The 115,343-nt window shown below is 67.0% G+C and carries 93 protein-coding genes, 4 pseudogenes and 1 riboswitch (2 of these 98 running past the window's edge); of the genes and pseudogenes, 53 read left to right on the forward strand and 44 right to left on the reverse strand.

The genetic code is table 11. The annotated features are described in order from the left end of the window. A protein-coding gene (btuB, locus tag D5301_RS15725; protein ID WP_153856218.1) for a TonB-dependent vitamin B12 receptor crosses the window boundary here: on the reverse strand, positions 1-442 show its start. 1,403 nt of this gene lie to the left of the window's left edge; 442 of the gene's 1,845 nt are visible here — the first part of the coding sequence; it begins with the start codon at positions 440-442; the stop codon falls past the left edge of the window. A gap of 114 nt (positions 443-556) precedes the next feature. Continuing rightward, positions 557-780: riboswitch (cobalamin riboswitch) on the reverse strand. A 142-nt stretch (positions 781-922) separates the two neighbouring features. On the opposite strand from btuB, the gene D5301_RS15730 reads away from it, so the two are divergent. After that, on the forward strand, positions 923-1,501 hold the full coding sequence (locus tag D5301_RS15730) for a histidine phosphatase family protein (protein WP_032128728.1): 579 nt from the start codon (positions 923-925) through the stop codon (positions 1,499-1,501). A gap of 91 nt (positions 1,502-1,592) precedes the next feature. Here the strand turns inward: D5301_RS15730 and D5301_RS15735 are convergent, their stop codons facing one another. Both D5301_RS15735 and D5301_RS15740 read right to left on the reverse strand, forming a co-directional pair. After that, the gene (locus D5301_RS15735; protein ID WP_153856219.1) at positions 1,593-1,955 is read right to left on the reverse strand and encodes a TfoX/Sxy family protein; all 363 of its coding nucleotides are present in this window, start codon (positions 1,953-1,955) and stop codon (positions 1,593-1,595) included. Then, positions 1,952-2,434 (reverse strand): GAF domain-containing protein, encoded by a 483-nt coding sequence (locus D5301_RS15740; RefSeq protein WP_110710949.1) that lies wholly within the window; start codon positions 2,432-2,434, stop codon positions 1,952-1,954. The genes D5301_RS15735 and D5301_RS15740 overlap by 4 nt, the downstream gene beginning before the upstream one ends. A gap of 68 nt (positions 2,435-2,502) precedes the next feature. Between D5301_RS15740 and bioD the strand changes: the two genes are divergently transcribed. From bioD to D5301_RS24495, 3 genes and pseudogenes are all read left to right on the forward strand, one after another. Next, positions 2,503-3,186, forward strand: a complete 684-nt coding sequence (gene bioD / locus D5301_RS15745) for a dethiobiotin synthase (RefSeq protein ID WP_153856220.1) — start codon at positions 2,503-2,505, stop codon at positions 3,184-3,186. A gap of 121 nt (positions 3,187-3,307) precedes the next feature. Beyond that, positions 3,308-3,412: pseudogene (locus D5301_RS24490) on the forward strand (dethiobiotin synthase); the annotation flags it as partial. A 121-nt stretch (positions 3,413-3,533) separates the two neighbouring features. Further along, positions 3,534-3,638: pseudogene (locus D5301_RS24495) on the forward strand (dethiobiotin synthase); the annotation flags it as partial. Between the two features lie 84 nt (positions 3,639-3,722). Here D5301_RS24495 and D5301_RS15750 read toward each other — a convergent pair. Continuing rightward, positions 3,723-4,001: pseudogene (locus D5301_RS15750) on the reverse strand (peptidase M20); the annotation flags it as partial. A gap of 167 nt (positions 4,002-4,168) precedes the next feature. Here D5301_RS15750 and D5301_RS24500 point away from each other — a divergent pair. Continuing rightward, positions 4,169-4,273: pseudogene (locus D5301_RS24500) on the forward strand (dethiobiotin synthase); the annotation flags it as partial. A 75-nt stretch (positions 4,274-4,348) separates the two neighbouring features. Here D5301_RS24500 and D5301_RS15755 read toward each other — a convergent pair. The 4 genes from D5301_RS15755 to msrB all read right to left on the reverse strand — a co-directional run bounded on the left by D5301_RS15755 (position 4,349) and on the right by msrB (position 9,150). Further along, the gene (locus tag D5301_RS15755; protein WP_153856221.1) at positions 4,349-5,797 is read right to left on the reverse strand and encodes a PLP-dependent aminotransferase family protein; all 1,449 of its coding nucleotides are present in this window, start codon (positions 5,795-5,797) and stop codon (positions 4,349-4,351) included. Between the two features lie 256 nt (positions 5,798-6,053). After that, positions 6,054-6,791, reverse strand: coding sequence for a peptide-methionine (S)-S-oxide reductase MsrA (gene msrA, locus D5301_RS15760; RefSeq protein ID WP_153856222.1), 738 nt, complete (start codon positions 6,789-6,791; stop codon positions 6,054-6,056). 14 nt (positions 6,792-6,805) lie between these two features. Next, a complete protein-coding gene (locus D5301_RS15765) occupies positions 6,806-8,575 on the reverse strand; it encodes a cytochrome c biogenesis protein CcdA (RefSeq protein WP_153856223.1) in 1,770 nt (589 codons plus the stop codon). 2 nt (positions 8,576-8,577) lie between these two features. Further along, entirely contained in the window at positions 8,578-9,150 is a 573-nt protein-coding gene (gene msrB / locus D5301_RS15770; protein ID WP_110710953.1) for a peptide-methionine (R)-S-oxide reductase MsrB, read from the reverse strand. Positions 9,151-9,294: 144 nt separating this feature from the next. On the opposite strand from msrB, the gene D5301_RS15775 reads away from it, so the two are divergent. Both D5301_RS15775 and D5301_RS15780 read left to right on the forward strand, forming a co-directional pair. Beyond that, positions 9,295-10,014 (forward strand): response regulator transcription factor, encoded by a 720-nt coding sequence (locus D5301_RS15775; RefSeq protein WP_153856224.1) that lies wholly within the window; start codon positions 9,295-9,297, stop codon positions 10,012-10,014. Beyond that, the gene (locus tag D5301_RS15780; RefSeq protein ID WP_153856225.1) at positions 10,011-11,480 is read left to right on the forward strand and encodes a HAMP domain-containing sensor histidine kinase; all 1,470 of its coding nucleotides are present in this window, start codon (positions 10,011-10,013) and stop codon (positions 11,478-11,480) included. The genes D5301_RS15775 and D5301_RS15780 overlap by 4 nt, the downstream gene beginning before the upstream one ends. Here D5301_RS15780 and D5301_RS15785 read toward each other — a convergent pair. Next, positions 11,477-12,823, reverse strand: coding sequence for an ATP-binding protein (locus D5301_RS15785; protein ID WP_110710956.1), 1,347 nt, complete (start codon positions 12,821-12,823; stop codon positions 11,477-11,479). The two genes, D5301_RS15780 and D5301_RS15785, sit on opposite strands and share 4 nt — an antisense overlap. Next, positions 12,820-13,509 (reverse strand): winged helix-turn-helix domain-containing protein, encoded by a 690-nt coding sequence (locus D5301_RS15790; protein ID WP_004154050.1) that lies wholly within the window; start codon positions 13,507-13,509, stop codon positions 12,820-12,822. The genes D5301_RS15785 and D5301_RS15790 overlap by 4 nt, the downstream gene beginning before the upstream one ends. 350 nt (positions 13,510-13,859) lie before the next feature. On the opposite strand from D5301_RS15790, the gene asnB reads away from it, so the two are divergent. Next, entirely contained in the window at positions 13,860-15,761 is a 1,902-nt protein-coding gene (asnB, locus tag D5301_RS15795; RefSeq protein ID WP_110710957.1) for an asparagine synthase (glutamine-hydrolyzing), read from the forward strand. Positions 15,762-16,436: 675 nt separating this feature from the next. Here the strand turns inward: asnB and D5301_RS15800 are convergent. Both D5301_RS15800 and queD read right to left on the reverse strand, forming a co-directional pair. Further along, positions 16,437-16,784 carry a phasin family protein gene (locus D5301_RS15800; protein ID WP_107432464.1) on the reverse strand — a complete coding sequence of 116 codons (348 nt, stop codon included), beginning with the start codon at positions 16,782-16,784 and terminating at the stop codon, positions 16,437-16,439. 117 nt (positions 16,785-16,901) lie between these two features. Further along, on the reverse strand, positions 16,902-17,264 hold the full coding sequence (gene queD, locus D5301_RS15805; protein WP_005407953.1) for a 6-carboxytetrahydropterin synthase QueD: 363 nt from the start codon (positions 17,262-17,264) through the stop codon (positions 16,902-16,904). Between the two features lie 192 nt (positions 17,265-17,456). Here queD and D5301_RS15810 point away from each other — a divergent pair, with 192 nt between their 5' ends. Both D5301_RS15810 and D5301_RS15815 read left to right on the forward strand, forming a co-directional pair. Continuing rightward, entirely contained in the window at positions 17,457-20,096 is a 2,640-nt protein-coding gene (locus tag D5301_RS15810; protein WP_153856226.1) for a TonB-dependent receptor, read from the forward strand. Between the two features lie 74 nt (positions 20,097-20,170). Beyond that, positions 20,171-22,765: a M14 family zinc carboxypeptidase gene (locus tag D5301_RS15815; RefSeq protein WP_324187333.1), complete on the forward strand. Its 2,595-nt coding sequence runs from the start codon at positions 20,171-20,173 to the stop codon at positions 22,763-22,765. Between the two features lie 522 nt (positions 22,766-23,287). Here D5301_RS15815 and D5301_RS15820 read toward each other — a convergent pair. After that, positions 23,288-24,703, reverse strand: a complete 1,416-nt coding sequence (locus D5301_RS15820) for a DEAD/DEAH box helicase (RefSeq protein ID WP_049461652.1) — start codon at positions 24,701-24,703, stop codon at positions 23,288-23,290. A gap of 989 nt (positions 24,704-25,692) precedes the next feature. Here D5301_RS15820 and D5301_RS15825 point away from each other — a divergent pair. Both D5301_RS15825 and maiA read left to right on the forward strand, forming a co-directional pair. After that, complete coding sequence (locus D5301_RS15825; protein ID WP_153856227.1) at positions 25,693-26,682, forward strand: fumarylacetoacetate hydrolase family protein; 990 nt, start codon at positions 25,693-25,695, stop codon at positions 26,680-26,682. Between the two features lie 14 nt (positions 26,683-26,696). Then, entirely contained in the window at positions 26,697-27,365 is a 669-nt protein-coding gene (gene maiA, locus D5301_RS15830; protein WP_110710961.1) for a maleylacetoacetate isomerase, read from the forward strand. Between the two features lie 77 nt (positions 27,366-27,442). On the opposite strand, the gene D5301_RS15835 is transcribed toward maiA, so the two are convergent. After that, positions 27,443-28,570: a PilT/PilU family type 4a pilus ATPase gene (locus tag D5301_RS15835; protein WP_032127971.1), complete on the reverse strand. Its 1,128-nt coding sequence runs from the start codon at positions 28,568-28,570 to the stop codon at positions 27,443-27,445. Between the two features lie 121 nt (positions 28,571-28,691). Here D5301_RS15835 and D5301_RS15840 point away from each other — a divergent pair, with 121 nt between their 5' ends. From D5301_RS15840 to D5301_RS15890, 11 genes are all read left to right on the forward strand, one after another. Next, positions 28,692-29,057, forward strand: a complete 366-nt coding sequence (locus D5301_RS15840) for a DUF4398 domain-containing protein (RefSeq protein WP_005415160.1) — start codon at positions 28,692-28,694, stop codon at positions 29,055-29,057. Continuing rightward, positions 29,054-29,938 (forward strand): hypothetical protein, encoded by an 885-nt coding sequence (locus tag D5301_RS15845; RefSeq protein WP_164162109.1) that lies wholly within the window; start codon positions 29,054-29,056, stop codon positions 29,936-29,938. Before D5301_RS15840 ends, D5301_RS15845 begins: the two co-directional genes overlap by 4 nt. A gap of 324 nt (positions 29,939-30,262) precedes the next feature. Beyond that, positions 30,263-30,499 (forward strand): YdcH family protein, encoded by a 237-nt coding sequence (locus D5301_RS15850; RefSeq protein WP_005407964.1) that lies wholly within the window; start codon positions 30,263-30,265, stop codon positions 30,497-30,499. 300 nt (positions 30,500-30,799) lie between these two features. Then, positions 30,800-32,170: a pyridoxal-phosphate dependent enzyme gene (locus D5301_RS15855; RefSeq protein WP_153856229.1), complete on the forward strand. Its 1,371-nt coding sequence runs from the start codon at positions 30,800-30,802 to the stop codon at positions 32,168-32,170. A 123-nt stretch (positions 32,171-32,293) separates the two neighbouring features. Next, on the forward strand, positions 32,294-33,478 hold the full coding sequence (locus D5301_RS15860; protein WP_153856230.1) for a cystathionine gamma-synthase: 1,185 nt from the start codon (positions 32,294-32,296) through the stop codon (positions 33,476-33,478). Then, the gene (locus D5301_RS15865; RefSeq protein ID WP_153856231.1) at positions 33,475-34,305 is read left to right on the forward strand and encodes an ABC transporter permease; all 831 of its coding nucleotides are present in this window, start codon (positions 33,475-33,477) and stop codon (positions 34,303-34,305) included. Before D5301_RS15860 ends, D5301_RS15865 begins: the two co-directional genes overlap by 4 nt. Further along, positions 34,295-35,653, forward strand: a complete 1,359-nt coding sequence (locus D5301_RS15870; protein WP_153856232.1) for an ABC transporter ATP-binding protein — start codon at positions 34,295-34,297, stop codon at positions 35,651-35,653. The genes D5301_RS15865 and D5301_RS15870 overlap by 11 nt, the downstream gene beginning before the upstream one ends. Next, positions 35,650-36,231 carry a CatB-related O-acetyltransferase gene (locus D5301_RS24505; RefSeq protein WP_153856233.1) on the forward strand — a complete coding sequence of 194 codons (582 nt, stop codon included), beginning with the start codon at positions 35,650-35,652 and terminating at the stop codon, positions 36,229-36,231. The genes D5301_RS15870 and D5301_RS24505 overlap by 4 nt, the downstream gene beginning before the upstream one ends. An 11-nt stretch (positions 36,232-36,242) precedes the next feature. Next, entirely contained in the window at positions 36,243-37,280 is a 1,038-nt protein-coding gene (locus tag D5301_RS15880) for a class I SAM-dependent methyltransferase (protein ID WP_153856234.1), read from the forward strand. A gap of 27 nt (positions 37,281-37,307) precedes the next feature. Then, positions 37,308-40,058 (forward strand): glycosyltransferase, encoded by a 2,751-nt coding sequence (locus D5301_RS15885; protein WP_153856235.1) that lies wholly within the window; start codon positions 37,308-37,310, stop codon positions 40,056-40,058. Beyond that, a complete protein-coding gene (locus D5301_RS15890) occupies positions 40,055-41,107 on the forward strand; it encodes a hypothetical protein (RefSeq protein WP_153856236.1) in 1,053 nt (350 codons plus the stop codon). Before D5301_RS15885 ends, D5301_RS15890 begins: the two co-directional genes overlap by 4 nt. 41 nt (positions 41,108-41,148) lie before the next feature. Here D5301_RS15890 and D5301_RS15895 read toward each other — a convergent pair whose 3' ends face one another. The 12 genes from D5301_RS15895 to D5301_RS15950 form a co-directional block, all read right to left on the reverse strand. Beyond that, positions 41,149-43,119, reverse strand: a complete 1,971-nt coding sequence (locus tag D5301_RS15895; protein ID WP_153856237.1) for a hypothetical protein — start codon at positions 43,117-43,119, stop codon at positions 41,149-41,151. Positions 43,120-43,226: 107 nt separating this feature from the next. Further along, a complete protein-coding gene (gene rffA, locus D5301_RS15900) occupies positions 43,227-44,360 on the reverse strand; it encodes a dTDP-4-amino-4,6-dideoxygalactose transaminase (protein WP_153856359.1) in 1,134 nt (377 codons plus the stop codon). Positions 44,361-44,394: 34 nt separating this feature from the next. Then, the gene (locus tag D5301_RS15905; protein ID WP_057496716.1) at positions 44,395-44,760 is read right to left on the reverse strand and encodes an EamA family transporter; all 366 of its coding nucleotides are present in this window, start codon (positions 44,758-44,760) and stop codon (positions 44,395-44,397) included. Between the two features lie 4 nt (positions 44,761-44,764). Beyond that, positions 44,765-45,991, reverse strand: a complete 1,227-nt coding sequence (locus D5301_RS15910) for an acyl-CoA reductase (RefSeq protein WP_057496715.1) — start codon at positions 45,989-45,991, stop codon at positions 44,765-44,767. Next, complete coding sequence (locus D5301_RS15915) at positions 45,988-47,091, reverse strand: acyl-protein synthetase (protein ID WP_153856238.1); 1,104 nt, start codon at positions 47,089-47,091, stop codon at positions 45,988-45,990. The genes D5301_RS15910 and D5301_RS15915 overlap by 4 nt, the downstream gene beginning before the upstream one ends. Continuing rightward, positions 47,088-48,485: an AMP-binding protein gene (locus D5301_RS15920; RefSeq protein WP_153856239.1), complete on the reverse strand. Its 1,398-nt coding sequence runs from the start codon at positions 48,483-48,485 to the stop codon at positions 47,088-47,090. The genes D5301_RS15915 and D5301_RS15920 overlap by 4 nt, the downstream gene beginning before the upstream one ends. Next, complete coding sequence (locus tag D5301_RS15925) at positions 48,486-49,205, reverse strand: SDR family NAD(P)-dependent oxidoreductase (protein WP_267463614.1); 720 nt, start codon at positions 49,203-49,205, stop codon at positions 48,486-48,488. It abuts the gene before it with no gap. Between the two features lie 29 nt (positions 49,206-49,234). Then, the gene (locus tag D5301_RS15930; protein WP_057496711.1) at positions 49,235-49,483 is read right to left on the reverse strand and encodes an acyl carrier protein; all 249 of its coding nucleotides are present in this window, start codon (positions 49,481-49,483) and stop codon (positions 49,235-49,237) included. Beyond that, a complete protein-coding gene (locus D5301_RS15935; protein ID WP_153856241.1) occupies positions 49,480-50,232 on the reverse strand; it encodes a hypothetical protein in 753 nt (250 codons plus the stop codon). Before D5301_RS15935 ends, D5301_RS15930 begins: the two co-directional genes overlap by 4 nt. A gap of 5 nt (positions 50,233-50,237) precedes the next feature. Next, positions 50,238-51,266 (reverse strand): glycosyltransferase family 2 protein, encoded by a 1,029-nt coding sequence (locus tag D5301_RS15940; protein WP_228756428.1) that lies wholly within the window; start codon positions 51,264-51,266, stop codon positions 50,238-50,240. A gap of 98 nt (positions 51,267-51,364) precedes the next feature. After that, the gene (locus D5301_RS15945) at positions 51,365-52,303 is read right to left on the reverse strand and encodes an electron transfer flavoprotein subunit alpha/FixB family protein (RefSeq protein ID WP_153856242.1); all 939 of its coding nucleotides are present in this window, start codon (positions 52,301-52,303) and stop codon (positions 51,365-51,367) included. Beyond that, a complete protein-coding gene (locus tag D5301_RS15950; RefSeq protein ID WP_153856243.1) occupies positions 52,303-53,049 on the reverse strand; it encodes an electron transfer flavoprotein subunit beta/FixA family protein in 747 nt (248 codons plus the stop codon). Before D5301_RS15950 ends, D5301_RS15945 begins: the two co-directional genes overlap by 1 nt. 264 nt (positions 53,050-53,313) lie before the next feature. On the opposite strand from D5301_RS15950, the gene rfbB reads away from it, so the two are divergent. The 4 genes from rfbB to rfbD are packed head-to-tail and all read left to right on the forward strand — an operon-like array spanning position 53,314 to position 56,715. Next, positions 53,314-54,369, forward strand: a complete 1,056-nt coding sequence (gene rfbB, locus D5301_RS15955) for a dTDP-glucose 4,6-dehydratase (RefSeq protein ID WP_164162104.1) — start codon at positions 53,314-53,316, stop codon at positions 54,367-54,369. A 14-nt stretch (positions 54,370-54,383) separates the two neighbouring features. Beyond that, positions 54,384-55,271, forward strand: a complete 888-nt coding sequence (gene rfbA, locus D5301_RS15960; protein WP_153856245.1) for a glucose-1-phosphate thymidylyltransferase RfbA — start codon at positions 54,384-54,386, stop codon at positions 55,269-55,271. After that, positions 55,268-55,825, forward strand: coding sequence for a dTDP-4-dehydrorhamnose 3,5-epimerase (gene rfbC / locus D5301_RS15965; RefSeq protein ID WP_324187334.1), 558 nt, complete (start codon positions 55,268-55,270; stop codon positions 55,823-55,825). The genes rfbA and rfbC overlap by 4 nt, the downstream gene beginning before the upstream one ends. Next, the gene (gene rfbD, locus D5301_RS15970; RefSeq protein WP_324187335.1) at positions 55,822-56,715 is read left to right on the forward strand and encodes a dTDP-4-dehydrorhamnose reductase; all 894 of its coding nucleotides are present in this window, start codon (positions 55,822-55,824) and stop codon (positions 56,713-56,715) included. The genes rfbC and rfbD overlap by 4 nt, the downstream gene beginning before the upstream one ends. Positions 56,716-56,767: 52 nt before the next feature. On the opposite strand, the gene D5301_RS15975 is transcribed toward rfbD, so the two are convergent. The 3 genes from D5301_RS15975 to D5301_RS15985 all read right to left on the reverse strand — a co-directional run bounded on the left by D5301_RS15975 (position 56,768) and on the right by D5301_RS15985 (position 62,250). Further along, the gene (locus D5301_RS15975) at positions 56,768-58,171 is read right to left on the reverse strand and encodes a mannose-1-phosphate guanylyltransferase/mannose-6-phosphate isomerase (protein WP_153856246.1); all 1,404 of its coding nucleotides are present in this window, start codon (positions 58,169-58,171) and stop codon (positions 56,768-56,770) included. Positions 58,172-58,182: 11 nt separating this feature from the next. Next, entirely contained in the window at positions 58,183-59,529 is a 1,347-nt protein-coding gene (locus D5301_RS15980) for a phosphomannomutase (protein WP_153856247.1), read from the reverse strand. A gap of 96 nt (positions 59,530-59,625) precedes the next feature. Beyond that, positions 59,626-62,250 carry a DEAD/DEAH box helicase gene (locus D5301_RS15985; protein ID WP_153856248.1) on the reverse strand — a complete coding sequence of 875 codons (2,625 nt, stop codon included), beginning with the start codon at positions 62,248-62,250 and terminating at the stop codon, positions 59,626-59,628. A gap of 173 nt (positions 62,251-62,423) precedes the next feature. On the opposite strand from D5301_RS15985, the gene D5301_RS15990 reads away from it, so the two are divergent. After that, positions 62,424-63,155 (forward strand): CoA transferase subunit A, encoded by a 732-nt coding sequence (locus D5301_RS15990; RefSeq protein ID WP_153856249.1) that lies wholly within the window; start codon positions 62,424-62,426, stop codon positions 63,153-63,155. Between the two features lies 1 nt (position 63,156). Continuing rightward, positions 63,157-63,786: a CoA transferase subunit B gene (locus tag D5301_RS15995; RefSeq protein ID WP_153856250.1), complete on the forward strand. Its 630-nt coding sequence runs from the start codon at positions 63,157-63,159 to the stop codon at positions 63,784-63,786. Here D5301_RS15995 and D5301_RS16000 read toward each other — a convergent pair. Beyond that, a complete protein-coding gene (locus tag D5301_RS16000; RefSeq protein ID WP_228756429.1) occupies positions 63,783-66,608 on the reverse strand; it encodes a rhamnan synthesis F family protein in 2,826 nt (941 codons plus the stop codon). The genes D5301_RS15995 and D5301_RS16000 overlap by 4 nt on opposite strands. A 160-nt stretch (positions 66,609-66,768) precedes the next feature. Here D5301_RS16000 and D5301_RS16005 point away from each other — a divergent pair, with 160 nt between their 5' ends. Further along, complete coding sequence (locus tag D5301_RS16005; RefSeq protein ID WP_153856251.1) at positions 66,769-67,356, forward strand: alpha-ketoglutarate-dependent dioxygenase AlkB; 588 nt, start codon at positions 66,769-66,771, stop codon at positions 67,354-67,356. Positions 67,357-67,360: 4 nt separating this feature from the next. Here the strand turns inward: D5301_RS16005 and D5301_RS16010 are convergent, their stop codons facing one another. The 4 genes from D5301_RS16010 to D5301_RS16025 are packed head-to-tail and all read right to left on the reverse strand — an operon-like array spanning position 67,361 to position 70,879. Beyond that, the gene (locus tag D5301_RS16010) at positions 67,361-68,002 is read right to left on the reverse strand and encodes an ABC-type transport auxiliary lipoprotein family protein (protein ID WP_110710984.1); all 642 of its coding nucleotides are present in this window, start codon (positions 68,000-68,002) and stop codon (positions 67,361-67,363) included. Continuing rightward, complete coding sequence (locus D5301_RS16015; RefSeq protein WP_014035909.1) at positions 67,999-68,925, reverse strand: MlaD family protein; 927 nt, start codon at positions 68,923-68,925, stop codon at positions 67,999-68,001. The genes D5301_RS16010 and D5301_RS16015 overlap by 4 nt, the downstream gene beginning before the upstream one ends. 3 nt (positions 68,926-68,928) lie before the next feature. Next, entirely contained in the window at positions 68,929-69,756 is an 828-nt protein-coding gene (locus D5301_RS16020; RefSeq protein WP_110710985.1) for an ABC transporter ATP-binding protein, read from the reverse strand. Position 69,757: 1 nt separating this feature from the next. Then, complete coding sequence (locus D5301_RS16025) at positions 69,758-70,879, reverse strand: ABC transporter permease (RefSeq protein WP_153856252.1); 1,122 nt, start codon at positions 70,877-70,879, stop codon at positions 69,758-69,760. Positions 70,880-70,971: 92 nt separating this feature from the next. Here D5301_RS16025 and D5301_RS16030 point away from each other — a divergent pair, with 92 nt between their 5' ends. Further along, the gene (locus tag D5301_RS16030) at positions 70,972-72,231 is read left to right on the forward strand and encodes a threonine/serine exporter family protein (RefSeq protein WP_094000482.1); all 1,260 of its coding nucleotides are present in this window, start codon (positions 70,972-70,974) and stop codon (positions 72,229-72,231) included. Positions 72,232-72,316: 85 nt separating this feature from the next. Here the strand turns inward: D5301_RS16030 and D5301_RS16035 are convergent, their stop codons facing one another. The 3 genes from D5301_RS16035 to D5301_RS16045 form a co-directional block, all read right to left on the reverse strand. After that, on the reverse strand, positions 72,317-72,700 hold the full coding sequence (locus tag D5301_RS16035; RefSeq protein ID WP_153856253.1) for an H-NS histone family protein: 384 nt from the start codon (positions 72,698-72,700) through the stop codon (positions 72,317-72,319). 222 nt (positions 72,701-72,922) lie between these two features. Next, on the reverse strand, positions 72,923-74,626 hold the full coding sequence (locus D5301_RS16040) for a proline--tRNA ligase (protein ID WP_153856254.1): 1,704 nt from the start codon (positions 74,624-74,626) through the stop codon (positions 72,923-72,925). A 647-nt stretch (positions 74,627-75,273) separates the two neighbouring features. Further along, complete coding sequence (locus D5301_RS16045; RefSeq protein ID WP_110714250.1) at positions 75,274-75,648, reverse strand: DUF4124 domain-containing protein; 375 nt, start codon at positions 75,646-75,648, stop codon at positions 75,274-75,276. A gap of 80 nt (positions 75,649-75,728) precedes the next feature. On the opposite strand from D5301_RS16045, the gene pssA reads away from it, so the two are divergent. From pssA to rimI, 3 genes are read left to right on the forward strand one after another with little or no spacing between them, the layout of a single operon-like run. Then, positions 75,729-76,505, forward strand: coding sequence for a CDP-diacylglycerol--serine O-phosphatidyltransferase (pssA, locus tag D5301_RS16050; protein ID WP_088024094.1), 777 nt, complete (start codon positions 75,729-75,731; stop codon positions 76,503-76,505). Next, positions 76,502-77,011 (forward strand): hypothetical protein, encoded by a 510-nt coding sequence (locus D5301_RS16055; protein WP_324187336.1) that lies wholly within the window; start codon positions 76,502-76,504, stop codon positions 77,009-77,011. The genes pssA and D5301_RS16055 overlap by 4 nt, the downstream gene beginning before the upstream one ends. Further along, positions 77,008-77,505, forward strand: coding sequence for a ribosomal protein S18-alanine N-acetyltransferase (rimI, locus tag D5301_RS16060; protein ID WP_032128003.1), 498 nt, complete (start codon positions 77,008-77,010; stop codon positions 77,503-77,505). The genes D5301_RS16055 and rimI overlap by 4 nt, the downstream gene beginning before the upstream one ends. A 142-nt stretch (positions 77,506-77,647) precedes the next feature. Here the strand turns inward: rimI and D5301_RS16065 are convergent, their stop codons facing one another. The 5 genes from D5301_RS16065 to D5301_RS16085 form a co-directional block, all read right to left on the reverse strand. Continuing rightward, complete coding sequence (locus tag D5301_RS16065; RefSeq protein ID WP_132811100.1) at positions 77,648-78,469, reverse strand: EamA family transporter; 822 nt, start codon at positions 78,467-78,469, stop codon at positions 77,648-77,650. A gap of 133 nt (positions 78,470-78,602) precedes the next feature. Beyond that, positions 78,603-81,431, reverse strand: a complete 2,829-nt coding sequence (locus tag D5301_RS16070) for a valine--tRNA ligase (RefSeq protein ID WP_153856255.1) — start codon at positions 81,429-81,431, stop codon at positions 78,603-78,605. Between the two features lie 33 nt (positions 81,432-81,464). Then, positions 81,465-81,656 (reverse strand): YqaE/Pmp3 family membrane protein, encoded by a 192-nt coding sequence (locus D5301_RS16075; RefSeq protein WP_012510005.1) that lies wholly within the window; start codon positions 81,654-81,656, stop codon positions 81,465-81,467. Positions 81,657-81,675: 19 nt separating this feature from the next. Then, positions 81,676-82,101, reverse strand: a complete 426-nt coding sequence (locus D5301_RS16080; RefSeq protein ID WP_049400292.1) for a DNA polymerase III subunit chi — start codon at positions 82,099-82,101, stop codon at positions 81,676-81,678. Positions 82,102-82,183: 82 nt separating this feature from the next. Further along, the gene (locus tag D5301_RS16085; protein ID WP_153856256.1) at positions 82,184-83,662 is read right to left on the reverse strand and encodes a leucyl aminopeptidase; all 1,479 of its coding nucleotides are present in this window, start codon (positions 83,660-83,662) and stop codon (positions 82,184-82,186) included. A gap of 104 nt (positions 83,663-83,766) precedes the next feature. On the opposite strand from D5301_RS16085, the gene lptF reads away from it, so the two are divergent. From lptF to D5301_RS16100, 3 genes are read left to right on the forward strand one after another with little or no spacing between them, the layout of a single operon-like run. Further along, positions 83,767-84,849: an LPS export ABC transporter permease LptF gene (gene lptF, locus D5301_RS16090; RefSeq protein WP_110710994.1), complete on the forward strand. Its 1,083-nt coding sequence runs from the start codon at positions 83,767-83,769 to the stop codon at positions 84,847-84,849. Then, entirely contained in the window at positions 84,846-85,952 is a 1,107-nt protein-coding gene (gene lptG / locus D5301_RS16095) for an LPS export ABC transporter permease LptG (RefSeq protein WP_110710995.1), read from the forward strand. The genes lptF and lptG overlap by 4 nt, the downstream gene beginning before the upstream one ends. Positions 85,953-86,006: 54 nt before the next feature. Continuing rightward, the gene (locus D5301_RS16100; protein WP_153856257.1) at positions 86,007-86,879 is read left to right on the forward strand and encodes a hypothetical protein; all 873 of its coding nucleotides are present in this window, start codon (positions 86,007-86,009) and stop codon (positions 86,877-86,879) included. 54 nt (positions 86,880-86,933) lie between these two features. Here the strand turns inward: D5301_RS16100 and D5301_RS16105 are convergent, their stop codons facing one another. After that, complete coding sequence (locus D5301_RS16105; protein ID WP_153856258.1) at positions 86,934-87,425, reverse strand: RDD family protein; 492 nt, start codon at positions 87,423-87,425, stop codon at positions 86,934-86,936. Between the two features lie 56 nt (positions 87,426-87,481). On the opposite strand from D5301_RS16105, the gene xerD reads away from it, so the two are divergent. Beyond that, on the forward strand, positions 87,482-88,459 hold the full coding sequence (gene xerD, locus D5301_RS16110; protein WP_046428433.1) for a site-specific tyrosine recombinase XerD: 978 nt from the start codon (positions 87,482-87,484) through the stop codon (positions 88,457-88,459). 100 nt (positions 88,460-88,559) lie between these two features. Beyond that, positions 88,560-89,342: a thioredoxin fold domain-containing protein gene (locus tag D5301_RS16115; RefSeq protein WP_153856259.1), complete on the forward strand. Its 783-nt coding sequence runs from the start codon at positions 88,560-88,562 to the stop codon at positions 89,340-89,342. 116 nt (positions 89,343-89,458) lie between these two features. On the opposite strand, the gene D5301_RS16120 is transcribed toward D5301_RS16115, so the two are convergent. Then, positions 89,459-91,558 carry a glycosyl hydrolase family 18 protein gene (locus D5301_RS16120; RefSeq protein ID WP_153856260.1) on the reverse strand — a complete coding sequence of 700 codons (2,100 nt, stop codon included), beginning with the start codon at positions 91,556-91,558 and terminating at the stop codon, positions 89,459-89,461. Between the two features lie 820 nt (positions 91,559-92,378). Between D5301_RS16120 and purL the strand changes: the two genes are divergently transcribed. From purL to gspD, 14 genes are all read left to right on the forward strand, one after another. Beyond that, complete coding sequence (gene purL, locus D5301_RS16125; RefSeq protein ID WP_228756430.1) at positions 92,379-96,263, forward strand: phosphoribosylformylglycinamidine synthase; 3,885 nt, start codon at positions 92,379-92,381, stop codon at positions 96,261-96,263. A gap of 438 nt (positions 96,264-96,701) precedes the next feature. Continuing rightward, on the forward strand, positions 96,702-103,883 hold the full coding sequence (locus tag D5301_RS16130; RefSeq protein WP_153856262.1) for an ESPR-type extended signal peptide-containing protein: 7,182 nt from the start codon (positions 96,702-96,704) through the stop codon (positions 103,881-103,883). 157 nt (positions 103,884-104,040) lie between these two features. Then, positions 104,041-105,894, forward strand: coding sequence for a S8 family peptidase (locus tag D5301_RS16135; protein ID WP_324187337.1), 1,854 nt, complete (start codon positions 104,041-104,043; stop codon positions 105,892-105,894). Positions 105,895-106,030: 136 nt separating this feature from the next. Further along, positions 106,031-107,755, forward strand: coding sequence for a type II secretion system ATPase GspE (gene gspE / locus D5301_RS16140; RefSeq protein WP_180855422.1), 1,725 nt, complete (start codon positions 106,031-106,033; stop codon positions 107,753-107,755). 24 nt (positions 107,756-107,779) lie between these two features. Next, positions 107,780-109,000 carry a type II secretion system F family protein gene (locus D5301_RS16145; RefSeq protein ID WP_153856263.1) on the forward strand — a complete coding sequence of 407 codons (1,221 nt, stop codon included), beginning with the start codon at positions 107,780-107,782 and terminating at the stop codon, positions 108,998-109,000. 49 nt (positions 109,001-109,049) lie between these two features. Next, the gene (gspG, locus tag D5301_RS16150; protein ID WP_004154150.1) at positions 109,050-109,493 is read left to right on the forward strand and encodes a type II secretion system major pseudopilin GspG; all 444 of its coding nucleotides are present in this window, start codon (positions 109,050-109,052) and stop codon (positions 109,491-109,493) included. A 6-nt stretch (positions 109,494-109,499) separates the two neighbouring features. Next, the gene (locus D5301_RS16155; protein ID WP_153856264.1) at positions 109,500-109,994 is read left to right on the forward strand and encodes a GspH/FimT family pseudopilin; all 495 of its coding nucleotides are present in this window, start codon (positions 109,500-109,502) and stop codon (positions 109,992-109,994) included. Next, complete coding sequence (locus D5301_RS16160) at positions 109,991-110,416, forward strand: prepilin-type N-terminal cleavage/methylation domain-containing protein (protein ID WP_153856265.1); 426 nt, start codon at positions 109,991-109,993, stop codon at positions 110,414-110,416. The genes D5301_RS16155 and D5301_RS16160 overlap by 4 nt, the downstream gene beginning before the upstream one ends. Then, complete coding sequence (locus tag D5301_RS16165; protein ID WP_153856266.1) at positions 110,413-111,045, forward strand: type II secretion system protein J; 633 nt, start codon at positions 110,413-110,415, stop codon at positions 111,043-111,045. Before D5301_RS16160 ends, D5301_RS16165 begins: the two co-directional genes overlap by 4 nt. Continuing rightward, positions 111,042-111,905 (forward strand): general secretion pathway protein GspK, encoded by an 864-nt coding sequence (locus D5301_RS16170; RefSeq protein WP_110711009.1) that lies wholly within the window; start codon positions 111,042-111,044, stop codon positions 111,903-111,905. The genes D5301_RS16165 and D5301_RS16170 overlap by 4 nt, the downstream gene beginning before the upstream one ends. After that, the gene (locus tag D5301_RS16175) at positions 111,902-113,047 is read left to right on the forward strand and encodes a PilN domain-containing protein (RefSeq protein WP_110711010.1); all 1,146 of its coding nucleotides are present in this window, start codon (positions 111,902-111,904) and stop codon (positions 113,045-113,047) included. The genes D5301_RS16170 and D5301_RS16175 overlap by 4 nt, the downstream gene beginning before the upstream one ends. Next, positions 113,022-113,735, forward strand: coding sequence for a type II secretion system protein GspM (gene gspM, locus D5301_RS16180; protein WP_153856267.1), 714 nt, complete (start codon positions 113,022-113,024; stop codon positions 113,733-113,735). The genes D5301_RS16175 and gspM overlap by 26 nt, the downstream gene beginning before the upstream one ends. After that, a complete protein-coding gene (locus tag D5301_RS16185; RefSeq protein ID WP_153856268.1) occupies positions 113,725-114,522 on the forward strand; it encodes a general secretion pathway protein GspN in 798 nt (265 codons plus the stop codon). The genes gspM and D5301_RS16185 overlap by 11 nt, the downstream gene beginning before the upstream one ends. Positions 114,523-114,531: 9 nt before the next feature. Beyond that, positions 114,532-115,343, forward strand: the start of a protein-coding gene (gspD, locus tag D5301_RS16190) for a type II secretion system secretin GspD (protein WP_153856269.1). 1,390 nt of this gene lie beyond the right edge of the window; 812 of the gene's 2,202 nt are visible here — the first part of the coding sequence; its start codon is at positions 114,532-114,534; its stop codon lies beyond the right edge, outside the window.

Raw genomic sequence — 115,343 nt, forward strand, 5'->3', positions numbered from 1 at the left:
CACCGATGGCGTCGGCGCCGTACAGGCTGGACTGCGGGCCACGCACGATTTCCACGCGTTCGATCTGCGCCAGCGGCAGGTCCTGGTACATGGCCAGGCCGAGGTCGGCGCTGTTGATGCGCACGCCATCCACCAGCACCACGGTGTGGCCCGAGTTGGTGCCACGCAGGAACAGCGAGCTCTGCTTGCCCAGGCCGCCGGCATTGGTCAGGTTGATGCCGGCGCGGCCGCGCAGCAGTTCCTGCAGCGAGGTGGCCTGGCTGGATTCGATCTGCGCGCGGTCGATCACCTGGGCCGGCGCGATGCTGTCCTGCAGGGCAATCGGGGTGCGGGTGGCGGTAACCAGGATCTGGTCGAGCGCGGTGGTGTCATCGGCGGCCTGGGCCAGCGCGGGCAGGGCGGCCAGCACGGCCAGGGACAGCATTCGGGACTGCAGCTTCATGGGGGACTCCAGGTGCCACGCACGCCCGCGTGGCGAAGGGGAGGAGCCGCGAATGCAGGCATGCGCCGACGCCGCAGCGCAGGCCGCGGTCATCCAGCGCCATGCCCACCGCATCGCGACCTGAGGCTTCCGGGCCGGTCTCCGGGCTTGCCGCCGGGTGGCGCGAGGCCACCGTCCAGGCGCCTTCCCATGCCTGCGGCACAGTGGCGGTGTTGCCTGGAACTGACGTGCTTACCGTTGCGGGGGCAGCGCCGGCCTGGCGTGGCATCACGCGTCACCGGCTTCCCGTTTCAACCTGCCGGCCGTGGCCGCAGGTCACCTGGAAGTGCGCGCAGTCTACGGCATCGCAGGCGGCCGGTAGCGTCGAGCCTGCTCGACTGCCTTTGCTGAGCCCTTAGAATGGTCCCTCGATCCCGTGGTGCCGTTGCCGATGTCCGCCCGTTTTCCGCTGTTCCCGCGTTGCCTGTACAGGACGCGCGCATGATCCTCGACCTGGTCCGCCATGCCGGCAACGGTCGCGATGAGTTCCTCGATGGCCGCAGCGATCCACCGCAGCTGGCCCGTCTGCCGCAGGAACTGGTCGACGCTTACGCCGCGCAGCCGTGGGAGCGGGTGATCAGTTCGCCGCGGTTGCGCTCGCTGCACACGGCGATGGCCCTGGCCACGCCGCGCGGGCTGGACGTGGAAGCGGACGAGGAATGGGAAGAGCTGGATTTCGGCGATTGGGACGGGCAGTCGCTGTTCGACCTGCCGGAGGACGCATTGGCGGCCTTCCATGCCGACCCGCATGCATTCCCGCCGCCGAACGGCGAAAGCTGGGGCCACTTCGAGCGGCGCATCGCGCGCGCGCTGGATCGCCTGCTTGATGATGACGATCCGGTGCCGACGCTGGTGGTCAGCCACGGCGGCCCGCTGCGCATGGTGCTGTCGCAGGTCTGCGGCCTGCCGATGTCGCTGTGCTGGGCCCTGCGTATTGACCACGGCACACGCCTGCGGGTGTGGCTGGAGCGCGGCGAGGTCGGGCTGGTGGGCGAACTGCTGGAGCTGCAGCAGCCCTGACCGCACTCGCCGGGCATGACCCGGCGCTACCGATCCCGCATCACAGTGGTAGTGCCGGCCGCTGGCCGGCATCCCCAGGAACGCGGAGGCCTCAATCCTCGTCGGCGTGCTCGGCCACGTTGTTTTCCGCGTCATCGTCAGCATCGAAGCGCTGCTCATGCACGGGACCCGAAGCGGGGCCGGCCGCCTTCAGCGGATGCGCGGCGATGCGCGCTTCGTAGTCCTGCACCAGCGCATCACGCTGCGGCTCGCTCAGTTCCTGCCAGTGGCAGTCCAGCAGTGCGCCTTCCAGCGAGTACAACAGGTTCAGGCTGGGCTTGAAGCCCGCGCGCTTGACCTTGACGAAGGCGCCGACCGCGCCGATCGCAACCAGGTCCTCGCGGCTGCGCAGGCCGACCTGGCGCAGCCAGGCTGCACTTTTGGGGCCGATGTTGCGCAGCTTCGGCGCGCTCATCCCAGCGCCTCGACGAACACGCGGGCGATCGCCTCCAGGCCGGCCTGGTCATCGGCATCGAAGCGGCCCACCTTCGGGCTGTCGATGTCAAACACGCCGATCAGTTCATCGCCGCGCAGCAGCGGCACCACCAGTTCCGAGCGCGAGGCCGAATCGCAGGCGATGTGGCCGGGAAAGGCGTCGACGTCCTCCACGCGCTGGGTCACGCGCTGGCTGGCGGCGGCACCGCACACGCCCTTGTCCAACGGGATGCGCACGCAGGCTGGCAGGCCTTGGAACGGCCCGACCACCAGCTCCTTGCCGTCGTACAGGTAGAAGCCCACCCAGTTCAGGTCGGGCAGTGCGTGGTAGACCAGTGCGGAGAGGTTGGCCGCGTTGGCGATGCGGTCGGACTCGCCGTAGACCAGGCCACGGGCCTGTTCCAGCAGCTGGGCGTATTGTTCCGGCTTGCTGCCGGTAAGCGAGGCATTGGCGAACATGCCCGCAGTCTAGCAAGCGCGCCGGGCCGGCGATAATGCACGCTCTGTTGCCCCGTTGGAGCCCATCGATGCCGTTGCCCGCCACGCTGCCGCCCGCCCTGTTCGTTACCGGCACCGATACCGAGATTGGCAAGACCGCAGCCAGTACCGCGCTCTTGCATGCACTGCGCCGGCGCGGCCTGCGTGCGGTGGGCATGAAGCCGGTGGCCAGTGGCAGTGAAGATCTGGGGCAGGGCCTGCGCAACGAGGACGCGCTGGCGCTGCAGGCGGCCAGTTGGCCGGTGCCGGACTATGCCGACCTGAACCCGTACGCGCTGCGGCAGCCGCTGGCGCCAGAGCTGGCCGCTGCCGAGGATGGCGTGCAGGTGGAGCTGGCGCCGATCGTGGCCGCGTTCGAACGTCTGCGAGCGCGGGCCGACGTTGTGGTGGTGGAGGGCGTGGGCGGTTGGCTGGCGCCGGTCTCGGCCACGCTGGACCAGCTGGACCTGGTGCGTGTACTGCGGCTGCCGGTGCTGCTGGTGGTGGGCATGCGGCTGGGCTGCGTCAACCATGCGCGGCTGACCACGCAGTCATTGCAGGCCAGCGGCGTGGAGTGCCTGGGCTGGATCGGCAACCACATCGACCCGGCGATGCAGCGCCAGGACGAGAACATCGCCACGTTGCAGCAGCGCCTGCCGATGCCGTGCTGGGGGCGGCTGCCGCATCTGCCGGGTGCGAATGGCGAAGCGCTGTCGGCGTACCTGCTCGAGTGACCCTGGGTAGTGCCGGCCGCTGGCCGGCAACTGCATCCACCCGGCGATCCCGAGGTTGCCGGCCAGCGGCCGGCACTACCGTGTTGCAGCTGTCAGCTCCCGCGCAATCGCACCCAGTCGTTCCATTGCGACGTTGCAGCAGCGCCTGCCGATGCCGTGCTGGGGGCGGCTGCCGTATCTGCCGGGAGCGGATGGCGAAGCGCTGTCGGCGTACCTGCTTGCGTGACCCTGGGTAGTGCCGGCCGCTGGCCGGCAACTGCATCCACCCGGCGATCCCGAGGTTGCCGGCCAGCGGCCGGCACTACCGTGTTGCAGCTGTCAGCTCCCGCGCAATCGCACCCAGTCGTTCCATTGCGACGTTGCAGCAGCGCCTGCCGATGCCGTGCTGGGGGCGGCTGCCGTATCTGCCGGGAGTGGATGGCGAAGCGCTGTCGGCGTACCTGCTCGAGTGATCCTGGGTAGTGCCGGCCGCTAGCCGGCAACCTCATGAACCTTCGGAAAGAGCAGGGAGTTGCCGGCCAGCGGCCGGCACTACCTCAACGGCGGGCCGCTTCGCTCTTGTCGCGCGCGCCGCGGAACTCCGATTCCTTTTCCCACGTCGGCCAGCGGCGGCTGTTGGCCAGCTCGGCGCCCAGGTCGTAGACCAGCAGGGTGTCGGCGGCGTGGCCGCTCGGGTCCCAGCTCGGGGTCCAGGCATCGCAGGCCTGGTGGTAGCAGTCAGCGAAGTACTTCTCGCGCAGCGCGCGGCCGGCTTCAACGCCGCCGTCCAGCTTGTCCAGCCCCGGGCCGATGGTGATCGCCGGCACGCCNTATCTGCCGGGAGCGGATGGCGAAGCGCTGTCGGCGTACCTGCTTGCGTGACCCTGGGTAGTGCCGGCCGCTGGCCGGCAACTGCATCCACCCGGCGATCCCGAGGTTGCCGGCCAGCGGCCGGCACTACCGTGTTGCAGCTGTCAGCTCCCGCGCAATCGCACCCAGTCGTTCCATTGCGACGTTGCAGCAGCGCCTGCCGATGCCGTGCTGGGGGCGGCTGCCGTATCTGCCGGGAGCGGATGGCGAAGCGCTGTCGGCGTACCTGCTTGCGTGACCCTGGGTAGTGCCGGCCGCTGGCCGGCAACTGCATCCACCCGGCGATCCCGAGGTTGCCGGCCAGCGGCCGGCACTACCGTGTTGCAGCTGCCAGCTCCCGCGCGATCGCACCGAGCCGCTCCACCGCGCCGATGAAGCGCGCATCCAGCGTCTGGCAGCATGACAGCCGCAGGCAGTGGCGGTAGCGCGCGCCGCGCGAATACACCTGGCCGGGCATGAACACGATGTCCTCCTGCAATGCACGCTCGAACAGCTCGCGCGTGTCCACGCCCGGCAGTTCCAGCCACAGCAGGAAGCCGCCCTGCGGTTCGGTGGCACGGGTGCCGGCCGGGAAGTGTTCGGCCACCAGCTGGCGCAGCCGTCCCACCTGTTCGCGGTACAGCCGGCGCATGCGGTGAAGGTGATGCTCGTAGCTGCCGGCTTCCAGATACGCCGCCACCGCATCGCCGAGCAGTTGCGGCTCGCCACCGGTGGACTGGAATTTCAGCAGCGCGATGCGCTCGGCGAAGCGGCCGCCATCCAGCCAGCCGATGCGGTAGTCCGGTGCCAGTGTCTTGGAGAACCCACCGACCACCATTACCCAGCCGTCGCGATCGAAGGCCTTCAGCAAGGGCGCCGGCGGTTCGCAGAACTGCAGTTCGGCGTACACCGCATCCTCGATCAGCGGCAGTTGCCGTGCGTTGACCAGCTCGGCCAGGCGCTGTTTGGCGGCGGTCGGCATGGTACAGCCCAGTGGGTTGTGCACGGTGGGCATCACCACCAGTGCGGCCAGCGGGGTGTGCTCCAGCAGCGCATCCAATGCGTCGACATCCAGCCCGTGCTGCGGGTGGGTGGGCAGCTCGATGGCCTGAAGGCCGAGGTTGGCCAGCAAGGGGTACAGGTTGAAGTAGGACGGCGCCTCGATGCCCACCGCATCACCGGGCTGGGTAACCGCACGCAACGCCAGCTGCAGGGCTTCCATCGCGCCGTGGGTCAGCAGCAGCCGCTCGCTGTGGGTGTGCAGGCCCATGCGTGGACCACGGCGCACGATCTGCGCCAGCAGCCGGGGTGAACCGTTGGGGCGCGCGTAGGTCTCCACCGTCTGCTGGCCGTGGCGCAGCACCTGCGCGGTGTGACGGGCCAGCTGCGCGCCCGGATAGAACTGGCGGCCGCGCGGACCGGCGAAGGCCAGGTCGATCACTCCGGAGCGACGTTGTGCCTCCAGTACGCGAGCCATCAACACCTGCTGCAGCGGCGCGGTGGGCGCAGACGGCGTGTCGCGCAGCGAACGTTCCGGCACCGACAATCGCGGCGCGACCTCGAAGCCGGCTTTGGGCCGCGGAATGACCAGGCCGGCGTCCTCCAGCTGGCGATAGGCCGCAATCACCGTGTTCAGGCTGAGCCTGCGCTGCAGGGCCATCTGCCGCAGCGACGGCAGGCGGCTGCCGACCGGAAGGCGTCCGCCGTGGATGGCCTCCGCCAGTTCGTCGGACAGCCGTTGGTAGCGGGGTGGGATCATCGCGCTCTGGTCATCTGTATCCATCGAATTTCCCGCCATCTGGTGCTGTACCCATGATGATGGCGAGCCTAGCATGTCGTCGTCGGCCGGGCCTGATCGGGGCACGGCCGGTACTTTCGAAACGCACGGCCGGATGGCCGTGCGTCTTTTTTTGGTAGTGCCGGCCGCTGGCCGGCAATCCCCTTGGACCGCAGGAGCCGGCCAGCGGCCGGCACTACCCGGGGCGTTACCGCATTGGCAGGAGCGTCACCGAGCGCCAGCCGGCCCCATGGAAATGCCGTCAGCGCATCGGCACCAGCGCTGCGTCGCGCCGGTACAGCGCCGGGAACTGCTTGCCCAGTGCGGCCAGCTTCGGTGCGTCGTAGTAGCGGATGTAGGCCGCCTGCGGGTAGTTGGTCATGTAGTTCTGGTGGTAGCTCTCGGCCGGGTAGAAGCGCTGGCCGCTGACCAGCTGGGTGACGATCGGTGCGCGGTAGCTGCCGGCCTGGCCGAGCTGGGCGATGTAGGCGCGGCTGGCCGCCTGCTGGCGGGCGTCATCACTGAAGATCGCCGAGCGGTACTGGCTGCCCTGGTCCGGCCCCTGCCGATTGAGCTGGGTCGGGTCGTGCACCACCGAGAAGAACACCTGCATCAGCTGGCCATAGCTGAGCTGGCGCGGGTCGTAGTCGATCTTCACCGCTTCGGCATGACCAGTCTGGCCGCTGCTGACACGCTCGTAGCGCGCATTGGCAGCGCTGCCGCCGATATAGCCGGACACCGCATTGCTCACGCCCTTGACGTGCTGGAACACGCCCTGCACACCCCAGAAGCAACCGCCGGCGAACACCACGCTGGCATGGGTGGCGTCATCGCGGAACGCGGCGTCGCCGCTGGGCGCAGGTAGCGCCTTGACCTGCGCGCTGGCTTCCAGCGGTGCCGCGACTGCGCCATGGTCGACCAGCAGCACGCCAGCGATCAATGCAGTAGCCACCAATCCGGCGACACCGGCGGCGATGCCCTGTTCAAAGGAGAGTTTCATCATGTCCTCCCGGTTCAACCGAAGGTGAAGGCATAGGCCTGCACGCCCGCATCGAGAAATTCGATCTCGAAGCGATGCGGGCCGACCGCGCCGCGCTGGCGCACCAGCTGGTACAAGCGGTGTTCGTTGACCACGCCGCTGCCATCGGCGCCGACATCGCTGCCGGCATCGGCGGCGGGCAGCGGCTTGCCATCCAGCCAGACGCGGAAGCGCACTGGCTTGCCGTCCTCGCTCGGTGCCAGCACCAGGTGCAGGTCACGTGCGTGGAACTGGAAGGCGATGCGGCCACCGGCCTGCTGCAGCTGTGCGGCCTCGTCGGTGACGGTCCAGCGCCCGGACAGTCCCCATTGGTTCAACGCCAGGGTGGCCGGCAGCGTGTAGTCGAACGCGGTGTCGCTGCGCTGCCCGCCGGGCGAGGCGAACTGCTCTGCGCGGGCGTGGCCCAGGTAGGTTTCCGGCGAACGCAGGTTGCCCATGTCGGCCTGCACGGCCACGCCCTTCAGGTCGGCGGCAGCGGGATCGGCGGGTGGTGGCAGATTGGTCTGCCCGGCTTCGGTCAGCAGGCGACGGATCATTTGTTCCGAGCGCGCATAGTTGCCCTCGCCGAACTGATGGCCGCGGATATTGCCCTGCGCGTCGACGAAGTACTGTGCCGGCCAGTAGCGGTTGTTGAAGGCGCGCCAGATCGTGTACTGGTTGTCGAGCGCCACCGGGTACTCGACCTTCAGCTGCTGCACCGCCTTCATCACGTTGCGTGGGTCACGCTCGAAGGCGAACTCCGGCGTGTGCACGCCGACCACCACCAGGCCGTGGTCGCGGTAGCGGCGCTCCCATTCGTGCACGAACGGCATCGCGCGCAGGCAGTTGATGCAGGAATAGGTCCAGAAATCGACCAGCACCACCTTGCCGCGCAGCTGCTGTGGACTCAGTGGCGGGCTGTTGAGCCAGCCGGTGGCGCCATCCAGCGCGGGCAGGGTGCCCTCCACCGGCAGCGGTGCATCGGCACCGGCATTGGCACCGGCCATCATCATCATCGGCGGTGCAGCCGGCTGCGCGCCCGGCACTGCGTCCAGCAGGCTTTGCTCGATGCGCGCGGTGCTGACCGTGGACAGTCGGGTCAGCAGGCCGGTATCCCAGCCGAGGCCGATCGCCACGACGGCCAGCAGCGCGGCCACGCCCAGTACCTTGCGCAGGACATCGCCGAGGCCGAGCCGCGCCTGCATCGCGCGGAACACCCGGCCGCCGATCCACACCGCCAGCGCCAGTGCGGTGATCGCACCCAGTGCATAGGCCAGTAGCAGCGCAGTGGTGCCGACGCTGGCGCCATGCAGGGCGGCGCCGGTCAGCACCAGGCCGAGGATCGGCCCGGCGCACGGTGCCCACAGCAGGCCAGTGGCGATGCCGATCAGCAGCGAGGTCCACGCGCCGCCGTGCCCCGCGGCATCCGCCGCATCGGCGCGTGCGCTCAGGCGGGCACCCACGCGCTGGAACGGTGCCAGCAGGTGGTCGGCCAGCCGCGGCCAGAGCAGCGCGATCGCGAACAGCGCCATCAGCAGCAGGGCGATCCAGCGTCCGACCTGGTTGGCCTGTGCCACCCATTGGCTGCCCACCGCGGCAAGGCTGGCGACCACGGTGAAGGTGAGCGCCATGCCCAGCAGCAGCGGCAGCGTGCTGCGCAGGAACGGACGGTCGGCACGCGCGAACACGAACGGCAGCACCGGCAGGATGCAGGGGCTGAGCAGGGTCAGCGCGCCCCCCAGATAGGCAAGCAGCAACAGCAGCATCGTCAGGCTCCGGAAGCAGGGGAAGAACCGACCGGCACCCGCCAGCCGTCGGCAGTGCCATCAGTGGCACCGGGAACGAACACCATCGCCGCACCGTTCATGCAGTAGCGCAGTCCGGTAGGGCGTGGCCCATCGTTGAACACATGGCCGAGATGGCCGCCGCAGCGGCGGCAGTGCACCTCCACCCGCAGCATCCCGAAGGTGACGTCGCGGTCTTCGCCGATGGCGTTGTGCAGCGGCGCCCAGAAGCTGGGCCAGCCGGTGCCGCTTTCGAACTTGGTGGAGGAGGAGAACAGCGGCAGTGCACAGCCGGCGCAGGCGAAGGTGCCCTGCCGGTGTTCCTTGTTGAGCGGGCTGCTCCACGGCCGTTCGGTGGCCTGCTGGCGCAGCACCGCGTACTGCGCCGGGGTCAGGCGCTGGCGCCACTCGGCATCACTGTGCATGACCTCGAACTGTCGCGACGGACGCGCTTCGGCGGCGGCCGGGGCGGCGCGGCTGCAGGCCCCCAGGCCGAGCAGCCCGGCGGCGGTGGCAACACCGCCCAGGCCCAGCAGATGGCGGCGGGAGAGGGACATGGCGGACTCCGGGAAGGGGCGACGGGGCCATGCTGCGCCCGCCCGGGTCAACGAATCCTCACGCAGGATTCAATTTTTCGTGAGGTATCGGCGGCCGTCCCGCGCCACAATGCAGCCAGCCTCCCCACTGGCCCCGAGCTGCTGATGTCCGCCAAACGCGTGCTGATCGTTGAAGATGATGCCCACATCGCCGACCTGCTGCGCATGCATCTGGGCGATGAGGGTTACGACGTCGCCCATGCCGCCAGCGGCGATGCCGGCCTGCGCCTGCTCGAGCAGGACGGCCCGTGGGATGCGCTGGTGCTGGACGTGATGCTGCCCGGCGTGGACGGGCTGCAGGTGTGCCAGCGCGCACGCGCGATGGCACGCTACGTGCCGATCATCATCATCAGTGCGCGTGGCAGCGAAACCCAGCGCATCGTTGGCCTGGAGCTCGGCGCGGACGATTACCTGGCAAAGCCCTTTTCGATGCCGGAACTGGTGGCACGGGTGCGCGCGCTGCTGCGCCGCGCCGAGGCGATGGCGCAGAGCGCGCGCATCGATGCCGGTGCGATCGAGCTGGGCGGGCTGCGGCTGGATCCGGTGGCGCGCACCGCGTCGGTGGATGGCAATGCGCTGGAACTGACCCCGCGCGAGTTCGACCTGCTGTTGTTCTTCGCCCGTCACCCGGACCAGGTGTTCGCACGCATGGAACTGCTCAACCAGGTCTGGGGCTACCAGCACGATGGTTACGAGCACACGGTCAACACCCACATCAACCGCCTGCGCAGCAAGATCGAACCCGACCCGGCGAACCCGCGGCGATTGCTGACGGTGTGGGGCCGCGGCTACAAGCTGGTCGATCCGGCCGGGGCGGCGGCATGATCAAGCCGAACCTGTGGCAGAAGCTGGCGGTGGTGACCGCCGCGCTGATGCTGATGTGCTGCATGGCGCTGCTGGCACTGCAGATGCGCGCCAACACCCGCCACGAGCAGGAGGTGGTGCAGCGGTTGTCGCTGGGCCTGGCCGAGCACATCGCCCAGCGCAGCGAGCTGATGGATACCAGCGGCATGCGCGATGCCGCGGTGCGCGCGCTGTTCGGCCAGTTGATGGCGGTCAATCCCAGCGTCGAGGTCTATCTGCTGGACGACCAGGGACGCATCCTGGGCCACGATGCGCCCAGCGGCCATCTGGTGCGCAACAAGGTGGACGTGGCACCGCTGCGCCGTCTGCTGTCGGGTGCGCCACTGCCGATCCTCGGCGATGACCCGCGCAGTGCCGATGGCCGCAAGGTGTTCAGTGCCGCACCGTTGATCGTGCAGGGCCGCCAGGCCGGCTATGTGTACGTGGTGCTGGTCGGCGAGCACCGGCAGATGCTGGCCGACGATCTCGCCGCGGGCAGCCAATGGAACACCACGCTGTGGTCAGTCGTGCTGGTGGGGGGCCTCGGCCTGCTGGCCGGGCTGGTGGCGTTCTACTGGGTGACCCGCCCACTGCGGCGGCTGATCCGGCGCATCCAGGCGTTCGACATCGACGCGCCGACCCCACTGCCGCCGCCAGAGCCACTGCGGCCCGGTGAGCGCGATGAACTGGTGATCCTGGAACACGCGCACGCGCAGATGGCGCAGCGGCTGGGTGAGCAATGGCAGCAGTTGCGCCAGCAGGACCTGCAGCGGCGCGAACTGGTGGCCAACATCTCGCATGACCTGCGCACGCCGTTGTCGTCGCTGCACGGCTATCTGGAAACGCTGGCGCTGAAGGACGCCACGCTGTCGCCGGACGAGCGCCGCCGCTACCTCGGCATTGCGCTGGCGCAGAGCGCCAAGGTCGGTCGCCTGGCACGCGCGCTGTTCGAGCTGGCGCGGCTGGAACATGGCGAAGTGCGCCTGGAGTGGGAAGTGTTCGCGCTGCCGGAACTGCTGCAGGACGTACTGCAGAAGTTCGAGCTGGCCGCGCAGGCGCGTGGCCAACAGCTGCACGCGGCGTTTCCGCCCGGCCTGCCGCTGGTCCGCGCCGACCTGGGCCTGGTCGAGCGGGTGCTGACCAATCTGCTCGACAACGCGCTGCGGCATGCGCCCGACGGTGGCCAGATCGAGGTGCGCCTGCGTGCCACGCCCGACAGCGTGGAGGTCAGCGTGGCCGATGATGGCCCCGGGGTGGCGCCAGCGCTGCGAAACCAGTTGTTCCAGGCGCCGGCCGCGCTGGGCGCGCGGCGCGGCGAGAACGGCGGATTGGGCCTGTTGATCGTGCAGCGCATCGTGCAGCTGCATGGCCGCAGGATCGAGCTGCGCGACAGCGAGCGGGGCGCGCTGTTCGTATTTGCCTTGCCGCGTGCGGAGCCAGCGGCCTAGCAGGCCGCTTCGCACTCCACGATGCCGCCGGTCTCCAGCGGCAGGTGCAGGCGGATACAGGCACCGCCCAACTCCGAATCGGTGACCTCGACGTGGCCGCCATGCTTGTCGGCCACCACCTGCACCAGCGCCAGGCCGAGGCCGAAACCGGGGCTGCCCGGGTCCAGCCGGACGTAAGGCTGCAGCACCTGGCCGCGCAGTTCCGGCGCGATGCCGGGACCGTCGTCCTCCACCTGCAGGCACAGCCAGCCGTCGTTGACCGTGCTGGCGATGCGGATCTGCCGCCGCGCATAACGAAGGGCATTGCCGAGCAGGTTGCGCAGCGCCAGTTCCAGCATGTGCCGATTGACGTTGACCAGGCCTACCGGTGACAGTGCCTGCTGCACCGGCATTGGCAGCGGTGCGAACTGGGCCACCACGCCACGTACCAGCGCCGCCAGCTGCAGGCGCTGGCGGGTCAGCTGATGGCAGCGACCGAGTGCGGCGTACTCGACGCCGGCATCGGTGAGGTGCTGCAAGCGATCGACGTCGGTGCGCAGCCCGCCCAGTGCATCGCGCTGCACATCATCGAGCGCGGTGTCCTCCAGGTCGGCCAGGCCGAAACGCATCCGCGCCAACGGCGTGCGTACTTCGTGCGCCACCGCCTGCGCCAGCACGCGCTGGCTTTCCAGCAGCTGCTGCAGCTGCTCGGCCATGTGGTTGAAGGCATTCGCCAACGGCCGTACCAGGGCAGTACCGGCACGCGGTGCACGCGTGTCCAGCTGGCCGTCGCGCATCTGCCGCGCCGCCTGGGCCAGCTGAGAGACGTCGCGCCACAGCCGGTAGACCATCACGTACATCGGCAGTGCCACCGCCACCATCAGGATCAGCAGCAGGATCGCCACACCGGATACTTCGCTGTCCTGCCAGCCTTCATCCGGCAGCGCTTCGTCCAGCGGCCCCAGCATCACCGCATAGTCGCTGTCGCCGATCCGCTGCAGGCTGCGCATGTGCTCCAGGTCGATCTGCACGCGGCCGTTGTTGAACGGCGGGCGTTGGCTGGCCGGCAGCTCCTTTACTGCCTCGGCCAGCGGCACCATGCGCAGCGCGTAGGCGAAATCGGCGTCGAGTTCGCGCGCCAGCGCCGGCCACTGCTCGCGTGGTGTCTCGGCGAAGCGATGCTGCAGCAGCGCATGTGTGCCGCGCATCTCGGCCTGCAGTCCGGCTTCAGTGCGGTCTTCCAGCAGGGCATCCCAGGCCCACAGGCCCAGCACGATCAGCAACAGGTGGGCAACCAGGAAGCCGATGCCGTAGCGCAGGAAGTGGAAGGCGTGGCCGCGCATCGCCGAGGGTGTGCGTTTCATCCCCATGCCGAGCGGCTGAACAGGTAGCCGCGGCCACGGACGGTCTTGATCCGTTCCGGCTGCTCGGGGTTGTCGCCCAGCTTGCGGCGCAGGCGCGAGATGCGGGCATCGATCGAACGATCCAGGCCATCGAAGGCGATGCCACGCAGGCCGCGCAGCAGCGCGTCGCGGTCCAGGATCTGGCCGGCATTGCTGGCCAGCAGGAACAACAGGTCGAACTCGGCGGTGGTGAGCTCCAGCAGGGCGCCCTGCAGGTGCACATTACGGGTGGACGGGTCGATGTTCAGCTCGCCGAAGCGCAGGCTGCCATCCCGCGGTTCGACCCGGCGGTGGCGGCGCAGGTGGGCGCGCAGGCGGGCCAGCAGTACCCGCGGCTCGATCGGCTTGCCGATGTAGTCGTCGGCGCCCAGCTCCAGCCCCAGCACCTGGTCGATGTTGTCGGTACGGGCCGTCAGCACGCAGATGATGCCATCGTAGTGGGGTCGGATCTGCCGACACACTTCGAAACCATCCTGGTCCGGCAGGCCGACATCGAGCAGGACCAGGGCCGGCTTCTCGGCCAGGATCCGGGTCACCGCACGCTCGCCGCTGCGTTCGTGGGCGACCTGGTAACCATGCCGCTGCAGATAGTCACTGACCATCGTACCCAGGCGGGCATCGTCTTCGACCAGTACGATATCCAGCATTTTCAAGGCCTCCGTGGGCGCAAACGTACCGCCACGGCACGAGCGCGGCGATGCTATCCCAGCCGTCGGGCCACCCGGGTCCAGGGGGCGGGCGCCATTCAGCCGGGGTTGCTGGCGCACGGGCCGGGTCTCAGCCCCGGCAACAACTTGGCGCCCAGCATAGCCGGTTGCCGTTACAAAACGTTACCTTCGTGATACGTCCGGTGACCATCGCTGACAGCAAAGCGACTGACGCCGGGTGGGGGACGGGCCGAGCATGGAGTCTCCTCCGTTCCGCGTGCCGTCCCCATGTCGCCCGCCGCCCTCTGCCTGCTGAACCCGTCCTGCCGTTGCCGCTGCGGAGGTGCCCGATGAGCGGCGTGGTCGGGGCCTGGCTGCCGCCGGCCGAGGACGAGCACCTGCTGCAGCAGCTGGCGCCGATGCTGCGCGCCCTGCAGCAACGCGGCCGCGGCCGGATCGGCTACTGGACCGACGCCGAGGCCGGCCTCGCATTGGGCCACTGCCGGGCGCCGACCGACACCCCGCTGCAGCCGCTGAGCTCGGACTGCGGCCGTTACGTGCTGTGCCTGGATGGGCGCCTGTACAACCGCGTTGATCTACAGTCGCAGCTGCGTGATCTGCCGCGCAGCTGCAGCGATGCCCGCGTGCTGCTGCAGGCGATCGTCGAGTGGGGCGTGGAGCGGGCGCTGTCGCGCATCGAGGGCGCCTTCGGTTTCAGTGTGTGGGACCGCGAATCGCGTGAGCTGTGGCTGGCCCGTGACCCGGTGGGCGAGCGGCCGCTGTATTACGGCTGGTACCAGGGACAGTTCCTGTTTGCCTCCGAGCTGAAGGCGCTGCAGGCGTTCGCCGGCTTTGCCCCAAGCATTGATCAGGACGCACTGAGCCTGCTGCTGCGCCATGACTATGTGCCGGCGCCGCACACCATCTACCGCGGCATCCACAAGCTGGTGGCGGGCGCGATGCTGCGCATCGATCTCAGCGACCATGCCGCGGGTTACTCCAGCCAGGCCGCGCAGGGGGGCGCGCGCTACTGGTGCGCACGCGATGCGATGCAGAGCGCACTGCAGGAACCGCTGCAGCCGGCGCCGAGCCTGGAGCAGGCGACCGACCAGCTGGAAGCTGTGCTGCAGAAGGCCATCGCCGCGCGCATGCATTCGCCGCTGGCCTGCGGTGCGTTCCTGTCCGGCGGCACCGATTCCTCGCTGGTGACGGCGATGATGCAGGCACAGTCGACGCTTCCGATCGAAGCGTGGACGGTCGGCTTCGATGATCCCGGCCATGATGAGAGCGACTGGGCCTCGCAGGTCGCGCGCCATCTGGGTGTGCAGCACCACCTGCACCGGATGGACGCGCGGCAGGGCCTGGATCTGCTGCAGCGGCTGCCGCAGGTCTGGTGCGAGCCGTTCGCTGATGCGTCGCAGCTGCCGACGCTGCTGGCCAGTGAACTGTTGGGCGCGCGCAAGCCGGTGGCGCTGACCGGCGACGGCGGTGATGAACTGTTCTTCGGTCATCCCAGCTATGGCCGCGCACTGCGTAATGCACGCCTGTGCGGTGGCTTGCCGGACTGGGTGCGTGACCTGGCGCGGCGCAGTGGCAACCGCATGAACGTGGAGCGTGGCCGCCTGGGCGGCTGGCGTGCGCTGGTGGCCGAGGTTGCCGCCAACGATGTGGAAGGGCATTACCTGCAGCGAGTGACGCGCTGGCGGCAGCCGGCGCAGGTGGTGCTGGGCGCACGTGAGCCGATGACGATCTTCCAGCAGCAGGACACTGCGCTGCCGGCCGAGGCGCGCATCCAGCTGTTGGATTTCCGCATGGATCTGGCCGAGGGCATCCTCGCCAAGGTCGATCGCGCGGGCATGGCGGCGGGCGTGGAGACGCGTGCGCCGCTGCTGGACATGGAGGTGGTGCGCCTGGCCTGGCGCCTGCCGCAGCACCTGAAGTACCACGATGGGGAGCACAAGCGGATTCTGAAGCACCTGCTGGCGCGCTACCTGCCGGAACCGCTGGTGTATCGCCCCAAGCGCGGTTTCGGTCCGCCGATGGCGCGCTGGTTGGCCGGCCCGCTGCGCGATTGGGCGGAGGCGCTGCTGGATCCGCAGCTGCTGCGCAACCAGGGGTGTTTCGATGTTGCGCGCGTGCGCGGTATCTGGGAGGCGTTCCTGCGTGGTGAGCGCAAGTGGCACACGCACCTGTGGAACGTGCTGATGTTCCAGGCGTGGCATCAGCACTGGCACGGTGGTCGCGGGCGCTGAGCCGTTCCTGCATCGCGAGCGGCGGTTTCATTCTGCGCGGCGCAGGGCGGATGCCCTTGCGTGCGAATGTCCTCCGGTGCCGGCCTGTGGCCGTCACCTCCCCCTTTACTTCGCACGCAAGGGCATCCGCCCTGCGTTCGGAGTTCCTCGGCGCCTCATTGAGCCGCTGCCGCGATCGCTGCGCTTTACTCACCGCACCCCGGCGGGGCCTATCAGTTCCTGGCGAATCGGGACGCAGACGCGCTTGTGGCGGTTTGTTCTGCGCGGCGCAGGGCGGATGCCCTTGCGTGCGAATGTCCTCCGGCGCCGGCCGTTGGCCGTCACCTCCCCCTTTACTTCGCACGCAAGGGCCTCCGCCCTGCGTTCGGAGTTCCTCGGCGCCTCATTGAGAGGCTGCCGCGAGCGTTGCGCTCTCCTCACCGCACGCCGAGCCTCGTCGGGGCGGGCAGCGGGCTGGGCAAAGTAAAGGAGGAGGTGACGGCCAACGGCCGGCGCCGGGGGACATTTGCCCAGGCCCCTGCCCACCCCGGCGAGGCCCATCAGTTCGCGGCGATTCCGGACGAAGACGCGCTTCGCGATCCGAACGCCAGGCAAAAAAAGACCCGGCAGAGGGAGGGATCTGCCGGGTCCGGATTGCGTGGGGGGAGGGACCCACGCAATGAGCGTTGCGTCGCGTCAGTGGTTGCTCGCGTCCGCCGTTGATTCGTTGTAGCCCTGCACCAGTTCGGACCAGGCCTTGCCGGCCTGCAGGCCGAGGCCGACCACGTCCTGCTGGGCCTGGCCCAGCCGCTGCAGGTTGTCCTGCCACAGCTGCGCCCCCTTGTTGAGCATCCCGGCCGCATCCTCGCTGCGGGCCAGTTCGCCCAGCCAGCCGCTGGTCGCGGTCAGGTTGCGCTCCATCACCTTCAGCTGCACGCCGAACATGCTTTCCGCGTTCTCCAACGCCAACCGGTTCGCACGCGTTGCCGCGGCGGCGAGCTGGCGGGTGGCATCACTGAAGCGATCGCTGAAGGCGGCGGCCATGGGGACATCAGGGAGTGGCTTGATGCATTGCAGCATACGCCGTTGATGTGGCAATGCAACAAAAATAACAAAGGCGCCCAAGGCGCCTTTGAAATGCCTTTCAGATCAATGGGTTGATCAGGCCGTCGGGCCGCGGTAACGGCAACCCGAGGTGCAGGTTTCGTGCACGGTGATCTCGCTCAACGCCGGCAGGCTGGGCTTGAGTTCGTTCCAGATCCACACCGCCAGGTTCTCGCTGGTCGGATTCTCCAGGCCGGGGATGTCATTGAGGTAGTGATGGTCCAGGCGGTCATAGATCGGCTGGAAGGCCGCCTTGACGTCGCCGAAGTCCATGATCCAGCCGGTCTGCGCACCCGGCTCGCCCTCGACCTTCAGTTCCACCCGGAACGAGTGGCCGTGCAGGCGCGCGCACTTGTGCCCCGGCGGCACGTTGGGGAGGCGGTGCGCCGCCTCAAGCATGAAGACTTTGAAGATTTCCATGGCGCGATTGTACGCCGCAGGTGGCCGGGCAGCCTGAGCGGATGTTGGGTCTTCGTGAAGAAGTTCTTTCCATCCGGATGAAGAGATGATAGTTTCTCTTATATCCGTATGAAGAGATGTTATTGGCCGGACCCCGGCCAGGCATGGACTACTGCGGAACTTCGTCGTCCTTTCCACCTCCCCCACATCGTCATGCCCAAGCACACCCTGCTCGTGGCGGCCCTGGCCGTCGCTCTGGCCGCGCCTTTGTCCGCCGCCGCCGAAACCTCCGCCGACGCCAGTGGCGAAGCCAGCACCCTGGCCGCTGTGCGCGTCACCGGTTCCAACATCAAGCGCACCGATACCGAGGCCTCCAACCCGGTGCAGGTGATTGGCCGCCAGCAGCTGGAACAGACCGGCAAGGCCACCGTGGCCGACGTGCTGCGTTCGATCTCGGCCAACACCGGCAACGCCAGCAACGAAACCACCAACAACGGCTGGGCCTCCGGCTCGGCCGGCATCGGCCTGCGTGGCCTGTCGCAGAAGAACACGCTGGTGCTGCTCAACGGCCGCCGCCTGGCCAACTACGGCTTCCCCGCCGGTGGCCTGTCAGATACCTTCGTCGATCTCAACGCGCTGCCGCTGGTCGCGGTCGAGCGCATCGAAGTGCTCAAGGACGGTGCCTCGGCGGTGTATGGCTCCGACGCCGTGGCCGGCGTGGTCAACATCATCACCCGGCAGAACTTCGAAGGCGCCGAGATCGGCGGCAGCTTCGGCGGCGCCGACCAGGGCGGCCTGCACGAGCAGAACCTGAAGTTCGTCGGCGGCCTCGGTGATCTCGACACCGATGGCTACAACATCCTCTTCAGCCTGCAGGGCTACAACCGCGAACGCCTGGACCAGGACGAACGCAACCTGACCAGGAGCGGCATCTACACCGACAAGCCCGGCGGCCGCTGGAACGGCTGGTCGGCCAAGGGCGCGCGCTACCTGGTCAACGGCGTGTCGGTGCCGATGCTCGACGCCAAGGGTAACTGCCCGACCGGTACCACCCGCGTTGCCAGCGCACCGATCGACGGTCTGGCCGGTGATACCTGCGGCTTCAACCAGGCGCCGTTCACCACGCTGATTCCCTCGACCAAGCGCTACCAAGCTTATGCCAACGGCACCTTCCGCCTGAACGACAACGTCGAAGCCTTCGGCGAAGTGCTGTACAGCCAGATCAAGAGCACCGCGTGGTTCGGCAGCAGCCCGTTCTTCACCCTGGAGAGCGGCCGCTTCGCCTTGAACGCAGACAGTGGCCTGGCCGAGCCGGTGTCATCGCTGCTGCCGGCCAACAATCCGTACAACCCGTACGGTCGTGCGATTCCGATCGAATACACCTTCTTCGACCTTGGCGGCACGCTCAAGACCAACCGTTCCACCGCCTATCGCGGCGTGTTCGGCCTGCGTGGCACCACCGCGAAGTGGGACTGGGAAGTGGCCGCGTTCGGCGCGCGCAGCAGCGAGCGTGAGAGTGTCTCTGGCGGTTTCGCCAACCGCTGGGCGCTGGCCGATGCGCTGGCCACCGGCAGTTACAACCTGTTGAATCCTGCCGCCACGCCGCAGTCGGTGCGCGACTCGATCAACATCGCCACGCTGCGTCCGGCCGAATCCAAGCTGCAGGGCATCGATGCCAAGATCTCCGGCAGCCTGGGCCACACCTGGGCCGGCGAGATCGGCTTCGCTGCCGGTGCCGAGTGGCGCCGCGAGAAGCTCGATTCCAACAACCCGTGGCAGATCGACGCCGGCCTGCAGGTGCGCCCGGCCATCGCCGAAGTGCACGGCCAGCGCCAGGTCAGTGCGGCCTACGCCGAAGTGAACGTGCCGCTGGCATCGACGCTGGAGCTGTCCGCTGCCGCGCGCGCCGATCACTACGATGATTTCGGCGATGCGTTCTCGCCGAAGATCGGCCTGCGCTGGCAGCCGCTCGACTTCCTGCTGGTGCGTGCCTCGGCGTCGAAGGGCTTCCGTGCGCCGTCGCTGTCGGAGAACTCCAACAGCACCAGCATCGCCTACGGCAGCGTGGTCGATCCGCGTGATCCGGACGTGCCGGGCTCGCGCCAGAACCCGACCTTCTTCACCGTCGGCAACAACGAACTGAAGCCCGAGCGTACCAAGAGCGTGAACTTCGGCGTGGTGCTGTCGCCGTGGGCCAACACCAACCTGAGCGTGGACTACTACCGCATCCAGCTCGACAACCTGGTCGGCACCAACAACACCCAGACCCTGGTCAACGACAACGTGGCCGGTGCGGTGCAGCGCGATGAGCGCGGCAAGCTGCAGGCGGTCTACAACCGCTACCAGAACCTGAGCGAGCTGAAGACCTCGGGCATCGACGTCGAGCTGCGCCAGCGCATCCCGACCGCTGCGCTGGGTGATTTCACCGTGTCCTCGGCCTACACCCACGTGCGCGACTACCGTCGCCCGACCGTGGTCGGCGGCCCACTGGTGGACTACGCCGGCAGCAACCTGGGTGCAACACTGCCCAAGGACAAGGCCACCACCACGCTGGACTGGACGTACGGCGACTTCAACGCAGCCGTGACCTGGTACTACACCAGCAGCTACCGCCAGGAAGCCAGTACCGCCGCCAAGGCCGTGCAGCAGCGTGTCGGCAGCTACAGCCAGTACGACCTGTACCTGGCCTACACCGGCATCGACAAGCTGACCGTGTACGCCAAGGTGCAGAACCTGGCCGACAAGACGCCGCCGTACGACGCCTCGTTCCCGGGCATCCGCGCGCCGTACGACTTCAGCCAGTACGACCTGCGTGGCCGCTACTTCACGCTGGGCTTCGATTACCGCTTCTGATCCATCCGCCGCGGCCGGTCACCTGAAGGGGCCGGCCGCGCGACTGTCTGCCGTTGTGTTCCAGGGGAGTCATCGTGTCCTTGCATCGTCGTGCCGTTCTTCCGTTGCTGCTTGCCGCCGCCACCGCACTGTCCCCGCCGCAGCCGGTGCAGGCACAGAGCGCCTACTTCTTTCCACAGGCTGCTGACGCAGCGGCGTTCGATACGGCCGTGCCCACGCCGGAGCAGTTCCTAGGCTATCCGATCGGCAGCCGTTACACCCGGCACGACCAGCTGGTGGCGTACTTCCAGGAACTTGCGAAACGCTCGGACAAGATCAGCGTGCGCGAGATCGGCCGCAGCTATGAAGGTCGCCCGCTGCTGATCGCCACCGTCACTGCTGCAGGCAACCATGCGCGGCTGGAGCAGATCCGCCAGCAGCACGCGACCCTGGCCGATCCGGCGCAGCCGCGCAGCGCCGCCGGTGACAGCCCGGTGGTGGTGTGGCTGGGCTACAGCGTGCATGGCAACGAGACGTCCAGTGCCGAGGCGGCGATGCTGACGGCCTACTACCTGGTGGCCAACCGCAGCGCCGAAACCCAGCAGTGGCTGCAGCAGGCGGTGGTGCTGTTCGACCCGGCGCAGAACCCGGATGGCCGTGATCGTGCCGCCAACTGGCACAACGCCTGGGCCTCCGATCCGGCCTCGGCCGACCCGGCCGACAAGGAGCACGTCGAGCCGTTCCCGCAGGGCCGCACCAACCACTACTTCACCGATCTCAACCGCGACTGGCTGGCCCTGACCCAGCAGGACTCGCGGCCGAAGGTGGAGGTGTTCCACCAGTGGTACCCGAACGTGCAGATCGACTTCCACGAGATGGGCAAGGACAGCACCTATTACTTCGAACCGTCGCCGAAGAGCATGCACAGCCCGCTGATTCCGGCGGCGTCGTATGAATTCAACAAGACTCTGGCCAAGTACCACGCGCAGGCGCTGGATGCGCTGGGCTCGCTGTACTACACCAGCGAGAACTTCGACAACTTCTCGCCGGTCTACGGCTCCACCTACCCGGACTTCCATGGCGCTGTCGGCGTTACCGTCGAGCAGGCCAGCTCGCGCGGTCGCGTGCAGGAGTCGGTGAATGGCCTGCTGACCTTCCCGTTCACCATCCGCAACCAGGTGGCTACCGGGCTGGGCACGGTGCGGGGTGCAGTGACCGAGCGCAGCGGCCTGTTCGACCTGCAGAAGCAGTTCTTCCAGAGCGCGCTGAAGCAGGCCGCACAGCAGCCGGTGAAGAGCTTTGTGTTCGGCGATGCGCATGATCCGGCACTGACCCGGCGCCTGCTGGAACTGTTGCTGCTGCATCGCATCGAGGTGCGCGCGCTGGATCGTGACGTCAGTGTCGATGGCCAGCGCTTCGATGCCGGCAGCGCCTACGTGGTGCCGGTGCAGCAGGCGCAGTTCCGCCTGGTGCATTCGATCTTTGCCGAGACGCCGCCGATCAAGGGCGATGTGTTCTACGGCAGCACCAGCTACGCGATCGCACCGGCCTACGGCGTGGCCTTCGCCGGTAGCCGCAGCCGTATCGATGGTGGCCCACGCGTGACCGCGCTGCCGGCCGAGCCGGGCGTGGTGCTGGGCGGCCAGGCTGGATTCGCCTACGCGATTGACTGGCGCGACTACAACGCCGGGCGCGCGCTGGCCGCGCTGCAGGGCAAGGGCGTGAATGCACGCGCGGCATTCCAGCCGTTCACCACCGCGACCGCGCAGGGGGATGTCAGTTTCGCTGCTGGCAGCCTGGTGATTCCGGTGGCCGGGCAACCACTGCAGGGCACGGCGCTGCTTGAGGCAGTGACGTCCGCCGCACGCGAGGCAGGTGTGCAGGTGCACGCGCTGTCCAGTGGCCGCAGCCGCGAAGGCATCGACCTCGGCAGTGACGGCGTCAAAGCGCTGCGCAAGCCCTCGGTGGCACTGGTGATGGGCGAGGGCGTGGCCGCCACCGAAATCGGATCGGCGTGGTTCCTGTTGGACCAGCAGCTGCGGTTGCCGGCCAGCAAGCTGGATCCGCAACAGTTGGGCAAAGTGCCGCTGGACCGCTACACCACCATCGTGTTGTCCGGCGGCACCTATACCGGCGTCGATGCCACGGCGGTGGCTGCACTGAAGCGCTGGGTACAGGCCGGTGGCTCGCTGGTGACGTACGGCAGTGCCTCGAAGTGGGCGATCGAACAGAAGCTGGCCGACGGCGAGAAGCTTGGCAAGGAAGAAGAAACCGCTGGCGAGAGCCGCCGTGCGTTCGGCGACCAGCGTGACATCGCCGCGATCGAGCGGGTCAGCGGCAACATCCTCAGTGCCGACGTGGATACCAGCCATCCGCTGGCGTTCGGGGTGCCGCGGCGGCAGCTGGCGATCAACAAGGAAAACACGGTGACGCTGCAGCCAAGCGCGAACCCGTTCTCGACGGTGGTGCGCATCGACACGCCGCCGCGGGTGAATGGCTATCTGTCCGAGCGCAACCGCGCGAGGGTGGCAGGCAGCGCGTGGCTGCTGGTGTCGGCGCAGGGGCAGGGCAACGTGGTGCTGTTTGCCGATGATCCGGCGCATCGCAAGTACTGGCACGGGACGGATCGACTGCTGATCAACGCGGTCTTCTTCGGGAATCTGGTGAATCCGAGTAAAGCGCGGGGTTGAGGCTTTGCGCGCCTTGATTTTTACCTGGCTGGGGGAGGCCCGGAGGCCCAGTCAGGACACGCCGTAAACCCATCCATGGGGGCTCGATGGCGCCATCCATGGCGCCAACGGTCCTGCCTGGGCCTCCGGGCCTCCCCTCGACAATTTCCTGCGGGCGCGGACGCATCGAACCCCAAGGCGGGAGCATGGGCAAAAGCAAAAGCATCGGCACTTGCTCTTGAATTTGAACTTGAATTTGATCTTTCTTCTCCCGGCTACCCGGCGGGACAAGAAGGCGCAGGCAATGCTTGAAGCGGATGGGCGTGGGGCCAGCGCAAAACCGTGAGGCGCATGGATGCGCCGACCGAGCCCCCATGGATGGGTTTACGGCGTGTTTTGCGCTGGCCCCACGCCCATCCGCCCTCAGCGCAACGCACCGCCGGCTTCTACTCACGGTAGCCAGCAACAAAAAAGGACGGCGCGTCAGCGCCGTCCCTCGACAGCCTCCCGCGCAGCGGGAAGCACAACAGCTGTCAGCTGTGATCAGCCGGCGCGACCGCCGCCGTTGCCACCCTGGCCGCGGCCACGGCCGCCACCATTGCCGCCACCGCCACGACGCTGGCCCTGACCGGCGCCTGCACGCTGCTGGCCATTGCCACCGCCCTCGCGACGGCCACCACCGGCCTTCTTCGGGCCCGCATGTGCATGGCGCGGCGCATCGCCGTGCGGACGGCGCGCGTGGCTCTTGCGCGGTGCGCGCTCGCCGGTATCGTGCTCGGCCTTGCCCGGCGCACTGTTGCCCCAGCGGATCGGCGTCTGCAGCTCGAAGCCCGGCACATCGCGGATGTCCATGTCACGGCCCAGCAGGCGCACGATCGCGCGCAGCAGCTTCACTTCATCCTGCGCCACCAGCGAGATCGCCTGGCCGGTCGCGCCGTTGCGGCCGGTGCGGCCGATGCGGTGCACGTAATCTTCGGCCACCATCGGCAGGTCGAAGTTGATCACCTTCGGCAGCTCGTTGATGTCGATGCCGCGCGCGGCGATGTCGGTGGCCACCAGCACGGTCACGCGGCCGGCCTTGAAGTCGCCCAGCGCACGCAGGCGCTGGCCCTGGCTCTTGTTGCCATGGATCGCCGCGGTCTTGATGCCCGACTTTTCCAGGAACGTGGCCAGCTTGTCGCTGCCGTGCTTGGTGCGGGCGAACACCAGGGTCTGCTCGCGGCTGTCCTGCGCCAGCAGGTGCAGCAGCAGGTCACGCTTGCGACCGGCATCGACCGGGTGCACGCGGTGGGTGATGGTTTCGGCCACGGTGTTCTTCGGCGTCACCTGGATCTGTTCCGGGTTGCGCATGAACTCCAGCGCCAGCTGGCGGATGTTGTCCTCGAAGGTGGCCGAGAACAGCAGGGTCTGGCGGTTCTGCTTCGGCAGCTTGGCCAGGATGCGCTTGATCGACGGCAGGAAGCCCATGTCGAGCATGCGGTCGGCTTCGTCCAGCACCAGCAGTTCAATGCCGGACAGGTCGATGCTGCGACGCTCCAGGTGGTCGATCAGGCGGCCCGGGCAGGCCACCAGCAGGTCCACGCCACGGCGCAGGATGTCCAGCTGGTTGCCCATGCCGACGCCACCGTAGATGCAGGCGCTGGGGATGCGCAGGTACTTGCTGTAGCCGCGCAGGCTGTCATGCACCTGGGTGGCCAGCTCGCGGGTCGGGGCCAGGATCAGCGCGCGCGGCTTGCGCGGGCCACTGCGCACTTCCTGCGAGGCGGTGCCCAGGTGCTGCAGCAGCGGCAGGCCAAAGGCAGCGGTCTTGCCGGTACCGGTCTGTGCACCGGCCAGCAGGTCGCGACCGGCCAGCGCCAGCGGGATCGCCTGCTGCTGGATCGGGGTCGGGTTTTCGTAGCCCTGCTCGGCAAGCGCACGCAGCAGGAAGGGCGCCAGGCCCAGCGATTCAAAAGACATTGAGTTTGCTCCAAGTACAAGAAACGCCTGTCCGACTGGACAGACGGGGGCAGATCAAACTGATCGGCTGACTCGGAGCGTTCCCGTGAACCGCGCTGCGAGAATTGGGTGCAGCCGGCACGAAGCGCAGGCTGGAATGCGTGACGAACGGCGTCGGAGTGGGGGCGGGCGAAGAGGGCGGACCCAGGTCGCCGGCGGTCCCGGAGGGAAACGGACGGCCGCTGCAGACCCTGCAAGTCTAAACGATGTTTGAGACTTCACGCAAAAAGGCCTGTTCAGGTAGGGGGTCTCTCTGCAGGGCTGCGCCCTGCACCTGCAGAGGCCGGAGCCAAGGCCAGAGCAACGTCAAAAGCCGGGTTCCTGTGGGTAGGCGGGGTGGGTCCGGTGCCAGGGGACGCCGTGAATACGTCCATGTAGGCTCGGTCGCGGCATCCATGCCGCTCACGCCCCTGCCACCGGACCCACCCCGCCTTCGACAGTTTTCCGCGATCTGTCGGAACGGCTTGGGGTCAGATCCGTTTTCCTCCGGAAAACGGATCTGACCCCGGAATTCCATTCGATATCTGACAGATTTCATCCACGCATGGCGTGGATCTACTGGCCACCGGCCCACTGTCGAAGGCGGGGTACTGTGGGTTTGCGGGGTGTGAGCGGCATGGGCCCGAGGCATGTCTCGGGCGGGTTGGGCCGGACGCCCAACCCCGGTCTTGCCGTGTGCGCAGGACAGCGCACACGAGCAAGCCGCGACCAAGCCCCCATGGACGGGTTTACGGCGTCCCCGCAAACCCACAGTGCCCCGCCATCCTACGGAATGCCCGCTGTTGCTGTTGCTCTGGTCGTTGCTTTGGCTTGCAAAGCAGGTGCAGGGCTGCAAGCCCTGCCGAACCCCCTCCTGCGGTAGGGTGGGCCGATGCCGCGCTGCAGCTTGGCGCCGCCGCAGATTTGATTACACTTGAAACTTGTTTGCCCACGACTCCGGACACCCACCCATGAAGCTTGGTTCTTTGAAGGAAGGCGGCCGCGACGGCACCCTGATCGTCGTCTCGCGTGACCTGCGCCACGGCGTGCGCGCCACCGGCATTGCCGCCACCCTGCAGCAGGCCCTGGAGGACTGGAGCCACATCGCGCCGCGCCTGAACGCCCTGTACGAATCGCTCAACGCGGGCGACGCCGATGGCGTGTTCGACCTGGATCCGCAGGCGCTGGCCGCGCCGATGCCGCGCGCCTATGAGTTCGTCGATGGCAGCGCCTACCTGCCGCATGTCGAGCGCGTGCGCCGCGCCCGTGGTGCCGAGGTGCCGGAGAGCTTCTACACCGACCCGCTGATGTACCAGGCGACCAGCGCCGGATTCTACGGTCCGCGCGACGCGGTGAAGGTGGTCAGCGAGGACTACGGCATCGACCTGGAAGCGGAGATCGTGGTGATCACCGACGACGTGCCGATGGCCGCTACTCCGGCACAGGCCGCAGGCCATATCCAGCTGGTCGGCCTGGTCAACGATGTCTCGCTGCGCAACCTGATTCCGGGCGAGCTGGCCAAGGGCTTCGGCTTCCTGCAGTCCAAGCCGCGCTCGGCGCTGTCGCCGGTGTTCGTCACCCCTGACGAGCTGGGCGCCGCGTGGCAGGACAGCAAGGTGCACCTGCCGCTGCTGACCCACATCAACGGCCAGTGGTTCGGTGCACCGGAAGCGGGCGTGGACATGCAGTTCAATTTCGCCCAGCTGGTCGCGCATGCGGCCAAGACCCGTCCGCTGGGCGCCGGCACCATCGTCGGCTCGGGCACCATCGCCAACGAAGACACCAGCAAGGGCGCATCGTGCTTCGCGGAGCAGCGCGTGGTCGAAACCCTGCGCGACGGCAAGCCGAGTACGCCGTTCATGTCGTTCGGGGACGTGGTCCGCATCGAGATGCTCGATGCCGCCGGCAACAGCATCTTCGGTGCGATCGAGCAGCGCATCGAACAGGCGACCAGGCCCTGAGCAGGGAGGCGGCGATGGAGATCCCGGTCGACGACGGCATCGTGCTGTACACCTACTGGCGATCCAGCGCCGCCTACCGCGTGCGCATCGGCCTGGAGCTGAAGGGCCTGGCCTGGGAAGCCCGGCCGGTGCACCTGGTGCGCGACGGTGGCGAGCAGCACCTGGACGCTTATCGCGCGCTCAATCCGCAGCAGCTGGTGCCAACCCTGCTGCATGACGGGCATGCACTGACCCAGTCGCTGGCGATCCTTGAATACCTGGAAGAACGCTTCCCGCAGGTGCCGCTGCTGCCGGCCGATGCCGCCGGCCGTGCGCGGGTGCGTGCGCTGGCCCAGCTGGTGGCCTGCGACATCCACCCGATCAACAACCTGCGGGTGATGCAGTACCTGGAGCGCACCCTGCAGCTGCCGGCCGACGCCCGCACGCAGTGGACCCTGCACTGGATCGCCGAGGGTTTCACTGCGATGGAAGCGATGCTGGCCAACAGCAGCGCGACGGGCACCTTCTGCCACGGTGACCGTCCCGGCCTGGCCGATATCTGCCTGCTGCCGCAGCTGTACAACGCGCATCGCTTCGGCCTGGACCTGACGCCGTACCCGACCCTGCGCCGCATCGAAGCGGCGTGCCAGGCAGTGGACGCCTTCGACCACGCGCGCCCGGAAAACCAGCCCGACGCCGCCTGAAAGAAAAAAGGGGACGGAGGGGATTAAGTCGTATGTGCACTTACGACTTAATCCCCTCCGTCCCCTTTTTCGTGCGGTCAGAACCCGTGAGTGATGCTTGGCTGCCCGGCCGAGAAATCGGCGTATGGGTCGTGCTCGCCGCTGCTGCCTTCGGACAGGCGGAACTTCAGGGCCAGGCCATCGCGCGAGTCGGCCGCGCGCAGCGCTTCCTCCTGCTCGATGATGCCCGCCTTGGCCAGCCGGAACAGGCACTGGTCGAAGCTCTCCATGCCTTCCTCCAGCGAGCCTTCCATCGCGGCCTTGATCTCGTGCACCTGGCCGCGGCGCAGCAGGTCGCGGATCATCGGCGTGTTGATCAGCACCTCGGTGGCCGGCAGGCGACGGCCCTCCTTGTTCTTCACCAGGCGCTGGCTGATCACCGCACGCAGGTTCAGCGCCAGGTTCATCAGCACGTTCTTGTGCGCGCTTTCCGGGAAGAAGTTGAGGATGCGCTCGATGGTCTGGTCGGCGTTGTTGGAGTGCAGGGTGGCCAGGCACAGGTGGCCGGTTTCGGCGAAGGCGATCGCCGCCTCCATCGTCTCCGCATCCAGGATCTCGCCGATCAGGATCACGTCCGGCGCTTCACGCATCGCGTTCTTCAGCGCGTTATGGAAGGCATGGGTGTCCAGCCCGACCTCGCGCTGGTTGACGATCGACATCTTGTGCTTGTGCAGGTACTCGATCGGGTCCTCGATGGTGAGGATGTGACCGGTGGTGGTGCTGTTGCGGTGGTCGATCATCGACGCCAGCGAGGTGGACTTGCCGGAACCGGTGGACCCCACCACCAGCACCAGCCCACGCGGGGTCATGATGACGTCCTTCAGCACCTGCGGCAGGTTCAGCTCCTCGATGCTCGGGATGCGGCTGCGGATGGCGCGGATGACCATGCCCACTTCGCCGCGCTGCTTGAACACGTTGACGCGGAAGCGCCCGGCATCGGGCAGGGCGATGGCCATGTTGAGCTCCAGCTCGCGCTCGAACTGCGGCACCTGGCCTTCGTCCATCAGCGAGTAGGCGATCTTCTTGACCATGCCCGGCGGCAGGCCGGTGTTGCCCAGCGGATAGAGCTTCCCCTCGATCTTGATGTAGACCGGTGCCCCGGTGGTCAGAAACATGTCCGAAGCGTTCTTTTCGGTCATCAGCTTCAGGAAGTAGCCGATATCCATTGCGAATTTTCCCCAACGAAACGGCCGACGCCCGTTGCCAGCACGGTGTCGGCTTGACGACAATGGCCGTGAACCGACAACCGGTACGGCCTCCCCAATGAAACGACTTAGCTTCGCACGAATGCGCCATGGCCTGTATGTGATGGCGTTTGCATTCGCACTGTCTGCTCCCGCCTGGGCGCAGGACGCCGCGCTGGAACTGGCGCAGGCCCGGCAGGCGGTCGACAAGGCCACCCAGGCCGATGCCGACCAGTACGCCCCGGACCTGATCGGGCTGGCCCGGCAGGGGCTGGAGCAGGCCCAGCGCGCCGCCGGCGACCGCCGCGAGCGCAAGAACGCCCCGGCGATGGCCCTGCGTGCCGCCGCCGATGCCGACCTGGCCCGTGTCCGCAGCGAGGAAGCCACCGTCACCGCGCAGCTGCAGCTGCGCCGCAACGAGGTCAACCAGCTGCAACGCCAGCTGTCGACCGGGGAGGACCGCCGGTGAAGCCGATGACCGCCGCAACCCTGGCCGCGCTGCTGGCGCTGCCGACCCTGGCCATGGCCGCCGACAACCCGATGGTGGCGCAGCTGAGCCAGCGTCTGATGGCCATCCAGGCCAATCCCGACACGGCTGAGCTGGGCGCCTTCGAGCGCATGCAGGCCCAGCAGGCCATTGCCACCCTGGACAAGGCCAAGCGCCGTGACCAGGAACTGGCCACCTACCTGGCCGAGCGCCGGGTGGAGATTGCCGAGACCGCCGTGCGTACCGCACTGGCCGCGCGTGAGGTCGATCGTCTCGAACGCACCCGCAGCGACCTGCTGATCGAGGCCAGCCGCCGCGATGCCGCCCGTGCCCGCCAGGAGGCCGAGCAACTGCGCATGCAGGCGCAGATGCAGGCCGAGGAGGCTGAGCGCCTGCGCCAGGCCGCCGAGGCCGAGACCCTGGCCCGTCAGGATGCCGAGAACGCCCTGACCAGTGTGGCTGGCAAGCAGCAGCAGCGCCTCAGCGCCGCCCAGCAGAACGCCGCCAAGCTGGCCCGCGAGGAAGCCGAGCTGGTGTCCGGGCAGAAGCTGCCGGGCTCGAAGTTCGATGGCCGTGGCGAGGTCTTCACCTTCAGTGGTGACGCATTCGCCGCCGGCGCCTCCAGCCTGTCCGGTGGCGCCCGCAACCAGGCCAAGGCACTGGCCGAGTACCTGAACATCGGCAAGAAGGGCCGCCTGCGCATCGAGGCCTACGACAGTGCCAACGGCGTCGGCCAGAAACGCGCCGAAGCGCTGCGCGACGCCCTGGTCGCGGCCGGTGTCGCCAGCAACCGGATCCAGCTCAGCGGCAAGAAGGCGGCGTCCACCCGGGCACGCTCGGCCGAGGTCATCATCGCCCCGTAATTGCTTGATATTGTTTGTTTTTCGTTGCGATGAGCATTCAGCCTGAACCCCGCCCCGGCGGGGTTCGGTCTTTTTGCCGCAGGGGTCTTGTACCCCGCCTTGAGCAGGCGTAGGGTCAATCGTCCGGGACGCAATGCCGCGGACCGGACGATGGGAGGGCCGGGCCGATGCAAACAGGGCGCGAACCGCAGCAGATCGACGTGCGCAGGCCAGTGCCGCAGGTCGTTGCAGGCGTCCAGGTGGGCATCGACCGGCGCTCCTCCATGAACAACGCCCCGTGCCTTGCGGCCGGGGCGTTCGTGTATCTGTCGAAGGAGGTCCATCATGTTTGAAGATCAGCCCCAGAGCGAGATCGACGCCCGTCGCGCGCGTGATCCGGAGTTCAGGGCACTCCATGACCAGCACCGCAAGTTGAACAAGAAGTGCATGGACGCGGAGTTGGGTGTACTCCCGATCGATGATGTCACCCTGGGTCGCATGAAGCGCGAGAAGCTGCTGGCCAAGCAACGACTTCTGCGAATGTACGAAACACCGCTCCCAACGACGTCCCCCACGCTTTGACGCACCCCGTCGCGCCCGGAACGGCGTGACCCGGCCATCGATGGCCCCGCCGGGCGCTCCTGCCCCGGCATCGCGGCACCGCCGATGAGGCGGCCGCGCCAAGGCACCACAAGCGGTGGTGCCTTGGCCTGCAGGCACAGCTCACCGATGCGGGCGGTACCGGTCTCCTCGTCGATCCGGGGCCGTCCGCATCTCTTTTTTACGGTGGATGGGCTGCGGCCCTGCCGACCTGACTTTCATCGCCATCCGTCGGATAATCATCGGTCCGGCCCTGTGCGGCGCGAACCGAAAGTCCTCCGAATGCCCATCCATTCTTCCGTCCTCGAACTCATCGGCCAGACCCCGATCGTCAAGGCCCAGCGCCTGGACACCGGCGTCTGCGAGCTCTACCTGAAGCTGGAGAGCGCCAACCCGGGCGGATCGATCAAGGATCGCATCGGCCTGTCGATGATCGAGGCGGCGGAAAAGCGCGGCGACCTGAAGCCGGGCGCCACCCTGGTTGAAGGTACCGCCGGCAACACCGGTCTGGGCCTCGCCCTGGTGGCCCAGCAGAAGGGCTACCAGCTGATCTTGGTCGTTCCCGACAAGATGAGCCGCGAGAAGATATTCAACCTGAAGGCGATGGGCGCCGAAGTGCGCCTGACCCGCTCGGACGTGGCCAAGGGCCATCCGGAGTACTACCAGGACCTGGCCAAGACCATCGCCGAGCAGACCCCGGGCGCCTACTTCATCAACCAGTTCGGCAACCCGGACAACCCGGCCGCGCATGAATTTGGTACCGGCCCGGAAATCCTCGAACAGATGGGCGGTGACCTCGACGCCATCGTGTTCGGCTGTGGCAGTTCAGGCACCATGACCGGCCTGTCGCGTGCCTTCGCCAAGCTGTCGCCGAAGACCGAACTGGTGCTGGCCGATCCGGTCGGTTCGATCCTGGCCGAGTACATCAACGACGGCAATCTCAACGACAAGTCGGGCAGCTGGCTGGTGGAAGGCATCGGCGAGGACTTCCTGCCGTCGATTTCCGATTTCAGCCGCGTCAAGAAGGCTTATGCCATCAGCGACGCCGAGAGCTTCCACACCGCACGCGAACTGCTGGGCAAGGAAGGCATCCTGGGTGGCTCGTCCACCGGCACCCTGCTGGCCGCCGGCCTGAAGTACTGCAGGGAGCAGACCACGCCGAAGAAGGTGCTGGTGCTGGTGCCGGACACCGGCAACAAGTACCTGTCGAAGATGTACAACGACTACTGGATGCTGGACAACGGTTTCCTGCAGCGCCCGCAGCACGGCGACCTGCGCGACCTGATCCTGCGTCCGTACGGCCAGCGCGACACCGTGGTGATCGGTCCGAACGACCTGCTGACCACCGCCTACCAGCGCATGAAGCTGTACGACGTGTCGCAGCTGCCGGTGATGGACGGCGAGCAGCTCGTCGGCATCGTCGACGAGAGCGACGTGCTGCTGCACGTCTATGGTGATGAGGCACGCTTCCGCGACACCGTCGCCACCGCGATGGTCAGCAAGCTGGACCGGCTGGACGTGAAGTCGCCGATCGAGGCGCTGCTGCCGGTGTTCGACCGCGGCCAAGTGGCGATCGTGATGGACGGCGACACTTTCCTGGGCCTGATCACCCGCATCGATCTGCTGAACTATCTGCGCCGTCGCGTGCAGTAAGCCGCTGATCGCTGCAGATCACCGCTGAATTCCGGTTTATTTGCGTCAAAGCTCGTTAAGGCTGCGCTGATAGACTCCCGATCCTTTGACGGCGCCGCACGCCGGCGCCATTCAGGAAACGACATGTCCAACACCTCCTCGCCCGACCGTGCGCTGGCCCTCGCCACGCTGGCCATCCACGGCGGCCAGTCGCCCGACCCCAGCACCGGCGCGGTGATGCCGCCGATCTACGCCACCTCGACCTATGCACAGTCCAGCCCGGGCGAGCACCAGGGCTTCGAGTACTCGCGCACCCACAACCCGACCCGCTTCGCCTATGAGCGTTGCGTGGCGTCGCTGGAAGGCGGCACCCGCGGCTTTGCCTTCGCCTCGGGCATGGCGGCCAGCTCGACCGTGATCGAGCTGCTGGACGCCGGCAGCCACGTGGTGGCGATGGACGACATCTACGGCGGCAGCTTCCGCCTGTTCGAGCGCGTGCGTCGCCGCACCGCCGGGCTGGATTTCAGCTTCGTCGACCTGACCGATCTGGCCGCGTTCGAGGCATCCATCACGTCGAAGACGAAGATGGTGTGGATCGAGACCCCGACCAACCCGATGCTGAAGATCGTCGACATCGCCGCGGTCGCTGCCATCGCCAAGCGCCATGGCCTGATCGTGGTGGTCGACAACACCTTCGCCTCGCCGATGCTGCAGCGTCCGCTGGAACTGGGTGCGGACCTGGTCCTGCATTCGGCCACCAAGTACCTCAACGGCCATTCGGACATGGTGGGCGGCATGGTCGTGGTCGGAGACAACGCTGAACTGGCCGAGCAGATGGCCTTCCTGCAGAACTCGGTGGGTGGCGTGCAGGGCCCGTTCGACAGCTTCCTGGCCCTGCGTGGCCTGAAGACCCTGCCGCTGCGCATGAAGGCGCACTGCGCCAATGCGCTGGCCCTGGCGCAGTGGCTGGAGAAGCACCCGGCCGTGGAAAAGGTGATCTACCCGGGCCTGCCGTCGCACCCGCAGCATGAGCTGGCCGGCAAGCAGATGGCCGGTTACGGCGGCATCGTTTCGATCGTGCTCAAGGGCGGTTTCGAGGCGGCCAAGCGCTTCTGCGAGAAGACCGAGCTGTTCACTCTGGCCGAGTCGCTGGGCGGCGTGGAAAGCCTGGTCAACCACCCGGCAGTGATGACGCATGCCTCGATTCCGGTCGCGCGGCGGGAGCAGCTGGGCATCAGCGACGCGCTGGTAAGGCTGAGCGTGGGTGTGGAGGATCTGGGGGATCTGCAGGTGGATCTGGAAAGGGCGCTGGCGGGCGCCGCGGAATGAGCGGCATCCAAGCCGAGTTCGGCAGTTCGCCGGGTGCGCTCGTCCGCAGCTTGGTCTCCAATCGCATGCTGATCTGGCAGTTGACCCAGCGTGAGGTCATCAGCCGGTATCGAGGTTCGGTCTTCGGGCTGGCGTGGTCCTTCTTCAATCCATTGTTGATGCTGGCGGTCTACACCTTCGTTTTCTCGGTGGTGTTCAAGGCGCGCTGGGGCGTGGAAACCAGCAACCATGGTGATTTCGCCGTAATCCTGTTCGTCGGCATCATCGTCCACGGCGTGTTCGCCGAGTGCATCAACCGTGCCCCGGGGCTGATACTCAACAGTGCCAGCTACGTGAAGCGCGTCGTGTTCCCGCTGGAGACCCTGCCGTGGGTCGCGATGGGTGCCACCCTGTTCCATTCGATGGTTTCGGTGGTGGTCCTGCTGATCGCCCAGCTGCTCCTGCGCGGCTCGATCCCGCTGACCGCACTGTGGCTGCCGGTGGTGATCCTCCCGTTGGTGGTCGGCACCATGGGTGTGTCCTGGCTGCTGGCGGCACTGGGTGTCTACCTGCGTGACATCGGCCAGGTCACCGGCATCGTCACCACGGTGATGCTGTTCATGGCACCGGTGCTTTATCCGGTGCAGGCCCTGCCGGAGACGCTGCAGCCGTACATCTATCTCAACCCGCTCACGTTCATCATCGAACAGGCACGTGAGGTCCTGCTGTGGGGTCATGTCCCGGACTTCATCGGGCTGGGCAAGTACGCAGTAGGCGCTGCGCTTGTCGCGTGGTTCGGTTTTGCGACGTTCCAGAAAATGCGCCGGGGGTTTGCCGATGTCCTCTGATCCCTCCAGTGATGTCGCGATCCGGGTCAGCGGCGTCACCAAGTGCTTCCAGATCTATGACCAGCCGCACCAGCGGCTGAAGCAAGCTGTGCTGCCGCGCCTGCGTCGTGCCGCAGGCCTGGCGCCGCGCCGCTACTACGACGAGTTCTGGGCGCTGAAGGGCGTTGATTTCGAAGTGAGGCGCGGCGACACGGTCGGCATCATCGGCCGCAACGGGTCGGGCAAGTCGACGTTGCTGCAGATCATCTGCGGCACCCTGCAGGCCACCTCCGGAACGGTCGAGGTCAAGGGGCGCGTGGCGGCCCTGCTGGAACTTGGCGCGGGTTTCAACCCGGAATTCAGCGGACGCGAGAACGTCTACCTGAGCGCCTCGATCCTCGGATTGACCCGCGAGCAGATCGACGCCCGGTTCGACGACATCATTGCCTTCGCCGACATCGGCAGCTTCGTCGACCGGCCGGTGAAGACGTACTCCAGCGGCATGTACGTGAGACTGGCGTTCGCGGTCATCGCGCACGTCGATGCGGACATCCTGGTCATCGACGAAGCGCTGGCCGTGGGCGACGCCATCTTCGTGCAGAAGTGCATGCGCTTCCTGCGCAAGTTCCGCGAAACCGGCACGCTGCTGTTCGTCAGCCATGACACCTCCTCGGTGCTCAATTTCTGCCAGAGCGCGGTGTGGCTCAACCGTGGCGACATGGTCATGCACGGTACTGCCGAAGACACCTGCAACGCCTACATCGAGTACTGCTCGCAGGAGGTGTACGGCGACACGGTGAAGCTGACCTCGCGCCAGGCCTCGCGTGATGCGGCGCCGGCAAAGCCGCGGTCCAAGGCCCAGGTGGAGCAGGACACGCGTCTGGAAATGTTCGATAACGTTGCCAATTCGGCTGGCTGGCAGTCCGGTGTCGCCAGCATTGATTCGGTGCTGCTCAGCGATCCCCAGGGCGAAACCCTCACCTCGTTCGCCGGTGGCGAGGATGTGCTGCTGCGCGTGCGGGCCACTGCACACCAGGCGCTGTCCAGCCCGTTGATTGGTTTCTTCGTGAAGGACCGGCTGGGTCAGTCGCTGTTCGGCGAGCACACCTTCACCTACATCCAGCCGCCGATGCAGGTCGAGGCCGGGACGACGCTTGAGGCCAGTTTCCGCTTCACGTTGCCGATGCTGCCCAACGGCGATTACTCGATGACCGTTTCCATTGCCGACGGTGATCCGTTCGCCAACACCCAGCATGCGTGGCTGCATGACGCGGTGCTGATCAAGGTCGCCTCGCCCAAGTTGCGTTATGGCCTGGTGGGCATCCCCTTCGATGAGGTCACCATGAAGCGGGTAGGGGGAGCGGAATGAACCATGGCTTTATCCCGCCGCTGACCACCGACGATCCGCGCGTCAGCATTGGTCGCTTCACCTACGGTGGTGCCACCTTCAAGCTGTGGAGCGCCGGCGAGCGCATCGAAGTGGGGGCGTTCTGTTCCTTCGCCGAAGACGTGCTGATCTTTGGTGGCGGCGAGCATCGCATGGATTGGGTCACTACTCATCCGTTGCGCATTGCGTTCAATTCGCCAGGTGCGGGCCAGGACGGGCATCCGCACAGCAAAGGCGTGACCCGCATCGGCAACGATGTGTGGATCGGCCATGGCGCGCTGGTTCTCTCCGGAGTGACTGTGGGCCACGGCGCCTGCATCGGCGCCGGTGCTGTGGTCAGCAGGGACGTCCCGCCCTACGCTATCGTCGCGGGCAACCCCGGCCGTGTTGTGCGCATGCGCTTCAGTGAGGCGCAGATCGAGCAGTTGCTGCAGATAGCCTGGTGGACCTGGCCGGTGGAGCGGATCAAGCAGTTTGAATCCCTGCTGTGCAGCCCAAGCATCGACGCATTCATTACGGCCGCACTGGCCGACCCGGACGCTGCGGCGTCGCTCACGTGATAGAGACTGAGATGATCGATTTCCCGTTGTCGCCGAACATGCTGATGATGCCCCGCAAGCTCCCGCACAGCGCGTGGCTTGGGCACATTCCGTTCGCCAGCTGGCTGGTGGAAGTGGTGCGGCCAAAGAGCATCGTGGAGCTGGGTACGCACAACGGCGCCTCGTTCCTTGCCTTCTGCCAAGCGGTGGAAACCCAGCAGGTCAGTGCGCGGGTGTTCGCGGTGGATACCTGGGAAGGCGACGAGCATGCCGGTTTCTACGGCAATGAGATCTATGCCGAGCTCCGCGATTACCAGCAGCGCCACTACGCTGGCATTTCCGAGATGATGCGGATGCGCTTCAACCAGGCGCTGGAGTACTTCGCGGATGGATCGGTCGATGTCCTGCATGTGGACGGTCTGCACACCTACGAAGCCGTCCGCGAAGACTTCGAGACGTGGCGCAGAAAGCTGTCGCCGCGCGCGGTGGTGTTGTTCCACGACAGCTGCGTGCGCGAGCGCGGATTTGGCGTGTGGCAGTACTGGAGCGAGATATCCTCGCAGTTCCCGTCGTTTGAATTCACCCACACCCATGGGCTCGGCGTGCTGCTGGTGGGCGAGGAGCAGCCGCAGGCACTGCTGCAACTCGCCCAGGCTGCGCGTGATGGCCTGTTCGCTACCATCAACCAGTTCTTCGATGCCTTGGGTCGCAACATCAAGAACGTGGAAGAGATCGAACGGGTGAACCACGGCCTGGCCGCCGCCCATGGCGAGATCGGGCGGCTCAACGCCGAGGAAGCACGCCTGCGCGCACTGCTGGAAAAGAGCAGCTACGCCACCGAGGAGCATTACGCGATAGTGGAGTCGCAGTTGCCGAGCCTGGCCCAGGGCCTGTCACTGCTGGAGCGTCGCGTTATCGAAGGGATGAGCGAGACGCGCCAGGCACTGGACCATTCCCGTGAAGCCTCGGTCGCCAATGTGGTGGCGTCGGTGATCCCGCGCCTGGACGAGCAGGACCGGAAACTCAATCTCCTCGTGCGCCCGTGGTGGCGCCGTGCCCTTGGCCGCTGAACAAACAGGATCCCGCAAGGCACCTACATGTCCATCGACAAGACCCTACTCAAGCGTGGCCTCAAGCGGGTGGCGGCAAAGGTGCTGTCCATCAACTGGTTCGCACCGGTTCCCGATCGCCTGAAGCTGCTGGTTGCCCGTCGGGCGGGGTGCTGTGACTGGCACTGGTACGCGCGCTTCATCCTGCGTTCGCCCGGGGCGGCCGCCGAAGGCCCCAGCCACTTCCTGTCCTTTGGCAATGCCGAAGGGAAGTCACCGAGCCCGCTGTTCGACCCTGCGTGGTACTGCGCGCGTTTCGGCCTCAAGGCGTCCCCGCTTGATGCCCTGATGCAGTACCTGTTCATCGGCGACCGCCTCGGCCTGGCACCCAGCCCGTGGTTCGATCCGCGCTACTGCCGGCGCACCGCACCGTCGTCCAGCGGCCTGCGGCCGGTGCTCGGCCAGTACCTGGTGGATTACCACAACTCGGGAACGCCACACCCATTGTTCGACCAGGACTGGTACCTCAACCAGTACCCGGACGTGCGCGACAGCGGCGCCAATCCGTTGGTGCATTTCCTCTATGACGGCATTCCCGAAGGACGCCTGCCCAATCCGTACTTCGCGCCGGCGTGGTATCTGGAAACCTATCCGGATGTGGGAGGCAACGACCCGTTCGCACATTTCTTCGCGCATGGCGCGGCGGAAGGACGCAGCCCGGGGCCAGAATTCAACGCGCGACAGTATCTGGACCAGAATCCGGATGTTGCGCTGACCGGCATGAACGCGCTGGCGAACTACCTGGCGGTGGGTCGCCGCGGTGGTCGCGAGCTGGGCAAGCGTCCCTTCTCGCTGTGCGATCTTGCCGCGCCCGTGGCGCCTGCCGACGCGCCGCTCCAGGACGGCGTGGTCGACATCGTCCTGCCGGTCTACCGCGGCCTGGAAGAGACGCGCAACTGCATCGATTCGGTGCTGCGCTCGCACAACCGCAGCCGTACCCGGCTGCACATCTACAACGACTGCTCGCCCGAGCCGGAAGTGACCGCCTACCTGCGTGAGCTGGCCAGCCGCGAGCAGTCGGTACGCCTGGTCGAGAACCCGCAGAACCTGGGCTTCGTGCTGACCGTCAATGCCGGCATGGCGCACGCCCTGCAGCAGGCCGACAGCATCGGTGCTCTCCTGCTCAACAGTGACACGATCGTGACCGGTGACTGGGTCGACCGCATGGTTGCCCACCTGGGGGCCAATGTCGGCTCGGTCACGGCGCTTTCCAACAACGCTACGATCTGCAGCTATCCCCAGCTGGGCGCCAACGCGCTGCCGAAGGAGATGGATGCGTCGGCGCTGGACCACCTGACCCGCCGCATCAATGCCGGTGTGGCCGTGGATGTTCCCACCGGCGTCGGCTTCTGCATGCTGATCTCCCGCGCCGCGCTGGAAAAGGCCGGCCTGTTCGATGCCGAGGCTTTCGGCAAGGGCTACGGCGAGGAGAACGACTTCTGCATGCGCTCGGGTCGTCTCGGTTTCCGCCATCGCTTGGCCATGGACGTGTTCGTCGAACACGTGGGTGAAGTGAGCTTCGCCGACGACAGCAAGCCCGGCAAGATCATCGCGCAGAAGATCATCGACGAGCGCTACCCCGATTACGGTTCGCAAGTTGCCCGGTTCTGTTCGATGGATCCGGGCTTCTCGGCGCGCGTGCGGCTGACCCTGGAGGTCTGGAAGGCGAGGGCGCGTCCGGTCTCGGTGCTGTTGACCCACACCTGGGGCGGAGGCACCGAGCGTGCCGTGCAGGCCATGCGTGCCTCGCTGGCCGAAACCGGCGAAGTGGTGATCGTACGGCCGATGGAGGACAACAACGGGTCGGGGCTGGTCAGCGTCAGCCATGCATCGGACTTCGATGGCTTCGAGTTCCTGTTCCGCTACCGCACGCCCGACGAGCTGGCCGCGATGCTGCAGGCACTGGGCACCGGGACGCTGCAGATCCACCATCTGGTCGGGTTTGGCCCGTCGGTGCGTCGCGCGGTGGCGCTGACCGGGCTGCCCTACAGCTTCCACGTGCATGACAACTATGCGATCTGCCCGCAGATCACCCTGACCGATGCTACCGGCAACTACTGCGGCGAGCCTGGTGAAAACGGCTGTGACAGTTGCATCGCCGAGCGCCCGTCCAACGGCGCGGCGGACATCCGCAACTGGCGCGCCAACAACCAGTGGCCGCTGCTGGGTGCACAGGCAGTGTTCGCACCGAGCCGGGATGCGGCGCAGCGCATGCAGCGCTACACCGGCATTTCCGTGCAGACCGTTTACCACGAGTCGAGCATCGACACGAATCCGGGCCGGCTTGGGCGAGGCGCGCGGCCGTACCGGGTGCTGCTGCTGGGTGTGATGGCCGCGCACAAGGGCTTGAATCACCTGCTGGCCATTGCCGAGGAAGCGCGACGTATGCGTGCACCGCTCGCGTTCCACGTGATCGGCTATCCACAGACGGACATGCCCAAGAACCCGGGATTCAGCTGGAGCGGTCCCTATGCGGAGCAGGACCTGGACGAGCTGATCGAGGCGCACGACCCCGATGCGTTCCTGTTTCTTTCCCAGGCCCCGGAAACCTATTCCTACACCCTGTCGCACGCCCTGCGCGATGGCCGGCCGATTGCCGCCAACCGCCTCGGTGCGTTCACCGAGCGGCTGGAAGGCGTCCCCAATGCACTGATGCTGGCCCATGACGCGACTGCGGCCGATGCGGTACAGGCGCTGGTGACGTGGCTGGAAGGTCTGTACGAAAAGGAAACCGCATGAAACAGCGATTCGGCACGGAGCGGCGTCCTGCGCTGCGCTCGCAGTATGCCTTGCGGATTGCAGTGATCCCCGAGCGCTACGGCACGGTGATGTCGCCGTGCGCGAGCATCCGTCTGCACGCGTTCACCGAGCGCTTCGCTGCCGATGTCCGCTACCTGATGCCGGAAGAGATCGCTGCATTCAAACCGCACGCCATCCTGTGGAACCGGGGAGCGATCGAGGACGCCGACCGGATCGAGCAGATGGCCGTACTGGCCAGAAGGATCGGCGCGCGGCTGATCTATGACATCGACGACAACCTGTTGGCGATGGATGAGCACCCCGAGCGCGATGCATACGCAAAGCTGATCAGCGCCGTGCGTGCGTCGATCGACGTGGCTGATGAAGTCTGGTGCTCGACGGAGATACTGGCATCTGAAATCCGGTCTGCCGGCGGTAACGCCGTTCTCATGCCAAACGCCCTGGATCCGGACCTATGGGGTGCCCCGCGCACGCCAGTGCAACCAATGCCGAAGTTGAAACTGGTGTACATGGGTACAAGGACCCACGACGAGGACTACGCATTCCTGCAGAGGGTGCTGGGTCGTCTGCAGGCATCGCGCCCTGGCAGCTTTTCGTTGACCCTGATCGGGGTGAATGCGGCGTCGGTAGCACTGCCTGACTGGGTCGATGTGCAGTCGCCGCCAGCTCATGTAGGAGCATCTTATCCCGCGTTCGTGCGCTGGTTCGTCGGCCAAGGCCCATTTGACCTCGGCCTGGCACCGTTGATGGCCACCACGTTCAATCGGGCAAAGAGCGGCATCAAGGTGCTTGATTACGCCGCGATCGGCGTGCCTACGCTTGCGTCGGACGTCCCTGCATACAGTGCCGGGGCAGTCGGTGACTGCTTGCTGGTCGAGAACGACGAAGGGGCATGGCTGGATGTCCTGCAGCAGGTGGTCGACAGCAGGGCCATCCTGGAGCCGATCCGGCAACGTATCCAGCATTGCGTTGGTGAAGGGCATTTTGCCGAGGCGGTTGAACGGCGTTGGTTGCGCATCACTGCCTGACGTGACGCCACCTGCGGGAGATCCGCAGGTGGCGCCTTGGATCAAGGCGTCAGGTTCGGCATTGCGATCCACAGAAACGAACAGGCGCCCAGTACCACGGCTGCAGCCACGGCATGATGTGCCAGCCGCTCGAGTTGCGAGCCTGGTCTCAGGTGTGAGAGTTGGGCGCCGAGCAGTACACAGATGCCGAGCACGTACCTGCCTTGTGCCTGGAAATCATAGGTCCAGCTGTGCAGCAGGGACGCGCCCAGCAGGCTGACCGCCGCGCCGGCAGCCAGCAGGAGCTGGCTGCGTCCCAGTTGCAGCGGCTGCGACGTCGCTGCAGTGCATAGCGCCAGAAGCACCAGCAGCGTAGTCAGTCCCCAGATCGCCTGGTAGTAGGCCAGTGGAGCGTAGTACTGCATGTAGCCGTAGACGCCGAACAGGCTTTTGGCCGTGGCCACCTGCCATAGCAGGGGAGGCTGGAGCATCTGCGGGAGCGAATAGCCCTGTTCGTACATGCGAAGGCCGGGGGACGGTGCCGCGTCGCTGGGCTTGAAACCGGGAGCTGCATGGACTTCACGTAGATGATCGACCAGCTCCGCCTTCTGCGAGCCACTGCCGTTGCGCAGGACATCCACTGCGATCCATGGAGCTGCCAACGCCAGAGCCAGCGCAAACAGCGCGCCGAGGCGGTAGGCAGGCGCCAGCATCCGGCTGCGGGCAAGTCTCCAGCCGTCGTAAGCCAGGATCATCACCGAAGTGGCGGACAGGACGGCCAGGAGCCAGCCGAGTCCGTAAGCTTGATGAAGTGCGTGTCCTCCGGCCGCCCACAGAATTCCCGACGTGCAGACGATCGCCATGGCGAGCGACGAGCGGACGGGCAGGCGCAATCCGGCTGATGCCAGCGTGGTGGCGATGAAGACCGCGACTGGCCAATAGTTCCGCTTGGAGATGATAAGCAGGCCCAGGCACAGCGCGAACAGCAGGGCGTGCACGATCACCACCCGCTCGGCGTGGCGCTCACCCAGCAGGTAGCTGCGCAGCGGACTCTCGCGTGTCAACGCAATGCCTGCAGCAAGGCTTGCGGCGGCCAGAGGAAGCGCATCGCCGTTCATGTACGAAAAGACATACCACGCCTGCGGCGTGACCAGGACCGGTACGAGAGTGAACGGCGAGAGACGCAGCAGGAAAACGGCTGCGATCAGTAATAGCAATATCGATGCCTGGTAGAGCCTGAATCCCTGACGTTCGGTCAGACCAGCCTGCGCTGCGACGTTGCTCGCTTTGCCTGCGAACAAATACGTCACGTTCCATTCGGCGAGATAGCTGACGCCGTAGGGACTCGCCTGGTACGAGGGCAGCATCTCCGGCGAATCAAGCGCCGGCGGCAGCCAATGACTGTTGAAATAACGTGCACCCGCCTCATGCAGATCCTCGTCAGGGCTGACCGAGGGAGAGAGGGTGGCAAACCCTGCGAGCGCGAGCACCAGCGATGCGCAGATCAGTGATGGCCATGCATAGCTACCGGTATGAGCCATCTGCAGGCCCATCGCAATCGCAAGACAAAGGCCGAGGCCGACCCAGGCCAGCCGGGCAAGTCGATGCTGCAAGCGCGACGCATTTTCCGCAGGCGTGGGAAGTGCCATCACCAGTTGCGGGTCGCCAGCATCTGGCAGCACCTGGTAGCGCCCATCCTGGCCTAGCGCTTCGATGGGAACGAGCTCGTTCAGATGGGTCGGGACAAGCGGGGCCACAGCCGAGGGCATTGAGCCCTCGATCCGCACATCGCGTACAGCGACGGTCGACGCGCTGGTGGGAGGATCCAGGCGAAGCGTGAATGTACGTCCCGGTGGGAGCTGCAGCTGCAGATGCGAGCTGCCTGCGGGCAGCTCCCGCGTCACTGACCCGGCCTCGGAGAAACCATTGCCCTGGTCGAAGAAGACCTGCAATGAGCCGGCAGCCGGCAGTTCCACGTCGAGCGTGAGCTCGGCATTGCTGTACCGGCGGGAGCCCGCCAGCACGACCAGCAACGCGGCGATGACCAGAACGATTAGTTGGCCTCTACGGAACCGAGCCAACCCCTGCCACCAGCTGGAACACTGATGGAGCAATCCGGCGGCCGGTTGGGAGGCGCTTGTCATTCCGCCATGCCCAGGACTTCATCGGCGGCTGCGAAGATCGCATCGAGATGATCCTCAACGCCGATCCACAACGGCATGCGGACCAGCCGCTCGCTGAGCTCGTTGGTGTTGCGCAGATCGCCGTGTGTACGCCCTGCCTGCAGTCCAGCCGGGGCGGAATGCAGCGGGATGTAATGGAACACGGTCTGCACGCCGCGGGCCTTCATTTCGCTTATGAATCGCGTGCGGGCATCGAGGTCCGGGAGCAGCATGTAGAACATATGCGCGTTGTGCTGGCAGTCGTCCGGCACGACCGGCCGACGCAGGTGGCCGGCGGCCTCATGCGGAGCCGCCCACTGCTGATACCGCTCCCAGATTGCCAGTCGACGCGCGGTGATCTGGTCTGCTTCCTCTATCTGCGCGCAGAGGAACGCCGCGGTGATCTCACCGGGAAGGAACGATGAGCCAACATCGACCCAGGTGTACTTATCGACCTGTCCGCGGAAGAAGCGGCTGCGATTCGTGCCCTTCTCGCGCAGGATCTCGGCGCGCTCGCCAAACTCAGCGTCACGACAGAGAAGAGCACCGCCTTCCCCCGAGATGATGTTCTTGGTCTCATGGAAGCTGAAGGCGCCCAGCTCCCCGATGGTGCCCAGTGGCCGCCCCTTGTAGCTGGACATGATGGCCTGGGCAGCATCTTCGACAAGCGCCAGCCCATGACGTGCAGCGATGTCGACCAGGGTATCCATCTCACATGCGACGCCCGCATAGTGGACTGCGCAGATGGCCCGGGTGCGCGGGGTGATCGCTGCTTCGACCAGGCGTTCATCCAGGTTCAACGTGTCTTCACGGATGTCGACGAACACCGGGACCGCGCCCCGCAGAACAAACGCGTTGGCGGTGGAAACGAAGGTGTAGGACGGCATGATCACTTCGTCACCGGGCTGCAGGTCGAGCAGCAGCGCCGCCATCTCCAGCGCGGCCGTGCAACTGTGGGTCAGCAGCGCCCGCTGCGCCCCGGTGCGCTGCTCCAGCCAGGCGTGGCTGCGCTTGGTGAACTGACCGTCGCCGGACAGGTGGCCGTTGGCGTGCGCCTGCGCAATGTGCCAGAGCTCACGACCAGTCATGAAGGGCTTGTTGAAGGGAATCAAGAGTGTGCCTCGCAGGGTGGGCGTTGGAATAGTGTCAGGCGACCGATCGTGACAGCACGACCACACCCAGCATGATGATCAGCGTTCCGGCGATCTTGTATCCGTCCAGCTGCTCCCGGAATATCACGCTGGCAAACAGCGCGACCAGGAAGAAGTTGATCGCCATGTACGGGTAGGCCCGGCTGATCGGCATCTTGCTGATGGCGGCCATCCAGCACAGGGACGCGCCGAAGGCCGCCGCAAAGGCGGAAATGACCCATGGCTTGAGCAGCAGTTGCAGCACGTTCAACGGCTGCAGCGGCGCGGAAAGCAGGTGGCCGTGGACGCCTACCTGCCACTTCAGGATCAGCTGGCCGTAGACCGTCAGCATGATCGTCAACGCGATGAAGAGGTAGCTCATCGTCTCAGTTCCCTGGCAGGGTGATCTTGCGGGTCAGCACGTCCAGCAGGTCGGTGCCGTCCCAGACCGGGTGGAAGTCGAGTGCGCGGCCGAAAGGCACGATGCGGTCGATGGCACGATTACCGAGCCGGTCAAGCAGCTTGATCAGCGATTCCCGCGGGAAACCCTGCACGACGAGCGTCTGGTCGCGATCATCCAGCTGTGGCGCCAGTGCTTCCAGCGTGTCCAACTGAACGTCCACCACCAGCCCGTGGCCACTCTGCAGCTCGCGCAGGTTTCCATCGGCGCGGGCAGCATCGAGCGTAAGGGGATAGGTGCCCAGTGACGTGCCCGAATGCAGCCCATCGGAGGAGAGTGCGGCCATCAGGTGGGCATCGGTCACCCGGGCCATCATCGCGGCGGGCTCATCTGCGACGGCGCCGGATTGCGAGCGTACCGCAGGCCAGAACCGTGCACGCGCGGCCTCCACTGTTTCCTGCGCGCCAACCCAGTACAGGGTGCGGGGTGAAGAGCACGCCTGCTGGCCGAACCAGAGAACATCGTTGACGAACCGGTGGGCAAGCTGCTGCAGGTCCGCGTCGCTGCTCTGCAGTACATGCGCGGCATCGATGGCTGCCACACCGAATCGATCCGGGAAGGCGAGTTCAACGGCCAACGGCGCCAGCGGCAAGGAACGGATCTTGGCGACCGTTGCGTCGCCGCCCCAGATGATCCGCGCATGGCAGCTGCGGGAGATCAACGTAGTCACCGCGTCATCATGCGGATAGGTCAGCAGCACGCTGCGCTGCAGGACGTCGGCATGCAGCCCTTCCTCGCGCATGGCGTGCAGGATCGAGACCAGTGCCTCGCGTTGGGGACTGTGCTTCTGCGACAGGCGGGCTACGTTGCGATTGCCGGCCAGCACGGACATCAGCCAGGCATAGGCGAACAGCACATCGACGTTGGCCGGCGCAAGATGGAACACCAGGCCACGTGCCAGCAGGTGTTCGGTGGACGGCGCCAGCAGGCGCCGCGACAGCTGCTCCTGCGCCGCCGGACGGAACCAGTGCGCCAGCGTCGCCAGTTCGGGATGCTCGCGCAGCACCGGCAGCGCGAACACACGTCGTGCGAAATCGGCAACGAACGCGCGCGCCTCCGCACTGAAGGGTGACAGCGGCGGCAGCGTGGCCAGGCGCGCCAGCTGATCCGGCAGCGCCGCGTCTGCGTCAATGGAGAACAGGATCTGTGTCATGCGCGGGGTACCGTTCGTGTGTCGCTGCAGCCGCGGACTTCAACGTTCTTGATGCGGCCCAGTACGCTGAAATGCTTCCCGAGTCGACCGCAAGGGCAATCGTCCTCGCCGTGGATCACGCCCAGGTCTTCGGTGAGCAGGCTGTGCCCCGGGTAACTGCCAGGCAGCAGGCTCAGCACCTGCACGGCACCTGCGGTTCCATTGGCTGTTGGGCTGAGATCCTGCAGGTCACGAATGATCACATCGGCATAAGCCGGTGCATGAAGATGACCGTGCTCGCACTCGAAGAAAATCGATCCGACCTGCTCGACCATGCCGTAATAATTGTGGACGCGATCAATACCGAAGGTGCTGGATAGCGAGGCCTTGTAAGCGGCATTGTCGACCTTCTGTTCGTCCATCTTCTTCCAGCCGCCGCCATGCACCAGCATGCTGCCTTCGGGGAAGCGCAGCGTTACGCCGTCGCGTGCGGCAGCCTGGACAAAGGACTGCCAGACGATGAAGGTGAAGCCGAACAGCAGTACCGGTTCGTCCGGGGCGTTGGCCAGCCAGTGCGCCAGAGCTGCCCAGTCGGGCTGCAGCTGTTCGTCGAGCAGGTACAGATGGTCGCGGCCGAAGTTGGAGAAGCCCAGGATGCCGGCTGCGCGCGCGTTGAAGCGGCTGCGATCGCGCAGGAACGAGTCGTCGTCGATCACCAGCATGCGCATCCGGCGGTTGCCGGCAAAGTGGGAGAAGATCCGCGTCAGGGCGCGGGTCTGCGCGCGTGCGGTTTCCGCGTCGAGGAAGATCCTCGAGACGGCAGCGCCCGTGGTGCCGCTGGAAACCAGCGTGCGCAGTACCTGGTCGTCGGCGACGCTCTTCAGGTCGATCTGCTTGAACAGCCGGACCGGCAGCCAGGGCAGCGATTCCAGCGAGTCCGCCTGGCCGCCGCGCCACAATGCATCGAGCATGGCGCGGTAGGGCGGGCAGGACAGGTGGTGATGCCGGGTGAGCGACTGCAGGCCGTCCAGCAGCCATTCGCGCTTGGCCTGGCGGCCCAGCCCATAGACCTCCGCTTCCAGCGCAGCCGCTGCCAGCGAACTGTCCGTGCCTGCGTTCATTGACGTGCTCCTTGCGCGGCGAGCTGCCGCAGCGACAGATAGTCGATCTTGCCGCTGGACAGCAGCGGCAGCGAATCCAGATGGATGCAGCGGACCAGGCCGCCGAACAGCTTGTAGCGCGCCTGCACCAGTTGGCGGACGTTGTCCTGCGCAGCGGGGGCATCGCCATGGCTGAATACGACCAGATCGTCGTCATTGCCCGAGCAGGCGATCTGACGGCCGAGCGCGGTCGACAGCATCGCTTCCACTTCGTCGAGATTGACGCGGTTGCCGGAGATCTTCAGGAACCGTTTGGCGCGCCCGGTGATGTAATGGAACCCTTCGTCATCCACACGGGCCAGATCGCCCGTGCGAAGCAGGCCGTGCAGTTCGTCGGGGCGCGCAAGTCCTTCGCGCGAGGTGGCATAGCCCATCATGACATTGGGCCCCTCGTAGACCAGTTCACTGCTTTCCGCATCGACATGCATACGACCACCCGGCACCGCAACGCCGATGCTGCCGATCTTGTCCAGCAGCCGCTCGGAGGGAACATAGCTGATGCGGGGCGAGGCTTCGGTCTGGCCGTACATGACGAAGAACTGCAGGCCGTGGTCCTTGGCAGACTCGGCAAAATGCTGGACCAGTTCGTCGCGCAGGCGGCCACCGGCCTGGGTCAGCATGCGCAGGCTGGGCAGCTGCAGGCGCGCAAGGCCCATGCGGCGCAGTATTTCGTAGGTGGCCGGAACCCCGGACAGGGAGGTGACCGCATTGCCGCGTGCGGCTTCCCAGAACTCGCGGGTCATCAGGCTGTCTTCGCTCAGCACCACGCAGCCACCACAGCCCAGATGGCTGTTGAGGATGGACATGCCAAACGAATAGGCCAACGGCAATGTGGTGATGGCGCGGTCTTCGGGACCCAGGCCGAGATAGGCAACGATCGATGCCGTGTTCGCGGCCAGGCCCTGCGCGGACAACCGCACCAGCTTGGATGAACCCGTACTGCCCGATGTGCTCAGCAGCAGCGCCAGGTCGCCATGCGGCGATGGGAGCGTGAGGTGGGTTTCGCGCAGGTGGATGCCCAGAGTGCCTGCGACATGCACCGTCCGGTAACCCGCCGGCGCCGTGCCCGGCATGGCAAGCCAGTCCGGCGCGTACTGGGTCAGCAGCGCGTCCAGCAGCTCCGGGTCGACATCGGGCTGGATCAGCAGGGGTACCTGACGGGTACTGCGCAGGGCGCCCAGATAGAGCGCGACCGCGTCGATCGTGCTGGGCATCGCCAGCACGCCCATGCCCCGCCCGGCGGGCAGGTGCGTGGCCAGGGTATCGGCCAGCACGCCCAGTTCGTCATAACTGAGCGTCCGTGTTCCCTCGATGAGCGCAGTGCGGTTGCCGTGCGCCAACTGCCAGAACTGCATTCAGACCACCATCTGTCCGTCGATGCCGATGATCTGGCCTGTGATGTAGGCGGAGCTGTCGCCGAGCAGGAACGCGACCAGCTCGGCCACTTCGCGCGGCGTTCCTGCGCGGCCCATGCCGATCGATTCCACCCGCTTGGCGTGGGCGGCCTGCGGCATGGCGCGGGTCATGTCGGTATCGATGAAACCCGGCGAAATCGCATTCACGCGAATGCCCTTGGCAGCCAGTTCCTTCGACGCGGATCGGGTTGCACCGACCAGTGCCGCCTTGCTTGCCGAATACAGGCTCAATCCTGCAGCGCCATTGACGCCCATGATCGAGACGAGGTTGACGATGCTGCCCTTCCGGGTTCGCGCCATCAACCGGCTTGCATACTGCATCATCATCAACGGCGCTTTGACATTCACCGCCAGCACGCGGTCGATGTCTTCGGCACGGATCATGCCCAGAAGACCTTCGTGCAGGACCCCTGCGTTGTTCACCAGCCCATCCAGGCGGCCGAACTGGTTGAATATCTGCTTGAACACGGCGGCCACCGCATCGACGTCGGCCAGATCGATGACCGCGACCATCGGTTCCGGTGCCCCCTGTGCGGTGACCTCGGCGGCGAGCGCGCGCAGCGCGTCGTCATCGCGCGCGACGATCACCAGCTGGACGTGCTGTGCTGCCAGCAGTTCGCAGATGGCCCGGCCGATGCCTCGCGAGGCCCCGGTAACCATGACAACGGGAGCGTGGGTGCCCGTCATTGTCAGACAGCAGCGCCGTGCTTGCGCAGGATTTCGCGCGCCTTGCCGACCGAGCTCATGTCGATCACTTCGTCCATGTCGATCATGACGTTGAACGCTTCTTCCAGTGCGGCGACCACGGACATGTGCGCGATCGAATCCCACTGCGGAATGGTGTTGTAGCGCAGTTCGTCAGTCACCTGGGAGGCATCGATGCCCAACACGCGGGCGAACACGGCTACAACCTGGTCTTCGTTGCTGGAGTTGCTCATAGGAATTTCCGGAACCCGTTAAGAGATGAATTGAATTGGAAGCCAAGCCGGGCATACAGATTGATGATGCCGGTATTGGCGGCGGACACCAGCGTCGTGCAGCGCTGGATATCCCTGGTAGCCAGCGATTGCAGGGCAGTGATCCATAGCGGCATGGCCAGCATGGCGTACGGGGCGGCTGCACCTGTCAGCAGCAGCTCTGCCCTGTGCTCGTCGGCGAAGACTCGTTCTGCATGGAAGCCAATGACACGGCCGCGTGATTCCGCGGTTTGGACCAGCTGGGCGTTGACCAGGTCCTCGATCCAGTTGGCGGTGCGAAGACGTGCGTGTGCAGGGTCGATGGCAGGGTCTTCCAGAAAACGGCCATGCCCGAAGTCGTCGGCGGCGATGGACCGCAGCAACGGAATGTCCGCAGCAATGGCCGGCCGCAGCGTAGGCAGCATCCCGCGCGGGACCGCAGGCAGTTGCCCCATGCCGCTGCGTGACACGGTCAGTGACGTTTCAACGAACTGGAAGCCACAGCCGAGCACCGCAGCACGCAACGCATGCGCATTGGCATCGATGCGACCGAACAGGTAGTGGACACCCTGCTGCCTGGCCCAGGCCTGGGCCTGGTCCAGCATTGCGGCCGCCTGGTCCGTGGTGGCCGCATCCAAACGGACGATCTCGGCAGTGGTGCAGCCCAGCGCGCGCTCATCCCAGGGCGTCAGGCGCGCCTCGACCACGCTGCCGCCTGCCTGCAGAGACAAGTGGCTCATGGAGCTTCTCCGCGAACGGTCGTTTCAGAGACGATGTAGTAGGGGCGCCGTTGCACATTGCGGAAGACCTGGCCGACGTACAGCCCCACAACGCCCATGGAGAACATCATCAATCCGCCAATCAGCCAGATTGCGGCGATGATCGAGGTGTAACCCGCAACCTGGATGTCGCCGTCCCACCATCGCCAGATGCTGATGGCCACCATGACGAAGGCGACCAGCGCGCAGAACATGCCAGTGCCGGCCACCATGCGCAGCGGCTTCTCCGAGTAACCCAGGGCGATGTTCATGGCCAGCCGCAACAGGCGCCGCAGGGTGTAGGACGATTCACCCTCTGCGCGCTGCTGGTGGCGTACGGGAAGCTTGCCCGTGCGGAAGCCGGCCCATTTCACCATCAGCGGGAACGAGCGATCACGTTCCGGCATTGCACAGACCGCGTCGATGACCTTGCGGTGGAAAATGCCGAAATTGGCCGTGGAAGGGTCCTGCGGCACGCCGGTCAGCCAGCCCAGCACCGCAAAGAACCCCCACGACGAGAGGCGCTTGAGCGGGGTGTCCATGCGCTGTATCCGCTGCGCGAACACGGCTTCAAACTGCTCATCCACCGCCTTGCGGTACAGGCCGGGAATTTCTGCAGGAACATCCTGCAGGTCGCAATCCATGACGACCGTCCAACGGCCCTGGGCATGCTCGATGCCGGCTGAAATGGCCGAGTGCTGCCCGAAATTTCGCGAGAGCTTCAGGCCCTTGAGCCAAGGCCGGCTGGCGGCCAGCTCCTCGATGCGCGGCCATGCGCCGTCAGGGCTGGCGTCGTCGACCAGGATCATCTCGAACGACACGCCCATGGATCCTGCCGCAGCCTGGACCTGATCGACGAGATCTTCCAGGCACCCTTTACAGCCATAGACAGGCGCGACGACCGACAGTTCGACCGGCGGCTGCGGAGGGGAAGGCGGAACAGCGGTCATGGAGTGGTGGGCCTCGGCGCCATCTTCAGGGAAATCGGAACCATCGCGCCGGCGCATCCGCCTGCAGGGGGTAAATCCGACAACGGAAGAGTATAGACGCCCGGGCAGGGTCCGGCATGACGGCGGCGGCGCAGGCGCCGCCGCCGTCGCTTGAGTCAGAGCGCCTTTTCCAGCTCCGGCAGGATCGCAAACAGATCCCCCACCAGGCCGATATCGGCAATCTCGAAGATCGGCGCATCGCCGTCCTTGTTGATCGCGACGATCGTGCCGGCATCCTTGATGCCGGTCAGGTGCTGGATCGCACCACTGATGCCGACGGCTACATACAGTTCCGGCGCGATGATCTTGCCGGTCTGGCCGACCTGCAGGTCGCTGGGCACGTAGCCGGCGTCAACGGCGGCACGCGAGGCACCGACGGCGGCACCGAGCTTGTCGGCCAGCTGGAAGATGACCTTGAAGTTCTCTTCCGAACCAACACCACGGCCACCCGACACCACGCGCTTGGCGCTCTGCAGGTCCGGGCGGTCGCTGGCACCGGCGGCCAGGCCGACGAAGCGGGTGTGAGTCGGCAGGGCAGCATCGACGTTGGCCGCTTCGATGGAGGCGCTGCCGCCCTGGGCCGCTTCCGGCCACGAGGCGGCACGCACGGTGGCGACCACGATCTGGTCGGCCGGGGCTTCCACGGTGATGATCGCGTTGCCGGCGTAGATCGGGCGCTTGAAGGTGTGGCTGCCTTCAACGCTCATCAGGTCGGAGACCTGGTTGACGCCGAGCAGGGCGGCCACACACGGCATCAGATCCTTGCCGAAGGTGGTCGACGGGCCGAATACGTGGGTGTAGCCCTTGGCCAGCTGTGCGATCTGCGGCGCCAGCACCTGGGCGATGGCCTGCGCGTTGGCGGCATTGGCCACGGTCAGGACCTTGGCGACGCCGGCGATCTTCGCGGCTTCAGCGGCCACGGCGCCCGGGTCGGCAGCCAGCACCAGCACGTCGATGCTGGCACCGCTGATGGCGGCGGCGGCACTGACGGTCTTGGCGGTGGCGGCGTTGAGCTTGCCGTCGTGGTGCTCGGCGATGACGAGAATCCTGCTCATTACAGCAACCCCTTCTGCTTGAGTGCGGCAACCAGTTCGGCCGCGTCCTTGACCATCACACCCTTGCTGCGCTTGGACGGCGCGGCGTAATGGGTGGTCTTGAAGGTGTCGGCGGTTTCAACGCCGAGGTCGGCCAGCTGCAGGGTCTCCAGCGGCTTGGCCTTGGCCTTCATGATGTCCGGCAGCTTGATGAAGCGCGGTTCGTTCAGGCGCAGATCGGTGGTGACCACGGCCGGCAGATCCACTTCCAGCGTTTCCAGGCCGGCATCGACTTCACGGGTCACCGTGGCTTTGCCATCGGCAATTTCGAGCTTGCTGGCGAAGGTCGCCTGGGGGCGGCCCCACAGCGTGGCCAGCATCTGGCCAGTCTGGTTGGCGTCGTCGTCGATGGCCTGCTTGCCGAGGATCACCAGATCCGGCTGTTCCTTTTCGATCAGCTTGAGCAGGGTGCGCGACGCGGTCAGCGGCTGGATGGCCTGGTCGGTGACGACGTGGATGGCACGGTTGGCGCCCATGGCCAGGCCGTTGCGCAGGTGCGCCTGGGCGTCGGCCGGGGCGATGGTGGCAACCACGACTTCGCTGGCGATGCCCTTGTCGCGCAGGCGCAGGGCTTCTTCCAGAGCGATTTCATCGAAGGGGTTGGGGGACAGCTTGACGCCGTCGGTGACCACGCCGGAACCGTCCGGCTTGACCTGAATGCGGACGTTGTAGTCCACCACGCGCTTGTACGCGACGAGGATTTTCATCTGGTACGGGGTCCTTCAATAACGGGGAGAACGTCCGGTCCTGGAGCAGCAACCGGTTCGGGGGTGGGTCCCCGATTCTAGCTGGCTTGAGGTGACCATGCGAATGCGTATGGTGGGGGCTCCGGCTGTTGCGATGCAGCAATGCAGTCGGCCTGAGTTCACTTGTGTGATCGCGTGTTACCGGAGGCCCGTTGTATCCTTCAACGTTGCATTGTCGTGGCCATGAAGGCCCCGTCCCACGAATCACGATCAGGAGAACAGGTAGTGCCCACATGGCTTGTAACCGGCGGCGCCGGATTCATTGGCGGTAACTTCGTTCTCGAGGCCGTCGCGCGCGGCGTCAAGGTCATCAATCTCGATGTGCTGACCTACGCCGGAAATCTGAAGACACTGTCCAGCCTTGACGGCAACCCGAATCACCTGTTCGTCCAGGGCGACATCGGCGACAGCTCCCTGGTCGCCCGCCTGCTGGCCGAACACCAGCCGGATGCGGTGCTGAACTTCGCCGCCGAAAGCCATGTGGACCGCTCCATCGACGGCCCTGGCGCGTTCATCCAGACCAACGTGGTGGGTACCCTGGGCCTGCTGGAAGCGGTGCGGGACTACTGGAAGGCGCTGCCGGCCGAACAAAGCGCGGCATTCCGCTTCCTGCACGTGTCCACCGACGAGGTGTACGGCACCCTGGGCGAGACAGGCAAGTTCAGCGAGACCACCCAGTACGCGCCCAATTCGCCGTACTCGGCATCGAAGGCGGCCTCGGACCACCTCGTGCGTGCGTTCCACCACACCTATGGGCTGCCGGTGCTGACCACCAACTGTTCGAACAATTACGGCCCGTACCACTTCCCCGAGAAGCTGATCCCGCTGGTGATCGCCAAGGCGCTGGCTGGCGAGCCGCTGCCGGTGTACGGCGATGGCAAGCAGGTGCGCGACTGGCTGTTCGTGTCCGATCACTGCGAAGCGATCCGTACCGTGCTGGCCAAGGGCCAGGTCGGCGAGACCTACAACGTCGGCGGCAATTCGGAAAAGCAGAACATCGAAGTGGTGCAGGCCATCTGCGCGCTGCTGGATGCGCGTCGTCCGCGCGAAGATGGCCAGCCGCGCAGCAGCCAGATCACCTACGTCACCGATCGCCCCGGTCATGACCGCCGTTATGCGATCGATGCTTCCAAGCTGAAGAACGACCTGGGCTGGGAGCCGGCCTATACGTTCGAGCAGGGCATCAGCTTCACCGTCGACTGGTACCTGGACAACCAGGAATGGGTCAACGGCGTGCTCGACGGCAGCTACCGACTGCAGCGCATCGGCACCACGGCCTGAACCCGGGAGACAACATGACGCAGCGCAAGGGCATCATCCTCGCCGGTGGCTCCGGCACCCGGCTGTATCCGATCACCAAAGGCGTCAGCAAACAGCTGCTGCCGGTGTACGACAAGCCGATGATCTACTACCCGCTCAGCGTGCTGATGCTGGCGGGCATCCGTGAAGTGCTCATCATCAATACCCCGCACGAGCAGGCGCTGTTCCAGCAGCTGCTGGGTGATGGTTCGCAGTGGGGCATGGACATCCAGTACGCGGTGCAGCCGAGTCCGGATGGCCTGGCCCAGGCCTACCTGATCGGTCGCGACTTCGTCGCCGGCAAGCCGAGCTGCCTGGTGCTGGGCGACAACATCTTCCACGGCCACGGCCTGCGCGAGGTGCTCAAGCGTGCCGATGAGCGCGTGGACGGTGCGACCGTATTCGGCTACTGGGTGAACGACCCGGAGCGTTACGGCGTGGCCGAGTTCGACACGAGCGGCAAGGTCATCGACCTGGTGGAGAAGCCGGCGAACCCGCGCTCGAACTATGCGGTGACCGGCCTGTATTTCTACGACGGCAACGCCAGCGATTACGCGGCTGAACTGAAGCCGTCGCCGCGTGGCGAACTGGAGATCACCGATCTCAACAAGCGCTACCTGGCCGAGGGCAACCTGCACCTGGAAGCACTTGGCCGTGGCTATGCGTGGCTGGACACCGGCACCCACCAGTCGCTGCTGGAAGCGTCCAACTTCATCGAGACCATCCAGACCCGACAGGGCCTGCAGGTGTGCTGCCCGGAAGAAATTGCCTTCGGCAAGGGCTGGATCAACGCCGAACAGCTGGAAGCGCTGGCTGCACCGCTGATCAAGAATGGCTACGGCCAGTACCTGCATAAACTCGCGCTGCGTGGAGTCGTTCCGTGAAAGTGATTGAAACCAAGCTTGCCGGCTGCAAGATCATCGAGCCAGCCGTGTTTGGCGATGCGCGTGGCTATTTCTTCGAAACCTGGAATGCAGAGCGCTTCGCTGCGCTGGGCCTGCCGGACCGCTTCGTGCAGAGCAACGTATCGACGTCCGCAAAGGGCGTGCTGCGTGGCCTGCATTACCAGTGGCCGCGCCCACAGGGCAAGCTGGTCAGCGTGCTGGAGGGCGAGGTCTATGACGTGGCCGTGGACATCCGTCGCGGATCGCCGACCTTCGGCCAGTGGGAAGCGGTGGTGCTGAGTGCGGAAAACAGGAAGCAGTTCTGGATTCCAGAAGGCTTCGCGCATGGGTTTGCCGTGCTCTCCGAACGTGCGCTGTTCAGCTACCTGTGCACCGATGTCTACGTCAAGGAAGCGGATGCGGGTATCCGCTGGAACGATGCTGACATCGCAATTGGCTGGCCGATCAGTGCACCGACCTTGTCGGCGAAAGACGAGAACGCTCCGTTCCTGAAGGACATTGCTGAAGACCGCCTGCCGGTCTACATCCCGTGACGGCGCTGGTGTTCGGCGGCAATGGCCAGGTCGGCCAGGAGCTGCTGCGCGCGCTGGCGCCGCTGGGCAAGGTGGTCGCAACTACCCGCAGCGGGCAACTGCCCGACGGAAGTGCCTGCGAAACCGCCGATTTCGGCCAGCCCGACAGCCTGCCGGCATTGCTGGATCGCCTGCAGCCATCGGTGGTGGTCAACGCGGCCGCCTACACGGCGGTTGATCGTGCCGAGCAGGATGCCGAGGCCGCCTTCGTCGCCAATGCGCAGACGCCGGGCATGATCGCGCGCTGGTGTGCGGCGCACGGCGTGCCGTTCGTGCATTACTCCACCGACTACGTGTTCGATGGCCAGGGCAGCGCGCCCTACCGCGAAGACGAGCCGACCGCGCCATTGGGCGTGTACGGCACCAGCAAGCGCGATGGCGAGGATGCGGTTCGCGCGGCCGGCGGTCGTCATCTGATCTTCCGCACGGCGTGGGTGTATGCCTCGCATGGCGCCAATTTCCTGCGCACGATGCTGCGGGTGGGCGCCGAGCGCGACCAGTTGCGTGTGGTGGCCGATCAGATCGGCACGCCGACACCGGCCGCGCTGATTGCCGATGTCACTGCGCAGGCACTGCAGCATCCGGGGCAGCTGTCCGGCACCTGGCATCTGACGGCCAGCGGCCAGACAAGTTGGCATGGGTTCGCCGAGGCGATCTTCGCCGAGGCGCTGGCGACCGGCGTGTTGGCGAAGGTGCCGACCGTCGAGGCGATTCCCAGTTCCGAATACCCGACTCCGGCCAAGCGCCCGGCCTGGTCGGTGCTGGACAACCGCAAGCTGCAGCAGGATTTCGGCATCGTGCTGCCTGCATGGCAGGACGGCCTGAAGCGGGTGATGGCGGAGATGGCCTGACCCGGCAGGCGACGTGCCGACCAACGGTCGGCACCCACCGCAGGGCGTCGGATCAACTGCGCCCGTACGTGTCCTCGAAGCGCACGATGTCGTCTTCACCGAGGTAACTGCCGGACTGCACCTCGATCAGTTCCAGCGGTAGCTTGCCCGGATTGCGCAGGCGATGGGTCACGCCCAGCGGGATGTACGTGCTCTGGTTTTCGCTGAGCAGGATCACCTCGTCGCCGCGGGTCACCTCGGCGGTGCCGCTGACCACGATCCAGTGCTCGGCACGGTGGTGATGCATCTGCAGGCTGAGCGTACCGCCGGGCTTGACGGTGATGCGCTTGACCTGGAAACGCTCGCCGTTGTCGATCGAATCGTAGGCCCCCCAGGGGCGGTAGACCTTGCGATGCCAGGTGGCCTCGCTGCGGCCTTCAGCCTTCAGCTGAGCGACCACGGTCTTGACCTCCTGCATGCGGTCAGCCTTGCCGACCAGCACTGCGTCGTCGGTCTCGACCACGATCACGTCATCCAGGCCGACCAGCGCCACCAGGCGCTGTGCATAGGCATAGGTGTTGCGGCAGTCGATGGCGATCACGTCACCCTGGTGCGCATTGCCATCGCCATCCTGATGCGAGACATCGCGCAGTGCGGTCCACGAACCGACGTCGTTCCAGCCGGCATCCAGCGGGATCACCACCGCATCGGCGGTCTTTTCCATCACGGCATAGTCGATCGAGTCGGATGCAACGGCGGTGAAGGTAGCCTTGTCCAGACGGGTGAAGTCGGCATCGCGGCGCGCCTGCTGCCAGGCCTGGCGGCTGCCGGCCAGCATCGCCGGCTGGAAACGCTCCAGCTCCTGCAGGTAACGCGAGGCCTTGAACAGGAACATGCCACTGTTCCAGTAGTACTGGCCGCTGCTGACGTAGCCGGTGGCGGTGTCCAGGTCGGGCTTCTCGACGAAACGCTCGACCGCGCGCAGGCCCTGGCCGTCGGCAGCCTTGATATAGCCGTAGCCGGTTTCCGGACCGGTCGGCACGATGCCGAAGGTGACCAGCTTGCCGGCTTCGGCGGCACTGGCTGCAGCCTTCACGGCTGCATGGAACGCGGCTTCATTGGCAATCACATGATCCGAGGGCAGCACCAGCAGCAGCGCGTCGGCGCCGTCTCGGGTAGCTTCCAGCGCGGCAACGGCGATGGCCGGGGCGGTATTGCGGCCGACTGGCTCAAGGATGATCGCAGCCGGCTCGGCGCCGACCTGCTGCAGCTGTTCGGCAGCGACGAAGCGGTGCTCCTCGTTGGCGATCACCAGCGGACCGTGCGCGGCGATGGGAGCGACGCGCTGCCAGGTGGCCTGCAGCATCGTCAGTTCTCCCGCCAATGGCAGGAACTGCTTCGGATACGCCTCGCGCGACAGTGGCCACAGGCGGGTACCGGAACCACCGGAGAGGATGACGGGCTGGATGCTGCTCATGCGTTCCTCGGTTACTGCTGGATGAGGCGGGAAATTTCGTCGGTACGCGCCTGCATCAGCGCTGCATCACCGCGGGCTTCGACGTTCAGTCGCAGCAGCGGCTCGGTGTTGGAGCTGCGCAGGTTGAAGCGCCAGTCGCCGAAGTCGGCGCTGATGCCGTCGGTATGGTCCAGCGCCGGCGGCTGCGCCGCGAAGTGCTCCATCACGCGTGCCACCGCAGCCTTGGCATCGGCCACCTTGAAGTTGATTTCTCCGCTGCAGGGATAGGCCGCCATGCGGTCTTCGACCCAGTCGGCCAGCGAGCGGCCACTCTCGGAAACCAGTTGCGCGATCAGCAGCCACGGGATCATGCCAGAGTCGGCATAGGCGAATTCGCGGAAGTAGTGGTGAGCGCTCATCTCGCCGCCGTACACCGCATCTTCGGCACGCATCTTTTCCTTGATGAAGGCGTGGCCGCTCTTGCACAGCACCGGCACGCCGCCTGCCTGTTCAACCATCTCCACGGTATTCCAGACCAGGCGCGGGTCATGCACGATCTTGCCACCGGGATTGCGTGCCAGGATGGCCTTGGCCAGCAGGCCGACCAGGTAATAGCCCTCGATGAAGCGGCCGGTATGGTCGAAGAAGAAGCAGCGGTCGAAGTCGCCGTCCCAGGCAATGCCGAAGTCGGCGCTGTGTTCGCGCACTGCATCGGCGGTGGCGGCGCGGTTTTCCGGCAGCAGCGGGTTGGGAATACCGTTGGGGAAGTTGCCATCGGGTTCATGGCAGATGCGGATGAACTCGAACGGCAGGTGCGGTGCCAGCAGGTCGACGATGGCACCGGCACCACCGTTGCCGGCATTCACCACCAGCTTCAGCGGCTTGAGCTTGGCGGCGTCGACGTAGCTCAGCAGATGCTGGATATAGGCGCTCTTGTCATGCTGGGCGGTCTGCCCGGCGCTCGGCGGCTGGGCCTCGGACGCATCGGCGGCGACCGCATCGGAGATCGCGAACAGGCCGGTATCGGAGCTGATCGGACGGGCGTTCTCCTTGACCAGCTTCATCCCGTTATAGTCCATCGGGTTGTGGCTGGCCGTCACCATCACGCCGCCGGCTGCGCCGCGGTGATCGGTCTGGAAGTAGACCTCTTCGGTACCGCACAGGCCGATGTCGATCACCTCACGACCGGTACCACGCAGGCCTGCGGCCAGTGCATCCTGCAGCGCCGGGCTGGTCAGGCGCACATCGTGGCCGAGGACCACCGGGCCGGGAGCGAGCTGCGCGGCCAGGGCGACGCCGATGCGGCGGGCCAGGTCTTCGTTCAGTTCTTCCGGCACGCGGCCGCGGATATCGTAGGCCTTGAAGGCGGGCAGGGGCATCGATCAGATCCTTTGTGAGCTCAGCCCTCAATTGTAGTCCCAGTCCCGTTTGGGAATCGTTTCCATCGGAGAACGCCACCTGACTGGCGCCCCGGATCAGGCCTGCGGTGGTCGCCGGCCTGGCCGGCGGGTGCGCTTGGCCGGCAGGCCCGGCAACGGCGCCAGCAGCGCCTGGACGTCCTCCTCGCTGAAACGTGGCCCCGTGCTGCCGCCGCCTTCGAGAATCGAGTCGGCCAGCAGGGCCTTGCGTTCCTGCAGTTCGGCAATCCGTTCTTCGATGCTGCCTGCGGCGATCAGCCGGTAGACGAACACCGGCTGCTGCTGGCCGATCCGATGGGCGCGGTCACTGGCCTGGTTTTCGGCGGCCGGGTTCCACCAGGGGTCGAAGTGGATGACGGTGTCTGCAGCAGTCAGGTTCAACCCGACGCCACCCGCCTTCAGGCTGATCAGGAACACGGGTACCTCGCCCTGCATGAAGCGCTGCACCGGCGTGGCCCGGTCCTGGGTATCGCCGGTCAAGGTCACATAGGCCAGTCCCAGATCGTCCAGCGCCTGCGCGATCAGCGAAAGCATGCCGGTGAACTGCGAAAACACCAGGATGCGCCGGCCTTCCTCGACCATCGACGGCAGCATCTCTCGCAGCAGCTCCAGCTTGGCCGAGCCGGCATTGCGTGCCGGGGCGTCGCCCGGCAGCAGGCGCGGATCACAGCAGACCTGACGCAGCTTCAGCAGCGCATCCAGCACCCTGATGTGGTTGCGCGCCAGTCCGCTGTCGCTGATCGCCTCGCGGACCTGCTTTTCCATCGCGGCACGCACGGTCTCATAGAGATCACGCTGCCCGCCCTCCATCGCTACCGCGCGGGTGATGAGGGTCTTCGGTGGCAGTTCGGCGGCGACCTGGTCCTTGCGCCGGCGCAGGATGAAGGGGCGCAGCCGCTGCGCCAGCAGCTGGGCTCGGCGGTGATCGCTGCCGCGCTCGATCGGGTGGCGCCAATGCTGGTTGAACTGTTTTTCGCTGCCGAGCAGGCCGGGCAGCAGGAAGTCGAACTGCGTCCACAGTTCGCCGAGGTGGTTTTCCAGCGGCGTGCCGGTCAGGCACAGCCGGTGGCGCGCCTGCAGCGTGCGCAGGGTGATTGCGGCGCGCGACTTTGGATTCTTCACCTGCTGCGCTTCGTCGAGGATCAGCAGGTGGTAGGCATGGGCCTTCAAGGCCTCTTCATCACGCCAGAGCAACGGATAGGTGGTGATCACCAGGTCATGCTCGGGGATGGACGCGAACGAAGCTTCACGCCCGGGCCCATGCAGGGCCAGCAGGCGCAGGCCCGGGGTGAAGCGCGTCGCCTCGCTCTGCCAGTTGTGCAGCAGTGAGGTCGGCACCACCAGCAGCGCCGGCCGGTCCAGGCGTCCACTTTCCTTCTCGACCAGCAGGTGGGCCAGGGTCTGCAGGGTCTTGCCCAGCCCCATGTCATCGGCCAGTACGCCGCCCAGGCGCTGCTGCCGCAGGTACTGCAGCCACGACAGGCCTTCGCGCTGATAGCCACGCAGCGTCGCCAGCAATCCGGCCGGTGGTGCCACGTCTTCCGGCGCAGGCGCCTGCAGCAGGCGCTGTACGAGTGCCTGGGTGTCCCCGTGGCCCCGGAGCCGCAGGTGTGCGTCGTCCTGCAGCGCCTGCAGGCGACCGCGGTCCTGCGTCGACAGCCGTAGCGGCGCGCCGCGCTGGGTAAACAGATCGGCGAGCAGGGCAATGACTGGCTTCAATCGCGATGCCCGCAGTGCCAGGCGCGTGTTGCCGCCGGCAGTCAGCAGGATGTTCTCGTCATCGCCAATCGCGTCCAGCTGCGCGCGCGACCAGCGTGGGTCGGCGTGCAGCACCTGCTGGAGCAGCGGAACCATGGGCACGGTGTGGCCGTCCACCTCGATCTCGAGGCCCAGATTGAACCAGCTCCCGTCCGTCGGGTCCGCCTGGATGTCCAGGTCGATCTCATCCACCCGGGTGATGCGATGGCGGAAATCGTCGTCCGTCTCTACCTTCCAGCCCAGGGCCTCCAGCCGCGGTACGTCGTCCAGCAGGAAGCGGGTCCAGTCGAAACTGCGCAGTTCGAACAATGGGCCGGCGCCGTCCAGGACGATGCGTGGCTGTCGCTCACGGTGCAGATGCACGCCGCGCAGTTCATCTTCGCGTCGTGCCTCCTCGTGAAGGTCACGCGGCAGCAGGTAGAGCTGGCCCTGCGGGCCATGCACAAACAACGACGGGTCGTCGAGAAAGCGCACGTGCTCGTCGTACTCGAACGCGATGGTGGCGACGTCCAGCCACTGCGAAGGATCACGCTCGGTGAGCCAGTCGGGACGGTACTCCAGGCTGTGCAGATGGAGGATCGGCGTCATCGCCTGGATCGGCAGGGTTGGCAGCGTCGGATGCGCAGTGGGACGTAGCGGGCCCGAGTCGCCCTCCAGTGACGTGTCCAGTGCAGCCAGCAGGACGGAAGCGACGTGCTCGCAGTGGCCCCCCACCGGGCAGGTGCAGCGACTCTGAAGAGGGCTGTAGGGTGCGCGGGCGCTGGCGTCCAGGTCGATGGCCACCTGCCAGGTTTCCACCTGCGCGGTCAGCAGCGGTGCCCGGTAGTGCAGTTCGTGCACGGTACCTGCGCGTTGCCTGCCTCTTTCCAGTGTCCCGGCATCCAGCCAGCGGGACAGTTCCCCTCCGGTGAATACTACGGCCATGCGTCGTCCTGTCCTCTCCATCTGCGGCACGCGTTGCCAGGGGCACCGCAAGCGGGGAAGGGGACATTCTACGGAAAGGCGGCCGCGCATACCGGTTCATGCTGCGGCGCACCCCAGCCGGCAACGGGTGTGCCGCTAGAATGGCAGCATTCTCACCGGGTAGGGCAGTAGAGATGCAGCAATCGACTTCCACCGGCAAGCGCGGCAAGCGCTTCGCCAGTGCGGCGGAGGCCCTGCAAGGGGTGGTCGCCGATGGCCAGACGCTGGCCGTGGGCGGCTTCGGCCTGTGTGGCATTCCCGAGGCACTGATCGCCGCGCTGCGCGACAGTGGCGCCAAGAGCCTGACCGTGATCTCCAATAATGCCGGCGTCGATGGCTTCGGCCTGGGCCAGCTGCTGGAAACCCGGCAGATCAAGAAGATGATTTCGTCCTACGTGGGCGAGAACAAGGAATTCGAGCGCCAGTTCCTGGCCGGCGAGCTGGAGCTGGAATTCAACCCGCAGGGCACCCTGGCCGAGCGCCTGCGTGCCGGCGGCGCGGGTATCCCGGCGTTCTTCACTGCCACTGGCTACGGCACGGTGGTGGCCGAAGGCAAGGAAACCCGCGAGTTCGACGGCAAGCACTACGTGATGGAGACCGCGCTGCGTGCCGATGTCGCGCTGGTCAAGGCGTGGAAGGCCGACGAAGCAGGCAACCTGGTGTTCCGCAAGACCGCGCGCAATTTCAACCCGGCCTGCGCGATGGCCGGCAAGGTCTGCATCGTGGAAGTGGAGGAGGTCGTGCCGGTCGGCGCCATCGATCCGGACCAGGTGCACCTGCCGGGTATCTACGTGCACCGCATCGTGCACAACCCGCATCCTGAAAAGCGTATCGAACAGCGCACCATCCGCGCGGAGGGCAACTGACATGGCGTGGACCCGCGATGAGATGGCGGCACGCGCCGCCCGCGAACTGACCGATGGTGCCTACGTGAACCTGGGCATCGGCCTGCCGACCCTGGTCGCCAACCATATTCCCGAAGGCGTGGATGTGTGGCTGCAGTCGGAGAACGGCCTGCTCGGTATCGGCCCGTTCCCGACCGACGCCGAAGTGGACGCCGACCTGATCAACGCCGGCAAGCAGACCGTCACCGCACGTGCCGGTGCCAGCTACTTCGGCAGCCACGACAGCTTCGCGATGATCCGCGGCGGCCACGTCAACCTGGCCATCCTCGGCGCCATGCAGGTCACCCACAAGGGCGACCTGGCCAACTGGATGGTGCCCGGCAAGATGGTCAAGGGCATGGGCGGCGCGATGGACCTGGTGGCCGGCGTGCAGCGCGTGGTGGTGCTGATGGAGCACACCGCCAAGAACGGCGAGCACAAGATCCTGACCGAATGCACGCTGCCGCTGACCGGTGTGGGCGTGGTCGACCGCATCATCACCGATCTGGCCGTGTTCGACGTCACCGACAAGGGCCTGTTGCTGGTGGAAGCGGCGCCGGGCGTCAGCGATGACGAGTTGAAGGAAAAGACGGGCGTGGCCTTTCAGCGCTAGTCCTGAGGGCTCGCGCTGACTGTACCGCGTCCGGTGAACGCGTCTTCGGTGGCGAGTTGGGCAAGTACAAGGTCGGCATTCCATCGCCCACTGCCCAGACATTGGAGTGGAACCTGGACGCCCTCGGCGTCCAGGTTCAGCTCGGCGATGTCCTCATGGAGCGTATGGCAGGTTTCTTCGATGAAGGTCAGCGTCCCGGTATGGACCTCGGCGAGGATCTCCAGGGCAGCCGTTGGAAGTTCAACGGAACCGAAGCGGGGCGTATTCAGGCCCTCGCTGCTTTCAGTGAAGCCGTTGAACTGGCCGTGCGGAGCTGCCAGCAGTGACTCCAGCAGCAGGTCGTTGGCAAGGATGGGGGAGTCTGTTTCGTTGCCGCCATTGCGGCCGTCGAAGTACCGTGCCTCGGCCCAGCCCTGCGATGCCAGTGCGCTGGCGCCTGCGCGCAGGGCCATGTAGCAGCCGCCCAGTGGTGTGCCGAGCAGGCGCGCGAGGTTGCGCTGGATGCTGCCGGCGTAGCCCACGTCGATCACCATTGGCGTCGATGAGCCGACGGTACGGGCCCAGTACGCCTGATAGACCTTGCGATGGCGGGCAGCCAGCGACAGAAGTGCATCCCTGACCGGGTGCAGCCAACGCTGTACCTCGTCGGCCATTTCCGGCAGAAAGACGTCGCGCTCCATCAGCGCCGGCTGCAATGCCGCCACCCGTGCCACGGCATCTTCGCCGAGTCGTGCCTGCAGCAGGCCGCGCAGCGACCCGTTGAACGTACCCTGCATGAGCAGTGCAAGATCTGAGGCATCGAGCTGTGCGGGCAGCAGCGTCGCCCGACGCGACGCCAGAAAATAGGTGCTCTTGATCCTGGCGGCGAACGGGTGTGCGGCCTGCAGCCGGGTGAATGCCTGCTCCAGCAGATAGCCTTCGCGGCTCAGGAACAGCAGGTGGTCCACCTCGCGGCGGCGAGCTACGTCGATGATATGCAGCAGGAAGTCCAGGACCAACGGGCCGAGTACCGTATAGCCCAGCGTATGTGCATCGAGCTGGGGACGACCGAGCAGCCGCTGCGGAGAGGTGTCGGCGATCGCAGCGAAGCTGTTTGCCAGCAGGCCGCGCCAAAGCTGCTCAGACCATGGTGCCTGGGTGCCCTGGGGATGGCGGAGCGGGCGAAGGCCCGGTACGACGTCCAGCAGGGTGACCGGCCGCAGCACGTGCACGGGCGTAAGCAGGCCGCCCAGCTGCGGCATCTGGATGTCGGCGTGTTCGTTGTCACCCACATGTAGCCAGCGGCCATCTTCGCGCCCTTCCTGACGCGCCAGCTGCTTCCAACTGTCGGCAGAGTCCTTGCGCAGGCCGGTCTCGCAGGAAATCCACCACCGCGAGATGAGCTGCTGCACTCGATCGGGCAGGACCTGCCGCATGTCGTCGCTGGATAGATACATGTCGGAGAACGCCGTCAGCGAAGTCAGCTTTGCATCTACAAGCGCTGTCAGCAGACCTTGCCGCGGCCGGAGTATCGCGCACTCATGCATTCGCTCGGCATTGGCAAGCATGCTCGCATCCACGCCAGGCAACGCGAGGCGCCCGGCAAGCTCGATGTGGATCTCGGAGAGGGAGGGGTCCCGCTGCAAGATTTCACGCAGGCAGCTTTCCGCATCGGCGCGATGCCGGGAGAAATCGCATATGCCCCATTGCCGCTCCAGTCGCCAAGCGAGATGCTCGCGGGCCGCGGCGGGTGTCAGGAACACGCGGGTGACCAGCGTATCGAAAATATCGACCGTGACCATGCGTGCGTCCAGCGCGGCTAGCGTCAAACGGTCAGACAGGCCGGTTTGAAGTGCCTCGCCGACATTACGTTCACCTTCGGCAGCAAGTGCCAGGCGACCATCGGGTGGCAGGATGCCCAAGCGGAAACCCTGGTGGCGGGCGATGACGCCAAACAGGCGCTCGACGGCGTGCTGCAGCGTTCCATCCACCTGGCCCTGTTCCACGGGGAAGGCATCCAGTGGAAGGTTCAGATCGTACAGCGGTCGCAGCGCATCGACTCGCGCCCAGAACATCGAGCCGGCGGGGAAGTCTATGTAACGCTGCGCATCCAGGGCGATTCCAAGTTTCTGCGCGAGTGCGTCGCACGCGGGGCCATTGCTCAGCCAAGTGTGCGCCCAGAGTGGAACACCGTCGTAACTTTCAGGATAGACCAGGCCCAGCTGTGGGTCGGCCTGGAAGGTGCCCAAGATCCAAGCGATGCGCTCACGTGAGCCCAAAAGGCTGTCTAACAGGTAGTGGCGCCACGTCTGCTGTTCGCTACCGGTATAGAGCGATTTCTTGGTGTGAATGTGGCACACCAGATCCAGTGCCTTGATCTCTTCGCGGAACGTTACTAATAGTGGAGCGATGTCGCGACCACGATTCTGGACTTGGCGGACAAGGAGGGTCTGGACGTTCGGAAGGCGCCCGAATGCCTCACGTGCCTGCGCTTCGGCTGCAGCGTCCATCACCGAGACCAGCAAGGTAAAGCGCAGTGGCATACGCGAGAGCGTGGTGGCGAACTCGTTGATCAGGTCTGGATAGAACACGTGCGCCATCACGCCCACACTCAACCGCAGCTGTTCCAGGGGGATCGGCACAGGCAGCGCAGGCGTATCGAAGGGTTCGCTGGCGCGGGTGCGGACGACGCTGGCCGAGCGCAGGCGCGCAATGAAACCGCGCACGCCCATTGCATGAACTACCTTCAGTGCGCGGAGCAGCACCGATCCCAGTCCAGCCATGCCACCGCCGTGGCGCTGCACCGACCGTCGCGCGGTGGCGAGATAGCGCCCCAGGCTCATGACTGGCCTCTGCGGGGCTGTGGAAGAGGCGGCAGGGGGGAGGGGCACGGCATCAGGTGCATTGGGCAGTGGCGCTGAAATGTCCCGTCATTCTCCGGTTTGCGCCTGAATCGAGCAAATCAGGCATGCTCGCTGTTGCTCCTGTCCAGTACCCGGCCCAATGCTGTTTCCTCCTGATCTGCCTGACGCTGATGTCCGTCATCTATCGGGCTGGCTGCCCGCTGGCAAGGCCGCTGCATTGCTGCTGACCCTGCAGGCCGAAGTCCCCTGGGAAGTCCACCGCATCCGCATGTTCGGCAACTGGGTGGATTCGCCGCGGCTGAGCTGCTGGATCGGCGATTCGCAGGCGCGCTACCGCTATTCCGGGGCTGAATTCGTGCCGCACCCCTGGCCATCCGCGTTGCAGGCCATGCGTGATCGCCTGCAGGTGGAGGGCCTCGGCCGCTTCAACAGCGTGCTGCTGAACCGCTATCGCGGCGGCGGTGATTACATGGGCTGGCACAGCGATGACGAGCCGGAACTGGGGCCGGCCCCGGTGATTGCTTCGCTGAGCCTGGGCGCGGCGCGGCGCTTCCTGCTGCGCCGGCGCGATGACCCGGCGCGGAAGGCCGAGTATCTGCTCGGCCATGGCGATCTGCTGGTGATGGCCGGTCAGACCCAGCAGTTCTATCAGCACGCGCTGCCGAAGATGGCGCGGGTGCAGGGCGAGCGGATCAACCTGACGTTCCGCTGGATCACGCCGCGCTGATCGATCAGCGTGCGACGGTCGGCTGGTCGGCCTGCCCGCTGGTCAGCGTCCAGCCCACCACGTCCTGCGCCAGCTGCTGCAGGCCACGTTCGAAGGCGGCGGTGACGGCAGGAACATCGGTGCTGCCGACCGGCTGCGCCTGACGGAAGGTGCGGTCGGCGACCACGCGCTGGTCGGCGACGTGGATCAGCTTGGCGTTGACCTCGATCACCACCGTCGGCGTGGCCTGTCCCTGGTAATCCGATTCGAAGCGGCGCACGTCGGTGGACAGCTTGTAGTCGGCACGGATGCCGGCGGTGCTGCGGGCGACGCCGCGGATGCGGCCGGAATCCTCGAAGCCGCGCAGCAGCGTGTCCTCGATCATGTCGGTAGCCGGCTGGACCCAGCTGGCGCCCTTGTAGATCTCCATCTGCGACGGCGTCGGCCGCACGTTGATGCGCGGGCTGTCAACCATGCGCGCGGCGCTGGGCTTGGCCAGTACCAGCTGCCAGCTGGCCTGCGGCCATGCCGGGTCCGTCTTCACCTGCACCGAGGGCGAGTACAGCGTCACCGCGGTTTTCTCGCTGCTGCCAAGGATGGAGCAGCCGCCCAGCAGGGGGACCATCGAAGCGGCCAGCAGCAGGCGCGGAAGGGTGGTCGGGCTCATTTGGGTTCGAACTCCTTCGGTGCGTCGCGGCCCAGCAGGTAGCGCGCGGGGTTGTTCTCGAGGCGGTCGCTGACCCGGCGCAGGTCGCGGATCAGGCCGCGCAGTTCGGTCAGCGTCGGGCCGAGCTGGCCAAGGCCATCGTTGGCGAAGCTGTTGATCGCGGCGCGGTTCTCACCAAGGATCGAATCGGCGTTGCCGGCGGCCGAATCAAGCTTGGCCAGGGTGCCGTCGAGCTTGTCGATGATGCCGGGCAGCTGCTGCACCAGGTTCTTGTCGAGGCGCTCGATGGTGCCGTTGGTGGTCTTCAGCGTGGTGTCCAGGCTGCGCGCGGCATCGCGCGCGCTGAGCAGCAGCGCCTGGGTACCCTGGTCACGGTCGGCCAACCCACCGCTGATGGTTTCCAGGTTGGCCAGTGTCGCGTTGATCGAAGCCACGTTGCGGTCGCTGAGGATCTGGTCCATGCGCTCGACGATGCGGTTGGCGACGTCGGTGATGTTCTGCAGCGCGGAGGGCGTGGTCGGAATGATCGGTGCCGGGTCCTTGTTGACCGTGGTCAGTGCCGGCGACTGCGGTGTACCCCCGCTGAGCTGGATGATCGACGGGCCGGTCAGGCTGGTGATCGCCAGCTTGGCGCGGGTATCGGTCTTGACCGGCGTGTTGGAGTTCAGGCGGATGCGCGCGACGACCTGGCGCGGGTCGTCCGGTACCAGGTTCAGTTCGGTGATCGAGCCCACGGCGATGCCGTTGTACTGCACCGGGCTGCCCACCGACAGGCCGGTCACCGCTTCGCGGAACACCACGCGGTATTCCTGCCAGGTGCGGTCGGAGGAGTACTTGGCGGCCCACAGGCCGAAGGCCAGCAGGGCCAGGCCGGTGATCAGGGTGAACGCGCCGATCAGCACGTAGTTGGCTTTGGTTTCCATGGCTCAGGCACTCTCGATCTGTTCGCCACGCGCGGCGCGCGCGCGGGGTCCGTGGAAGTATTCCTGGATCCACGGATGATCCAGTTTCTCGATCTCCGGCAGGGGCGCGTTGGCCACCACCCTGCGGTCTGCCAGCACGGCGACGCGGTCGCAGATGGCGTACAGGGTGTCCAGGTCGTGGGTGATCAGGAACACGGTCAGCCCCAGTGCTTCCTGCAGGGTCTTGATCAGGCGGTCGAAGGCGGCCGCACCGATCGGGTCGAGGCCGGCGGTGGGCTCGTCCAGGAACAGCAGCGGCGGATCCAGCGCCAGCGCCCGGGCCAGGCCGGCGCGCTTGCGCATGCCACCGGACAGCTGCGAGGGCAGCTTGTTGATCGCATCGGCGGGCAGGCCGGCCAGCTTCACCTTCAGCAACGCCAGCTCGTAATGCCAGCGCTCGGGCAGCTCGCGATGGTGCTCCTTCAGTGGCACCTGAACGTTCTCGCCCACGGTCAGCGAGGAGAACAGGGCGCCGTCCTGGAACAGCACGCCGGTGTTGCGCTCGATGTGCAGGCGGCTCTCGGCATCGTCGGCACGCGCGTCGCGGCCGAGCACTTCGATCTGCCCGGCATCGGGCACGCGCAGGCCGAGGATCGAACGCATCAGCACCGATTTGCCGGTACCCGACCCCCCCACCACGCCCAGGATCTCGCCGCGGCGCACATCAAGGTCGAGATCCTCGTGCACGGTCTGGCTGCCGAACCGATTGACCAGGCCACGCACGCGGATGGCCAGCTCGTGGCCCTGGTCGTCGTGCATGTCGATGGGGTCGGGGAGGGCTGATGTGCTCATGTCACCAGTCCATGTGCATGAACCACAACGCCGCGAAGGCGTCGATGATGATCACCAGCGAGATCGTCTGCACCACGCTGGACGTGGTGCGTTCGCCCACCGACTGCGCCGTGCCTTCGACCTTCAGGCCTTCCAGGCAGCCGATCAGGCCGATCACCAGCGCGAATACCGGCGCCTTGGACAGACCGACCAGCATGTGCCGCACTTCCATCGTGTCGTGCATGCGCGCGATGTACATCTGCGGTGGAATATCCAGGTCGAACGCACCCACGGTGATGCCGCCGGCCAGGCCGGCGACCATTGCGATGAAGGTCAGCAGGGGCAGGGTGACCAGCAACGCCAGCAGTCGTGGCAGTACCAGCAGGTCGATCGGATCCAGGCCCAGGGTGCGCATCGCATCGATTTCCTCGCGCGCCTTCATCGCGCCGATCTGCGCGGTGAACGCACTGGCAGTGCGGCCGGCCAGCACGATCGCGGTCAGCAGCACGGCAAACTCGCGCAGGAAGGCGATGTTGACCAGTTCGACCACGTAAATCTCGGCGCCGAAATCGCGCAGGATGGTCGAACCGAGGAAGGCGATCACCGCGCCGACCAGATAGGACAGCAGCGCCACCAGCGGTACCGCGTCCAGCCCGACCTGTTCCATCTGGTGCACGGTGGCCGTCATCCGGAAGCGGCGGGGTTCCTTGACCAGGCGCGCGGCCTTGACCAGATTCTCGCCGAGGAAGCTGCACAGCGCCTTGATGTTGTGGCCGGTGGCATGGACGCTGACACCCAGCCGCTCCAGCGCGGCCAGCACACCGAAGTCGCGCTTGGGCCTGGGCCGGTCGTCGGCCACTTCCTCGATGGTGCACACCAGCGCCTGGTGATCCGGGCGGAACTTCAGAGCGTCTTCGCCAAGGTCGGCACGGTGGGCTACGCGCAGCACCTGCAGCACGCCGGCCGAATCCATCTTCTCGATGGCGGTGGCATCGATGCCGGTCAGCGTATCGGGAACGCCGCGCAGGACTTCGGCCGCGGCCAGCGCGGTCTTCAGGGTCCAGGTGCCGGACAGGCGGATCAGGCCCGGGTCATGGGCGTCCTGTTCGAGCTGGGGGGCGTGGTTCGGGGTCACTTGGGCCATTCGGGTCGCAGCATAACCGTTCTGTCTTGGGCATCGCGTCGAACTCGGATGAATTTCTCCGGTAAGGCCCAGCCTAGGTAATACTACGGCGCATGTCCGCAGACGCTCACACGATCCCCACGCCCCAGGCCACCTACGCGCAGCGCGTGGCCTTTGTTTCCGAGATCGCCGGACGCCTGCACAGCTATGGCACCACGGCCCAGCGCCTGGAAACGGCGGTGGTGGCACTGGCCCGCCAGCTCGACCTGGATTGTGAACCGTGGTCGAATCCCACCGGTATCATCCTCAGCTTCAGCGACCCGGCGCAGGCAATCGGCTCCAGTGACATCACCCGCGTGATCCGCCTGGCGCCCGGTGAGAACGACCTGCACAAACTCAGCGTCGCCGACCATATCGCCGAGGAAGTGGCCAACGGGCGGATGAGCATCGCCCAGGGCCACACGGCGCTGCGCCAGCTGGACAAGGATCCGGGCCGGCGCGGCAAGCTGCGCACCATCCTCTCGTTCACCCTTGGCGCAGCCGGTGTGGCCGGCATGTGGAAGCTGCCATGGCTGGACATCGCCACCGCCGGCGTCATCGGCCTGATGATCGGCCTGCTTGGCATGGTCACCGACCGTCGCCCGGCCACCCGCGAAGCCGCCGAGGCGCTGGCCGCGCTGCTGGCCGGCATGGTCGCCACCCTGGTGGCGTCCTTCATCGGCGCGCTCAACCTCAACACGGTGATCATCGCCTCGCTGGTGGTGCTGCTGCCCGGCATGTCGCTGACCAATGCGGTCAATGAGCTGGCCAGCCAGCACTGGGTGTCGGGTACCGCGCGCTTTGCCGGTGCGCTGACCACCATCATGAAGCTCAGCGTCGGCGCGATGATCGCGGTGACCCTGGCCGATGTGCTCGGCCTCGATCCGGTGATCCGCGCCACGCGGCCGCAGGGGCCGTGGGTGGAGTGGGGCTCGCTGCTGACCGCGGCGTTTGCCTTCGCGATGCTGTTCAAGGCCAACCGCCGCGATTATCCGTGGGTGATCGCGGCCTCGGTGGCCGGCTATGCGATCTCCAAGTTCGGTGGCCACGCCTGGGGCGCACCGGCCGGCATCTTCCTGTCGGCAATGCTGCTGACCGCCGGTGGCAATCTGTTCGGGCGCCTTGTTGGGCGCCCGGGCGCGATCATCCGCCTGCCGGGCATCATCATGATGGTGCCCGGCAGTACCAGCCTGCGCGGCGTGCTGACCCTGGTCCAGCAGCAGGACGTGGGCGCTGGCCAGAGCGTGTTCCTCACCGTGCTCAATGTGGTGATGGCGCTGGTGGCTGGCCTGCTGTTCGGCAACCTGCTGATGCCGGCGCGCAAAACCCTGTAGGTGCGCACCGTTGGTCCACGCACCTCAGCGGGAAAAGAAAAACGCCGGCTTTCGCCGGCGTTTTTCATTGCATCCCGATTCGGCCTCAGGCCTTCTTGATCAGGAAATCTTCCGGCTTCTTGTTGCCCTTGGCGGTCAGCTCGGCCATCCAGCGCGGCTGCTTGCCACGACCGGTCCAGGTTTCCTTCGGGTTGGCCGGATTGCGGTACTTCGGGGCAACCTTGCCCAGCTTGCGGCCGGCGGTCTTCGACGGTGCCTTGGTTGCCGTGGCGACCTTGCGGGTGCGCGGGGCGGGGGCGCCACCGAACAGTTCCTCGATGGTGTAACCCTCGGTCTTGGCCAGCTTGGTCAGCTGGGCCCGGACCTTGGTGATCGGCCGGCGCTTGGCGACGATGGTCTGCTGTTTCTTGGCGGTGCGGATCAGGGCGCCCAGCTCGCGTGCCGACAGGCCGGTCAGGTCAATGCTCATTTACGGTTACTCCGGAAACTAATGTGTGGACGGGACGAGCCAGTCCATGGCGTCGGCGGACAGAATAAAGATGAATTAATCAGAGTACAAATGCAGGCAGGACAAGGCTTGGCGACATGCCGGCCGCATTGCGTCGATTTTGACCGGATTATGTCCGCTGCAATATCGGTTGGTTGGACACAATGCAAAAAAAGACCGGGGCACGCCCCGGTCTTTCTCTGATCAACCCTGCAGGCGCTGCAGCAGGGTGGCCTTGTCCAGATTCTCGGCTTCACTGGCACGACGCGAGCGGTATTCGTAGGTGCCGGCGGCCAGGCCACGCTCGCTCACCACCACGCGGTGCGGGATGCCGATCAGTTCCATGTCGGCGAACATCGCGCCCGGGCGCAGGCCACGGTCGTCGAGTGCCGCGTCCAGGCCGGCATCGCGCAGCTCCTGCAGCAGGCTGGCAGCAGCATCGGCCACGGCGGCGTCGCCCTTCGGGTTGATCACGCACACCACCACCTGCCAGGGTGCCATCGCGTCCGGCCAGATGATGCCGGCATCGTCATGGTTCTGTTCGATCGCGGCAGCCACCACGCGCGAAATGCCGATGCCGTAGCAGCCCATCGCCATCACCGCCGCCTTGCCGTTCTCGTCCAGCACGGTGGCATCCAGCGCTTCGGCATACTTGCGGCCGAGCTGGAACACGTGGCCGACTTCGATGCCACGGGCGATCTTCAGTTCGCCACCGTCCAGCGCGCGGTCACCGGCACGCACGTTGCGGATGTCGGCCACTTCCGGTTCCGGCAGGTCGCGACCCCAGTTGACGCCGGCCAGGTGGAAACCGGCTTCGTTGGCGCCGACGACGAAATCGGACATTGCCGCCACTTCGCGATCGGCCACCACGCGGATGGCCTTGGCCGGGGCGACCGGGCCGAGGAAGCCCGGCACGCTGCCCAGATGTTCGGCGATTTCCGCCTCGCTGGCGAAGCGCTGTTCGTCCAGGCCGGAAACCTTGGCCAGCTTGATCTCGTTGACTTCATGGTCGCCGCGCACCAGCACCAGCACGAACTGCTGTGCCTCGCCTTCGCCCGCGATCAGCGCCACCGACTTCACCGTGCGCTGCAGGTCGATGCCGAACAGGGCCGCGACGTCCTCGCAGGTCTTCTGGGTAGGCGTGTCGACCTTGCGCATCGCTTCACCGGCTGCTGCACGCGGTGCCGGATCGGCGGCAATCGCCGCTTCCATGTTGGCCGCGTAGTCCGAACCGGTGGAGAACACCAGCGCGTCTTCGCCGGAATCGGCGATCACGTGGAATTCCTGCGAGGCATCACCGCCGATCGCGCCGGAGTCGGCCTGCACCATGCGGAAGTCCAGGCCGAGGCGGGTGAAGATACGGCTGTAGGCCGACTTCATGTTCTCGTACTCGCGCACCAGGCACTCATCGTGCAGGTGGAACGAATAGGCGTCCTTCATCAGGAACTCGCGCGAACGCATCACGCCGAAGCGCGGACGGATCTCGTCGCGGAACTTGGTCTGCACCTGGTAGAAGTTGACCGGCAGCTGCTTGTAGCTGGACAGCTCGCTGCGCGCGAAGTCGCAGGCGGCTTCTTCGGCGGTCGGGCTGTAGCAGAACACCTGGTCCTTGCGGTCCTTGATCTTCAGCAGCTGCGGGCCGAACTTCTGCCAGCGGCCGGTCTGCTCCCACAGTTCCTTCGGCTGGATGGTCGGGATCTGGAATTCCACGGCACCCGCACGGTCCATTTCCTCGCGCACGATGCGTTCAACCTTGCGCAGCACGCGCAGGCCCAGCGGCGACCAGGTGTACAGGCCCGATGCCAGCTTGCGGATCATGCCCGCGCGCAGCATCAGCCGGTGGCTGGTCAGCTCGGCGTCGCTGGGGGTTTCCTTGGTGGTGTGCAGGTGGAACTGGGAGAGGCGCATCGTCGGCTTCGGATAACGGCAGAGACGCCTATTCTGCCAGCCCAGCCGGGGGGAGGGGTATCGGCAGGGCTGCGCCCTGCACCCGCCTCAAGCAACGTCAACAGCAACAGCAACAGCAAGAACGGGTTTCCTGGGAGATGGCGGGGTGGGTCCGGCGGCAGGGGACGCCGTAAACCCATCCATGGGGGCTTGGTCGCGGCTTGCTCGTGTGCGCTGTCCCGCGCACACGGCAAGACCAGGGTTGGGCTTCCTGCCCAACCCGCCCGAGGCATGCCTCGGGCCCATGCCGCTCACACCCCTGCCGCCGGACCCACCCCGCCTTCGACAGATTTCCGCGATGGACGATTTATGGGGTCAGATCCGTTTTCCTGCGGAAAACGGATCTGACCCCGGATTCAATTCGAGATCTGACAGATTTCATCCACGCATGGCGTGGATCTACCACCGTCACCGGGAAACTGTCGAAGGCGGGGCGGTGTCGGATTGCGGGGTGTCCGCGGCATGGATGCCGCGGCCAAGCCCCCAGGGACGGGTTTACGGCGTCCCCGCAATCCGACACCGCCCCGCCAAACCCACTGAAAGCCCAGAGCCGGTTGTTGCCCTTGCTGTTGCCTCTGCGGGTGCAGGGCGCAGCCCTGCCGATACCCTCACTCTGCCGGGCAGTAGGCCTTGATGGTGGCTTCAGCCAATCCCTTCTGTGCGCTGCGCTGCTCCGGGGTCAACGCGGTGTCAGGCTTGCCGTCGCCGTCGGTGTCCTGCATCACCTGGCCGGTGCCCTCCAGCAGCGTCAGGTTGGCGCGGGCCGTGCGGCACTGCTCGGGGACCGGTGCGGCCGGGGTCTCGGTGCTGGCGGCCGGCTGTGGGCTGCGGGCCTGCTCGCGGGTTTCATACTTCCTGCCCGCTGGAGGGGTCTCCGAGTACTGGGTCACGCCATTGGCGTCCTTCCATTTATAGACCGGGCCAGCCACGGCGTTGGCACTGGCCAACAGCAGCAGGCATCCAAGGCAGGACAGGGCACGCATGGCGGACTCCACGGAATGGGCGTAGAACGTCGATTGCAGCATTGGCGCCGAGTACTGGCAAGTCGATTAAACTGGATTCCATGGACCCGATCACACCGCCGCCGCGCTCGCGCACGATTTACCTGCTGCCCAACCTGTTCACCACCGCCGGCCTGTTCGCAGGCTTCTACGCGATCATCGCCGCAGCCAACGGGGATTTCGTCAATGCCAGCATCGCCGTGTTCGTGGCGGCGGTGATGGATGGCCTGGACGGGCGCGTGGCGCGCCTGACCGGCACCAGCAGTGAATTCGGCGTGCAGTACGACTCGCTGGCCGACCTGGTCAGCTTCGGCATGGCCCCGGCGCTGGTGATGTACCACTGGTCGCTGTCGTGGCTGAAGTTCGATGACCCGCTGCTCGGACGCGTCGGCTGGGCCGTCGCCTTCCTGTATGCCGCCTGCGCGGCGCTGCGCCTGGCCCGCTTCAATACCCAGGTCGCCGTGGTCGACAAGCGCTGGTTCGTCGGCCTGGCCAGCCCGGCTGCGGCCGGCCTGATGATGTCCTTCGTCTGGGCCTTTGCCGATGGCAACCTGGGCTGGGACGGCAACCAGCTGCGCTACGTGGCCTTGGCGGTGACGATCGTCGCGGCGCTGCTGATGGTCAGCCGCATTCGCTTCTGGAGCTTCAAGGGCGGTGCCGCCAAGGGCACCCGCTCCGATCGCGTGCCGTTCTTGGTGCTGGCGCTGGTGCCGGTGGCGATCGCGATTGCGGTGATCGACCTGCCGCGCGTGCTGTTTGCGGTCGGCATCCTGTACGCCTTGTCCGGCCCGGTGATGTGGGCCGTGCAGCGCCTGCGCAAGAAGCCCGAGGCCGCGTGAGCCAGGACCTGCCCGTGCTGTGGTCACCGGCCCAGCAGGCCTGGCTGCAGGCCATGGGCTACACCGTCTACCACGACGGCCAGCTGGCCGCCGAACTGGATGCCGCGCTGCAGCTGAGCGTGGCCGAAGCCGAGGCGGCTGCCGCGCCAGCGGCGGAGCAGGCGCGGGCGTCAACCGCACCCGCGCGCGAACCTCTGGCTGCGGCCGCACCGGTTTCCCGCCAGGAACGCCCGGCGCCAGCGCGTCGCGAGACCCCGGTCAGCGCACCGGACACCGCGCCCGCGGCTGCCCGGCCGCTGCCTGGCGGCAATGCCCGGCAGCCGGTGGTGCGCCTGCCGGATCGCCTGCAGATCGCCTTGCTGCGCGCATCCGGTTGCAACCCCAATGATCCGGCCACGCAGTCACTGATGGACAGCTGGCCGCTGGACCAGCTGCGCCACGACCCGGCCGCCAAGCGCGCGCTGTGGCCGCAGCTGCGCGCCCTGCGCAAGCGGGGTGCGCCATGAGTGCGGTCAGCCAGCCCGGTCCGGTCAGCCTGCGCGCGCTGCGCGAGAGCGACCTCAACGCGGTGATGGCGATTGAAGTACGCGGCTATCCGTTTCCCTGGACCCGCGGCATCTTCGTCGACTGCCTGCGTGCGGGCTATCCGGGCCTGGCCATGGAGCGTGATGGCCAGCTGATCGGCTATGGCGTGCTCAGCATCGCGGCCGACGAGGCCCATGTGCTGAACGTCTGCATCGATCCACTGACGCAGTCGCGTGGGCTCGGACGTCAGTTGCTGCGCGCGCTGGTACAGCTGGCCGGCGACCGGGGTGCGCAGCGTGTGTTCCTGGAAGTGCGTCCGTCCAACACACCCGCGCTGGCCTTGTACCACAGCGAAGGCTTCAACGAGATCGGTCGCCGCCCGCGTTACTACCCGGCCGCACAGGGCCGCGAAGACGCGGTGGTGATGGCGATCGAACTGGTCGATGGCGACCTGCAGGCGATGCCGCCGCTGTAACGGAGATGGGTTGCCGGCCAGCGGCCGGCACTACCGGTAGCCGGCAACCTGGGGTGGCAGGAATGCGCCGACCAAGGTCGGCTGCTACCAAGGCGTGCAATGGCTTGTCCGGTAGGTGCCAACCTTGGTTGGCACGCTTTCCTCACGCCAGCCGCAGTGCCAACACGCCGCCGACGATCAACGCCGCCGCCAGCCAGCGTGCACGCGGAATCCGCTCGCGCAGCAGGAACACCGAGATCAGCAACGCGAACAGGATCGACGATTCGCGCAGCGCCGAGACCATCGCCACCGGCGCCTGGGTCATTGCCCACAACGCCATCGCATACGAGGCGGTGGTGCCGACGCCACCGGCCAGCCCCAGCGGCCAGTGCTGTCGCGCATAGTCCAGCACCGCGCCGCGGCGCGTGTACAGCGCCCACAGTGGCAGTGGAATGCCCGACAGCAGGAACAGCCACAACGTATAGCTGAGTGCGCTGCCGGACTGACGCGCGCCCTGCGCATCGACCAGGGTGTAGGTGGCGATCATCGCCGCAGTCAGCAGCGGCAGCCGCAGCTGGCCGCCACGCGCACCCAGTGCCATGCACAGGATGCCGGTGCTGACCAGCACCACGCCCAACCACGCCGCCGGTGGCAGCTGCTCGCCCAGCAGGGTGCCCGCCAACGCGACCAGGATCGGCGCGCTGCCGCGCATCAGCGGATACGCCAGGCTCATGTCGACCTGCTGGTAGCAGCGGGCGACCAGGCCGTAGTACGTCACCTGCAGCAGCACCGATGCGCCCAGCCACGGCCAGCTGTGCGCGGCCGGGAACGGCAGGAAGGGTAGGGCAGCCGCCGACAGCAGCGCGGCGCTGCCGGTGACCAGCACGGTGCCGAGGAACTTGTCCGGCCCGCGTTTGACGATCGCGTTCCAGCTGGCGTGCAGTGCCGCGGCAGCGAGGACGAGCAGGAAAATGGAAAGCGGCATCCGGTGATGATGCCATGCGGGGCAAATGGAAACGCCGGGCATCGCCCGGCGTTTCCGATTCCGCTTCGGTGGGTGCCAACCTCTCCCGCCGTGGTAGGTGCCAACCTTGGTTGGCACGCACCAGAGCGCGGCGTTACAGCTTCGCGCGCTGCTCGCGCAGGCCGGCCAGCTGGGTGTTCCAGTCGACCAGGCGCACGCGTTCCTGCTCGACCACGGCCGGCGGCACCTTGTCGGTGAACTTGGCCAGTTTGGTCTCGCTCTTTTCCTTTTCGGCTTCGACGCGGGCGATTTCCTTGTCCAGGCGCACGCGCTCGGCATCGAGATCGACCAGGCCTTCCAGCGGCACCAGCAGCTTCAGCTCACCGACGATCGCGGCGGCGGCCGGCGGGGCGCTTTCGCCTTCGGCCAGCCACTGGATGCTGTCCAGCTTCAGCAGGAACGACAGCGAGGCGCTGAAGCGTTCGATGCGCACGCGGTCCTGCTCCAGGCCGGCCTGCAGGCGTAGCGGCACCAGCTTGGACGGGGCCACGTTCAGTTCGCTGCGCACGCGACGCACCGCACTGATCACCGCCTTCAACCATTCCACGTCGGCTTCAGCCTGAGTGAAATCGCCTTCGAACTCGGCGGCGGTCGGGTACGGACGCAGCGACAGCGTGCTCTCGGCCAGGCCCAGGCGCGGGGCCAGCTGCTGCCACAGCTGTTCGGTGATGAACGGCGTGAGCGGGTGCAGCAGGCGCAGCAGGGCTTCCAGCACGTACAGCAGGGTGTGGCGGGTGCTCTCGGCGTCAGCGGCGTCACCACCGTTCAGTGCCGGCTTGCTCAGCTCCAGGAACCAGTCGCAGAACGCGTTCCAGGCGAACTCGTACAGGCACTGTGCCAGCAGGTCGAAGCGGTAGGCGGCGAAATGGCCCTGCGCTTCGGCGGTGGTGGCGGCCAGGCGCGCCAGGATCCAGCGCTCGGCATCGGTGCGCGGCTTGGGCACGCCGCTGAACGCCGCGCCCTCGGTGTTCATCAGCGCGAAGCGGCTGGCGTTCCACAGCTTGTTGCAGAAGTTCTTGTAGCCCTCGGCGCGGTTCATGTCGAACTTGATGTCGCGGCCGTGGGTGGCCAGCGCGGCGATGGTGAAGCGCAGCGCATCGGCACCGTGGGCGGCGATGCCGTCCGGGAATTCCTTGCGGGTGGCCTTCTCGATCTTCTCCACCATCTTCGGCTGCATCAGGCCGCCGGTGCGCTTGGCGACCAGGTCGTCGATGGTGATGCCGTCGATGATGTCCAGCGGGTCGAGCACGTTGCCCTTGCTCTTGGACATCTTCTGGCCCTGGCCGTCGCGGATCAGGCCGGTGAAGTAGACGTCCTTGAACGGGATCTTCCCGACCAGGTTGTCGGTGGCCATGATCATGCGCGCCACCCAGAAGAAGATGATGTCGAAGCCGGTGATCAACACCGACGACGGCAGGTAGCGGTCGAAGCCGCGCTCGGCCATGGCCTGCTCGTTGGGCCAGCCCAGGGTGGAGAACGGCCACAGCTGCGAGGAGAACCAGGTCTCCAGCACGTCGCTTTCCTGGTTCAGCACCACGTCGCTGCCCAGGTTGTTCTTTGCCCGCACTTCCTCTTCGCTGCGACCGACGTAGCAGCTGCCGGTGGCGGCATCGAACCATGCCGGAATGCGATGGCCCCACCACAGCTGGCGGCTGATGCACCAGTCCTGGATGTTGTTCATCCAATGGCGGTAGGTGTTGATCCAGTTCGGCGGCACGAAGGAAATGCTCCCATCCTCGACCAGTTCCAGGCCGCGCTTGGCCAGGTCGTCCATCTTCACGAACCACTGGTCGGTCAGGTACGGCTCGATCACCTGGCCGGTACGGTCGCCGCGCGGCACCTGCAGCTTGTGCGCCTTGGTCTCGACCAGGATGCCCAGGTCTTCCAGCTCGGCCAGCACGGCCTTGCGCGCGGCGTAGCGGTCCAGGCCCTGGAATCGCTCCGGCGCGTTCTCGTTCAGCGCCGCCACCGGGGTGAACAGGTTGATCATCGGCAGGCTGTGGCGCACGCCGACTTCATAGTCGTTGAAATCGTGCGCCGGGGTGACCTTGACCACGCCGGTGCCGAACGCACGGTCCACGTAGTCGTCGGCGATCACCGGGACGCGGCGGCCGGTCAGCGGCAGCACCACGCTCTTGCCGATCAGGTGCGCATAGCGCTCGTCTTCCGGGTGCACCATCACCGCGGTATCGCCCAGCAGGGTTTCCGGGCGGGTGGTGGCGACGACCAGGTAGTCGCGGGTTTCGCGCAGGGTTTCCACGCCGTCGGCATCGCGCTCGACGTGCTCGTAGCTCAGGCCCTCATCCAGCGTGTAGGCGATCGACCACAGGAAGCCGTCTTCCTCGGCGCTTTCCACTTCCAGGTCGGAAATGGCGGTCTTCAGCACCGGGTCCCAGTTGACCAGGCGCTGGCCGCGATAGATCAGGCCCTGCTCGTACCAGCGCACGAAGGCCTCGTTGACCGCCGCCGACGGCTGCGGGTCCATGGTGAAGGTGCTGCGCGACCAGTCGGCGGAGGTGCCGAGGCGGCGCATCTGGCGTTCGATGGTGTCGCCGGACTGCTGCTTCCACTCCCAGACCTTGCCGATGAAACCTTCGCGGCCCAGCGAATCGCGGGTCTCGCCCTTGCCTTCCAGCGCCAGGTTGCGGCTGACCACCATTTCGGTGGCGATGCCGGCATGGTCGGTACCGACCTGCCACAGGGTGTCGTAGCCGCGCATGCGGTGGTAGCGCACCAGCGCGTCCATCAGGGTCTGCTGGAAGGCGTGGCCCATGTGCAGGGTGCCGGTCACGTTCGGCGGCGGCAGCAGGATGGTGTACGGCTCGCCCGTGCCGGACGGCTTGAAGTGGCCGGCCTTCTCCCAGGCCTCGTAGAGGTCGGTCTCGAAGGACTTCGGGTCGTAACTGGAGGCGAGTTGGGTCATGCGGGGGAACCGGTAATCAAGGCGGAAGGGAGATCAGCGCGGCCCGAGGGCGCGCCGGATCTTCTGGTCGGTGTGGTACTGGCTGACCGCGTAGGCGGCCCAGATGGCGGCGGGCAGCCAGCCGATCAGGGTGATCTGCAGGATCAGGCAGACGATGCCGGCAAACGGTCGGCCGATGGTGAAGAAGGACAGCCAGGGAAGAATCAGGGCGATCAGCAGGCGCATCAAGGGGTCCTCGCTGGACTTACATGTCGTGCTTGTTCAGGTCGTAACCGGCGGCCTTGTACTGGCGCCAGCGTTCGCGCAGCGGTTCGCGCGCTTCCGGGTCGGCCGGAACCACTTCCAGCACGCGCTCGCACTCGCCCAGCCAGGGTTCATCGCGCAGGTTGATCACCAGCGGGCGCGCCGGTGCCTCGGTGCCGGGCACGGCGATCAGCACCAGGGCTTCTTCCTCATCCATGTCCTCGCCGGCGATCTGGTGCGGGATGTAGGCATCGTTGTCGAACGCCCACAGCAGTTCGTCCAGCTCCTCGGCCTGGGCCTGGTCGCGGGCCAGCACCAGGGTGAACAACCCGGCGTCGTTGGCCTTGCGCGCCAGCTCGCAGACCAGGCGCAACGGCTCGGTCAGGAAGCGGGGCTTGGCGATCAGGTAGAAGTCGGCGCGGGGCATGGCAGGGTCCGGGTCAGGCAGGGGCCCGGCAGTGCCGGGCGAGGCCCTGGCCGGCGGGGGCCGGCCAGGGTCGGGTACGGCATCAGGCGCGGGCGGCCTGGTCCAGCAGCCACTGGCTCAGCAGGCCGACCGGGCGGCCGGTGGCCATGCCACGCTTGCCTTCATCGCTGGCCACGCCGGCGATGTCCAGGTGGGCCCAGCGCTGGCCTTCGGCGAAGCGCGACAGGAAGCAGCCGGCAGTGATCGCGCCGGCCCAGCGGCCGCCGATGTTGTAGACGTCGGCGAAGGTCGAATCCAGCATCGGCTGGTACTCGTCCCACAGCGGCAGGCGCCAGGCGCGGTCGAACACGTGCTCGCCGGCGGCCAGCAGCTCGTTGGCCAGGTCGTCGTGCTTGCTCATCAGGCCGGCGGTCTGGTGGCCGAGGGCGACCATGCAGGCACCGGTCAGGGTGGCGACGTCGACCAGCGCGGCCGGCTCGAAGCGCTGCGCGTAGGTCAGCGCGTCGCACAGGATCAGGCGGCCTTCGGCGTCGGTGTTGCCGACTTCGATGGTCTTGCCCGACATCGAGGTGATCACGTCGGACGGACGGTAGGCGTTGCCGTCGATGGCGTTCTCCACCGCCGGCACCACCACCACCAGGTTCAGCGGCAGCTTGGCCTTGACCGCAGCGACGAAGGTGCCGATGACGTTGGCGCCACCGCACATGTCGTACTTCATCTCCTCGATGCCGCCCTGGGTCTTCAGGTTGACGCCACCGGTATCGAAGGTGATGCCCTTGCCGACCAGCACGTACGGCTTGGCGTCGCCGCCATTGTTCCACTTCAACACGACCAGGCGCGGGCGGTTGGCCGAACCACGGGCCACGGCCAGCAGCGAGCCCATGCCCAGTGCTTCCATCTGGTGCTCGTCGAGGATCTCCGCCTCGGCACCGTCGTGCTCGCCGGCGAACTTCACACCCACTTCGGCCAGGTAGGCCGGGGTGCAGTAGTTCGGCGGCAGGTTGCCCAGCTCGCGGGCGAACTCGACGCCGGCGGCGATGGCCTGGCCCTGGGCCAGGGCCTGGGCGTCGTCACCGGCGATGGCCAGCTGGGCCAGGCCGGCGTCCTCGGCCTTCTTCTTGCCCAGGGTGGCGGTGTAGCGGTACGCGGCGTGATCGGCGGCGATCACTGCCTGGCGGATCGCCCAGGCCGCGTCGCGGTCCTTCACCGCCACTTCGGACAGGGTGAACAGTGCGCTGCGGGCAGCACCGGCCTTCAGCGCGCGCACGGCGTCGCCGACGGCCTTCAGGTACTGCGGCACGCCGAAGCGGGCGGCTTCGCCGAGGCCGACCACCAGCACGCGCGGGGCGGTCACGCCCGGCAGGTCGTGCAACAGGGTGGTCGCGCCGGTCTTGCCGGACAGATCGCCGCGCTGGGCCAGGGCGGCCAGGCGGCCACCACTGGCGGCGTCCAGGGCCTGGGCAGCCGGGGTCAGGGTATGGTCGGCATACGCGCCGACCACCAGGCAATCAACGGTGGCGGCGGCCGGAGCAACGTGGTTCAGGGTGAATTCGAGGGCCATTGAGCAGATTCCATTGGCGAGTCCGTACAATCGCAGGCCGTTTACGCCCAGACAGTAGACTGGGCGGCACCGCGAACGAACCCCAGAGTTTAAACCACCGCCCCATGCTGAAGCTCGACCGATACCTGCTGGGCGATTTCGTCCAGAGTTTCCTGGCTACCCTGATCGTCCTGCTGGTGGTCAGCGTGGGCGGCGTGCTGGTGGACATCCTCGGCAACATCGCCGATGGGCGCCTGCCGGCCAAGCTGCTGTTCTCGCAGCTGGGCCTGCAGTTCATCGCCTACCTGCCGCTGATCCTGCCATTGGCACTGATGCTGGGCCTGCTGCTGGCCATCGCCCGCCTGTACCGCGACTCGGAGATGGCGGTCATCACCGCCATCGGCGTGGGGCCCAAGCGGTTGCTGCGGCCGCTGCTGATGCTGGTGGTGCCGGTGGTGCTGCTGGTCGGCGCCTGCTCGCTGTGGCTGGGCCCGTGGGCCGGCCGGGTGGCGGAGCAGATGATCATCGAGGCCAACCGCAGCGTGCTGATGGCCGGTCTGGAGCCGGGCCGGTTCACGCCGCTGCCCAATGGCGGCGTGGTCTACCTGTCCTCGATCTCGCCCGACGGCACCGAGCTGGGCAAGGTGTTCCTGCAGCGGCAGAAGGACGACCGCCTGGAAGTGGTGTCGGCCAACAGCGGCCGCATGTACTTCGAGGGCACCCGCCAGCGCTTCCTGGAGCTGGATGACGGCCACCAGGTGGAAGGACCGGTGGCCGGCGCGCTGGATTACCGGCTGGCGACCTTCGCCCGCAACGACGTCGCCCTGCCCGATGGCGCGCAGACCCGCACCGAGGACGACCCGGAACTGATGCCGACCCTGAAGCTGATCGGCGATGAACGCCCGCAGGCGCAGGCACAGCTGCACCGCCGCCTGGCGCCGCCGCTGATCGCGCTGGCCTTTGCCCTGCTGACCGTGCCGCTGGGCCGCAGCTCGCCGCGCCAGCAGCGCTACGGCCGCATGATGCTGGCGCTGATGGCCTACATGGTGGGCACCAACCTGATGTTCATCGGCAGTGGCTGGATCGCCAATGGCAGGATTCCGCCCGCGCTGGGCCTGTGGTGGCTGACCCTGCCACTGCTGGCGCTGGCGATCTGGATGTATGCACGTGATGGCCGCCTGGGCCGCCCGAAGGGAGCCCGCGCATGAGGCTGCGCCCGATGCGTTTCGACCTGTACCTGGGCCAGTCGGTGTTCACCACGGTGCTGTTGACCTGGGCGGTGCTGGTCGGCCTGGATGTGGTGATGGCCTTCTCCGGCGAGTTCAAGGACATCGGCAAGAACGGCTACACCCTGGGCCATGCCGCAGCATGGGTGCTGTACACCGTGCCACGCCGCGCCTACACGATGTTCCCCACCGCTGCGGTGATCGGCGCACTGATGGGCCTCGGCCAGCTGGCCGCGACCTCGGAGCTGACCGCACTGCGTGCGCTGGGCCTGTCGCGCAAGCGCCTGAGCGTATCGGTGGCGATCGCGCTGTCGCTGCTGACTGCGGTGATGGTGCTCAGCGCCGAGACGCTGGGCCCCTGGGGCCAGGACCGTGCCGATGCGCTGAAGGCCAGTGCCAAGTGGGGGCGGGACATTTCCACCACGCGGTACTCGGGCCTGTGGGCACGCGAAGGCGACACCTTCCTCAATGCGCAGAGCGGCGAAGAGCAGCTGGTGGGCGACAAGGGCACGCGCCTGATCCTGCGTGACGTGCGCCTGTACCGCATTGCCGACGACGGCAAGATTGCCTCGTTGACCCATGCCACCACCGCCGAGCACGACAAGGATGGCTGGGTGCTGACCGGGGTCCGCCGCGACACCTTTGGCGAGCGCTCGGCGACCCGCCAGGAAGTGGCGCGCGAACCGTGGAATTCGAAGCTGGATGCGGCCGCATTGGCCACCGGCATCGCCAAGCCGCGCAATCTCAGCCTGGCCGAACTCAGCACCAGCATCACCTATCGCCAGCGCAACGGGCTGGATGCGCGCGATTTCGAGGATGTGTACTGGAGCCGCTGGTTCTACCCGGTGAACGTGCTGGCGCTGTGCCTGGCGGCGGTGCCGTTCGCGTTCGGGTCGCTGCGCAGCGGCGGCATGGGCAAGCGCCTGTTCCTGGGCATCCTGTTCGCGCTGGGCTTCTGGCTGCTGCAGCTGTTCTTCGGCCGCATGGCCGGCGCGTTGAAGTTTGATTACCGCATCGCCTATGCATTGCCGCCGATCGTGATGCTGGCGGTGTCCGGATTGCTGTTCCGGCGCAAGTCGGGTTGATTCCCAGGGAGCCGGGCAAGGCCCGGCTGTTTCCGTTTCACTTCAAGGACGAACATGAGCTTCCAACGCTTTCTGCCGTACTTCGCGGCCGTGCTGCTTTCTGCCGGCTGCAGCCGGTCCACCGTCGACTTCGAGATCGACAACCCGACGGATGCACCGCTGACCTTGTCGGTCGACCAGCAGGTGCATACCCTGCCGCCGCACACCTCCATGCCCCTGGTTCTGGAGCCGGGTCAGTACCGGCTGCAGAGCGAGAAGATCGGCAGCGTCCGCATGGTTGTCTATGCCGATGGGATCGGTGGGTTGATCAACCCGGCCATGGCCGAGTACGTGATCGTCACCGAGCAGTATGTCACCAGCAAGACCAATACCGGCAACCTGGCATCGAAGATCGAACTGAACGATGTGGAGATCGAGGGTCCCTACGTGAAGGCGACCGGCTTCTTCATTCCGCGCCGTTGGGACGCAGGACTGAAGGACGAACTGCCTGACACGGTGGTCTCCAGCAGCCCGGATACCTCGTCCGACTACCGGACCAAGCTCTACAACGTGCCCGGCTTCTTCGAATACCTGGATGCCGGGGACGAGCTGAAGGAGGCTTTCGGGCCGGATGGCTACCGGCCGCCGGCAGCATCGATGGCTTTCACTGCCGCCCAGCTGCCGCCGCTTCCGGCGGCCTATGAGGCCCAGGGCAAACCGATGCGCGAGCTGTACGCGCAGTACCTTGCCGCAACCGACGCAGGCGAGCAGAAGCGCCTGAAGAAGGCCAGCCTGAAACTGTGGCAGGAGTTCGTGAAGACCCGTGCGCAGTTGAGCGCACAGTCGCCGGTGGCCGATGATGTGCAGGCCAATGCGTTTGCGTCCGCCTTCTTCGACCTCTGGACGCAGCCGGCGGTGATCCTGCCGGATCCGGCACCCGCTGGCTGATCGCTGCGTTGATCGTGTAGAGCCGGGCCCATGCTCGGCTCTACACGTCGTGCATCACCGCTTCGGCATGCGCACCAGGCGGGTGCCGCTGGCGCGGTCGTGCCAGGTCAGGCGGTCGCGGTCGACCCATGCCCACCAGAACCCCAGTCCACCCAGCAGCAGCGACAGTGAGCCCACGGCGAAGCGCAGCCACAGTTGGCCGCGCCGCAGCGGCGCGCCATCCCCTGAGTGCAGTTTCAGCCGCCACGGCCGCATGCCCAGTGTCTGCCCGCCACGGCGCCAGCTGGCCGTGGCGTACCCCCCCGTGATCAGCCAGCACACCGCCCACAGCAGCCATTGCCAGGCACTGAACGGCGCGATGTTCTCGCGCTGCGCGTGGCCGCTGAAAGTGTAGGCGAGGGTGAACAGCGTGCCGGCCAGCATCCACAGCGCCAGCACCGGCAGTGCGTCGTAGACCATCGCCAGCACGCGCCAGACCAACAAGGCACGTGGGCGGGGCATCTCGGTAGCGGCCGCAGGGGCGGTGTCGGTGACGGGGCGGGACATGCGCCGAGCATACGCAAAGCTGGCCGTGCCCGCAGTGGCCCTCGTATCCTGCACCCATGGCCCTTGTTTCAACCCCCGCCGAACGCCGCCAGCTGGTGCAGCAACTGCCCGAGCTGCGCGCCGACGACAGCGTGCGCATCCAGCGCTTCCTCGATGCGATCTGGGCCGAGAACGGCCTGGCCCGCGCCACCCTCGACAGCTACCGGCGCGACCTGGAAGGGCTTGCGCGCTGGATGGATGGGCGCGACGGTGGCCTGGCGGGCATCGAGCGCCCGGGGCTGTTCGACTACCTGGCCTGGCGCACCCGGCATGGCTGGTCGCCGCGCAGCAATGCGCGCCTGCTGTCGGCGCTGCGGGCGTTCTTCGCCGATGGCGTGCGCCGTGGCGAACGCAGCGAAGACCCCAGTGCGCTGCTCGACCCGCCCAAGCTGCCACGGCTGTTGCCCAAGGCGCTGGCCGAAAGCCAGATCGATGCGCTGCTGGCGGCACCGGACATCGACAGTCCGCTGGGCCTGCGCGATCGCGCCATGCTGGAACTGATGTATGCCGCCGGCCTGCGCGTGAGCGAGCTGGTGCTGTTGCCGGCGACAGCCGTGAACCTGCGCCAGGGCGTATTGCGGGTCACCGGCAAGGGCAGCAAGGAACGGCTGGTGCCGCTGGGCGAGGAATCGCAGCATTGGCTGGAGCGTTACCTGCAGCAGTCGCGCCCGCTGCTGGTCGGCAAGGGCAAGGTGCACGCCCTGGCCGATGGGCAGACCCCGTTGTTCATCGAGCCGACGCTGCATGCGCTGACCCGGCAGGCGTTCTGGCACCTGGTCAAGCGCCACGCGCAGGTGGCCGGCATCGACCCGGCGCGGATCAGCCCGCATGGCCTGCGCCACAGCTTCGCCACCCATCTGCTCAACCGCGGTGCCGACCTGCGCGCGCTGCAGATGCTGCTCGGCCACAGCTCGTTGTCGACCACCCAGATCTACACCCTGGTGGCGCGCGAGCATCTGCAGAAGCTGCACGCCCGCCACCATCCGCGCGGCTGAGCGCCGGGCTGAATCGCTGCCCGGGGCCGTGCCGGGCGTCGCGGCCCGGTTCCGGTGGCTGTGTCAGAATCCGGGATCTTCTTCTGTTGCGGACCGCTCCATGCTCCGATTTGCCATCGCCGCCGTGTTCGGTGCGCTCAGCCTGACCGCCTGCGCCCAGCCGGCCCCGCCGGCCGCCAAGGCACCTGCCGCTGCGGCCAAGGCCGGCCCGGCCGCCAACGCGCCGGCCGACCAGGCGGTACGTGCCGCGCTGACCGCGCTCAATCCGGGTTTCCAGGTGGATTACATCGGTGCCGCGCCGTTCCCCGGCTTCCGCGAAGTGGTGGTCTCCGGACAGCTGCTGTACGTGTCCGATGACGGTCGCTACCTGTTCCAGTCGCAGCCCTACGACACCCGCGCCAAGGGCCCGGCCAACAGTGAAGGTCTGCTCGGTTACCGTCGCGGCCTGCTGGCCAAGGCCAACCACGGCGATCGCATCGTGTTCGCCGCGCCGAACGCCAAGTACACCATCAGCGTGTTCACCGACATCGAGTGTGGTTACTGCCGCAAGCTGCACCAGGACATCGCAGAGCTCAACCGCAACGGCATCACCGTCGAGTACCTGGCGTTCCCGCGCATGGGCCTGGGCAGCAAGGACTACACCGACATGATTTCGGTCTGGTGTGCAGCGGATCGTCGCCAGGCCCTGACCAACGCCAAGCGCGGTGGCAGCGTGCCGGCCAAGAACTGCACCAACCCGGTGGCGATGCAGTACGCGCTGGGCCAGCAGCTGGGCGTGAATGGCACGCCGGCGATCTTCGCGCCGGATGGCACCCAGCTGGGCGGTTACCTGCCGCCGGCACAGCTGCGTGCGGCGCTGGAAAAGCTGTCGGCCAAGCGCTGACGCAGAAATGTAGCGTCGAGCCATGCTCGACTGCGGTTCCATATGTGGCAGCCGAGCATGGCTCGGCGCTACAGATTCGAGGCCGGGGATGCGTGTCGCATCCCCGGCTTTTTTCCTTATTTCAGGCCATCACTGACCGCCTTGGTCAGCGTGCCCTGCGCATCGTCACCGCTGAACTCCCAGACGAACGCGCCGCCCAGGCCCTGGGTCTTCACGTAACCCATCTTGCGGGTGATGTTGGCCGGGGTATCGAAGCTCCACAGCGTGCTGCCGTTGTAGATCCAGGTGGCACCAGCGGTGTTGTCGGTGTAGCCCGGCCACGCCAGGTTCTTCAGTACCTTCCAGTCTTCGATGCCGGCTTCATACGTGCCCGGGGCGGCGCCGGTCGCGGTCTGGTACAGGCCGTTGTTGGCGTTGGCCACACCGGTCCAGCCACGCCCGTAGTAGCCGATGCCCAGGTTGAGCTTGGCGGCGGGCACGCCACGGCTGATGAAGGCCTCGATGGCGTCGTTGCTGTTGTACAGCTTCTGGTCGCCGGTGGACGGATCATTCGGCGAATCGAACAGCGCCGACTGGTGATTGGTCTTCGCATCCCACGCGCCGTGGAAGTCGTAGGTCATCACGTTGATGTAGTCCAGGTACGGGTGGTACGCGGCCGGATCGGTGACGCGGATCTTGTCGATGCCGGCACCCACCGCCACCGTCAGCAACAGGCCCGGACGCACCGCATCGAGCTGGCGGCGGAACTCGGCCATCAGCGCGGTGAAGTTGGCGTTGTCCTCCGGCTTGCCGCATTCGATGCCGCAGGCCACCGGGTACTCCCAGTCGATGTCGATGCCGTCGAACACGCCCAGCGCGGCTCCGGCACCACCGGCACCGTCGGTCACCGGCAGGTTGCCCTTGATGTAGGCGTCGATGCACGAAGCGACGAAGGCCTGGCGGTTTTCCGGGCGCGCTGCGCTGGAGAAACCACGCGACCAGGTCCAGCCACCCAGCGAGATCAGCACCTTCATGCCCGGGTACTTGGCCTTGAGCTGCTTGAGCTGGTTCCAGTTGCCACGCAGCGGCTGGTCCCAGGTATCGGCGCTGCCGCTGACACTCTCGGCGGCGCTGAAGGCCTTGGTGTAGTCGGCGAAGGCATCGCCACCGGCACCGCTGTTCGGATCCGACGGCTGGGTGATGCCCACTTCGCAGCGGTTGTTGCGCACGTTGCCGAATGCGTAGTTGATGTGGGTCAGGCGTGCGGCCGAGCCGCTGCTGTCGATGTTCTTGACCCGGTAGTTGCGGCCGTAGATGCCCCACTGGGTGAAGTAGCCGATGACCCGCTTGCCGGTGGTACCGCCGTCACCGGCCAGCGTGGTGGCGCTGATCTCGGTGCCCTGTGCCGACGCATTGCCGGCGTTGTCGCGGGCACGTACGCGGTAGCGGTAGGTGGTCGACGCGGTCAGCCCGCCATCCACATAGCTGGCACTGGACGGCGAACCCACCAGGCTGCCGTTGCGGTACACGTCATAGCCGGCCATGCCGCTGCCACCGGTGTTGTCGGTGGACGGGCTCCAGCTGAGCGCGATGCTGTTGGCGGTGCGGGTGCCAACCGCCAGCCCGCCCGGCACGCTCGGCGCGGTGGTATCGCCACCGGCGGCGTTGACGGTGATGGTGATGGTCGCGGTGCTGGTGGTGGCGTTGTTGTTGTCGGTCGCGACCGCACGCAGGGTGTGGCTGCCGGCGCTGGCATTGGCCCAGCTGGCCGCATACGGCGCACTGGTGGCCACGCCGAGCGTGCTGCCATCGCGGAAGAACTCGACCTTGGCGACGCTGCCGTCCGGATCACTGGCGTTGGCGGTCACGTTGACCGTGCTGCCGGCGCTGAAGGTGGCGCCGTTGGCCGGCGAGGTCAGGCTGACCACCGGCGGCTGGTTGCTGCCGCTGCCATCGCAGGCACCGAGGTTGGTGTAGTAGGGCGCACCGGCCGGATGGTCCGGCGGCGCGTTCCAGATGTCCTGGTTCGCCCGATAGAGGACGCCTCCTTTCTGCAGGGTATCGCCGGCCCGGTAGATCTTGGCCTGGTCCCACTGGGCCACGCCGGCACAGCTGGCGGCCTGCGCCAGGCCGGGCAGGGCGGCGGTACCGGCGGCCAGGGCAAGCAGCCAGGCCAGGCGGCGGGGACGACAGCTTCGGGTCGAACGTTCGGCACTGCGCACAATCGGGTCGTACATGGGTAAGTCTCCGATCAAAGGGCGCGCGGGCCCCGATGGCGCCGCGCGTGACGCAGGTCCGGGCGTCGCCCGGGAAGGCGACGGAGGGGGCGGACGGGGTACCTGGGAGGCCGGGGAGAGAGTCCGGCACCAGGTAGGGACAACGTTGTCATCAATCGCGTGGTCAATCCGTGAGCAAGTGCATGGTTCGGGGATTCGGGCGGAGAGCGGCGCTGCGCGCGGTCGGCGGCCATCGGCGGAGCCCCTCGTGGCTGGGGCTTTCCGCGAACAGCGGATTTCTGTGGGTTGGCCGGGTGGGTGGGCTGCGCAGGGGACGCCGTGAATACGTCCCTGTAGGCTCGGGCGCGCCATCCATGGCGCTTACGCCCCTGCGCAGCCCACCCGCCCGGCCACGGACAGGTTCCTGCGCGGCCAGCCACGGAAGACAGAACAGAAAATCAAAAGCAAAAGCGGGTCGCTTCGCTCTTCAATGCCTGACTTCTGAGATTTCCCTGGTTGCCGGCCAGCGGCCGGCACTACCGGGGAGCATCCACGCATGGCGTGGATCTACTGCAGATCGCGGAAATCTGTCGAAGGCGGGGTGGGTCCGGTTGCGGGGGCGTGAGCCGCATGGATGCGGCGATCGAGCCTCCATGGACGGATTCACGGCGTCCCCCGCAACCGGACCCACCCCGCCATCCCACGGGAACCCCGCTTTTGCTTTGGCAGTTGCCGTTGCCGTTGCCCTGGCCTCGGCGGGTGCCGGGCGCCGCCCGGCCAAAGCCCACCCCCCGCTTCCGGTACAATGTCGGGCCCGTTTCCCAACTACGGTTCCCCGGACATGATGGTCCTCGAGGGCGCGCCCGCCCTGTCGCCGTTCCGCCGCGAACGTCTTGAATCCCGCCTGCAGTCCATCGCTCCCTCCCTGCGCATCAGCGGTGCCTGGCACGTCTACTTCGTGCAGCCCGAAGGCAGTGCCGCCCCCGACCTGACCACCTTGTGCCGCATCCTCGAAGCTGCGCCGCAGGCCGAGGCCGTGGCCGACGGCGCGGTCAGCCGCATCGTGGTGCCGCGCCTGGGCACGCTGTCGCCGTGGTCGAGCAAGGCCACCGAACTGGTCCGTGGTGCCGGCCAGCCGGTCAGCCGGGTCGAACGTGGCCTGCGCATCGACGTGCAGGGCTGGCCGGCCGATGCCGCCGCCCAGCAGGCGCTGGTCAAGGCGCTGCACGACCCGATGACGCAGTCGGTGCTGGAGACCGTGGAACAGGGCCAGGCGCTGTTCTCGGCGCCGGCCCGGGGTGAACTGGAACGCGTGCCGGTGGACCAGCTGGAGGCCGCCAACCAGCGCCTCGGCCTGGCCATGGCCCAGGACGAGATCGACTACCTGCGCGAACGCTTTACCGCGCTCGGCCGCGCGCCGTCCGACGTCGAGCTGATGATGTTCGCGCAGGCCAATTCCGAGCACTGCCGCCACAAGATCTTCAACGCCAGCTGGACCATCGACGGCCAGGAACAGGACCGTTCGCTGTTCCGGATGATCAAGAACACCCACCAGCAGACCCCGCAGCACACGCTCAGCGCGTACAGCGACAACGCCGCGGTGATCGAAGGCCATCCGGCGTCGCGTTACCGCCCGGATCCGGCCAGCGGCGAATACCGCCGTGAGCCGCAGGTGCCGAGCGCGTTCCAGATCAAGGTGGAAACGCACAACCACCCGACCGCGATCGCGCCGTTCCCGGGAGCATCGACCGGCAACGGTGGCGAGATCCGCGACGAAGGCGCGACCGGCCGCGGCGGCAAGCCGAAGGCGGGCCTGTCCGGGTTCTCGGTCTCGCACCTGCGCATTCCGGAACTGCCGCAGCCGTGGGAAGCGCCGCGCGCGCTGAACCCGCGCATGGCACCGGCGCTGGAAATCATGACCGACGGCCCGCTTGGCGGCGCAGCGTTCAACAACGAGTTCGGCCGCCCGAACCTGCTCGGCTACTTCCGCAGCTTCGAGCTGCCGGAAGGTGCCGATCTGGTGCGCGCGTACGACAAGCCGATCATGCTGGCCGGTGGCCTCGGCGCGATCGATCGCGTGCAGGTCGACAAGATCCAGCTGCAGGCCGGTGACGCGGTGATCGTGCTGGGTGGCCCGGCAATGCTGATCGGCCTGGGCGGCGGTGCCGCCAGTTCGGTGGCCTCCGGCGAGAGCGCCGAGGACCTGGACTTCGCCAGCGTGCAGCGCGACAACCCGGAAATGGAACGCCGCTGCCAGGAGGTCATCGACCGCTGCGTGGCGATGGGCGCCAACAACCCGATCAAATTCTTCCACGACGTCGGTGCCGGTGGCCTGTCCAATGCCATCCCGGAACTGCTGCACGACTCCAAGGTCGGCGGTGTCATCGATCTGGGCAAGGTGCCCACCGATGATCCGTCGCTGTCGCCGATGCAGCTGTGGTGCAACGAGTCGCAGGAGCGTTATGTGTTGGGCGTGGCGCAGGAGCGCCTGGCTGAGTTCGCCGCACTGTGTGCCCGCGAGCGCTGCCCGTTCGCCGCGGTTGGCGTGGCGACTGCCGAGGAACACCTGGTGGTGGCCTACGGTGCCGTGCCGGGCCACACCCCGGCCGATGCGCCGATCGATCTGCCGATGGACGTGCTGTTCGGCAAGCCGCCGAAGATGCACCGCGACACCGCGCACCCGCCGGCCCCGCGCTGGCCGGCGCTGAAGACCGGTGGCCTGGACCTGCAGGAAGCGGGCCTGCGCGTGCTCGCGCACCCGACCGTCGCCTCGAAGAACTTCCTGGTCACCATCGGTGACCGCAGCGTCGGCGGCCTGACCGCACGCGAACAGATGGTCGGCCCGTGGCAGCTGCCGGTTTCCGACGTGGCGATCACCCTGGCCGACTTCGACGGCGTGGCCGGCGAAGCGATGTCGATCGGCGAGCGCACCCCGCTGGCCCTGCTCGACGCCGCTGCGTCGGCACGCATGGCGGTGGGCGAAGCGCTGACCAACCTGTGCGCGGCCCCGGTCGATGCGTTGGATGAAATCAAGCTGTCGGCGAACTGGATGGCCGCGGCCGGCCACCCCGGCGAAGACGCGCTGCTGTACGACGCGGTGAAGGCAGTGGGCATGGAACTGTGCCCGCAGCTGGACATCAGCATCCCGGTGGGCAAGGACTCGCTGTCGATGCAGGCGCAGTGGCACGACCAGGGCGAGGCGCACAAGAGCGTGTCGCCGGTGTCGCTGGTGATCTCGGCGTTCGCGCCAGTGGCCGACGTGCGCCAGCAGCTGACCCCGCTGCTCGACCGCGACGTGGACAGCGAGCTGTGGCTGATCGGCCTCGGTGCCGGCAAGCAGCGCCTGGGCGGTTCGATCCTGGCCCAGGTGCATGCCGACCACGCCGACCTGCCGGCCTTCGCCGGTGCCGCGCCGGACCTGGACGACCCGCAGCGCCTGCGTGGTTTCTTCGAGCTGATCCGCGATGCGCGCCAGTCCGGCCTGCTGCTGGCCTATCACGACCGCAGCGACGGCGGCGCCTTCGCTGCGCTGTGCGAAATGGCCTTCACCTCGCGCCTGGGCCTGGATATCACCCTCGATGCCTGGGGCGATGATCCGTTCCGCAGCCTGTTCAACGAAGAACTGGGCGCGGTGGTGCAGATCGCACGCGAAGACCGTGCGGCCTTCGCCGACCTGGTCGAGCGCCATGCACTGACCGAATGCGCGCAGCGCATCGCCAAGCCGACCACCGCACCGGTGGTGCGCGTGTCGCTGGGTGGCGAGAACCTGGCCGAGTGGCGCTGGGACGCGCTGTTCGACGCCTGGTGGTCGGTCACCCACGCGATGCAGAAGCGCCGCGACAACCCGGCCAACGCGGATGCCGAGCGCGAGGTCGCCCGTGCCTTCAATGCGCCGGGCCTGAAGCCGAAGCTCAGCTTCGACCTCAACGAAGACGTGGCCGCACCGTTCATCAGCACCGGTGCACGCCCGCGCGTGGCGGTGCTGCGCGAGCAGGGCGTCAACGGCCAGATCGAAATGGCCAACGCCTTCGAACGTGCCGGCTTCCGCGCGTTCGACGTGCATATGAGCGACCTGATCGAAGGCCGCGTGGCGCTGCAGGAGTTCACTGGCCTGGTCGCCTGCGGCGGCTTCAGCTATGGCGACGTGCTGGGGGCCGGCCGTGGCTGGGCCACCTCGATCCTGGAGCGCAGCGCACTGCGTGATGCCTTCGCCGCGTTCTTCGCGCGCGAAGACAGCTTCGCGCTGGGCGTGTGCAACGGCTGCCAGATGATGAGCCAGCTGAAAAACATCATCCCGGGTGCCGAGCACTGGCCGCAGTTCCGTCGCAACGCCAGCGAGCAGTTCGAAGCCCGCACCGCGCTGCTGGAAGTGGTGGAATCGCCGTCGATCCTGCTGCGTGGCATGGCCGGCTCGCGCCTGCAGGTAGCGGTGGCGCACGGCGAAGGCCAGGCCGTGTTCGACAACGCCGTCGACCAGGCTGCCGCCCGCGTCTCGCTGCGCTACATCGATGGCCATGGCAACATCGCCAGCCAGTATCCGCTGAACCCGAACGGTTCGCCCGACGGCATCACCGGCCTGACCAGCAGTGACGGCCGCGTCACCATCATGATGCCGCACCCGGAACGCACCCCGCGCGCGCTCAACCTGAGCTGGGCCCCGGCCGAGTGGCAGGGTGACTCGCCGTGGATGCGCATGTTCCGCAACGCGCGGGTGTGGTGCGGCTGATCGCACTGCATCGCGCAGGCCTCAATGCCATCGCGTATGGAAAAACCCGCCGTTGATCGGCGGGTTTTTCTTTGCGCGCTTGAAACTCCAGTCGCGACCGCTAGTTACATGCATTTTCATGCGTCGAGGAATCGTCACGCATGCATAACAAAATCATTTCATAAACACGTGAAATAGTGATGTGCTTCACGGCAATAGGATTTGCTGTGTCAAAGTCTTGACGATCTGCAAAGTTGCCGTTAACACTTGAACCCCGTTTCAGAATCATTCATTTCGCAGTAACCGGTTGGCGCACGCGCTCGGTTTTCTGTCGCTGCGCGCCGTTCGGCAATACCCCGCAGTAAATCACGCGAATAAACGCCCCCAGGGGACGTTGGGCCGGAAAGCCCAGCGGTGGCGTTGCTTTGCCCAAAACCAGTCCAATCAGGAGCCGTACCGATGAATCGGATTTATCGCAAGGTCTGGAACAAAGCATTGGGTCAGTTGGTGGTGGCCTCGGAACTGGCCTCCTCCGACAGCAGCAGTGGCGGGGTCGTCGACCAGCGCCGCGATGCGACACAGGCCACGCCCACACTGCTGGCAGTGGCACTGGGCCTGGTAATGGGGTTGGGCATGAGTGGCAGCGCCGCAGCACAGTCGGTGCAGATCGGCGGCAGCGCCACCTGCGTTGCATTCAGCGGCAAGCTGCTCGAAAAGTGCCTGATCGAAGGCTCGGCCACGGCCAAGGGCAGCAACGCGGTGGCGATCGGCAGCAACAGCAATGCCAGTGCCGCCAACAGCGTTGCGCTGGGCGCTGGCTCCAAGGCCACGCGGGCCAACACCGTGTCCGTCGGCGATGCCGGCAAGGAACGGCAGATCGCCAACGTTGCGGCGGGCACCCAGGCGACCGATGCGGTGAACAAGGCGCAGCTGGACGCGCAGGCGCGCGCCACCCAGGCTGCGCTGGCCGACGTTGCCGCAGATGGCAACCGCTATTTCAAGGCCGATGGCGCAGGCGATGACAGCGACGCGGCGAAGATCGACGGGCAGGGCGCAGTTGCGGCCGGTGCGGGTGCGCAGTCGCTGGCCAACGCCACCACCGCCATCGGCACCCAGGCCATTGCCGCTGGCATCGGCGCCAGCGCGTTCGGCCAGGGTGCTTTGGCGATCGGCGATGCCAGCGTGGTGGTCGGGCAGAGCGCTGCGGCCTTCGGTCTCGGCGACACTGCCGTCGGTGCAAGCGCTACCGCCGCCAGCGAAAACGGCGCGGCTACCGCGCTGGGTGCCTTGTCCGAAGCCACCGCCGATGGCGCCACCGCTGTTGGCGGCGGTGCCGTGGCGATGGGCCCGGGCAGCACCGCGCTCGGTCGTGGCGCCACCGCCGCCAACGAAGCATCGATCGCAGTCGGTGCGTTCAGCACGGCTGTCGGTGAATACAGCACCGCGCTGGGTTCCAACTCCGTCGCGGTTGCCACCGGCAGCGTGGCGCTCGGCGCGGGTTCGCTGGCCGACCGCGTCGATACCGTGTCCGTCGGCGCCGCCGGATACGGCCTGACCCGGCAGATCACCAGCGTGGCCGCCGGCACTGAAGACAACGACGCAGTCAATGTCGGTCAGCTGAAGGACGTTGCCGCCGTGGCCGATGCCACCGCCAAGCGCTTCCAGGCCACCGGCAGCAGCAACAGCGATGCCGGTGCACTGGCCGAGGGCGACGAGGCGCTGGCGGCCGGCGAGGCCGCCAATGCCATCGGCAACGGCACCACTGCAGTCGGTGCCGGCGCCACCGCCGTCGCGCAGAACGCCACTGCCGTTGGCAACAACGCACTGGCCTCGGGCCAGAACAGTGCCGCGTTCGGCAACAACGCGCAGGCCAACGGTCCGGGCAGCGTTGCCGTGGGTGGCGCTGCGGTGGATGCCGACGGCAACCCGCTGATCACCAGCGGCGGCGTGCCGGTGGAAACCGGCGCAACCAGCGCAGGCGTCGGCGGCACTGCGGTCGGTGCCAGTGCCGAAGCCAGTGGTTTTGCGGCGTCGTCCTACGGCGTCGGCGCCTATGCGGCCGGTGCGCAGGCGTCGGCCTTCGGCGCCGTGGCCAATGCCATCGGTGACTACTCCACCGCGCTGGGTACGCAGAGCAATGCGACGGGTACCAGCAGCGTTGCCATCGGTGGCCCGGCTGACCTGATCCCCGGCCTGGGCTTCTTCGTGCAGACCCAGGCCAGTGGCGAAGCCGCCACCGCCGTCGGTGCCGGTGCCATCGCCAGTGGCGACCGTGCTGTGGCCAACGGCAGCCTCAGCGAAGCCTCCGGCACTGAAGCCACGGCCGTTGGCTACTTCGCCTATGCACCGGGCGAGAACGCCAGTGCCCTGGGCGCGCAGACCTGGGCCAGCGGTGCGCAGAGCACTGCCGTGGGCTACTACGCCACTGCGCGCGGCGCCAACAGTGTCGCGCTCGGGGCCAACTCCGAAGCGGTGCGTGCCAACAGCGTGGCGGTGGGCAGTGCCGGCAACGAACGGCAGATCACCAGCGTCGCTGCGGGCAGCGAAGCCACCGATGCGGTGAACAAGGCCCAGCTCGACGCCGTGGCCAGCACTGCCGACACCACCGCGCGTTTCTTCCAGGCACAGCCGGAGGCGGGCAGTGATGCTGGCGCACTGGCTGATGGCGAAGGCTCCATCGCTGTGGGTTCGTCGAGCAATGCGATCGGCGCAGGTGCCATCGCGCAGGGTGCTGCCGCGTCGGCCATCGGCGATGACAGCGTGGCCGTGGGCCGCAACAGCACGGCCACCGGCAATGGCGGTGTCGCCATCGGTGGTCTCGGCCAGGCTTATGACGAATTCAACCAACCGATCATCGGCGCCGACGGCACGGCGCAGCAGGTCGGCACCACCGCCGTGGCCGATGCCACCGCCGTCGGCAGCGGTGCGCAGGCCACTGGGGCTGCCAGCAGCGCCTTCGGCAACGCGGCCAAGGCCAGCGGAGACAACAGCTTCGCCGCAGGCGGCAAGTCGCGCGCCACCGGCAGCTACGCGGTCGCAGTGGGTGACAGCGCATTCGCCAGCAGCGAGGACAGCACCGCAGTAGGCGGTTACAGCTGGGCGACTGCCAGTGGCGCAGCAGCATTCGGTTCGGGTGCATGGGCCACCGCCACCAATGCCTCGGCATTCGGCAACGCGGCCTGGGCCAGTGGCAGTGGTGCGACGTCCATTGGCTACAACAGCTGGGCCAACGGGGCCAGCTCCACAGCGGTCGGCCGTGGTGCCTTCGGCTATGGCGACAACAGCGTGGCGCTGGGCTTCCAGGCGCTGGGCAACAGCATCAACAGCATCGCCATCGGCACCAACACGGTGGCCGGTGGCGAGAGCGCGATCGCGCTGGGTGCCGGCAGCAATGCCAGCGCCAGCAATGCGGTTGCGCTGGGCGCCGGCTCGGTCGCCAACCGTGCACGCACGGTGTCGGTCGGCAGCGCCGGCAACGAACGCCAGGTCACCAATGTGGCTGCTGGCACGCAGGCCACCGATGCAGTGAACAAGGCGCAGCTGGATGCGGTGGCGAGCACTGCCACCACCACCAGCCGCTTCTTCCAAGCCAGCGGCAACGGCGACGACGTAGCCGGTGCCCTGGTGGAAGGTGACAACGCGCTGGCGGCCGGTGATGCAGCCAACGCCATCGGCAATGGCGCTACCGCACTGGGCAGCGGTGCCAACGCGCTGGCCAGCAACGCACAGGCGCTGGGCTTCAATGCATTGGCGACCGCAGCCAACGCCAGCGCCGTCGGTGCCAACGCACAGGCCACGGGCGAATACGCCACCGCGCACGGTGCGGAAAGCGAGGCCAGCGGCGAGCAGAGTGCGGCGTTCGGTGCTGCCAGCATTGCCAGCGGCGCCGGTAGCACTGCCAATGGCGTGCTGTCTGAAGCGTCCGGCGAAGAAGCCGTGGCCGTGGGCTACTTCAGCAATGCCAGTGGCGACGCCGCCACCGCTGTGGGTAGCGAAAGCGTGGCCAGTGGTACGGCGTCTGCGGCCTTTGGCATCGGTGCCGAAGCCAGCGGCGGTTACAGCACCGCCATCGGTGGCTACGCACAGGCCTCGGCGTTCAACGCCACCGCGTTCGGCAACTTCGCCAATGCATCCGGCTCCAACAGTGTGGCAGTGGGTGGCGACTCGGAAGCGTCCGGCGCCTACAGCACCGCCACCGGCCAGGGCAGCCTGGCCACCGGCACCAACAGTGTCGCCGTTGGCGGCTCGTTGTTCGGTCTGCTGGCCACCGAGGCATCGGGCAACTACTCCACTGCGGTGGGTGGTGGCGCCTGGTCGGGGGGCATCAACAGCACCGCGTTGGGCAACGCCGCCGAATCGCGCGGCGCCAACAGCGTGGCGCTGGGTGCGGACTCGATTGCCGACCGCGACAACACCGTGTCGGTGGGCGGCGGTGGCAATACCCGTCAGATCACCAACGTGGCCGATGGCACGCAGGGCAATGATGCGGTCAACAAGAATCAGCTCGATGCCGTAGCCGCGGCAGCGGAAAAGACCAGCAGGCAGTTCCAGGCCAGTGGCAATGCGGATGGTGAAACCGGGGCGCTGGTGGAGGGCGACAACGCGCTGGCGGCCGGTGACGCGGCCAACGCGATCGGCAACGGTGCCACCGCGCTCGGCAGCGGTGCCAATGCGCTGGCCGCCAACGCCACCGCCGTGGGCATCGATGCGCTGGCCACCGGCAGCAACGCGGCTGCCCTGGGCAGCACGGCACAGGCCACCGGCGAAGACAGCCTGGCGCTCGGCACCGGCGCCAGCGCCAGTGAACTGGGCGCAAGCGCGGTCGGCGCGCGTGCGCAGGCCAGCGGCGCCTACAGCACGGCCACAGGTACAGAAGCCAATGCCAGCGGCACCCAGGCACTGGCCAGCGGCTTCCGCAGCGCCGCGTCTGCCGATGGCACTACCGCTGTCGGCGGCTACGCCGAAGCCAGCGGTCGCCTCGGCACCGCACTCGGCTATGGCTCGGCCGCCAGCGGTGCCAACACCACTGCAGTAGGCTTCGGTGCCGCTGCGGCCGGTACCGGCGCGGTGGCGGTCGGCCAGTCCAGCGAAGCCAGTGGCGAGGAGAGCGTCGCCATCGGTGGCAGCACCTTCTTCGGCCTGATCCCGTCGCGTGCCAGTGGCACCGGTGCTGCGGCATTCGGTGCGGGCGCGTGGGCCACCGAAGACTACGCCACGGCGATCGGCTGGAATTCGTGGGCGGCGGGCAGCAGTGCCACCGCACTGGGTGCCAATGCCACCGCCAACGGTAGCAACAGCGTCGCGCTCGGCGCCGGCTCCAAGGCCGACCGTGACAACACGGTGGCTGTCGGCAAGGCGGGCGGTGAGCGCCAGGTCACCCATGTCGCAGCCGGTACCGAAGCCACCGATGCGGTGAACAAGGGCCAGCTGGATGCAGTCGCCAGCGTTGCCGACAAGACCAGCCGGCAGTTCCAGGCCAGCGGCAATGCCGATGGCGAGGCCGGTGCTCTGGTGGACGGTGACAACGCACTGGCCGCCGGCAACGCGGCCAATGCGCTCGGCAACGGCGCCACTGCGCTGGGCAGCGGTGCCAACGCCATGGCCGCCAATGCCACGGCCGTGGGCTTCGATGCGCTCGCCACCGGCAACAATGCGGCCGCACTGGGCAACGCGGCGCAGGCTGCTGGTGTCGACAGCGTGGCCGTGGGCAGCGGTGCCAGCGCCAGCGAACTCGGCGCCAGCGCTACCGGTGCCGGTGCCCAGGCCAAGGGCGCCTACAGCACCGCCAGCGGCGCGCAGGCCACGGCCAGCGGCACCCAGTCGCAGGCCAGTGGTTTCCGCGCCAATGCTTCGGCCGATGGCGCTTCGGCGCTGGGCAGCTATGCCGAAGCCAGTGGCCGCCTCGGTACTGCGGTCGGCTATGGCAGCAAGGCCACCGGCGCCAATGCCACCGCGGTGGGTGTCAGTGCCAACGCTTCGGCGGCCGGCAGCATCGCACTGGGCGCAGGCTCGGTGGCCGATCGTGCCAACACCGTGTCGGTGGGCAGCAGCACCAGTGATCGTCAGATCACCCGCGTCGCTGCCGGTACCGAGCGCACCGATGCGGTCAATCGTGGCCAGCTTGATGCGGTCGCCGCAACCGCCGATGGCACGGCGCGTTACGTCAAGGCCACCGGCGCAGGTATCGCCAACGCCAGCGGCAGTGATGCCGCCGCGATCGGTTCGGCGGCCAGTGCCAGTGGTGCACGCAGCAATGCACTGGGTGCCAATGCGATGGCGATCGGCAATGGTGCACTTGCGCTGGGTACCAGCGCCGGCGCATCCGGTGCCAACTCGGTGGCACTGGGCGCAGGTTCGCGTGCGCTCGATGCCAACGTGGTGTCGGTCGGCGGTGGCAACGGCACCGAAGGTCCGGCCACGCGCCGCATCGTCAATGTGGCCGATGGCCGCATCGCCGCCGGCAGCAGCGACGCCATCACCGGTTCGCAGCTCAACGTCACCAACCAGCGGGTGGGCGCGGTGGAAACCCGCGTGGGCGATTTTGATTCGCGTATCGCCACCGTTGAAACCACGGCGGCCAGTGCGGTCGGCTATGACGACGCCAGCCGTGATCGCCTGACCCTGTCCGGCTTCCAGGGCACCACCATCGACAACGTCGGTGCCGGCAGCATTGCGGCTGGCAGCCGCCAGGCGATCAATGGTGGGCAGCTGTTCCAGTCGCTCAGCGATGCCGCCAGCTTCCTCGGCGGCGGTGCCAGCGTCGGCATGCAGGGTGTATTCGTGGCACCGAACTACGTGATCCAGGGGGCCACCTACAGCAACGTCGGCGATGCGCTGGGCGCGCTGGACCGCAAGGTCAGCGAGATTGACCGCCGTACTGCGGGTGGCACGCGTGCAGGTGCTTCCAGCCTGCGCGCAATGAGTGCCGCGCTGGATGAAAGCCCGCTGGCCAGCGTGGCCGATGCTCCGGCAACGGCCGACGCGGCACCGGCCAGCACCGCGCGCGTGCAGGGCACGCCGACCGCCGCCGCAGCGGGTGCCGGCATTCCGGTGGGCACGCCGGCAAACGGCTTCAATGCCGTCGCCATGGGCGAGGGCGCTGTCGCCAGCGGCGCCTCGTCCACTGCCATCGGCCAGGGTGCCAATGCCACCGCTGCGAACGCCGTGGCGCTGGGCCAGGGCTCGGTCGCCGATCGTGCCAACACGGTCTCGGTGGGCAGCGAAGGCAACGAACGCCAGGTCACCAACGTGGCGGCCGGTACCACGGCCACCGATGCGGTCAACAAGGGCCAGCTCGACCGTGGCATGGCCACGGCCAACAGCTACACCGACAGCCGCGTCCAGGCCGTCGCCGACAGCTTCGATGTGTTCAAGGGCGAGATCGACGGACGCCTGCGCCACATGGATCGCCGCATCGACCGCCAGGGTGCGATGAGCGCGGCGATGCTCAACATGGCGACCAGTGCAGCGGGTATCCGCACCCAGAACCGGGTCGGCGTCGGCATTGGTTTCCAGGGCGGCGAGTCAGCGTTGTCGCTGGGTTACCAGCGTGCGATCAGCGATCGCGCCACGGTCACTTTTGGCGGCGCCTTCAGCAGCGACGACAGCTCGGTCGGCGTCGGTGCCGGCTTCGGCTGGTAAGTCACTTCATTGCGCCGGCGGCCACCCACGCCGGCGCTGCACCTGCAATGAGGGCCTGGGGGGAGGTCACGGCAATCCCGGCTGGGCCGGCCGGGAGTCGTCAAGGAATGATGGCCGCAGTGTTGGTTCGAACCATGACCCAGAAGAGGAATTCGACGTGATCAAGAAGCAGAACCTCCGCATCAATGTGCTTGCTGCCGCCGTGCTGTCGATGACGGCCGTCGGTGCCGTCCACGCCGCCGGACTGCCGACCCGCGAACCGGTGCGCCAGGCCAGCACCGCCCAGCCGGGAACCGAGCGCATCATCGTCAAGTACCGTGCCGGTGCTGCCGCCGCCACTGACCGCTCGGCGAAACTGTCCACCGTGCAGTCCGCACTGACCCGTGCCAGCCTCTCCGGTGGCACGTCCCGTGCCAGTACGCTCGGTCCGCAGGTGGTCCGCAGGCTGGCGACCGGTGCAGACCTCATCCGTGTGCAGGGGCGCCTGGCTCCGGCCGAACTGCAGCGCGTACTGAAGGAGCTGCAGGCCGACCCGTCGGTGCAGTACGCCGAAGCCGACGTGAAACTGCGCCGTACCGAACTGCGTGCCGGCGACGTGCAGCCCGCGCTGGTGCCGAACGACCCCTTCTACCAGCAGAACCAGTGGCACCTGCACAATGCGGTGGGTGGCATCAACGCACCGGCGGCATGGGATGTCTCGCAGGGTGAGGGCATCGTGGTGGCGGTGATCGATACCGGCATCCTGCCGCAGCATCCGGACCTGGTCGGCAACCTGCTGGAGGGTTACGACTTCATCAGCGATGCGGAGACCTCGCGGCGCCCGACCAACGATCGTGTGCCGGGTGCGCAGGACTACGGTGACTGGGTCGAGAACGACAACGAGTGCTATGACGGCTCGCTGGCAGAGGACAGTTCCTGGCACGGCACCCACGTCGCTGGCACCGTGGCCGAGCAGACCAACAACGGCGTCGGCATGGCCGGTGTCGCCTACAAGGCCAAGGTGCTGCCGGTGCGCGTGCTGGGCAAGTGCGGCGGCTACCTGTCCGACATCGCCGACGCGGTGGTCTGGGCATCGGGTGGCACGGTGACCGGCATCCCGGCCAACACCAACCCGGCCGAGATCATCAACATGAGCCTGGGCGGCAGCGGCGCCTGCGGCAGCACCTACCAGGACGCCATCAACGGCGCGATCTCGCGTGGCACCACCGTGGTGGTGGCGGCCGGCAATGAGACCGACAACGCGTCCAAGTACCGTCCGGCCAGCTGCGAAGGCGTGGTGACCGTGGGTGCCACGCGCATCACCGGTGGCATCACCTACTACTCAAACTATGGCACCCGCGTGGACCTGTCCGGTCCGGGTGGCGGCGGCAGTGTCGACGGCAACCCGGGTGGCTACATCTGGCAGACCGGCTCCAATGCGGCCACCACGCCGGAATCGGGCACGCCGGGCTACATGGGCATGGGCGGTACCTCGATGGCCTCGCCGCATGTGGCCGCCGTTGCTGCACTGGTGCAGAGCGCACTGATCGCCAAGGGCAAGGATCCGCTGACTCCGGCGGCCATGCGCACCCTGCTGAAGGAAACCGCGCGTCCGTTCCCGGTCGCCATCCCGGCGGCCACGCCGATCGGTACCGGCATCCTCGATGCCAAGGCCGCGCTGGCCAAGGCACTGGAAGAACCGTGCACCGAGAACTGCGGGCCGGTGGCCACGCCGCTGACCAACAAGGCTGCCGTCGGTGGCCTGTCCGGTGCGGCCGGCAGCAGCAAGCTCTACAGCTTCGAAGCGGCTGCCGGCAAGCAGTTCAGCGTGATCACCTACGGTGGCACCGGCAACGTTTCGGTCTACGTGGCTGAAGGCCGTGAGCCCAGTGCCAGCGACAACGACGCCAAGTCGACCCGTCCGGGCACCTCCGAGACGGTGCGGGTGACCAAGCCGGTGGCGGCCACCTACTACATCAAGGTGGTGGGTGAAGCGGCCTACAACGGGGTGAGCATTCTCGCCACGCAGTAAGCTTGAACTGTCGTAGTTGAATGGCCGAAGCCCGTCATCCCATGTGACGGGCTTCGTCTTTTTACGAAAGGTGGCGCAGGGGCGGCGGAAATCATGGCTTAACTGTTAAAGTCGAGCCGATTGACAGGAGAGTCATGTGAACGCGCTTGCTGCTACCGCCGCTGCCGACGACGCTGAAGGCCGCATCCTGGATGCGCTGCTGGCGCGCGGCCGGCTGAAGGAAGGCGATCTGGCACGTGCGCGGCCGCTGCACGCAGAGGCCGGCGGCAGCCTGCTGGGCCTGCTGGTGCGGCTGGGGCTGGTCTCCGAGCGTGACCAGGCCCAGGCCAGCGCCGAAGTGCTGGGGCTGCCGCTGCTGGAAGGCAAGCAGCTGCCGGAAGCACCGCCACAAGGGCTGGCGGAAGGCTTGCCGTTGTCGCTGCGCTTCCTCAAGCAGTTCCATGTCTGCCCGCTCGCGCTGGATGAACAGGGGGTCCGGCTGTGGCTGGCCGATGCCCACGATGCGTATCCGCAGCAGGCCGTGCAGCTGGCACTGGGTGTACCGGTGACACCGGTGCTGGGCATGCGCGCGGAAATTGATGACCTGGTCGAGCGCTGGTTCGGCCAGGGCCGCAGCGCGATGGGCGCGATCGTCGAAACCGCCGATGGCGAGGGCGGTGCGGTCGATGACATCGAGCATCTGCGCGACCTTGCCTCGGAAGCGCCGGTGATCCGCCTGGTCAACCTGGTGATCCAGCGTGCAGTGGAGCTGCGCGCTTCGGACATCCATGTCGAACCGTTCGAAAGCCGGTTGAAGGTGCGTTACCGCGTCGATGGCGTGCTGGTGGAAGGCGAAAGCCCGCCGGCCAACCTCACTGCTGCGGTGATCAGCCGCATCAAGATCATGGCCCGGCTCAACATCGCCGAGCGCCGCCTGCCGCAGGACGGCCGCATCATGCTGCGCGTGCAGGGCAAGGAGCTGGACCTGCGCGTGAGCACGGTGCCGACCGCGCACGGCGAAAGCGTGGTGATGCGATTGCTGGACCGTGAAACGGTGGTGTTCGATTTCCATCGTCTCGGTTTCACTGACGCCTTCCTGCCGCAGTTCCGCAAGGTGCTGGAACAGCCGCACGGCATCCTGCTGGTGACCGGCCCGACCGGTTCAGGCAAGACCACCACGCTGTACACCGCGCTGAGCCAGCTGAACACTGCCGACGTCAAGATCATCACGGTCGAAGACCCGGTGGAATACCAGATCGAGGGCATCAACCAGATCCAGGCCAAGCCACAGATCGGGCTGGATTTCGCCAACGCGCTGCGCAGCATCGTGCGCCAGGATCCGGACATCATCATGATCGGCGAAATGCGCGACCTGGAAACCGCGCGCATCGCGATCCAGTCGGCGCTGACCGGCCACCTGGTGCTGTCCACCCTGCATACCAACAACGCAGCCGGCGGCATCACCCGCCTGCTCGACATGGGCGTGGAGGACTACCTGCTGACGTCCACCATCAATGGCATCCTCGCCCAGCGCCTGGTGCGCCGGCTGGAGCCGACCCATGCCGAGCGCTATGAAGCCTCGCCGGAAGAGATCGAACGCTTCGAGCTGCGCCGCCTGCAGCCGGAAGGACCGATCCACCTGTATCGCCCGAAGCCTTCCGCGCTGGCGCCGACCGGCTACCTCGGTCGCACCACCATCATGGAATTCCTGGTGATGAACGATGCGCTGCGGCGTGCGGTGATGCGCCGCGATGGCATGGGCGAGATCGAGCGCATCGCCCGTGAAGCCGGCATGCGCACCATGTACGAGGATGGCCTGTCCAAGGCGTTGAGCGGGCAGACCACCATCGAGGAAGTGCTGCGCGTGACCGAGGAAAGCTGATGCGCGCAGGATCCCGGGGCTGACATGCCGACCTACCGTTACAAGGCGCTCAATCCGCACGGCGAGATCTTCGACGGGCAGATGGAAGCCGCAAGCGAGGCCGAACTGGTCGCACGCCTGCAGGACCAGGGCCATCTGCCGATGGAGACCCAGCTCGCCGATGGTGGCGCGATCGGGGGCAGTACCTGGCGCAACCTGCTGCGCCAGCGCCCGCTGCAGGGCGCAGCGCTGCTGCAGTTCACCCAGCAGCTGGCGACCCTGCTCGGTGCCGGCCAGCCGCTGGATCGCGCGCTGTCGATCCTGCTCGGGTTGCCGGAAGACGAACGCTCGCGCCGCGCGATTACCGACATCCGCGACGTGGTGCGCGGTGGCGCGCCGCTGTCGACCGCGCTGGAACGCCAGCACGGCCTGTTCTCCCGCCTGTACGTGAACATGGTGCGTGCCGGTGAAGCCGGCGGCAGCCTGCACGAAACCCTGCAGCGCCTGGCCGACTACCTTGAGCGCAGCCGCGCGCTGCAGGGCAAGGTGATCAACGCGCTGGTGTACCCGGCCATCCTGCTGGTGGTGGTGGGCGGCGCGCTGCTGTTCCTGCTCGGCTACGTGGTGCCGCAGTTCGCGCAGATGTACGAGAGCCTGGACGTGGCGCTGCCGTGGTTCACTAACGCAGTGCTGCAGCTGGGCCTGTTCGTGCGCGACTGGTGGGTGCTGCTGCTGGTGGTGCCGGCGCTGGTGGCGTTGTTCTTCGAACGCAAGGCGCGGCAACCGGCATTCCGGCTGGCGCTGGATGGCTGGCTGCTGCAGCGGCGCGGCATTGGCCGCCTGCTCGGCGAACTGGAAACCGCGCGGCTGGCACGCACGCTGGGCACCCTGCTGCGCAATGGCGTGCCGTTGCTGGGTGCCTTGGGCATCGCCCGCAACGTGCTGGGCAACCGCGCGCTGGCTGCCGATGTGGAAGCCGCCGCGGACGAAGTGAAGAACGGTGCCGGCCTGTCGCTGGCACTGTCACGCGGCAAGCGTTTCCCACGCCTGGCCCTGCAGATGATCCAGGTCGGCGAGGAATCCGGTGCCCTCGATACCATGCTGCTGAAGGCTGCCGACACGTTCGAGCAGGACAGCGCCCGGCGCATCGATCGCCTGCTGGCGGCGATGGTGCCGGCGATCACCCTGGTGCTGGCCTCGGTGGTCGGTGCGGTGATCGTGGCCGTGCTGGTGCCGCTGTACGACCTGACCAATGCCATCGGTTGACGATGGATCCCTACGCAACCCCGACACTCCGCAACTGAAAGGACCGACCATGATTGCTTCCCGTCGACCGATCCGCCTTTCCTTCACCGCCGCGCGCAACCAGTCGGGCATGAGCCTGCTGGAAATCATCATCGTCATCGTGCTGATCGGCGCGGTGCTGACCCTGGTCGCCAGCCGTGTGCTGGGCGGTGCCGACCGCGGCAAGGCCAACATCGCCAAGGCGCAGGTGCAGACCGTCGCCTCCAAGATCGACAACTATCAGATCGACACCGGCAAGCTGCCGGGTTCGCTGAACGACCTGGTGACCGCACCGGCCGGTGTTGGCGGCTGGCTGGGCCCGTATGCCAAGCCGGCCGATCTGAACGACCCGTGGGGCCACGCGCTGGAATACCGTGCGCCGGGCGAAGGCCAGCCGTACGAGCTGGTCAGCCTGGGCAAGGATGGCAAGGCCGGCGGCAGCAGCGTCGACGCCGACATCCGTTACCAGCCGTAAACCCGTATGACGCATTTCCTGCCGCGCCGGCTGTCAGGCCCGCGCCTGCACGGCAGGCGCGCGGCAGGCCTGTCGCTGCTGGAAATGCTGCTGGTGATCGCGCTGATCGCTGCGATCGGCCTGATCACCGCCGCAGGGCTGTCGCGCGGTTTCTCTGGCATGCAGTTGCGCAGCGCCGGCAAGGACATCGCCAACCAGCTGCGCATGGTGCGCGCACAGGCGATTGCCCGCGGTGAGCCGCAGCGTTTCGTCATCGAACCGGCAAAGCGGCGCTGGGAAGGCGCCAACCAGCGCCACGGCGAGGTGCCGGCACAGCTGCAGGTGCAGTTCGAAGGCGCCGCGCAGCTGGCCACCGCGCCAGGCCAGGGCGTGATCGAGTTCCACCCCGATGGTGGCTCCAGCGGTGGCCGCATCCGGCTGCAGCGTGACGATGCCGAATGGCGCATCGACGTGGGCTGGCTGACCGGTGAGGTCCGCTCCGGCCCCTGGCGGTCGCAATGAAGCGGCGCGCCCGCGGCTTCACCCTGCTGGAAGTGATCATCGCCTTCGCCCTGCTCGGGTTGGCGTTGACCCTGCTGCTGGGGAGTCTTTCAGGTGGCGCGAAACAGGTGCGCGACGCCGAGCTGCGCACGCGTGCGGTGCTGCATGCGCAGTCGCTGCTGGCCGAAGCCGGTGTTGCCTCGCCACTGCAGGTCGGCAGCCAGCAGGGGGACTGGGAACAAGGGCGCTACCACTGGCAGCTGCAGGTGCAGCCGTGGGTGGAGCCACGCGCGAACAACCTGGCGCAGGCACAATCGCAATCACCGGGTGCCCCCTGGTTGGCCGAGCTGCAGCTGCAGGTACGCTGGGGCGACAGTGAGCGCGAGCAGCTGCGCTGGCGCAGCCTGCGCCTGTTGCCGCCGGACCTGGAGAGCGCGCGATGAAGCACCGAGCCGCGGGTTTCACTCTGGTTGAAGTGATGCTGGCCACGGTGCTGCTGGCCGGTGGCCTGGCCCTGGCGTTCGCCAGCGTGCGCTCGGCGATGGCGGTCAGCCAGCGCGGCGAGCAGATCGCTGCCGAGAGCGAACGCATGCGCGCAGTGGAGACCTTGCTGCGTCGGCAACTGGCAGGCGCGCTGCGTACGCCACTCGAAGCGCCCGATCCCACCCGCGAGCCGATCTTCTTCCAGGGTGAAGAAAGCCGCATGCTGTTCGCCGCCGATCTGCCGGGATATCTCGGACGGGGGGGATCGTACCTGCATGCACTGCAGGTTGATGGCCGCAGCGGCCAGCAGCGCCTGTTGCTGGACCTGGTGCTGTTGCAGGAAGGCGAGCGCATCGCGGAAAATCCGCCACGCCCGCCAGAAGTGCTGGTGGAGAACCTGAAGTCGGTGCAACTGCGTTATCGCGGCATCGATGCCAGCACCGGCCAGGTGACCGACTGGATGCCGCGCTGGGACGACACCCGGCGCCTGCCGATGCTGGTGGAGATCCAGATCGTGCCGGCCAAGGGGGCGCCCTGGCCGACGCTGGTGGTGGCGCCGCGTGCCGGTGGCAGCGGAGGTGCACGGTGAACCGGCAACATGGCGCGGCACTGGTACTGGTGCTGTGGCTGATCGCATTGATGACCGCACTGGTCGGTGCGTTCGCGTTGAGCGCCCGTGTCGAGCACCTGCAGCAGCGGGTACTGGATGACGATGCGCGCGGCCAGGAACGTGCGCGCGCGGGTCTGGAGTACGCGCTGACGCGCCTGTCCGCCGATCCGCAGCGGGCGCCGTGGCGCGCTGATGGCCGTACCTACCGCTGGCAGTTCGATGACGCCAGCATCGAGATCAAGGTGCTGGATGAGAACGGCAAGATCAACCTGAACCTGGCCGACGTGACCCTGCTGACCGCCTTTCTCAAGGCGCTGGGCGAAGACGAGGGGGCTGCGCGGCAGCTGGCCGGTGCCATCGTCGATTGGCGTGACGAGGACAGCCTGCTGCAGCCTGGGGGCGGTGCCGAAGCGCCTGACTATGCGGCGGCCGGGTTGCCGTATGGCCCGCGCAACAAGCGTTTCGAGACCCTCGGCGAGCTGCAGCGGGTGCTCGGCATGCGTGGGCCGCTGTACCAGAAGATGCTGCCGCACCTGACCCTGTACAGCCGACAGGCGCGACCCGATCCGCAGTTCGCCAGCGCCGTGGTGTTGACCGCATTGGGCCTGGACGCGGATACGGTGCTGGCCCAGCGTGCCCAGCAGGAGCGTGATGCCGATTCCGCTGCCGGTGCGTCAACCCTTGCCAGCAGCAGTGGCACCTATAGTATCGAGTCCCGTGTCACCGACGGCAGTGGACGCCGGTCGGTGTTGCAGGCAGTGGTACGCAATGGCTCGGGCGGGGTTCCCGGGCGGTCCTACACAGTGCTTCGCTGGGAGCAGGGAATGACAGCAAGATGACGGCTTGGCAGGACAGTCTGCGGCAGGTGCAGGGCCGGATCGGCCCGGGTGCCGGCCGTTTCCTGCGCTGGTGGCGGCAATCGCTGCTGGCCTGGGTGCCGGCTCGTTGGCAGTGGGCGCTGGGCTGGGCACAGGCGCGCCTGCTGCTGCAGCGCGAGGGCGACCAGCTGCAGGTCTGGCGTGAGGCAGGCGAGCGTCGCGAGCCAGTGGCGCGCCTGCCGTGGCCGTTGTCGCCGGCTGAACTGGACCGGGTGCTGGAAGCGCGCCTGCGCAGCCTGCCGCGGCTGTGGCTGCTGCCGGCCAGCGATGTACTGCGTCGCCAGCTGCGGCTGCCCGCGGCGGCCGCCGACCGCCTGCGCGCGGTGGTTGGTTTCGAGATCGATCGGCAGACGCCATTCGAATCCAGCCAGGTCAGCTATGACGTGCGTGAACTCGGCGTGGCCGGCGAAGGCCAGCTGCAGGTCGAACTGGTGGCCTGGCCGTTGCGCCAGCTGGAGGCCTGGCGCAATGACGTGGGCCAGTGGGCCGATGCGCTGGCCGGTGTCGATGCGATCGATGCGCAGGGCAACACGCTGCAGGTGAACCTGCTGCCGCCCGCACAGCGCCAGTTGCGGACCGATCCGATGCGGCGCTGGAACCTGCTGCTGGCGGTGGCCGCCGTGGTGATGCTGGTGCTGGCCGGCCTGCAACTGCTCGACAACCGCCGCGCGGCGGCCGATGAACTGCGTGCACAGGTGGAACGCAGTGCACGCAGTGCGCGCGGCGTGGCCAGCGAACGTGCGCAGCTGCAGGCGCTGATCGATGGTGCGGCGTTCCTGGAAAAGCAGCGCAGCCAGCGCGCCGGGACGGTGGAGATCTGGACCGAGCTGACCCGGCGCCTGCCGGAGGGCACCTACCTGGAAAAGCTGGCCATCGAGAGCAACAACCTGCAGTTGATCGGGCTCAGCCGCGAGGCCTCGCAGCTGGTGCAGCTGCTGCAGGACGCGCCGCAGTGGCGCAAGGTCAACCTGACCGGTGTGCTGCAGGCCGATGGCGCCGCCAGTGGCCGCGACCGCTTCACCATGACCGCTGAGCTGCAGCCGTTGCCGGCAGCGGCCCCGACCCGGGAGGCGGCCGATGCCGATGCCAAGCGCACGCCGTGACCGCTGGCTGGCGCTGGCGCTGCTGCTGGCAGTGCTGGGCCTGGCCTACCTCCTGCTGGTGCACCCGTGGTTCACCCAGCCGTTGCGCGAGATCGATGCCGATGTCGCGGCGCTGCGCGAGCGCGAGTCGCGTGTGCAGGCACAGCTGCAGCAGCAGCCGCAGATCGAACAGCGCCTGCGTGCCACCCGTGAAGCCTTGCAGCAACGGCCAGGCTTCCTGCGCGAGGCCACTGCCGAGGCCGCCGCCGCCGCGCTTGGCGCCAAGCTGCAGGATGCGGTGGCGATGGCCAGCCCGGGCAACCGCAGCTGCACCATCAGCAACCGCACGCCGCTCACCGACAACCGGCGCGACGCCGAGTTCGTACGCGTCGCCATGCAGGTGCGCCTGCGCTGTGGCGTGGCCGAACTGGCCACCGTGCTGCACAGCCTGGAAACCGGCAGCCCACGCTTGTTCGTCGACAACCTCAACCTGATCGCGCAGCGTTTCCAGCAGTCGCCGAATGAATCCGGACTCGGCCTGGACGTGTCGTTTGAACTGGCGGGCTATCTGCTGCCGGGTGCCGCTGCCGATGGCGCTGCCCCGGCACCTGCAGCCGAGCCGGGCGCGGCACCGCAACCGCCATCGACCGCACCGACACCCGCACCGGCTGCGCCGCAAGCGGGGCAGGAGGTGGCGGATGAAACGTGAGCAGATCAGCCTGCGCACCGGCTTCCTGCTGGCTCTGGCCGGCTGGGCGGCGGCGGTCTGGTTGGCCACCGGCTTTGGCCTCGGCAGCCAGCTGCCCGGCACCGACGGTGATGCCGACACGGCGCCCTCGCTGCCAGCCCTGCCGCCACTGGCCGCCGAGCGCATGGCCAGCGCCGACAGTTACAGCGCCATCGGCGAACGTCCGCTGTTCGCCGAAGACCGCAAGCCGCGACCGTATCTGCTGGGAGGCGGCGAACCGGCCGCCAGCGCCGCGCTGCGCTTGACCGGCGTGCTGCTGACTGGCGATTTCGGCATGGCCACGTTCACCACCGAACAGAACCGTTCGCTGCGTCTGCGCCTCAATGGCGACGCCGTGGATGGCTGGCAGCTGGTGGGGCTGGCGCCACGCCAGGCCACGGTGATCGGCCCCGGCGGCAGCCAGGTGCTGGAACTGGCCGTGTTCAACGGCCAGGGCGGCGAACCACCGACCGTACTGCGTGGTGCCAACGGCGCGCCGCCCGCAGGCGCGATCGTGGTGCCGCCCCCGGCGGGTGCTCCACCAGCACCGCTCACGTCCGCAGCAGCTCCGCAGCCGCAGCAGCAGCCGCAGCAGCAGCCGGCTGGCGCCGTGCCTCCGCCCGCCGCTGCCCCACCTGCCAACACCAACGGCCCCAGCGAAGCGCAGATGCAGGCCATCCGCGAACGCATCCAGGCCCGTCGTCGCCAGCTGCAGCAACAACAGCAGCAACAACCGTCGCCGCCCCCGGGCGATGGCACCAACCGATAGAGTGAATGCATGAGCCTGCGTTTCCTTCCCTGGTCCTTTGCCCTCGCGCTGCTGGTCGGCTGCAGCACCGTGTCCGCGCCGCATGTGCAGCGCAAGGGCAATCTGTCGCCCACTGCCGAGGCCGGCCAAGCGGCCGAAGTCGCCGCTGACGCTGCCCGTGACGCCCAGGGCGCTCCGCAGGCGGTGATCCGACGTGGCACCGGCACCATGATCAACCGCGAAGCGGCCCGCGCTCCGGCACCGGCACTGCATGGCGCCAGCACCGGTGAGGCGACCTTCAATTTCGAAGGCGAGTCGGTGCACGCGGTGGTCAAGGCCATCCTCGGTGACATGCTGGGCCAGAACTACGTGATCGCACCCGGGGTGCAGGGCACGGTCACGCTGGCGACGCCCAAGCCGGTGTCGCCGGCGCAGGCGTTGAACCTGCTGGAAATGGTGCTGGGCTGGAACAACGCCCGCATGGTGTACAGCGGCGGCCGCTACAACATCGTCGCCGCCGATCAGGCGCTGGCCGGTACCGTCGCACCGAGCACGGCGCCGGCTGCCAGCGCGCGCGGTTTCGAAGTGCGTGTGATCCCGCTGCAGTTCATCTCCGCCACCGAGATGAAGAAGGTGCTGGAGCCGTATGCGCGGCCCAACGCCATCGTCAACGTCGACAGTGGCCGCAACGTGATCACCCTGGGCGGTACCCGCGCCGAGCTGGAAAACTACATGCGCACCGTCGAGATCTTCGACGTTGACTGGCTCTCGGGCATGTCGGTGGGCGTGTTCCCGATCCAGTCCGGCAAGGCCGAGCAGGTCGCCGCCGACCTGGAAAAAGT

The organism is Stenotrophomonas sp. MH181796, assembly GCF_009659995.1.
Classification (GTDB): domain Bacteria; phylum Pseudomonadota; class Gammaproteobacteria; order Xanthomonadales; family Xanthomonadaceae; genus Stenotrophomonas; species Stenotrophomonas riyadhensis.

Bases quoted from the DNA above. Each gene is read 5' to 3' on its own strand.
- D5301_RS15850 (WP_005407964.1), top strand. From the start codon at position 30,263: ATGTTTGAAGATCAGCCCCAGAGCGAGATCGACGCCCGTCGCGCGCGT.
- D5301_RS15940 (WP_228756428.1), bottom strand. From the start codon at position 51,266: ATGCGCCGGCGCGATGGTTCCGATTTCCCTGAAGATGGCGCCGAGGCC.
- rimI (WP_032128003.1), top strand. From the start codon at position 77,008: ATGAGTGCGGTCAGCCAGCCCGGTCCGGTCAGCCTGCGCGCGCTGCGC.
- D5301_RS16040 (WP_153856254.1), bottom strand. From the start codon at position 74,626: ATGCGCCTCTCCCAGTTCCACCTGCACACCACCAAGGAAACCCCCAGC.
- D5301_RS24505 (WP_153856233.1), top strand. From the start codon at position 35,650: ATGAACCATGGCTTTATCCCGCCGCTGACCACCGACGATCCGCGCGTC.
- D5301_RS15785 (WP_110710956.1), bottom strand. From the start codon at position 12,823: ATGAAACGCACACCCTCGGCGATGCGCGGCCACGCCTTCCACTTCCTG.
- asnB (WP_110710957.1), top strand. From the start codon at position 13,860: ATGAGCGGCGTGGTCGGGGCCTGGCTGCCGCCGGCCGAGGACGAGCAC.
- D5301_RS15975 (WP_153856246.1), bottom strand. From the start codon at position 58,171: ATGAGCAGCATCCAGCCCGTCATCCTCTCCGGTGGTTCCGGTACCCGC.
- D5301_RS16045 (WP_110714250.1), bottom strand. From the start codon at position 75,648: ATGCGTGCCCTGTCCTGCCTTGGATGCCTGCTGCTGTTGGCCAGTGCC.
- D5301_RS16155 (WP_153856264.1), top strand. From the start codon at position 109,500: ATGACGCATTTCCTGCCGCGCCGGCTGTCAGGCCCGCGCCTGCACGGC.
- D5301_RS15890 (WP_153856236.1), top strand. From the start codon at position 40,055: ATGAAACAGCGATTCGGCACGGAGCGGCGTCCTGCGCTGCGCTCGCAG.
- D5301_RS16160 (WP_153856265.1), top strand. From the start codon at position 109,991: ATGAAGCGGCGCGCCCGCGGCTTCACCCTGCTGGAAGTGATCATCGCC.
- D5301_RS15780 (WP_153856225.1), top strand. From the start codon at position 10,011: ATGATCAAGCCGAACCTGTGGCAGAAGCTGGCGGTGGTGACCGCCGCG.
- D5301_RS15920 (WP_153856239.1), bottom strand. From the start codon at position 48,485: ATGCAGTTCTGGCAGTTGGCGCACGGCAACCGCACTGCGCTCATCGAG.
- D5301_RS15910 (WP_057496715.1), bottom strand. From the start codon at position 45,991: ATGACACAGATCCTGTTCTCCATTGACGCAGACGCGGCGCTGCCGGAT.
- D5301_RS16005 (WP_153856251.1), top strand. From the start codon at position 66,769: ATGCTGTTTCCTCCTGATCTGCCTGACGCTGATGTCCGTCATCTATCG.
- D5301_RS15870 (WP_153856232.1), top strand. From the start codon at position 34,295: ATGTCCTCTGATCCCTCCAGTGATGTCGCGATCCGGGTCAGCGGCGTC.
- D5301_RS15995 (WP_153856250.1), top strand. From the start codon at position 63,157: ATGGCGTGGACCCGCGATGAGATGGCGGCACGCGCCGCCCGCGAACTG.
- lptF (WP_110710994.1), top strand. From the start codon at position 83,767: ATGCTGAAGCTCGACCGATACCTGCTGGGCGATTTCGTCCAGAGTTTC.
- D5301_RS16175 (WP_110711010.1), top strand. From the start codon at position 111,902: ATGACGGCTTGGCAGGACAGTCTGCGGCAGGTGCAGGGCCGGATCGGC.
- D5301_RS16185 (WP_153856268.1), top strand. From the start codon at position 113,725: ATGAAACGTGAGCAGATCAGCCTGCGCACCGGCTTCCTGCTGGCTCTG.
- D5301_RS15905 (WP_057496716.1), bottom strand. From the start codon at position 44,760: ATGAGCTACCTCTTCATCGCGTTGACGATCATGCTGACGGTCTACGGC.
- D5301_RS16065 (WP_132811100.1), bottom strand. From the start codon at position 78,469: ATGCCGCTTTCCATTTTCCTGCTCGTCCTCGCTGCCGCGGCACTGCAC.
- D5301_RS15980 (WP_153856247.1), bottom strand. From the start codon at position 59,529: ATGCCCCTGCCCGCCTTCAAGGCCTACGATATCCGCGGCCGCGTGCCG.
- D5301_RS15765 (WP_153856223.1), bottom strand. From the start codon at position 8,575: ATGCTGCTGTTGCTGCTTGCCTATCTGGGGGGCGCGCTGACCCTGCTC.
- xerD (WP_046428433.1), top strand. From the start codon at position 87,482: ATGGCCCTTGTTTCAACCCCCGCCGAACGCCGCCAGCTGGTGCAGCAA.
- D5301_RS15825 (WP_153856227.1), top strand. From the start codon at position 25,693: ATGAAGCTTGGTTCTTTGAAGGAAGGCGGCCGCGACGGCACCCTGATC.
- msrB (WP_110710953.1), bottom strand. From the start codon at position 9,150: ATGTCCCTCTCCCGCCGCCATCTGCTGGGCCTGGGCGGTGTTGCCACC.
- gspG (WP_004154150.1), top strand. From the start codon at position 109,050: ATGATTGCTTCCCGTCGACCGATCCGCCTTTCCTTCACCGCCGCGCGC.
- D5301_RS15885 (WP_153856235.1), top strand. From the start codon at position 37,308: ATGTCCATCGACAAGACCCTACTCAAGCGTGGCCTCAAGCGGGTGGCG.
- D5301_RS16105 (WP_153856258.1), bottom strand. From the start codon at position 87,425: ATGTCCCGCCCCGTCACCGACACCGCCCCTGCGGCCGCTACCGAGATG.
- D5301_RS15860 (WP_153856230.1), top strand. From the start codon at position 32,294: ATGTCCAACACCTCCTCGCCCGACCGTGCGCTGGCCCTCGCCACGCTG.
- rfbA (WP_153856245.1), top strand. From the start codon at position 54,384: ATGACGCAGCGCAAGGGCATCATCCTCGCCGGTGGCTCCGGCACCCGG.
- queD (WP_005407953.1), bottom strand. From the start codon at position 17,264: ATGGAAATCTTCAAAGTCTTCATGCTTGAGGCGGCGCACCGCCTCCCC.
- D5301_RS16115 (WP_153856259.1), top strand. From the start codon at position 88,560: ATGCTCCGATTTGCCATCGCCGCCGTGTTCGGTGCGCTCAGCCTGACC.
- maiA (WP_110710961.1), top strand. From the start codon at position 26,697: ATGGAGATCCCGGTCGACGACGGCATCGTGCTGTACACCTACTGGCGA.
- D5301_RS15950 (WP_153856243.1), bottom strand. From the start codon at position 53,049: ATGAAAATCCTCGTCGCGTACAAGCGCGTGGTGGACTACAACGTCCGC.
- D5301_RS16070 (WP_153856255.1), bottom strand. From the start codon at position 81,431: ATGACCCAACTCGCCTCCAGTTACGACCCGAAGTCCTTCGAGACCGAC.
- D5301_RS16080 (WP_049400292.1), bottom strand. From the start codon at position 82,101: ATGCCCCGCGCCGACTTCTACCTGATCGCCAAGCCCCGCTTCCTGACC.
- D5301_RS15880 (WP_153856234.1), top strand. From the start codon at position 36,243: ATGATCGATTTCCCGTTGTCGCCGAACATGCTGATGATGCCCCGCAAG.
- D5301_RS16000 (WP_228756429.1), bottom strand. From the start codon at position 66,608: ATGAGCCTGGGGCGCTATCTCGCCACCGCGCGACGGTCGGTGCAGCGC.
- D5301_RS16035 (WP_153856253.1), bottom strand. From the start codon at position 72,700: ATGAGCATTGACCTGACCGGCCTGTCGGCACGCGAGCTGGGCGCCCTG.
- D5301_RS15835 (WP_032127971.1), bottom strand. From the start codon at position 28,570: ATGGATATCGGCTACTTCCTGAAGCTGATGACCGAAAAGAACGCTTCG.
- D5301_RS16015 (WP_014035909.1), bottom strand. From the start codon at position 68,925: ATGGAAACCAAAGCCAACTACGTGCTGATCGGCGCGTTCACCCTGATC.
- D5301_RS16020 (WP_110710985.1), bottom strand. From the start codon at position 69,756: ATGAGCACATCAGCCCTCCCCGACCCCATCGACATGCACGACGACCAG.
- lptG (WP_110710995.1), top strand. From the start codon at position 84,846: ATGAGGCTGCGCCCGATGCGTTTCGACCTGTACCTGGGCCAGTCGGTG.
- D5301_RS15790 (WP_004154050.1), bottom strand. From the start codon at position 13,509: ATGCTGGATATCGTACTGGTCGAAGACGATGCCCGCCTGGGTACGATG.
- D5301_RS16010 (WP_110710984.1), bottom strand. From the start codon at position 68,002: ATGAGCCCGACCACCCTTCCGCGCCTGCTGCTGGCCGCTTCGATGGTC.
- D5301_RS15865 (WP_153856231.1), top strand. From the start codon at position 33,475: ATGAGCGGCATCCAAGCCGAGTTCGGCAGTTCGCCGGGTGCGCTCGTC.
- D5301_RS16085 (WP_153856256.1), bottom strand. From the start codon at position 83,662: ATGGCCCTCGAATTCACCCTGAACCACGTTGCTCCGGCCGCCGCCACC.
- D5301_RS15930 (WP_057496711.1), bottom strand. From the start codon at position 49,483: ATGAGCAACTCCAGCAACGAAGACCAGGTTGTAGCCGTGTTCGCCCGC.
- D5301_RS16145 (WP_153856263.1), top strand. From the start codon at position 107,780: ATGCCGACCTACCGTTACAAGGCGCTCAATCCGCACGGCGAGATCTTC.
- purL (WP_228756430.1), top strand. From the start codon at position 92,379: ATGATGGTCCTCGAGGGCGCGCCCGCCCTGTCGCCGTTCCGCCGCGAA.
- D5301_RS15775 (WP_153856224.1), top strand. From the start codon at position 9,295: ATGTCCGCCAAACGCGTGCTGATCGTTGAAGATGATGCCCACATCGCC.
- D5301_RS16075 (WP_012510005.1), bottom strand. From the start codon at position 81,656: ATGCGCCTGCTGATCGCCCTGATTCTTCCCTGGCTGTCCTTCTTCACC.
- D5301_RS16030 (WP_094000482.1), top strand. From the start codon at position 70,972: ATGTCCGCAGACGCTCACACGATCCCCACGCCCCAGGCCACCTACGCG.
- D5301_RS16165 (WP_153856266.1), top strand. From the start codon at position 110,413: ATGAAGCACCGAGCCGCGGGTTTCACTCTGGTTGAAGTGATGCTGGCC.
- D5301_RS16130 (WP_153856262.1), top strand. From the start codon at position 96,702: ATGAATCGGATTTATCGCAAGGTCTGGAACAAAGCATTGGGTCAGTTG.
- D5301_RS15740 (WP_110710949.1), bottom strand. From the start codon at position 2,434: ATGTTCGCCAATGCCTCGCTTACCGGCAGCAAGCCGGAACAATACGCC.
- D5301_RS15855 (WP_153856229.1), top strand. From the start codon at position 30,800: ATGCCCATCCATTCTTCCGTCCTCGAACTCATCGGCCAGACCCCGATC.
- D5301_RS15810 (WP_153856226.1), top strand. From the start codon at position 17,457: ATGCCCAAGCACACCCTGCTCGTGGCGGCCCTGGCCGTCGCTCTGGCC.
- D5301_RS15820 (WP_049461652.1), bottom strand. From the start codon at position 24,703: ATGTCTTTTGAATCGCTGGGCCTGGCGCCCTTCCTGCTGCGTGCGCTT.
- D5301_RS16120 (WP_153856260.1), bottom strand. From the start codon at position 91,558: ATGTACGACCCGATTGTGCGCAGTGCCGAACGTTCGACCCGAAGCTGT.
- msrA (WP_153856222.1), bottom strand. From the start codon at position 6,791: ATGAAACTCTCCTTTGAACAGGGCATCGCCGCCGGTGTCGCCGGATTG.
- D5301_RS15945 (WP_153856242.1), bottom strand. From the start codon at position 52,303: ATGAGCAGGATTCTCGTCATCGCCGAGCACCACGACGGCAAGCTCAAC.
- D5301_RS16025 (WP_153856252.1), bottom strand. From the start codon at position 70,879: ATGGCCCAAGTGACCCCGAACCACGCCCCCCAGCTCGAACAGGACGCC.
- bioD (WP_153856220.1), top strand. From the start codon at position 2,503: ATGCCGTTGCCCGCCACGCTGCCGCCCGCCCTGTTCGTTACCGGCACC.
- D5301_RS15735 (WP_153856219.1), bottom strand. From the start codon at position 1,955: ATGAGCGCGCCGAAGCTGCGCAACATCGGCCCCAAAAGTGCAGCCTGG.
- D5301_RS16100 (WP_153856257.1), top strand. From the start codon at position 86,007: ATGAGCTTCCAACGCTTTCTGCCGTACTTCGCGGCCGTGCTGCTTTCT.
- D5301_RS15730 (WP_032128728.1), top strand. From the start codon at position 923: ATGATCCTCGACCTGGTCCGCCATGCCGGCAACGGTCGCGATGAGTTC.
- D5301_RS15755 (WP_153856221.1), bottom strand. From the start codon at position 5,797: ATGGATACAGATGACCAGAGCGCGATGATCCCACCCCGCTACCAACGG.
- D5301_RS15800 (WP_107432464.1), bottom strand. From the start codon at position 16,784: ATGGCCGCCGCCTTCAGCGATCGCTTCAGTGATGCCACCCGCCAGCTC.
- D5301_RS15915 (WP_153856238.1), bottom strand. From the start codon at position 47,091: ATGAACGCAGGCACGGACAGTTCGCTGGCAGCGGCTGCGCTGGAAGCG.
- gspM (WP_153856267.1), top strand. From the start codon at position 113,022: ATGCCGATGCCAAGCGCACGCCGTGACCGCTGGCTGGCGCTGGCGCTG.
- D5301_RS15840 (WP_005415160.1), top strand. From the start codon at position 28,692: ATGCGCCATGGCCTGTATGTGATGGCGTTTGCATTCGCACTGTCTGCT.
- D5301_RS15925 (WP_267463614.1), bottom strand. From the start codon at position 49,205: ATGGTTACCGGGGCCTCGCGAGGCATCGGCCGGGCCATCTGCGAACTG.
- pssA (WP_088024094.1), top strand. From the start codon at position 75,729: ATGGACCCGATCACACCGCCGCCGCGCTCGCGCACGATTTACCTGCTG.
- D5301_RS15985 (WP_153856248.1), bottom strand. From the start codon at position 62,250: ATGGCCGTAGTATTCACCGGAGGGGAACTGTCCCGCTGGCTGGATGCC.
- D5301_RS15990 (WP_153856249.1), top strand. From the start codon at position 62,424: ATGCAGCAATCGACTTCCACCGGCAAGCGCGGCAAGCGCTTCGCCAGT.